The organism is Neorhizobium petrolearium (assembly GCF_017873175.1).
GTDB lineage: Bacteria > Pseudomonadota > Alphaproteobacteria > Rhizobiales > Rhizobiaceae > Neorhizobium > Neorhizobium petrolearium.
This window is the reverse complement of record NZ_JAGGJW010000001.1, coordinates 55406-166898: the sequence shown is the minus strand read 5'-3', so window position 1 is coordinate 166898 and position 111493 is coordinate 55406. Positions and strand designations below refer to the sequence as shown.

The following is a 111493-nucleotide window of genomic DNA, read 5'->3' as shown; positions in this document are numbered from 1 at the left end:
AGTCATCGCCGTGAACCAGCCGGCCGATCCCACGACGCCGGCCAACCCCACCAGCGAAGACGAGCGCCAGGAGAGAAGCACCTGGATGATCTCCCGCTTGTCCTTCCACACCATCCAGACCAGCATGAAGGCCGTCTGGAAGGTCGTGACGCAGGCGAGCGTGACCGCCGCCTCCATCACCGGCCCAGGCCCGCCGAGGGAGAGCGACGCGCTACGATAGGCCACGGCCGAAATGCCGAAGACAGCCCCCGAGGCGATGCCGATCAGCGCCGTTCGGCCGGTCAGCGCGACCAGTGTATTGCGCCAGGAAAGCGGCATGCGTGCCATGGAAATCATCATCACGCCCAGGACGCCGACGATGATCGCCATGACAGCGCCGGGTGTCAGCCTCTCGCCGAGCAGGATGAAACCGAAGATCGCAGCCTGTACCGGCTCCGTCTTGGAATAGGCCGTGCCGACGGCGAAATTCCGAAGCGAAAAGAGATGCACCAGCATGATCGTCGCGAAGATCTGCGCCAGCCCGCCGATAACGGCCCATGCCGCAAAGGTCCAGTTCGGCGCAGGAAACGGATAGCCGGCAAGATAATGCAGCGCCAGCACATAGAGGATCGCCACCGGAAACCCGTAGCCGAAGCGCACGAAGCTCGCACCGCGCGTGCCGAGCGAACCCTGCAGATGCTTCTGCAAGGCGGAGCGCAGGTTCTGCAGGAAGGCGGCGGCAATGGTGATGGGGATCCAGAGTTCCATATCGTGGCGGTATCATGCCCGCTCATCTACCGCCAAGGCCGGATTCGGCTGAAACCGGTCGTCTTTTTCGATTTTCTTTATCGGCCCGGCGGTGCATAAGACCGGCATGGACAAGAAACCCAAAACCTCTCCCGATCCCATCGATTTCGACCGCATCCGCGACTGGGTCTTCGATCTCGACAACACGCTCTATCCGCATCACGTCAATCTGTTCGCGCAGATCGACAGGAACATGACGGCCTATGTGCAGGAACTGCTGCAACTGGAACCGGAAGAAGCCAAGGCGCTGCAGAAGCACTACTACCACGAGCACGGCACCACGCTGCAGGGCCTGATGCTGCACTACGGCATCGATCCGGACAGCTTCCTTGAACGGGCGCATGCCATAGACTATTCGGCGCTCCTGCCCAACCTGGAACTTGGCGAGGCGATCAAGGCTCTTCCCGGCCGCAAGTTCATCTTCACCAACGGCAGCATGCCACATGCGGAGGCCGCCGCGCGGGCGCTCGGCATCCTCGACCATTTCGATGACATCTTCGACATCGTCGCTGCCGATTATGTGCCGAAGCCGTCAGGCGCTACCTACGACAAGTTTGCGAGCCTGCATCGCGTCGACACGAGGAACGCGGCGATGTTCGAGGACCTGCCGCGCAACCTGCAGGTGCCGAAGATCCTCGGCATGCGTACAGTCCTTCTCGTGCCGCGCAATCTCGATACGGTGCTGATGGAGCGTTGGGAGAAGCTGAGCGACGAGGACGATCACATCGATTATGTCACTGACGACCTTGCCGGCTTTCTCGGCGGTCTGCGTACGAGCTAGAGTCTTATTCGCCTTACCAAAAGTTCATCCACCTTACGGATGTTTAAGTAGCTTTGACCGGGGCCGGGACCTACCTTCAGGTTATTGAAGTAACCGGAAAGGACCCCTCAATGACCGCGAAGAAAATCGTTTTGGCGACCCTTAGTGCCGTCTTGGTCGCGGGAGCCGCTATCCCGGCTCTCGCGGCACCAGGGCGCGATGGACCTGGCCGCCCCGGCGGTCCTGGCCGCGCAATGATGCAGGACGTGATGTTCGTCCGCCTGCTCAAGAACGCCGACACCGACAAGGATGGCAAGATCTCCAAGGATGAAGTGACCGCCTTTCAGGACAAGCTGTTCACCCAGATCGACGCCAACAAGGACGGCTCGCTGACACGTGGGGAGATGCTCGATTACCGCCAGGCGCGGATGGAAGAATTCCGCAAGAACAATCCGCCGCCGGAACAGGCCGATAATGGTGATGACCAGCCGCAGGACCGGCGGGATCGCATGGCCGACAGGCGCGACGATCGCCGCGATCGGGACCGCCAGGCATGGAACCATCACGGCTGGGGCCATCACGACCGGGATCGCCGTGAAGCCCGCTGGGACGGGCCGCGCCATGGCGGCATGATGCGCGGCGGTTTCTTCCGCATGGTCGATGAAGACAATGACGGCAAGGTCACCAAGGCTGAAGCCACTACGGCCACCGACAAGCTGCTTGTCCGCATGGACACGAACAAGGACGGAATGATCTCCATCGACGACCTGCCGGACCGCCCCCTCTAGTTCTCCGCCCCCTTTAGAACTAGTACCGGCTGTCGTCTCAAAGGACCCGCCTCTTCCGCTAGAGAGGCGGGTTCTTTCTTTTAGTGCTCGTAAAAGTCCGCGATGATCTTCCAGGCCTGATCGGCCGTTTCCACGAAGCTGATCAAGTTCACGTCATCCGGCGCGATCGTGCCGAATTCCGCAAGCGCTTCGAAATTGATGATACCGCGCCAGAAGGATTCGCTGAAAAGGATCAGCGGAACGCGCTCCATGCGCCTGGTCTGGATGAGAGTCAGCGCTTCGAACATCTCGTCGAGCGTGCCGAAGCCGCCTGGAAACACTGCTACCGCCTTGGCGCGCATCATGAAATGCATCTTGCGGATGGCGAAATAGTGGAAGTTGAAGCTGAGCTCGGGGGTTACGAACCGGTTCGGCGCCTGCTCGTGCGGCAGCATGATGTTGAGACCGATGCTGGGTGCGCCGGCTTCGGTCGCTCCGCGATTTCCGGCCTCCATCACACCAGGACCGCCGCCCGTCACGACCACGTACTCCTGGTGGTTGTAGATGGCCGAATACTTGCCACAAAGGGCCGCGAATTTCTGCGCCTCCTCGTAATAAACCGAAGCCGCTTCGAGGCTCTTGCGCTGGGTTTCGTTGCGAGCCGCCCAGGCGCTCTGGCCCGGAGCGGGAATGCGCGCACCACCGAAGAGCACGACAGTCGACCGGATGCCGCGTTCGGCAAGGGCCATCTCCACCTTCAGCAGTTCGAGCTGCAGGCGAACCGGGCGAAGCTCTTCCCGGCACAGAAAATCTTCATCCACATAAGCGAGCCGGTAGGACGGCGATTCCGTCTGCGGCGTCTTTGGCAGGCCCGCCGCCGCCTGCCTGTCCGCCACATTGTCCTTCAGCGGATCCCAGACACCATCCTTGCGCCGTGGTCCGTCTTTCCTTGACCTTGCCATTTGCCTGATCCTTCCGGCATCAACATCGGTTGACGCCAATTCACATTGACGCTTGAGTGGCGGTCGCTTAGAGCAAATGACACTAAAAAACCACCTCTCCCGCCATCACGATATCGAGCGACGTTTAAGGATTTCCCATGAGCAGCCCCGACTTCTCTTCCCTCGAAAAGACTATCGAGACCGCTTTCGACAACCGCGACAGCGTCACAGTCTCCACGAAAGGGGAAGTGCGCGATGCCGTCGAGGAAGCGCTCCTGCTGCTCGACGGCGGCAAGGCGCGCGTGGCAAGCCGCGGTGCGGATGGCACTTGGACCGTGCATCAGTGGCTCAAGAAGGCCGTGCTGCTCTCCTTCCGGCTCAACGACATGGAAGTCGTCAAGGGCGGACCGGGTAATTCCACCTGGTGGGACAAAGTGCCGTCGAAATTCGAAGGCTGGGGCGACAATGCGTTTCGCGCCGCCGGCTTCCGCGCCGTGCCAAACGCGGTGGTTCGCCGTTCCGCCTATATCGCGAAGAACGTGGTGCTGATGCCCTCCTTCGTGAACCTCGGCGCCTTCGTCGATGAAGGCACGATGGTCGATACATGGGCAACCGTCGGTTCCTGCGCGCAGATCGGCAAGAACGTACATCTCTCCGGTGGAGTCGGCATCGGCGGCGTGCTGGAACCGATGCAGGCAGGCCCGACCATCATCGAGGACAATTGCTTCATCGGCGCCCGTTCGGAAGTCGTCGAAGGCTGCATCATCCGTCAGGGTTCGGTGCTCGGCATGGGCGTTTTCATCGGCAAGTCGACGAAGATTGTCGACCGCACGACCGGCGAAGTCATGTATGGGGAAGTGCCGCCCTATTCGGTGGTCGTGGCCGGCACCATGCCCGGCAAGCCGCTGCCGAACGGCGAACCGGGCCCGAGCCTTTATTGCGCCGTGATCGTCAAGCGCGTCGATGAAAAGACCCGCTCCAAGACCGGCATCAACGAACTGCTCCGCGACTGAGCGAACAATGTCCACATCCGATCCCGTCAACAATCTCCAGACTCTCATCCGCTGCCCTTCGGTGACGCCCGCCGAAGGTGGCGCGCTTTCGGCACTGGAGGCCATGCTCCTGCCGCTCGGCTTCAAGGTCGAGCGCATGGTCGCGACGGAACCGGGCATGCCGGACATCGAGAACCTCTATGCGCGACTCGGAAACAAGGGCCCACACCTGATGTTCGCCGGGCATACGGACGTGGTGCCGCCGGGCGACGAAGCCTCCTGGAGCCATCTACCCTTCGCCGCCGAGATTGCCGGCGGTGAGCTTTTCGGTCGCGGCGCGGTGGACATGAAAGGCGGCATCGCCTGCTTCGCCGCGGCAGTCGCACGACATATCGAAAAGCATGGCATGCCAAAGGGCTCGATCTCATTCCTGATCACCGGCGATGAGGAAGGCCCGGCCGTCAACGGTACGGAAAAACTGCTGAAATGGGCAGTCGAGAGAGGGGAACGCTGGGACGCCTGCCTGGTCGGCGAACCGACCAATCCGGACGCCCTCGGCGACATGATCAAGATCGGCCGGCGCGGTTCGGTCTCCGGCAAGGTGAGCATTCTCGGCGTCCAGGGTCATGCGGCCTATCCGCATCTTGCCGATAACCCGGTGCGCGGCCTGTTGCCGCTTGCCTCGGCGCTGATGGATCCGCCCTTCGATATGGGAACGGATAATTTTCCGCCCTCCAACCTGGAGGTGACCTCGGTGGATGTCGGCAATCCGGCCACCAATGTCATTCCGGCCAGGGCAAGCTTTGCTTTCAACATCCGGTTCAACGACACCTGGACCGCCGACACGGTGAAAGCCGAGATCCTGCGGCGGCTCGATGCCGCCGCAGCCGGCAGCCCGTTTCGTCCGGGCCGCGATCCGGTCCGCTACGAGATCACCTGGGCCGAACGGCCAAGCCATGTGTTTCTCACCCGCAACAATGCGCTGATCGCCTCGCTTTCCGAAGCGGTCGAAAACGTGACAGGCAGGACGCCGCAGCTTTCCACCACCGGCGGCACATCGGATGCTCGATTTATCAAGGATTACTGCCCGGTCGTGGAATTCGGCCTCGTCGGCCAGACCATGCACATGGTGGATGAACGGGTGGCCCTTGCCGATCTGGAAATACTCACCCAAATCTATGGGACTTTCATCTCCCGCTGGTTCGATAATGCCCTCCTACCATGAAGTCAGGCTCTATCTTAATGGCCTCTGGCTGTTGATCAGAGGCGACGCCCAGGGTTTCCGACTCCTCGACATTTCCGATCGAGGCATGATGCGCTCGTTCTGGGCTTTCGTGTGGTGCCTGCCGGCAGCAGCGATTTCCTGGCTGTGGTGGCGAGCCTACCTGCTCGAAGGCATGCCGGCGGGTGCGCGGGTCGGCGGGCTTTTCTTCGTCCGCATGGCGATGCTGGAGGTCTTCAACTGGCTGGTGCCGCTGATTCTTGCCGGCATTCTCTGCGCGCTGCTCGGCATCGGGCGGAAATTCTCGGCCGTCGTCGTCAGCGTCAACTGGCTCTCGGTTCCGTTCGCCTATCTCTACGGCCTGCTCAGCCTGCGCTTCCTGTTGCCTTCCAGCCTCGACGCGTTGCTGGCGCTCATCCACTTCGCCCTGCTCATCGCCATGGTCGTTTCCGTCTCACGGGTGATGCGGATGATCTGCGGGCCGCAGCCGCTGATGGTCACGGGCCTCGTCCTGGTGCTGATTGTTCCAGGCATGCTGCTGACCGAAGCATTGCAACGCTTCCTCGGCATCTATCCGTTCTGACCATCCTTTCGGGATCACGGATCGCCGGGATAATCGACCTTCATGAAATAGAGCCCTTCCGGCGGCGCGACCGGCCCGCAGGCCGAGCGATCCCGCGCATCCAACGCGGCGCGCACATCTTCCGGCGTCATCTTGCCCTCGCCCGCGAGCTTCAGCGTGCCGGCGAAGGAGCGGATCTGGTTGTGCAGGAAACTCTGGGCGCTTGCTCGGATTTCGATCAGGTCGCCGGTGCGGCTCACATCCAACCGGTCGAGCGTGCGGACCGGGCTCGTCGCCTGGCAATGGGCGGAGCGGAACGTCGTGAAATCATGGTGCCCGACCAGCGTCTGCGCCGCAGCGTGCATGGCTTCGTGATCGAGATGGCGCGCCACCCACCATGCGCGCTTGGCCTCCAGCGCCAATGGCGACGGACGATTGAGGATGCGGTAGAGATAATGCCGGCGGAGCGCCGAAAAGCGCGCATCGAACGTCTCATCGACCGCCTGGACGTCGAGCACCGACACCTTTTCGCCCGCCATCATCAAATGGGCGTTCAATGCATTGCGCAGCTTATAAGGCTTCCACTCGCGCGATAGATCCGCGTGGATGACCTGACCCACGGCGTGAACGCCGGAATCCGTGCGGCCCGCGCCGCGGATCGAGACGGTTTCGCCGGTCAGCGACAGGATGCCGCCCTGGAGCGCCGCCTGCACCGAGTGGCCGTTTTCCTGCATCTGCCAGCCGACATAATTGGTGCCGTCATATTCGACGGTCATGCGGTATCGCGGCATCAGGAGAGCCTCGCCCCGGCCGGGATCGGCGTGCCGCGCAGGAAATCGGCCGCCGCAAGCGGCTTGCCGCCTGCTTTCTGTAGCTTCAGCAGCCGGACGGCACCATCACCGCAGGCGACCGTCAGCGCGTCATCCAGCACCATGCCTGGCTGACCACGCCCCTCGCCCATTTCGGATGCCAAAACCTTGATGCGCTCCGGCCTGCCGTTGATCTCGGCCTCGAACCAGGCGCCCGGAAAAGGCGACAGGCCGCGGATGTGGTTATGAACATCCCGCCCCGGTTTCGAGAAATCAATGCGCGTCTCGCCCTTGCCGATCTTGGCGGCATAAAGCACGCCCTCTTGCGGCTGCGGCGTCAGCGGCAGGTCGCCGACTTCCAGTTTCCCCATCGCCTCGACCATGGCGCGGGCGCCGACCAGCATCAGCTTGTCGTGCAGCTCTCCCGCCGTCATGTTTTCGCCGATCTCGACTTCCCTGGTAAGCGCCACCGGCCCCGTATCGAGGCCTTTCTCCATCTGCATCACCATCACGCCGGTCTTCTCGTCTCCCGCCATGATCGCCCGCTGTATGGGGGCTGCACCACGCCAGCGAGGCAGGAGCGACGCATGGCCGTTGTAGCATCGGAGCCGCGCGCCGGTGAGGACCGCCTCCGGCAGAAGCAGGCCATAGGCAACGACCACGGCCACGTCGGCGTTCAGAGCCCGGAATTTCTCACGCTCTTCCGGGTCCTTGAAGTTGGCGGGCGTGAAGACGGGAATGCCGAGAAGCTCGGCCGCCTGATGTACCGGCGACTTGACGAGATCAAGCCCGCGCCGGCCGCCCGGCCTCGGCGGCTGCGTATAGACCGCGACGATATCATGGCCCGCCTGCTTCAGGCCCTCAAGCGTCGGCACGGAAAATTCCGGCGTGCCCATGAAGATGATGCGAAGAGACATGCGATATTGCCCGTTCTGGTTCAGGCACCTTCAAACGGGTTTACCAGCCCAAGATCAAGCCCCTCGAAGTCTTTTACATTCCGCGTCGCCAGTGTAGCACCATGGGAAAGACAGATCGCGGCGATCATCGCGTCCTTGGTTTCCATTGGACGCCCTATTTTTTGGCGATGCGCTTTCAGTTCGCCATAGCGCCTTGCCGCATCGAGGGAGAAGGCAAGTATCCGACCGACGAACCCTTCCTCGATCCGCGAATAGCTTGCAGTGATTCCATCACGCCGATTGCCATCAGGCAGCAAGGACAAACCATATCGGATTTCCGCGACACTGACAGTCGTCAGAAAAAGCTCTTGCCGCTGAAAGCGGTTTAACCACCCGAGGAGATGGCCACTATGTTTGCGCCCCTCCAACTCCGATATGACATTGGTGTCCAGAACCGTATTCATTCGTCGAACTTCGGCGGTTCCCGATCGGGTTCGTGTCTGGCTGCCTCAATGGCTGCCAGTTCTTCTTCGGTCCACATCGCATCCCCGAGAAGACCTCGCAACCATTCGCCTGCTGGCCTTCTGTCTTCGTCGGGAGTGCTCAGCGACCGTCTCAGCAGCACGATCGCTTCCTCGGAGAGGCTACGGCCACTCTCTCTTGCCCGTTCCTGAAGCTCCTGCTTCAAAGCGTCATCCAGATTTCTAATCAGCAGATCACCCATGGGCACCTCTTATGATATCATTGATATCATAGCGTCTCTGCAGGCGATTTTCAACGAAGTCAGATGGCCTTACCCTTGGCGGCCTTGGTGAACTTCTTGATCACCATCTCCCGCTTCAGGCGCGAGATATGATCGATGAAGAGCACGCCGTTCAGATGGTCGATCTCGTGCTGCAGGCAGGTGGCAAGCAGGCCATCGGCCTCGACCATATGCTCCTTGCCGTCCCGGCCGATGTGCTTGACGGTGACCACCGCAGGCCGCTCCACCTCGGCGTAATATTCCGGAATGGAAAGGCAGCCCTCCTCGTAGACGGACCGCTCTTCGGAGGATTTGACGATCTCCGGGTTGATGAAGACCTGCGGGTTCTTCTCCTCGCCCTCCCGGGCAACGTCGATAACGAGAAGCCGGCGCGGCACGCCGATCTGGATTGCCGCAAGGCCGATGCCAGGCGCCTCGTACATGGTCTCCAGCATGTCGTCGGCAAGCTTCAGGAGTTCGTCATTTACCTGTTCGACGGGCTTGGAAACCTGGCGCAGGATCGGGTTCGGCAGAATAATCAGCGGTTTGATGGTCATGGCTTCCCATAACGTAACTTTTTTTCGGAAGGAACAGGGATCGCTTCGCTTTTTTATATAATGTTCACGTTTTGATCTTTTCAAGCCGCGGAATTCTGTTAGCTTCCCGCCATGGATGATCTTCTCGCACGCCTCCCCGCGCTTCTGGCCGACCAGCAGGCTGTGGCCGTTGCAGCCGCAGCGGCGGTGATACTTGTTCTGCTTGCGGCATTTTTTATTAACAGTCGCCAGCGGGAAATCGCCCGGCAGGCGGTCGAGGCGGAAGCAAGGCTTTCCGAACTCCTTCGCGCCCAGAGTGAGATGCAGGGCCGGCTGTCGGCCATGGCGGAGACGCTTTCGACGCGGCAATCGGAACTCAACCAGACGGTCAGCCAGCGTCTTGACGGCATGACGCACCGGATCGGCGCGACGATTACCGAACAGACCAAGTCGACGCATGAGAATCTTCGCCGGCTTCAGGAGAGACTCGCCGTCATCGACGCCGCCCAGAATAATATCCAGACGCTTGCCAAGGATGTCGTCGGGTTGCAGGCGATTCTGTCGAACAAGCAGACGCGCGGCGCTTTCGGCCAGGGGCGGATGGAGGCGATCGTCGCGGACGGCCTGCCGCTCGGTGCCTATTCCTTCCAGACCCCGCTTTCCAACAGCACCCGACCCGACTGCCTAATCAAGATGCCGAACGGCGCACCCCCGCTGACAGTGGATGCCAAATTCCCGCTGGAGGCCTGGAACGCCTTTCGCGAGGCTGCCGCACCGGAAGCGAGACGGGCGGCTGCGCAGCAGTTCCGCCGCGATCTGGACGTGCATATCAAAGACGTTTCCGAGAAATACCTCCTGCCGGGCGAAACCCAGGACATGGCCTTCCTCTTCGTGCCGTCGGAATCGATTTTTGCCGAGATCCACGAGCATTTCGAGGGCGTGGTGCAGAAGGCGCAACGCGCCCGCGTGGTCTTCGTATCGCCTTCTCTCCTGATGCTGTCGATCCAGGTCATCCAGGCGGTCCTGAAAGATCAGCGGATGCGCGAACAGGCGCATCTCATCCAGGGCGAGGTGGCTCTTCTGGTGGAGGATCTGGCCCGGCTCGACGACAGGACCCGCAAACTTCAGGCGCATTTCCTCGCCGCTCAGAAGGATGTGGAGCAGATCATCACGTCCACCGACAAGCTCAATCGCCGTGGCGCCAGGATCGAGGCATTGGAACTGGAAGCGCCGGCAGACGCCGAAGCATCCCGCGACGCGCCGCAGGCCAAGGTCGTCGAAAGCCGCACCGGCCTGCTCAAGCTCAGGGTGGTTGACGAGGAGTAACGCTCTCGGGCAGTGTCGCGCGACTTTACACCAGCAAGCAGGCCTGCCCATGATCACCGTCCTCGGCTCCATCAACATGGATCTCACCGCAACGACCGAACGCCTTCCGCAGCCCGGTGAAACCGTTGCAGGAACGAGCTTCGCAACGGCGGCCGGCGGCAAGGGCGCCAACCAGGCGCTTGCGGCACGGCGCGCCGGAAGCACGGTGAGGATGGTCGGAGCCGTCGGCGAAGATAGCTTTGCCGGACCCTCACTCGCCCTTCTCGATGAAGCCAAGGTCGATCTGTCCGCCGTCGCGCATGTCAGCACGCCGACCGGCACGGCGCTGATCCTTGTCGGCGGCACAGGCGAGAATATGATCGCGGTCGTGCCCGGCGCCAACGGCACCGTGAGTGAGGCACAGGCCCACGCGGCAGTCGAAACCATGCAGACCGGCGACTTCCTGATGTTGCAACTCGAAATTCCGGCCACCACGGTGGAAGCGGCCCTCAAGGCGGCACGCACAAAGGGGATTGTAACGCTGATGAATACAGCGCCGCTGACGGATGACGCTGCACGGCTTGCCCGGCTGGCCGACATCGTGGTCGCCAACGAGACGGAATTCGAGCTTCTTGCGGGGCATCCGATTCCGGATGCCGCCGTGCGCAAGGTCGCATTGGAAAAGCTGCATTCGGAAACCGGCCAGACCTTTGTGGTGACACTCGGCGGCGATGGTGTCGTAGCCGTCCGTGAGGGTCGGTTCTTTTCTGCTGAAGGCCTCAAGATCGAACCGGTCGATACCGTCGGGGCGGGTGACACGTTCTGCGGCTACCTGGCCGCCAGCCTGGAACAGGGACTGGAATTTGCCGAAGCACTCCGCAGGGCGGCGGTTGCCGGCTCGCTCGCCTGCCTTGTCCGCGGTGCGCAGCCGTCCATCCCGCTCGCCGATCAGGTCGATCGCCGAGTCTGAAGCAGGCGGCAACCATGCTGTTGCGATGTAAATTCCGGCTCCGCTGATTTCAGTCAAAGTTAAGATATCGATCCTAGGGTGTCGCCAACACCTCCGCGGCAGTGGATTCGCCATCCATTCCTTCCGCGGCAGCTCCATGACGGGGCGTCTCCAGGTGAATATTCCCCTTTTTGATACCTGCTGAAGGCGCGAGCTCATGTTTCCGCTGAAGATCAAGTCCCTGTCCACGAAGCTGATCCTGGTGACGAGCCTGGCAATCGCTGCAGTTCTCGTCATCTCCAACCTATTCCTGATCTCCCAGACACGCAGTCGCGTCCTATCGCTCACCATGGCCCAGGCCGAGGCCGAGGCTCGCTCGATCGCCAACGAAGTCGCCGTCGACATGGGACAACTCGCGGGCGCCGCCCGATCGATCGCCGGCGTGATCGGTCGCGGCCATGCGGGCGATTACCTCGATCGCAAGGGCGTGGTCGATGCCCTGAAGGCCAATCTCGAGCAGAACGCATTCGCCTATGGCAGCTGGTTCGCAGAAGCGCCCGGCACCTTCGACGGCAAGAACGCCGACCTTGTCGGAAACAAGGAGATGGGGGCGAACAAGAAGGGCGAACTTGCACCCTACTGGACCAAGAGCCGCACCGGCGATATCGCCTACAGCGTTTTCGACATCGACACCCAGGCGGAGTGGTACGCGCTGGCCGCCAACTCCAAGAAGGGCTCGCTGACCCAGCCTTACGTGGAAAGCACGACCGGCGACGCAACCGCCATGAGCTCGATCGCCTATCCGGTCTTCTCAGGCTCGAAATTTCTCGGTGTTGCCGGTCTCGATGTGTCGCTCGCAACCCTCTCGAAGAAGCTGCAGGCGATGAAACCCTTCGGTTCCGGCCGTGTCCTTCTCGTGTCCCAGGGTGGCAACTGGATTGTCCCGGTCCATCCGGACAAAATGATGAAGCCGGTGGAAGGAGAAAAGGCGAGCGAGCTTCTCGCCGCGCTGAGGGCTGACAAGCCCGTACAGCTCGACAATCTCTCGGCCGATGCTTCGGAACCCTACGAGCGCGTCGTCTACCCATTCACGGTACCTGACCTCAACACCACCTGGGCGATCGTCATCGACGTGCCCCACAGCGTCATCGCTGCGCCTGTCCAGGATCAGACGTGGATGATGGTTCTTGGCGGCATCGTCATCATGGGCGCCTGCATTGCGACCCTCTATTTCGGCAGTACCGTCTTCGTGCGTCGTCCTTTGGGCGCGCTGCTCGGAAGCGTCGATCTTCTCAGCCAGGGCCGTTTCGAGCAGCCGGTCGAAGGCCAGGACCGGAACGATGAGATCGGCTCGCTCTCCCAATCGCTCGAAGGCTTCCGGCATACGCTGGCCGACGGCCGCCGATTGGAAACCGAGGCCGAAGCTCAGCGCAATGCTGCCGAAAACGAGAGGAGCCGTTCGGAAAACGAGCGGGAAGCCAACGCTCTTGAACAGCAACGCATCGTGGCCTCCCTTGCCAAGGGATTGGCGGAACTCTCGAACGGCAACCTCGGCTACCGGGTCCAGGAAGAGTTTCCAGGCGAATACGCAAAGCTGAAGACCGACTTCAACCGGGCGCTGGAAAGCCTCGAAGACACGATCGCGACCGTTAATTCCACCGTGCACAACATCGGCAACGGTACCCGCGAAATTGCCGCCAGCGCACAGGATCTGTCGCGCAGGACCGAGCAGCAGGCGTCGAGCCTGGAAGAGACCGCTGCAGCGCTCAACGAGCTCACCGCCCAGGTGAATTCCAGCGCTGAAAATGCGGGTTCGGCTGCCTCCACCGTCAACCTCGCCTGTGACGATGCGGAAAAGTCGGGTGAGGTGGTACAAAAAGCGGTCGCCTCGATGCAGGGCATTGCCCAGTCCTCGCAGGAGATTTCCCGCATTATCGGCGTCATCGACGAAATCGCTTTCCAGACCAACCTGCTTGCGCTCAACGCCGGCGTCGAAGCGGCCCGCGCCGGTGAGGCCGGAAAGGGGTTCGCCGTCGTTGCGCAGGAAGTGCGCGAGCTGGCGCAGCGCTCTGCCAATGCCGCCAAGGAGATCAAAGCCCTCATCAACACATCGACAACCCAGGTCGGCGAGGGAGTGGACCTGGTCGGAAAGGCGGGCGATGCGCTGCAGAAGATCGCCGTCCAGGTCATGCAGATCAACGGGCTGATCCGTCAGATCTCCGCTTCCGCCAGCGAACAGGCAGCCGGTCTCAAGGAGATCAACTCCGCCGTCAACCAGATGGATCAGGTGACGCAGCAGAACGCCGCCATGGTGGAGGAAACCACCGCGGCAAGTTCCGTACTCAGCAATGAGGCGGAAACGCTGCGGTCGCTGGTAGCCCGCTTCCGCGTCTCGATGCATACCACGGGCCAGGTTCAGAGCGCACCGCAGGCATTGCGGCAGGTCGCACAGTCCATGCGAGCGCCGCAGGCAAATCGACCTGCTCCAGCATCACCACGTGCAAAGCCTGCTCCAAAGGCGGCCGTTGCTGTGGGATCCGCCTCCGTTGCAGACGAGTGGGAAGAGTTCTGATTGCCAATGCAAAAAGCCTGAATGGTGGCCGCCGGTCAGTATCCGGCGGCCTTTTCTGTACCTAAAGTGAGGCTGGTCAAAGCCGGCCGACACGTTCCGTCAGCAGTGCGAAGAAGCCGTCGGCATCCACATCGCGCATGACCTTGGCATTGGGCTTGCGGCCGGACACCCGCCACCAGTCGACGACGGTCATGCCGGCGGTCAGCTCCGACCGCGTTTCGATCTCGACATTGCAATCGCGCCCCGAGAAGAGTTCGGGCTTCAGCAGATAGGCAATCACGGTCGGATCATGCAGCGGCCCGCCATCGGAGCCGTATTTTTCGATGTCGAATCGCTCGAAGAACGCAAGCCAGTCGACCAGCACCTGTGCCGGCCCGGTCCCAAGTGCCGCAATCTTTCCGACACGAGCCTTGGTCGTCAAAAGCTTGTGGGTGACGTCGAGCGGCATCATGACGATCGGGATACCGGAGGCAAAGACGGCCTTCGCCGCTTCCGGATCCACATAGATGTTGAACTCGGCAGCGGGCGTGATGTTGCCGCCCTCGAAGAAGCCACCGCCCATCATCACCAATTCCCTCACACGCGGTGCTATGTCCGGCGCCTTCTGAAGCGCCAGCGCCACATTGGTGAGCGGCCCGAGGGTACAAAGCGTCACCGTTCCGACCGGCTCGGAGCGCAATGTCTCGACGATGAAATCCACCGCATGGGTGCTGCGCACCGGCATCATCGGCTCAGGCAGTTCGGCGCCGTCGAGACCTGTCCTGCCGTGGACGTGCTCGGCCGTCACCTGCGGGCGTACGGTCGGCTTCGAGGCCCCCTCGTAGATCGCCGCATCCTGCCTGCCGCAAAGTTCGCAGACGATCCTGAGGTTACGGCTGGTATAGGAAAGCGGCACGTTTCCGGCGACTGCGCAGAGGCCGAGCACGTCCAGTTCCGCCGGGCTCGCAAAAGCCAGCATGATCGCAGCGGCATCATCCTGGCCCGGATCGGTATCGATGATGATCTTTCTGCGTTCCATGGCATGCCCCTGATTTTGCCGGGGCTTGTTGGCCCTGCTCCTACAGATTGTCAAGTACGGGCGGGCCTATATGGAAGGACTGCAATCACCGACGAACCGGATTCATTCTTGCGGTCTTTGCTGCAACTCCCCATATAAGTTTGCGAGTTGGCGCGCCGAATTTCGGGCGCCGATAGGGTCGCTTGTTACAAGGACTGCACGATGAGCCGAATGATGCCATTTGCGAGCCCGCTGCTTTTGGGCTTCGACTCCATGGAAAAGACCCTCGAGCGCCTCGCGAAGGCGAATGACGGCTACCCGCCCTACAATATCGAACGCATCCAGGCGGATGCGTCCGGCGCGCCGGAACGGCTTCGCATTACAGTTGCGGTCGCCGGCTTTTCCGAATCCGAGCTCGATGTGACGATCGAGGAGAACCAACTCGTCATTCGCGGGCGCCAGGTGGAACAGGGCGACCGGAATTATCTCTACCGAGGCATTGCAGCCCGTCAGTTCCAGCGTGTGTTCGTGCTCGCCGACGGCATGCAGGTCTCCGGTGCTTCACTCAGGAACGGCCTCCTGTCGATCGACCTCATCCGCCCCGAGCCGGAACGTATGGTGCGAAAAATTAACATTTCCGTCTCAGAGTAGGTCAACGGCATTAATGCCGTTGCATCCTCAATACTGGAGGCTGGAATGCTCCTGAAAGAAGCGAATACGCGTTTGACGCAGTCCGAACTCGCTCATCTGGGTACTGGAGAGGTTGGATATATTCGCAAGATGCGGTCGGATGAAGTGTCCCGTTGTTTCCCCGAAGCCCCTGAAATCGATCCCAATCTCGACCTTTGGGCCCTGTTCGGCGCCGATGGCACGCCGATCCTCTTGACCGACAACCGTTCCAGCACCTTCTTCAAGGCTGCTGAGGACGACCTGAAGACCGTCAGTCTGCACTGACTTTTCAGATCCTTCTGAAGGTCAGATAGGCCGAGGAGCGGCCTTCGCGACGGGCCTTGTTTTCGTATCGCGTTCCTGGCCAGCCGGCGAAGGGGGTCAGCCAGTCGGAAGATTGCTCCGCCAGCCATTGAAAGCCGCCATGATCGCGGCAATGGATCAGCGTCCAGTTGACATAGGTGTCGATGTCGGATGCGAAGCAGAATAGGCCGCCCGGCTTCAGCACGCGATGGAAGCGGTCGAGATTGACCTCGGATACGAACCGTCTTTTCCAATGCTTGCGCTTCGGCCATGGATCCGGATAGAGCAGATCCACACGATCGAGCGAAGCATCCGGCAGCCAATCCAGCACCTGGGTCGCATCGTCGTCATAGACCCGGATATTCTTCAAACCCAACTGATCGACGCGCGACAGAAGCTTCGCCATGGAATTGACGAAGGGTTCCACGCCGATGAAGCCCGTTCTCGGGCTTTCCTGGGCGCGATGGATGAGATGTTCGCCGCCGCCGAAACCGATCTCCAGCCGCAATTCGTCCACCGGGACGGGAAACAGGTCAGACAGTCTTGCCGGAGCCGGGGCTTGAAGATCAAGCCTCAAGGCCGGCAGGAGCGTCGCCAGACCCTCCGCCTGGCGCTCACGCAACGGCTTGCCCTTGCGACGTCCGAAGAACGCTTCGGTGGCGCGGCTCGGGTGCGGTTGTTCGGTCATGGCTGCTCTCTCACGATAAAAGCGGGCGTCTCCTTCAGGGAGGCACCCGCTTTACAGTTTTCTTCAGCGATCCGTAAAGGCCGATCAGGCGGCTTTCAGCATCTCTTCCTTCAGCGCATCCTTGAGCGGCTTGACGAGATCGGTCTTCTCCCAGGAGAAGGAACCATCGCGGCCCGCTTTACGGCCGAAGTGGCCGTAGGCCGAGGTCTTGGCATAAATCGGTTTGTTGAGGTCGAGGTGGCGGCGGATGCCCGAGGGCGACAGGTCCATGACCTTGCGGATTGCAGCCTCGATCTGATCTTCCGTCACGCCCTTGCCGGTGCCGTGCAGGTCGACGTAGATCGACAGCGGCTGGGCAATGCCGATCGCATAGGAAAGCTGGATCGTGCAGCGGTCGGCAAGGCTGGCGGCAACGACGTTCTTCGCCAGATAGCGGGCCGCATAGGCTGCCGAACGGTCGACCTTGGTGGTGTCCTTGCCGGAGAAGGCGCCGCCGCCATGCGGAGCCGCACCACCGTAGGTGTCGACGATGATCTTACGGCCGGTGAGGCCGGCATCGCCGTCCGGGCCGCCGATGACGAACTTGCCGGTCGGGTTGATGTACCACTTGCAATCGTCGGAAATCTTCAGGTCGCCGAGCGCTTCGCGGATATAGGGTTCGACGACGGCGCGGACCTTCTTGGAATCCCAGCTCTCGTCGAGATGCTGGGTGGAAAGCACGATCGAATCGACGCAGGCCGGCTTGCCGTTTTCGTAACGGACGGTCACCTGGCTCTTGGCGTCCGGGCCGAGCTTGGCCACTTCGCCCTCGCCCTTCTTGCGGGCTTCGGCGAGAAGCCGGAGAATCTTGTGGGAATAGTAGATCGGCGCCGGCATAAGATCCGGGGTTTCCGTGCAGGCATAACCGAACATGATGCCCTGGTCGCCGGCACCTTCGTCGCCCTGCTGGTCGGCGGCGCTGTCGACACCTTGCGCGATATCGGCAGACTGCGAGTGCAGCAATACGTCGATCTTCGCCGTCTTCCAGTTGAAGCCGTCCTGTTCATATCCGATGTCGCGGATCGCCTTGCGGGCGGCCGACTTGAATTTCGAGGGGTTGATGACGTCCTTGCCCTGCTTGTCCTTCTTCATCAGGCTTGGCGGCAGGCGAACCTCACCGGCAATGACCACGCGGTTGGTGGTCGCGAGCGTCTCGCAGGCGATGCGCACCGTCCACGGATCGACGCCGGTCTTGACCGCTTCGCGGTACACAAGATCCACGATTTCATCGGAAATACGGTCACAAACCTTGTCCGGATGGCCTTCGGCGACGGACTCGCTGGTGAACAGGTAACTTGGGCGCATTACGGGATTCCCCTCAAAGAAACGAACGAGCCTGTGTTAGTGGCTTCCGCCGATAAAAACAAGCGTACAACGACATAAATATATCTTTATGTGTACAATCTCAACACGCAAGCAGCACCTGGGCGCCAGAAAATGAGCAAAAAAAAGCGGCCCTGAGGCCGCTTGCGAAATCCTACTGAATCCGCCTTATTCCACTTCGGCATCCGCCGCCAGCGCCTTGACGAGATCGACCACACGTCGGCGCACCTTCGGGTCGGAGATCTTCACAAAAGCCCGGTTGAGCTGCAGGCCTTCGGAAGACGACAGGAAATCGACCACATAGTTGGAGCTTGACGCTTCCGCCATGCCGGCCTGACCGCCCGACTGCTCGCCCGGAGCATCCTCGAAGAAGAAGGAAACCGGCACGTTGAGGATGCTCGAGATATTCTGCAGGCGGCTTGCGCCGACGCGATTGGTGCCCTTCTCATATTTCTGGATCTGCTGGAAAGTAATGCCAAGGCTTTCGCCCAATTTTTCCTGGCTCATTCCAAGCATGGTCCGACGAAGGCGAATCCGACTTCCGACATGAATGTCTATCGGGTTCGGCTTCTTTTTATTTTCAATCATAACGATGTCCTGACGAAGTTAACGGTTCAATCTTCACAACCCGGTCTGCGTGTGGAGATACACTTCGCGCGATTGGTCACTGCAGGCTCAACGTGTGAAGCATATGGCGAGACGAAAGGCCAGGACCACTATGCAATTTTAGGGGTTTTTGGTCAATTCGTCCGGAAATTAAAACCAGCACGCGAGACCACTGCAATCAGTAACATAGATGCCAGCACCAACCAGAAGTAATTTTGACGAGTATCCTCGCCCCAATGCGGAACGAGAATGCTGCTCACAGTTGCATCTATCACACCTTTTTGATTGTAGTCCATCCCCCTTATTAGTCTTCCGTAGGGGTCGACAACGGCCGAAATACCGGTATTCGCCGCACGAATCAGCGGCAGGCCGTTTTCGACGGCACGGATCCGAGCCTGCTGGAAATGCTGATATGGGCCGGGTGTCGCTCCAAACCAGCCGTCATTAGTGACATTGAGAAGCGCGCTCGTCCGCTCCACGTCTTCGCCGATCTCCTGCGGGAAGATCGCCTCATAGCAGATCAGCGGATAGAAAACCCGGCCGCCGGGCAGCGTCAGCATCGCCCGCACGGGCGCGGCGCTGAAGCCGCCCGGCATGGCAACCGCCTCGGGGATGCCGAGCCTGCGCAACATGTCCTCGTAAGGGACGTATTCCCCGAACGGGACGAGATGCACCTTGTCGGCAGCGGATACGATCTGCCCCTCGCTGTCGATCACGTAGATCGAGTTGTAGTAGCGCGGCGCGAAACCCTGACCGGTCTCTTCCGACCGCACCACGCCAGTAATAAGGACCTGACCGCCCTGAAGCATCTCGGCGATACGGGCCAATGCGTCCGGGTTCTGGGTGAGGATGAACGGAATGGACGTTTCCGGCCAGACGATGATATCCGGCCGCTTGCCGCCGTTTTCCGGAGGCAGGGCGGAGAGGGCCAGATGTTCTTCGAAGATTTCAGCGCGGTCGGAATCTTCGATCTTCCGGGCCTGGTCGATCACCGGCTGGACGATGCGGACCACCATCTGGTTTTCCGCAGGCGCGGCAGGAGCGGAATCCGCCAGATAAAGCCTGTAGGCGCCGAAGCCAAGATGGGCGCAAAAGAGCAAAGCCGCCAGCGACAGGCCGAGCCGCATGCCTTTCTTCGTGCCGATCAAAGCAGGTGCCGAGAACACGAAGACCGCGAGCACGGTGACTCCGTAGATGCCGAGCACGGCGGATTGCATCATCAAAGGTATGGGCATGGCGCCATAACCGATCGCATTCCATGGGAAGCCGGTGGCAACGAAGCTGCGCAGCCATTCGGCAAGCCCGAAACCGAAGGCGAGCGCCGCGATCCGTCCGAAGCCGTCCGACCAGAACATCCGGGCGATCGCCGTTGCGAGACCATAAAAAAGGGCGAGACAGGCCGGCAGGCCGAGGACCGCAAGCGGCAATGCCCAGGCGAACTCATCGGCTTCCACCAGCAGCGCATTACCGAGCCACCAGAGGCCGGCTACGAAATAGCCGAAACCAAAGAACCAACCGAGCCAGAAGGCAGAGCGGAACCGGGAGAACAGACCTCCGTCCGGATTGCCGGTCGAGCCGTCCATCAGCCAGACGAGCAGCGTGAAGGAGATGAAGAGTGCCGCAAGGAACCCGAAGGGCGGCAGGGCTAAAGCGCCAACGGCGCCGGCCAGGAAAGCGACAATGGCTCGCGGGAAACCCCAGAGAAGTATGATCCTGCCCGCCAGCCGCTCCATGGACTTCCCCTTTTTCCTCGAATCAGCCGTCGCAGTCTTCCAAAAAACGGCTGACTTGTCGTGAGGTCAAAAAGGAACGTTCTGGCGGAATCGCTCAAGCCTGGTGATTGGACCGGTCTGCGCTCGGAGCGGAGGGTGGCGGCAGCAGCATGGCCGGCGTCTGATCGGCGAGCAGCGCTTCGCCGTCGCCTTTCAGGCGGCGGCGGGCACCTGCCCGCTTGCGCATGATGCGGACGCGCTTGATGCGGCGCGGATCGGCTTCGAGGATCTGGAATTCGAAACCCGGCACCGCCTGCACGACCTCGCCGCGCACCGGAATGCGGCCAAGCGCGGAGAAGATCAGGCCGCCCAGCGTATCGACATCCTCAAGACGATCCCTGATGTCGAAATCGGGGCCGATCGCCTGGGCGATCTCCTCGAGTTCGATGCGGGCATCGGCCACGAAGACGTCATCGCCGGGGCGGGAGAACATGACCTCCTCGTCGTCGTGCTCGTCCTCGACATCGCCGATCACCATCTCGACGATGTCTTCGTGCGTGACGAGACCATCGGTGCCGCCATATTCGTCGATGACAAGAGCAAGCTGCGTGCGGGCCGCTTGCATGCTCTGAAGCAGGTCAGATGCGAGCATCGACGGCGGCACGAACAGGATCTTGCGGATCAGGCCTGCCTCCGCAACCGTCTGTTCGAGATCAACCCGCCCGAGGTCGAAAGCAGGCCGTGGCGTGCGTACCTGCTTTTCCGCCTTCTCCGGCTTGTCGGCGGCAAGCGGCATCGGCTGAGTCGGTGCGGCACGTGAAGGTGCCGCGCGTGCGCTTGTCCGGCGCTTGTTGCGAGCCTGCTTGGCAAGATAGGACAGGAGGTCGCGGATATGCACCATGCCGCGGGGATCGTCGAGCGTATCACTGTAGACCGGCATGCGCGAACGGCCGGTTTCCTCGAAATGGATCAGCAGTTCGCCGATGGTCATGGTCATGTCGACGGCTTCGATATCGGCGCGCGGCACCATGATGTCCTCGACGCGAACTTCCCGGAAACGCAGGATATTGTGCAGCATCGCCCGCTCTTCGGGCGAAAAGGCGTTGCTGACATTGGTATCGGTCATCAGCGCGTCGGCGAGGTCCTCGCGCAGCTTCTCGCCCTGCGAGGGTCTGAGCAACCTCAAGGCGCGCGACCAGAAAGAGCTGTGGTGTTGTTTGGGTTGGGTTTCCGTCTTGGCCGGACTACTGCCCTCTTCCGAGGAGCTGGAGTCACCGTCCTTGCCCTCTCGGGCCGGGTTTGTCGAAAAATCGCTCATTGTTCCAGACTATACTATCGGATCCTGTCCCGCATAGGGGTCAGATAGGCCGAGCACGGCCAAAATGCGAGTCTCAAGCCGCTCCATTCTTTCCGCCTCATCCGTTTCCATATGGTCGTAGCCGAATAAATGCAGGAAACCATGGATCAGCAGATGGGTCAGATGATCCTCGAAAGTCTTCTCGAGATCAACCGCTTCGCGTTCAACGGTCTCGCGGGCGATGACGATATCGCCGAGCATCGGTCCCGGCATATCACCTGGCTTGAGCGGAAAAGCAGGAAAAGACAAGACATTGGTCGGCGTGTCCTTGCCTCGCCATTCCGCATTGATTTCCCTGATCGACGCGTCATCGGTAAAGACCAGCGACAGTTCCGGAGCCATTTCCGGGAAGGGCTGCTTTTCCTCGTCGGCGAGCAGCTCTGCCGCTGCGCCCAGTGTCCTTTCGCTCAGCAGGAAAAGGGCGGCCTCGTCGCGCCAGCCCTCGTTTTCCACGGTGATCTGTATGTCGAGCTTGGACATCGCTTCGGTCTCGACCTAACGGTCGAGGTCCTCGCTTTCCTCCTGGACGGCATATTGCGCGTCATACGCTTGCACGATTCGGCCGACCAGCGGATGGCGGACGACGTCGGTGTCCTTGAAGCGGACGATGGAAATCCCCTCGACGCCCTTCAATATTTGCAGCGCCTCGACCAGGCCGGACTTGACGCCGCGCGGCAGGTCGACCTGGCTCGGATCGCCAGTGATGATCATGCGGGCATTCTCACCGAGACGCGTCAGGAACATCTTCATCTGCATCGAGGTGGTGTTCTGCGCCTCGTCAAGGATGACCGCTGCGTTCGCCAGTGTGCGGCCGCGCATGAAGGCGAGCGGTGCAATCTCGATAACGCCGGCAGTGATTGCCCGCTCCACCTTGTCGCCCGGGATCATGTCATAGAGCGCGTCATAAAGCGGCCGAAGATAAGGATCGACCTTCTCCTTCATGTCGCCCGGCAGGAAGCCGAGGCGCTCGCCGGCTTCGACAGCCGGGCGCGACAGTATGATGCGATCGACCGCACCACGTTCCAGAAGCTGGGCAGCATGCGCGACGGCAAGATACGTCTTGCCGGTGCCGGCAGGACCGACGCCGAAGACGAGCTCCGAGCGTTCCAGCGCCCGCATATAGGCGTCTTGGGTCGGCGTACGCGCCTGGATCGTCTTCTTGCGGGTGGAAATCTGCGCCATCGACAATTTTGCTTTGCGTTCCAGGGTCGGCAAGGTCAACTGATCGTCCGTCGCCTGGGCCATGCGGATCGCGCCCTCCACATCGGAGGCTTCGACCGAACCACCCTTCTGCAGCCGTTCGTAGAGGAAATCCAGCGCACGGCGCGCCTGGTTGGTGGCCGTTAAATCTCCGGAAATCGCGACCGAGTTGCCACGCGGGCGAGCATCGATGCGAAGCCGCTCCTCGAGCAGCTTCAGGTTCTGGTCGAATTGTCCGAAAAGCTCGCTGGCGAACCGATTGTTCTCGAACGTCAGGACAAAGTGATTGGCGTCGGTGGCAGCGGATCGGGGTTGTCGCGCGGATGAAGAAACCAATTCACGTCCGTTCAAGCAGGCTCGCTCCTTAGTAATTTAGTAGTCTATTAAACTCTGTATCGGCTCGGAGAACAAGCTGTTCGGACCGCTTCCGATGATTCGCACCTGGATAATGTCACCGATTTGCGATGTTTTTGCATCAACATTCACAGACTGTAGCCAAGGCGAACGTCCAATCACTTGTCCGGGGTTGCGGCCGGGCTTTTCAAGCAGGATGTCGATGACCTTTCCAACACAGGATTTGGCGAAGGCAGCCTGCTGTTTCAAGAGGAGCGCCTGCAATCTTTCGAGTCGCTCAGCCTTCACCTCTTCCGGGACATGGTCAGGAAGGTCGGCACCAGGCGTGCCCGGACGCGGCGAATATTTGAACGAGAAGGCCTGAGCATAATTCACCTCCTCGACGATACGAATCGTGTCTTCGAAATCCCGGTCCGTCTCGCCCGGGAAGCCGACGATGAAGTCGCCGGACATGGCGATATCCGGCCGGGCGGCACGGATACGATCGATAAGGCGCAGATATTCCTCGGCTGTATGGCGGCGGTTCATGGCTTTGAGGATGCGGTCGGAACCGGCCTGCACCGGCAGGTGCAGGTAGGGCATCAGGGCGCGGAGATCGCGATGCGCCTCGATCAATCTGTCGTCCATGTCGCGCGGGTGGCTAGTCGTATAGCGCAGCCGGGCAAGCCCCGGAATTTCCGCAAGGCTGTAGAGAAGATCGCCGAGCCCCCATTCGCCGCCCTTCGGGCCTTCCGAGCGCCAGGCGTTGACGTTCTGGCCAAGCAGCGTGATCTCGCGCACGCCGCCGTCGACCAGCCGCCGGGCTTCGTCGAGAATCTGCCGGACCGGGCGGGAGACTTCCGAACCGCGCGTATAGGGCACGACGCAGAAGGTGCAGAACTTGTCGCAGCCTTCCTGCACAGTCAGGAAGGACGTGACGCCGCGGGAGCGGATCTTGGCTTGCTCCGCTACCGGCAGGTGCTCGAACTTGTCCTCGACGGCATAGTCCGTCTCGACCACCCGGTCCCCGGCACGGGCGCGCCTCAAGGCCTCCGGCAGGCGATGGTAGGTCTGCGGTCCGATGACCACGTCAACCGCGGGCGCCCGACGGATGATCTCTTCACCTTCCGCCTGCGCGACGCAGCCGGCGACGCCAATCATCAGTTCCCTGCCTTCCGCAGCGCGCGCTGTCTTCATGTCGCGCAGACGGCCGAGCGCCGAATAGACCTTGTCGGCCGCCTTCTCACGGATATGGCAGGTATTGAGCAGGATCAGGTCCGCCTCGGCCATGTCTTCCGTCGTCACATAGCCGTCGCTGGCCAGTGCATCACCCATGCGGGTCGAATCGTAGACGTTCATCTGGCAGCCATAGGTCTTGATGAAGACCTTGCGGCTGTTCGGGCGCTCGACCGTCTGTTCGGCGGGGGTAGAAAGAGTAACGTGTTCGTTCATAGGCGCTTCCATATCGCAAGAACGCCCGGAAATGAAGCGTTTCGTTATGGAGGCCGAATAGTGAAGGTCGTGCCGTGTCCGCCCCCTCTGGCCTGCCTCAGTGACTAAAGCGTCTCATAATCCCGGCCGCGCAGATGCTTCAGCAGCATGCGCCGGATACGGCTCGTCACCGCCTGGCTCAGATGCTTGCGGTTGTCGCCGGTGCGGAAATCGATCGTTTCACCGAAAGCCACGTCCACATCGAGCGCACCCTCCTTCAGGACGCCCAGCAGATGAGGCCCGAGTTCTATATCCCCCGGCCAGGCGGCGATCGGCCGGTGATAACGGCCCATCGCCATGCCGTGTACCCGGGTATAGGCGATCGCTACCGGCTGAACATGGACCACGCCCTGCTTCGTAAAGGGAACCGCGGCGGCTGCCGCGCCGAATAGCGAGGATTTCACCTCCAGAAGCCGGTTGCCGTCAGAGGTCGTTCCCTCGGGAAAGAGCACGACGATCTCGTCCGCTGCCAGGCGCTCGGCGATTTCGCTCACCTGATCGCCCGTGCGGCGCTTCTGTTCGCGGACCACGAAAATGCTCTTCTGCAGCTTGGCGAGCGTGCCGAAGATCGGCCATTCCGACACCTCCATCTTGGCGATGAAGACGACATCGGCAATCGCACCCAGAACCAGGATGTCCTTCCATGAGACGTGATTGGAGGCGAGCATCAGCGGCCGGCGCCGATCGATCGTTCCGTGGACATGGATGCGGACGCCGAGCAGAAAGCAGGCGGCCCGATGCCAGTAGCGCGGAATATAACGGCGGATTCTGAGGTCGAACGCGAGGCCGATCAGTTGAAACGGCAACAGGATCAGCGTGACTGCGAAAAGGACGACAAAAACGATGCCAATCCGCAGCCAGGTGATCACTTATCGTCCTTGTCCAGCGGGATGCCGTAAAGCTCCAGCCGGTGGCCGACGAGACGGAAGCCGTGCTCGCGGGCAATGCGCTCCTGCAGCGCCTCGATTTCCGCCGAGCGGAATTCGATGACATTGCCGGTTTTGAGATCGATCATGTGGTCGTGGTGCTCTTCCGGCACGGTCTCATAGCGCGAGCGACCGTCGCGGAAATCGTGCCGCTCGATGATTCCCTCGTCCTCGAACAGTTTCACCGTTCGATACACAGTGGAGATCGAAATGCGCGGATCAGCCTTCGAAGAGCGGCGATAGAGTTCCTCGACATCCGGATGGTCGTCGGATTCCTGCAGGATACGGGCAATCACACGGCGCTGGTCCGTCATTCGCATGCCCTTTTCGGCACACAGCTCCTCCAGGGTCTTGGAAAGGTCTGTCATGTCGGTGGCCTTCGAAACGTTCCAGTACAAAACAAGGGACTAGCGAAGAACGCGGCTCATGACAAGCGCCATGGAACGCGTCCCGTCGGGGCCGGTATAGTAGGCCGGCCGCTCGCCAACCTTCTGAAAACCAAGCTTGCGGTAGAGCCCGACCGCGGCGTGATTCGCCGCCTCAACCTCCAGAAACATGCTTTCGGCACCGCGCGCCGCCGCCTCCCTGAGCGCCGCCTGCATGAGCCGCCAGCCGAGCCCCTGGCGGCCGGACTTCTCGCTGACAGCAACCGTCAGGATCTCCGCCTCGCCCGCCGCTTCCCGCGACAGCACGAAACCGCCGAGCGGTCTCGAAAAGAAGGCGTTGGTCTGGCGCGCGATGAAACCGAAGACATTGTGCTGCAGAAGCAGGTTCTGGAACTCCCCATCACTCCACTGCCGCGGAAAACGCTGGCCGTGAAGCTCTGAGACTTCCGCACAGTCGCCAATCTCCATCGGCACAACTTCGAAAAAAGGCTTCCAGGTCAGGTAATCGTCGAGCATCGGTATTCACGAACGGCGCTGTAGTGCGAATCCCGTCTGCGGCTTGGCATCGGGTCCACGAAGATACAATGGTTTGGGCCGGCCTGCACCTTCCGGTTTTTCCGCGCCGACCCGCGCGACCGTCGCGATGTCGAAACGGTCCCGTCCTTCAAATCCGCCCTCTGCCTTGACCGGGGAGTGCTCGGCCCACGAGCCAGTCGCGGCCGCAGCCAGCTTCTCCACGAGTTTCGAGACGCCCTCCGGCGAAAGCGCGGCAGGTTCGCTGAGCGGCCGACCATCGGCGGCAAAGGCCTGAGCATAGACCTCATTGCGCTTGGCATCCATGGCCGCCACAACCGGTTTGCCCGGATGATCGGCAAGGTAGCCGCGCGCCAGCGTTTCCAGGGTCGTCACGCCGACCGATTCGACGCCCAGCGCGAGTGCCAGACCCCGGGCAACAGCAACGCCGACCCGAATTCCGGTAAATGAACCGGGGCCGATCACCACCGCAACACGCTCCACGGCATCGAGCGACAGATCGGCGGCGGCAAGCGCTGCGTCGATCACGGCCATCAGCCGTTCCGCATGGCCTTTGCCGATCGTTTCGGTAACCGCCGACAGAATCTGCTCCGCTGCACTGTCATAGAGCGCAGCGGAGCAATCCACTCCGGCGGTATCGATGGCCAAGACGATCATGAAAGTGCCGGCGAAGCGCTCAGAGGGCTTCGACCGCCTGCACTTCGGGAACGAAATGGCGCAGCAGGTTCTGCACGCCGTGCTTTAACGTCGCCGTTGAGGACGGGCAACCGGAGCATGCACCCTTCATGTTGAGGTAGACCGTCCCGTCGCGATAGCCTTTGAAGGTGATGTCGCCACCATCCTGGGCGACCGCCGGGCGGACACGGGTTTCGAGCAATTCCTTGATGGTGGCGACGACGGTTTCGTCATCCTCGTCAAAGAATTCACCTTCCTGATCAAGCGCCTCGGCGAGCGTCGAGGTGCCGCCCATGACCGGCTGGCCGGACATGAAATGCTCCATGATCGAACCGAGGATCGCCGGCTTCAGGTGCTGCCATTCGGCATCTTCCTTAGAGACCGTGATGAAATCGTAGCCGAAATAGACACCGGACACGCCGCTGATCCCAAAGAGGCGCGAGGCGAGTGGAGAGGCTTCCGCCTCGTCGGCGTTGCGGAAATCAGCGGTTCCGCGCTCCATGACCACCTTGCCGGGCAGGAACTTGAGCGTCGCCGGATTCGGCGTGGCTTCCGTCTGAATGAACATCTCGTTTCTCCCGGGGGCGCGGCGCCCGCCAATTTAGAATTCTTCAAAAGAAGATAAGCCGGATCAGCTTTTCGTTCAAGTGCGCATTTGCCCTGCGAAGGTCAAGGGCGGCATCAGGCAAGCGCGTCGATTTCCTCGTCGGTCAGCGTATCCGGCAGGACCGTCACGGGGATCGGGAAGGTGGCGCCGCGGCCCGCAACGGCGGAAACCAGCGGTCCCGGTCCCTCCTTGGCGGAGGCGGCGGCAAGAACCAGGATCGCAATATCCCGGTCCTCCTCGACGAGCTGGTTGATCTGTTCGGGGGCACTTCCCTCGCGAATGACGATTTCCGGATCGATGCCGATCGTCTCGCGCACCCTCTGGGCGGCCTTGGCCATGACGGCTTCCGCCTCCTCGCGGGCTTCGGCGCGCATGATCTGTTCGACGCCAAGCCACTGCTGAAAATCCCCTTCCGGAATCACGAAGAGGAGCACGAGGCCACCATTGGAATTCTTGGCGCGGCGGCCTGCATAGTGAACGGCCTTTTCGCATTCCGGCGTCGCATCGATGACCGCCATGAATTTGCGCCTGTGCCCTTCAAGTCGAGAAAGCCGTTTCGAAACCATGTCCGCCCCTTCGCTCGCATCTACTCGACCGCCGCGGTCGTGATGCGGAACTTAAAACCTTCGACCGAAAATGAAAACCCGCCACGAAACCGTGGCGGGTATGCAATCCCGGCAGACCTCGGTTCAGCGCAAGAAACCGACGATATCGAAGACGTCAGCCATAACCTTTCCGGCACGGGCGCGGGCACGTTCGCCGCCATCCCGGAGGATCGCGTCGATATGCGACGTATCGTCCAGCAGGCGGCGCATCTCGCCCGAGATCGGCGACAGGACATGAACGGCGAGGTCAGCAAGCGCCGGCTTGAAGACCGAGAACTGCTGGCCGCCGAATTCGGCAAGCACATCCGCCTTCGTCCTGTCTGCGAGCGCGGCATAGATGCCGACGAGGTTGTCGGCTTCCGGCCGGTCCTTGAGACCTTCGATCTCGCCCGGCAGGCCTTCCGGATCGGTCTTGGCCTTGCGAATCTTCTTGGCGATGTCGTCCGCGTCGTCCATCAGGTTAATGCGCGACAGGTCCGACGGATCGGATTTCGACATCTTCTTGGTGCCGTCGCGCAGCGACATGACGCGCGGCGCCGGCCCATCGATCAGCGGCTCGACCAGCGGGAAGTAGCCGTGGATCTTCTCCTCGCCGACCACCATGTCGACGCCGGTGCCGGTCGCGCGGATCTTCTCCTGGAAGTCGATGTTGAACTTCTGGGCGATGTCGCGGGCAAGTTCCAGGTGCTGCTTCTGGTCGTCGCCGACCGGCACATGGGTGGCGCGGTAAACGAGAATATCGGCCGCCATCAGGCTCGGATAGGCAAGCAGACCGAGCGAAGCATTCTCGCGGTCCTTGCCGGCCTTGTCCTTGAACTGCGTCATGCGGTTCATCCAGCCGATGCGGGCAACGCAGTTGAAAATCCAGGCGAGCTCCGCATGCTGCGGCACGGCCGACTGGTTGAAGACGATATGCTTCTTCGGGTCGATACCCGAAGCGATGAAGGCCGCGGCGATCGAACGGATCTGGCCGCGCAGATCATCGTGGACGAGCTGGGCGGTGATCGCATGCAGGTCGACGACGCAGTAGATGCAGTCGTTGTTTTCCTGCAATGCGACGAACTTGCGGATCGCGCCGAGATAGTTGCCGAGATGGAGATTGCCAGTCGGCTGAACGCCGGAAAAGACAAGCGGTTTAAAGGTATTCGTATTCATATCGTCCTCGATTAGGCTTGTGGAGGGCCCCAGACCCGAAGGGTCATGTTGCTAACGGCCGGGCTTATGCACGTGCGGCGGGGCGCAATCAAGGGCTCACGCGGCCCTGTGCTCAATCAAATCCCAGGTGTTGCCGTAAGGATCGGCGAAGACCGCCACCGTGCCGTAGATTTCTCGCCGCGGCTCTTCGAGAAACCGGACACCCCTGGCGATCATGGCAGCATGATCGCGGGCAAAATCGTCCGTCTTGAGGAAGAAGCCGACCCGGCCGCCCGTCTGGTTGCCGATCGCCGATTTCTGCTTTTCCGTCGCGGCCCGAGCGAGCAGCAGGGCCGCGCCCTCCCCGCCTTTCGGCCTCACCACGACCCAGCGCTTGCCATCCGGCTGCGGCGTGTCTTCCAGGCATTCGAAACCGAGCGAGCTGCAAAAGAAGTCCCTGGCGCGGTCGTAATCGTCCACAACGAGGGTGACGAGGAAAAGAGATTGGCTGGGCATGGCGGTTCTCCGTGAAGAGGACAAAGGCAGCGATAGATACACTACCCCCTTGATGCATTGTGCTTTTTCTTTCGCCCCCCCCCGGATCAGGGGAGAGGATCGGACGGGGCGCTGAAAGCTGCCTCTTAAGTTAGTTTATAGGTGACACCTCTCAGCGTCCCGTTCGGCGGTTTTTATCCGCGACTCCGGTCCCTCTGCCTTGGCCCTTCCGGACGGTCTTTTGCCGCCGGCTTCCGGTCCTCGGGTTTAACCCGAGGATCTCGACGGACTATGAAAAATCCGGCGAAACCATCCGTCGGGCCACCATGTCTGCCGCACAGGCACATCCGACGCGCCGTTCGGGCATCAAGAGATGAGGGTCGGTCCGTTTGCCTTCATCTCTCCCCGTGTCGCCGGAGGGAGACCATTTTCCACGGACCCGGACGATGAGGTTTCGCGTCCTACCCTCACCGCCCGCGCCGGCCCCGCCTCACTGGCACGCCTGCCGGTGTATCCGATGCGGGACGGGGGAATTGTAGGCATGAGGCGAGAGAGCGGGGATGAACGGGAGCGATTTTTCCTGTCGATTTCTCGCAAGGCCCTGATTTGCCTCGCCACATCCCCCTCTGCCCTGCCGGGCATCTCCCCCTCAAGGGGGGATCGGATCGGCGCGCCGGCTTCCCCCGACAAGCAACCGTCCTACTCGGGAGGCGCTTGAGAGGTGGGAAAGCCGTGCCGCACCGTCGAGCGCATACCTTCTGCTCCAGGTGATGATCTCCCAAAAAGACGGATACAGCTACCGCTTTCGACATAGCTTTGACACTCAAACAGCAAAATTCTACTCCGCCCCCTCAGAAAAGATTAACGGATGTTAGCCATTTAGGCAGGCGTTTTCCCAATTTTGAGCAAAAGCCTCCTTATTCACGCCTCTTTTAGAAAAGAAATACCCGCCGAACATCACGGTTAACCGGTCATGAAGACCGGTCTTTTCGGGGGATGACCCATGCGCATGATTTTTCGCGTCGCGCTTGCCTGCCTTCTGGCATTCGGCCTCAATGCCAATGCCCAAGCGGAAGCCGGCCAAAGCCAGAAACGCCGCGGCTCATCTTTCAAACACGACTACTCGGCTTTCTACACGGTCCAGCGGGTCAGCGTCCGGACAGGCTGCTTTCCCGAAAAGCTCGGCGCCATCCTCGCCCACATCGCCAAGCAGACCGGCCGAAAGCCAATGGTGACGTCCGGCCACCGGCCGCATTCCGGCAGATCGCAGCACAGCCGCTGCTATGCCGCCGATATCCGCGTTCCGGGCGTTTCGGAGAAGAAGATCCTTGCCGCGGCCGCCACCGCGCCGGGCATCGGCGGCATCGGCCGCTACTGCAACGGCATCGTGCATGTGGATATCGGCCCGAAGCGGACCTGGGCACATTGCGGCAGGGGGAAGGGCCTTGCGAGCCTCAAACGCCGCAGCCGTTCCTGATATAAGCCGGACAAGCGCTACTCGCTCGGCTTCGGCCTGCGCTTCAGATTGCGCCTGATCATGCCGATATCGGCGCCGCCGATCAGGAAAGCGCAAGCGAAATAGACGACCATTGCCAGCGCCAGAAGGCAACCGAGTGCGGCGACCTGCTGGAGAAGCGAGACCTCCGGCTGCAGCCACGGATCGGCATAGCGCAGCGCATAGACGAGCGCTCCCGACATGATGCCGGCCGAAACGAGAAGCAGGCCGACGCGTTTCGCAAGCGCCCATTCCCAGACGAGATCGCCCCGCCAGAGAAGCGTCGAGAAGAGCAGGACCGTGTTGGTCCAGCCGGCAGCCGCCTCGGCGGTGGCGATGCCGCGTTCGGCAATCAGCGGAAAGAGCGAAATCGCCAGTCCCGAATTGATGACAACCGAGATCATGGTGAAGCGCATCGGCGTTTTCGTATCCTCACGGGCATAAAAACCCGGCTGCAACGCCTTGATCAGCACGAAGCCCGGTAGGCCGATGCCGTAGATGGCGAGGATCGCGGCGACCACGGACGTGTTTTCCGCCGAGAACGCGCCGCGCTCGTAAAGCACGCGGATGATCGCGTCCGACAGGATCCAGAGGCCGGCGGCGGCCGGCAGCGTCAGGAACAGCACGAATTCAATCGAGCGGTTCTGGATATTGGCGGCCTCGCGCATGTGGCCGCCCTTGAGCGCCCTTGAAAGTTCCGGCAAAAGCACGACGCCCACCGCGACACCGACGACGCCGAGCGGAAGCTGGTAGATGCGATCGGCATATTGAAGGGCTGCAATCGCACCTTCCTTTCCGGACGCGATCGCCTGGCCGATGATCTGGTTGATCTGGGTGATGCCGCCGGTAACGGCGGCCGGGACCGCCAGCACCAGCAGGCGCTTGACGTTCGGCGTCATCCTCGGGCGGCGGAGACCGATATTGATGCCCGCATGCCGCACCCCGACATAAACGACGGCAAGCTGCAACAGACCGGCCGCAAGCACGCTCCAGGAGAGATACCAGGCGATCGTCAAAGGATCGGCACCGATCCACAGCCCGTAGAAGAGCGCGCCGATCATCACCACGTTCAGGAAAACCGGCGCGATGGCGGCCGCGAAGAAATGGTGCAGCGAGTTCAGCATGCCGCTCATCATCGCCGTCAGCGACATGCACATCAGATAGGGGAACATCACCGCCGCCATGCGGATGGTGATGGATGTCTTTTCCGCATCGTCGGCAAAGCCCGGTGCGATGATCCACTGCACCAGCCAGGGCATCAAAAGCTCCATGACGATGGTGATCAGCATCAGCGCGGAGAAGAGGACGCCGAAGACTTCCTCGGAGAAGCGTTTGGCGCCCTCGACGCCATTCGCCTCGATCTCCTTGGAAAACAGCGGCACGAAGGCGGCGTTGAACGCGCCTTCGGCAAATAGCCGGCGGAAGAGGTTCGGGAAACGGAAGGCGGCATAAAACACGTCTGCCATCGGCCCGGTACCGAGAGCCGCCGCCATCAGCGTCTCGCGGGCGAAGCCGAAGATGCGGCTGCCGAGCGTCGCGCCGCCGACGGTCGCGAATTTCTTCACGAGGCTCATCAGACGGTGCTCACACGCTGGCCTTGGCCTTGCGGGCCGGGGGCGCGGGGGCAGGAGCCTGTTCAGGGTTCGGCGCAGGCGCGATGATGCCGGCCGGCATGCCGCTTCGAAGCTCGTCCTCCTGCTCGGCCATGACCGCCTTCAGCCTTGCGGAAATATTGCCCTGGCGGTTCTCGTTCACGACCTTCTGGCCGACGAGGTCGGTGACGTAGAAGGTATCGATGACCTTTTCGCCGAAGGTGGTGATGCGTGCCGAATGAATGTCGAGCGAGAGATCCGCCAGAACCGCCGTGATATCGGCCAGCAGGCCGGTACGGTCCAGGCACTCCACCTCGATGACCGTGAACTTGTTCGACAGGCCGTTCGAGATGATGACCGAGGGCGGAATCACGAAGGTCTTGTTGCGCTTGCGGGACCTGGCGCGCGTCGCAATGACCTCCGGCAGGCGTTTCTTTCCCGACAGCACGTCCTCGATCATCCGGCTGATCGTACCGGCGCGGCGCAGTTCGTCCTCGTCGACGGCAAATTCGCGGTTGACGAGGATGGTATCCAGGGCCCGGCCATCCGTCGTGGTGAAGATCTGCGCATCGGCGATATTGGCGCCGGCCGCAGCGCAGGCCCCGGCGATAATCGACAGGAGGCGCGGATGGTCAGGCGCGAGCACCGTGATCTCGGTGATGGCGTGGAAACTGTCCGTGCGCACCATGGTGGCGAGAGCCTGGTCGGCCTTGTCCGCATCGCGGATGAATTTCGCGTGGCGGACCTGGTCTTCCAGCGAGACTGACAGCAGGTAGGGCTGGTAGTGGAGCTTCGAATAGGTGCGGCGATCCTTCTGGCTCCAGTCTGACAGGGCCTTGAAGAGCTCTTCCTCGGCAAGCTTGGCGCGCTCCTTGCGGGAGACTTCCGAAAAGCCTCCGGAGAGCAGGAGTTCCGTCTCGTAGTAGAGGGTGCGCAGCAACTGGCCCTTCCAGCCGTTCCACACACCCGGGCCGACGGCGCGGATATCGCAGATCGTCAGGATCAGGAGCAGCTTCAGCCGATCCATCGACTGCACCTTCTCGGCGAAGTCCGTGATCGTCTTGCGGTCGTGCAGGTCGCGGGTCTGGGCGGTCATGGACATCAGGAGATGTTGCTCGATCAGCCAGACGACGAGCTCGGTCTGCTTCGGATTGAGACCGAGACGCGGGCAGAGCTTGCGCGCGATGCGGGCTCCGGCGATCGAATGATCCTCCTGGCGGCCCTTGGCGATATCGTGCAGCAGCACCGCCACATAAAGCACCGTGCGGTCCTCGATACCGGGCATCAGCTTGTTCGACAGCGGATGGATGTCCGCCGTCTTGCCCTGATCGACCTCCGAAAGCGCCTCGACGGACCGGATCAGGTGCTCATCGACCGTATAGTGATGATACATGTTGAACTGCATCATCGCGACGACCTTGCCGAATTCCGGAATGAAACGGCCGAGCACGCCGGCCTCATTCATGCGGCGGAGCATCAGCGCCGGATCGCGGCGGGACGTCAGCATGGAGAGGAAGAGACGGTTCGCCTCCTCGTTCTCGCGCACGTCGTTATCGATCAGCGAGAGCGAACGGGTCATGTGTTTGAGCGCATCGGGATGCAGCTCGAGGCCGTTGATGTCCGCGACGTGGAAGAAGCGGATGATATTGACGGGGTCGCGCTTGAAGACGTCCGGGGCTGCAAGCGTGATGCGGCCGCGATCCTCGACGAAATCCAGCGTGCCGGGGATCTTGCGGAGCCGCTTGGTGAAGCGGGAAATGACGCGCTGGGTGAGTCCCGGCGCGGCCTTGGCCTGCTCATCCTCGAGTGCGGCGCAGAGGATGCGCGTCAGATCGCCGACGTTCTTGGCGACCAGGAAGTAGTGCTTCATGAAGCGCTCGACGGCCGAAAGGCCGGGGCGCGTGTGGTAACCCAGGCTTTCTGCAATCTCCCGCTGGATATCGAAGGAAAGCCGCTCCTCCGCCTTGCCGGTCAGGAAATGCATCTGGCAACGCACCGCCCAAAGGAAGTCATCCGCCTTTTCGAACAGCCGCCATTCCTCGCGGGACAACACGCCGAGCTTGACGAGTTCTTCCGTATCACGGACGCGGTAATAATATTTGGCGATCCAGAAAAGCGTATGAAGGTCGCGAAGCCCGCCTTTGCCTTCCTTGACATTGGGTTCGACCAGATAGCGAGTATCGCCGGCCTTCTGGTGGCGCTGGTCGCGTTCGGCAAGCTTGGCGGCGATGAATTCGGGGCCGGTATCGGCGACGATCTCCCTGTCGAACCGGCTCTGCAGGTCCTCGACCAGCGCCTGCCTGCCACAGATGTGACGGGTTTCCAGGATGGCCGTGCGGATGGTCATGTCCGTCCTGGACAGACGGATGCACTCCTCGACGGTGCGGGTCGCATGGCCGACCTTGAAGCCCATGTCCCACAGAATGTAGAGCAGGAACTCCACGGCCTTGCGCATGTTATCGGTATTCTTTTCCGGCAGCAGGAAGAGAAGGTCGATATCAGAGCCCGGCGCAAGCGTGCCGCGGCCATAGCCGCCGACAGCCGCCACTGCGATATCAGAGCCCTCCGGATAAAAGCTGTCTGCAATCGTCTCGTGCAGGATGCAGATGAGCTCGTCCTGAAGCCAGGAAATGCGGCGGGCGCAGTTCAATCCGCTGCCATCTTTGGCAAGCAGTTCCCGCGCCTTCTGGCGGCCCTCGACGCTCGCGCGACGCAGGAGCGGCAGAAGGACTGCGCGCATTTCGAGCTGCGGGCGGTCACTATGCGCGACGATCGCGCGGCATTCGGCCCGAAGGCGGGCTACATCGAGAAGTTCGGAAAAGTCGATATCGTATCTGGCCATGTTATCCTGCCGGTGCCGGCCTGCGGGGGCAGGCTATAGCGATTTTAAGGCACCTTGACCAACGATTATCACGCCGGCCGTTTCAAAGTTGTTTCTTCGGGCCGAGAAGTTCAAGCCCGCGCCTTTGCGACATTGCCGCCCTGCTCCCTTGCCCGGTATTGTGCCGGGCTCATGCCGGTGACGCGGCGGAATTCGCGATTAAAGTTCGATTTCGTCGAAAAGCCGGCATCGAGCATGATCTGCGTCACCGTTCGTTCACTTTCGCGCAGGAGGCGGCAGGCTTCGGCAATGCGCCGGTTGTTGACGAATTGCGACACGTTGAGGCCCGTCGCACGGTTGACGGCCGCGGAGACATCGCGGGATGGAAGGCCAGCGCGGCGGGCGAGCTTGGCCAGGCTCAGGTCCTCGTTCCTGTAGAGCTCGCGCTCGTCGAGGGCTGCTTCCACGCGGGCGAGAACGGCACGGTCTTCGATCGTCGGTTTCGACGCGGCTTCGGGGCGGCCCGTCGCGGAAAAATCCGGCGCGAAATAGTAGACAAGCACGGCCGCGATCGCGGCGATATTCATCAGGCCGACCACCAACGGCACGTTCCCGGGACCATAAACGTCGGTGTAAAGGGCAAGGGCTGCATCGCTGACCGCAAAGAAAAGCATGAGACCGGCCGTCAGGCGTGCGGCCCGCAGCGCCGGGCGCATGCGCTGCAGCGAGGCTTCCGCCATTACCTCGTCGCCGTCGGAGACGGTCAGACGCCACAGCGCCGTGCCATAGGCCAGGAAAACCGCAAGCAGCAGCAGATCGACGAGATCGCGGAAGAACGCCACCGAGACGGCGACCGCCAGGGGCGGCAGGCTGTGAAGCCAGGCCCTCGAAAGAGGTTTCGCGGTCAGGCCGCGAAAGGCGAGGAAGGCCAGCGGCGCCATGGCGGAGGCCGACACCGGCAGAAAAGGCGCCAGCCTTTCCACACCGTAACCGAAGCGGAGGCCGACGCCGATGCCCTGCAGGGCATAGAGGACGAGGAAAGCGTAGAAGTAGCGCCGGGTTCCGGAAACCTCGACGCCCTTCAGGCTGCGATAAAGCGTCAGCACAAAAATAAGGCCGGCCAAGAAGGGCAAGGGGATGGAAGGCAATGCGGATACCTAACGAGAGCGGCCTCAATCACGATTTTCGAAGGCCCATAGCATGTTCAGCGTCGAAAGGCATGGGGATTGGGGACCAGGCGCCCCAGTCTTCCTCGCGGCAGATTACGGATCAGCCACTTTCGGCAAGCGACAGGATTTTATCAACCGTCGCAAGCTTTGCGATTTTCCCGTCCATATAATTCAAGGAGATACGGCCGTGTTCATCGTCGTAGGTACCGATGCACTCTTCTGCAAGAAAGACACGGAAATCCCTTTGATAGGCGTCGATCGCAGCCGTCCGGATACAGGCATGCGTATTGATTCCGCAAAGAACGAGATCCGTAGCGCCCAGCTCTGCCAGAAGTTCGTCCAGATCGGTTCCGAAGAAAGCGCTGTATCGTTTCTTGATGACGGTTATGTCGGACGGACTCCATAAAAGATCCGGATGTAATTGAGCGCCTGGCGTATCCTGAATGGCAAGCCGGACATTCTTCTCGCGCATTTCCGGAAACGCATCGCTCAGGTCGGGCCGGAATTCGTTTCGGACCCAAATAACCGGAAGCTGCCTTCGCTTGAAGTTTTCAATGAGTTTGTTGGTATTCCCGACGAGCTCTCTCAAAGCTTCGGGCTCCCAAGAACAGAGATAGTCCCTGATCATATCGATCACGATGAGGCATGGCTTATTCATGCGCGAGCCGTACCGTCTTCCGACTTCATTTTTGTGACATGCCAGCCCAATCCGACATGCCGTGCCAGAGTCTAGAGCTGCTTCTTCAGCGCATAGAGCGCATCCAAGGCCTCGCGCGGGGTCATGTCGTCGGGGTTGATGGCTTTCAGCGCCTCCTCGACCTTCGAGGGGCCGGCGCGCTTTATCTCCTCGCGGCGGACGGCGACCTGGAAGAGCGGCAGGTCGTCGATCAGCTGGCTTGCGGGGTTCTTGCGGTCGGAATCTTCCAGTTTCGTCAGCACGTCGCGGGCGCGGGCAACGACGCTGTCCGGCAGGCCGGCAAGCCGGGCGACCTGAATGCCGTAGGAGCGGTCGGCCGCACCAGGACCGACCTCGTGCAGGAAGATCACCTCGCCGTCCCATTCCTTCACCTTCATCGTGGCGTTGGAAAGCCGGTTGAGCTTTTCCGAGAGCACGGTGAGTTCGTGGAAATGGGTGGCGAAGAGGCCGCGGCAGCGGTTCGCCTCGTGCAGGTGCTCGACCGCCGCCCAGGCGATCGACAGGCCGTCGAACGTCGCGGTGCCGCGGCCGATCTCGTCCAAAATGACCAGCGAACGATCCGTCGCCTGATTCAAAATCGCTGCCGTCTCGACCATTTCGACCATGAAGGTGGAGCGGCCGCGCGCAAGGTCGTCCGACGCGCCGACGCGGGAAAACAGCCGGTCGACGATGCCGATATGGGCGGAGGCCGCCGGCACGAAGGAACCCATCTGCGCCAAAATGGCGATCAGCGCGTTCTGGCGCAGGAATGTCGACTTACCGCCCATGTTCGGGCCGGTCAGCAGCCAGAGCGCGCCGAATTCACCATCCCCATGCGGGGAAAGATCGCAGTCATTGGCGATGAACGGGCCCGAAGACTGGCGACGCAGCGCCTGCTCGACGACCGGATGGCGGCCGCCCTCGATCGCGAACATGCGGGAGGCGTCCACCACCGGGCGGCGGTAATCCCATTCCTCGGCCAGCATGGCGAGGCCGGCGGCCACATCGATGACGGCGAGCGCGCGGGCGCCGGCCTTGATCGCTTCCGCTTCGGACGTCACGGCCTGGACCATCCTGTCGAATGCTTCCAGCTCGATCGTCAGCGCCCGGTCGGCGGCGTTGGCGATGCGGCTTTCGAGATCGGCAAGCTCGGTCGTGGTAAACCGCATGGCATTGGCCATTGTCTGGCGGTGGATGAAGCGTGCCTTGCCTTCCGCCGTGTCGGTCATCGTGCCGGAATTGCCGGTGGTCACTTCGATGAAATAACCGAGCACGTTGTTGTGCTTGATCTTCAGCGACTTGATGCCGGTCTCCTCGGCATATTGAAGCTGCAATCCGGCGATCACCTTGCGGGACTGGTCGCGCAGCGCCCGCACTTCATCGAGTTCGGAATGGGCGCCTTCGGCCAGGAAACCACCGTCGCGCTTCAAAAGCGGCAGCTCCTTGGCCAGCATGTTGGCCAGCATGGATTCCAGGTGCAGCGGCAGGGCTTTCAGATCTGCCAGCGCCTGACCAAGCTCGTCCGGCAGCATGGAGCGCTCAAGGAACGCGGTGACACCGCGGGCAGCTTCGAGCCCCTGGAGAATGGAGCCGAGATCGCGCGGACCGCCGCGATCCAGCGCCAGACGCGAGAGGGCGCGCGGCATGTCCGGCACGTGTTTCAGCGACGAGCGCAGATCGCCGCAGAGACCGGGCTCCTCCAGCAGGAAGGAGATGGAATCCAGCCGCCGGCCGATGCGATCCGGATCGGTCAGCGGCGACATCAGCCGTTCGGCCAACAATCGGGCGCCGCCGCCGGTGACGGTACGATCGATCGCTTTCAGAAGCGTGCCGTCACGCTCACCCGAAAGCGTTCTGGTGAGTTCAAGGTTGCCGCGCGTCGCCGGATCGATAAAGAGGGTCGAGGCGCCGCTTTCACGCTCCGGACGGCCAAGCGGCGGGCGCTCGGTGATCTGGGTCTTTTCGACATAGGCAACGGCGGCCGCGGCGGCGGCCAATTCCGAGCGGGAAAAGGCGCCGAAACCATCCAGCGTGCCGACGCCGAAATAGCGCGCGATGCGGCCTTCGGCGCTGGCACTGTCGAAAAGCACGGCAGGCTGCGGCACGGCGACCTTGCCGAGCACGTCGAAGACGGGCTTCAGCTCGGCATCGTGGAAGGTCGTATCGGCCAATATCAGCTCGCGCGGGTCGATGCGCAGAATGTCCGCCAGCAAGCGCGACGGATCGGTCTCCGCCAGCCGGAAAACGCCGGTGGAGATGTCGATCCAGGCAAGCGCCATCTGCGCTTCGACCGATCCCCGAATGCGGGCGAGCGCCATGAGATAGTTCGATTCGGAGGCGACGAGCAGCTTTTCCTCGGTGATCGTGCCGGGTGTGACAAGGCGCACGACATCCCGCTTTACCACCGATTTCGAGCCGCGCTTCTTCGCCTCCGCCGGGTCTTCCACCTGCTCGCAGACGGCGACGCGGAAGCCGAGCGCGATGAGTTTCTGGAGATAGTCGTCCGCCGCGTGTACCGGCACGCCGCACATGGGGATATCCTGCCCCATATGCTGGCCGCGCTTCGTGAGCGTTATGCCGAGCGCTCGGGAGGCTTCCACCGCATCCTCGAAAAAGAGCTCGTAGAAATCGCCCATGCGATAGAAGAGCAGCGAACCGGGATTGTTCGCCTTGATCTCGATATACTGCTCCATCATCGGCGTCGCCGATGCACGGCTTTCCTCCGAGGTGAGCTCGGCGGCGTTCAAGGCTTCGATGGAGAATCTTTCAAACTGGGTCACGGAACCGAATTTTTGTTGCGCAAGGGAGTTGACGACACTATCGATGTTGGCCCCTGAAAGACAACATCTGCCGCGGCCTCAAAGACGGCTGCCCACAAAAAGCTGGAGGAGACATGCCTGCCAACGACAAGGCCGCCAGGACGCACGCATCGGTGACCGAACAGGAAGCACTCGATTTCCACTCGGAAGGCCGGCCCGGAAAGCTGGAAATCAACCCCACAAAGCCGATGGCGACACAGCGGGATCTTTCGCTCGCCTACTCGCCGGGCGTTGCGGTTCCTGTAAAGGCGATCGCCGCAGACCCCGCAACGGCCTACGACTACACGACCCGTGGCAACATGGTGGCCGTCATTTCCAACGGCACCGCGATCCTCGGCCTCGGCAATCTCGGCGCTCTCGCCTCCAAGCCGGTCATGGAAGGCAAGTCGGTTCTCTTCAAGCGCTTCGCAGACGTCGATTCGATCGACCTTGAAGTCGATACCGAGAATGTCGATGAGTTTATCAACTGCGTGCGCTTTCTCGGCCCTTCCTTCGGCGGTATCAACCTGGAGGACATCAAGGCGCCAGAGTGCTTCATCATCGAAAGCCGGCTCCGGGAACTGATGGACATCCCGGTCTTCCACGACGACCAGCATGGGACCGCGATCATCGCCGCCGCGGGCCTCATCAACGCGCTGGAACTCACCGGACGGGATCTCAAAACCACAAAGCTCGTCTGCAATGGCGCGGGTGCAGCGGCAATCGCCTGCGTCGAACTCATCAAGGCGATGGGCTTCAATCCGGACAACATCATCCTCTGCGACACCAAGGGCGTGATCTACCAGGGACGTACCGAGGGGATGAACCAGTGGAAATCCGCGCACGCGGTCAAGACGACCAAGCGGACGCTGGAAGAAGCCATGAAGGGTGCCGACGTGGTGTTCGGCCTTTCCCAGAAGGGTGCGTTCACCGAAGAAATGATCCGCTCCATGGCAGACAAGCCGATCATTTTCGCCATGGCGAACCCCGACCCGGAAATCACGCCGGAAGAAGTCGCCCGTATCCGCGACGACGCGATCATGGCGACCGGGCGTTCCGATTATCCGAACCAGGTCAACAACGTGCTCGGCTTTCCCTATATCTTCCGTGGTGCGCTCGACGTGCGTGCTTCGCAGATCAATGATGCGATGAAGATCGCCGCCGTCCACGCACTCGCGAATCTCGCCCGCGAGGACGTGCCGGACGACGTCGCCGCCGCCTATCAGGGCAACCGGCCACGCTTCGGTGCGCAATACATCATCCCGGTTCCTTTCGATCCGCGCCTCATCTCGGCGATCCCGGTCGCCGTCGCTGAAGCGGCGATGGAAAGCGGCGTGGCACGCAAGAACATCACCAACCTTGCCTCCTATGCCGCCGAGCTTTCCGCCCGTCGCGATCCGATCGCCGCGACGACGCAAGGCATCTACGAGCGGGTACGGCGTTTCCCGAAACGGGTCGTCTTCGCCGAGGCCGAGGAAGAGCAGGTCATGCGCGCGGCGATCTCCTTCTGCCATCAAGGGCTTGGAACCGCCATCCTGCTCGGCCGCGACGACGTGATCCGCGCGACGGCGGAGAAGGCCGGCATCGATCTCGACCGACCGGGCATCGAGATCGTCAATGCCCGCCTCTCGAACCGCGTCGAAGCTTATATCGACCACCTCTATGCCCGCCTGCAGCGCCAGGGCTTCCTCTACCGCGACGTGCAGCGCCTCATCCATAACGACCGCAACCATTTCGCAGCGACCATGGTGGCCGTGGGCGACGCGGATGCGATGGTGACAGGCACGACCCGCAATTATGCCACGGCGCTTGCCGACGTCAGCCGCTGCATCGACGCCAAGCCGGGCCACAAGGTGATCGGGGTTTCGATCGTGATCGCCCGCGGCCGCACGATCTTCGTGGCGGACACCGCCGTGCACGACATGCCGAATGCCGAAGACCTTGCCGATATTGCGGTCGAAGCCGCACGGGTCGCAAAGCGCATGGGCTACGAGCCCCGCATTGCCATGCTCGCCTATTCGACCTTCGGCCAGCCGATCGGCGAACGTTCGGAGCGGGTGCGCGAGGCAGTGAAAATCCTCGACCACCGGCGCGTCGATTTCGAATATGACGGCGAAATGGCGGCCGACGTGGCGCTCAACCCGCACCGGATGGAGCAGTATCCGTTCTGCCGGCTTTCCGGCACGGCCAACGTGCTCGTCATGCCGGCGATCCATTCCGCCTCGATCTCGACGCGCATGCTGCAGGAACTCGGCGCCTCCACCGTCATCGGCCCGCTGCTCGTCGGCCTCGACAAATCGGTGCAGATTACCTCGATGGGCGCGAAGGACAGCGATATCGTCAACATGGCGGCGATCGCGGCCTATAACGCGGGGACGTAAGAGGCGGTATCCAGCAAAAGGCCGGGGCGGTTATACCGCCCCGGCCTTTTTGAACATCGAATACGAATTTATAAGCTGCACTGTTGGCGGAAACGATTGGATCCGTCAGCTCGCGAAGCGGCCGGCGTCGGCGCCATAGTAATTGATGTAGCGGTCCGAGATCGCGGCGATCGGCAGCACGACCAGCACATCGGTCGTGTTAAAGGCCCGGTCGACGACCGCACCGTCGCCGATCATCGCGCCGAGGCGCAGATAACCCTTGATCAGCGGCGGCAGTGCCGATAGCGCCTTGCGGGTGTTGATCCCTTCCAGCGGCATCAGATTCATCTCTTGATGGAGTTCCGGCCGAGCGGAAACAGCCCATTCGCCCTTGGCCAAGACCGTATGATACAGGAAGGAAAGAGCCAGCGCATGTTCTTCCGGCACCACGCCCGGGAAGGAGGCGCAGCCGAACATGGCGTTCATGCCGTGCTTCAGCGAATAGGCCCAGTTGCCCTGCCAGAGCAATTCCACCGTTCGCTTGGTACGGTAGTCCGGCAGCACGCAGGAGCGGCCGAGTTCCATGAACTGCTTGTCCGGGTGACGGGCAAGCAGCGGTTCGATATCGAACTCGGAGGCTGAATAGAAACCACCATTGGCGAGCGCCACTTCCTGCCTGAGCAGGCGGTAGGTGCCGACGATCTGATCTTCGATATCGCCCTCGATCGCATTGTCGATGACCAGAAGATGATCACAGATCGCGTCATAGGCATCGACATCGCGGTGGAGGCGCATGGCATCCGGATTGAGCGTCGCGTTCATCTCTTCGACAAAGACGCGATAGCGGACGGCCTGGGCGGCGTCGATCTCGCGCTCGCTACGGGCGAGCCGAGTTTCGAGCGTGCCTATTCGGCCGAACACATCGCCGTTATCCGGAGTAGGGGCCGGTGCCTGGTTTGTTTCAGGGGTCACTTCACGGTTCAGGAGTTCAATTGCCATGGTGATTCGTCCCGTACCGGTTGGATCACCACCATAAATCACGTCTCCACGACAGGCACGTGACAACTTCTGTCACAATATGGTCCGCCGATGATCGCGTCAACGGACCTGTTGACGTTCGGAGCCAAGAATGCCCAGAGCCCCGATTTCCTCCACAAGCTTCACGGGGTCGATCGGCTTGCCGAGCACGCGGCTCGCGCCACTGAGAAGCACCTCCCGATGGGCGGTCTCGCGGCTCTCGCCGGTCAGCACGATCACCGGAACGGAAGGACCTGCTTCCGGGCGATCGTCGGCGCGCAGGGCCGACAGGAGATCGAAGACACTGCCGCCCGGCATATGCATGTCGGAAATGACGAGGTCCGGCCGAGCGTCTTTCTTCAGTGCGGCCTTTACCAGCGACGGAAAATCCTCCGCGAGGCGGACGCGATGTCCCGCTTTTCCCAGAATCGCGCGGATAAGCAGCGCACTGACAGGATCGTCTTCGCCGAGCAGCACATCGAGCCCGGCCGCGTGCATCTCGACAACCGGAGCAGGCGTCGGCTGGCTGTCGCTGAGGACATCGCGTGTGCGGAAACCTCTCAAGCGGCCGCTCAGCACGTCGATCAACGATTTTTCCCGCAGCGGCCGGATAAGCCAGGCATCGAAGAAGTCCTGCGGCTGGGACGCCCGTTCTTCGGGATTGACGAGCAGGATGCGATGAAGAGCCGCATGCGCCTTCTCATTGGCGTAATCCGATGCGAGCCGGTGATCGACGATCAGGTCCGTATAAGGCATTGAGCCGGCGGCCTCGCGGTCGATCAGCATCGGCACATCAGCGGTGCTGGACACATGCCGGCAGCGGCCGCCAAGCGTCTGGATGGTCGATACGGTCGCCGTGGCAGCCGGACCATCGGGCGCCAGAAGCAGGACGCGCGAACGGGCGAGCAACTGGCTTCTCTCGATGGGTCCGGACAGAACCGCTTCCGCAAGATGCAGAGGAAAGCGGATCGTAAACGTCGTGCCGGTTCCCTTCCGGCTGGCGACCGAAAGCGAACCACCGAATTCGGTCAGGATGCGGGAGGCGATGGCAAGTCCGAGACCGGTGCCGCCGCTGCGCGCCTCGGCGGTGCCGACCTGTTCGAATTCCCCGAAAATCCGCGCCTGTTCCTCCTCAGTCATGCCGGGGCCGCTGTCTGTGACCGCGATCGTCACATTGTTGTTCTCGGGGCCACTCCCGACGGACGCCCGCACCAGCACACCGCCTTCAGTCGTAAATTTCACCGCATTGCCGACGACGTTAAAGAGCACCTGACGGATGCGGGCAGGGTCGAAATCGAGAAGATCGGGAAGATCGGCCGCGACGGTCGCGGCAATCTCTATGCGCTTTTCGTGCGCACGGGGGGCCAGCATCTCGACGACGCTCTCGATCAGATGACGCAGGTTCTCCGCCCTGTTGTTCAGCCGGAAGCGGCCGGCTTCCAGCGTCGAATAGTCCAGGAGATCCTCGACAAGCTGCGCCAGCGCGTAACCCGACTGGCGGATGCCGCTCAGATAATTCTGCTGTTCAGCCGTCAGTTTCGTCTGACCGAGCAGATGGGTCATGCCCAGGATGCCATTGAGCGGCGTGCGGATTTCGTGGACCACGGTGGCGATCTGCCGGGATTTTGCAGCGCTTGCCGCCTCCGCCTCCACCCAGGCGTGATGGAGTCGGGTGACGGTGCGCTGGCGGAACCATGCGGAAACCCAGGAAAAGGCAGCGGCGAAGGGGCTGGACGGCAGACGCGTTTCTTCCGAAGCGCGCAGCCCTAACGCAGGGACGATCCGTTCGCCCGCCGATTCGGGCGAATCGGCGGATGCAGGGGACGCGAACGCTTTGGCAATACGTTCATGTATTTCTGCAATATCGCGCATGAGGGAAAGATTACCGACGTTTCCTTTCCCAATCCCTAGAGCAATTGGGTAAAATTTTATTGATCGCTTTTTTTCGGCCCTAAAAGCTCATCAAGGATCACAAATCCGGCGCCGATGGTGATGAAACTGTCCGCCAGATTGAAGACCGCGAACGACCAGCTCGCCGTGTGGAACAGGATGTAGTCGATCACATGCCCATACACGAAGCCGTCGATCAGGTTGCCGGTCGCGCCGGCGATGATCAGCGAAAAGCCCGCATGGGCAAACGGCCGATCCTTCGGCGTGCGCCGCCAGAGCCAGAGCACGAAGGCAACGATGACAACCCGCATGCCGATGATGAATTCGCGCTCCATACCGGACAGAAGCGAGAAGGCGACGCCGAGATTGTAAGTCCGATAGAGCGCCAGGACCGGCAGCAAAGGCACCGCCTCCTGCATGGGAAGATAGTTTTCCACCGCGATCTTCACCGCCTGGTCGAGGATGACCGCGATGATGATGACAATCAGGGCCGTTAGCGGTCTTGAGAGGAAGGCAACGCGTCCGTTCATTTTTTCTCGTCCAGGGTCAGCAGATGACGGCGCGCCTCGAAAAGCATCACGGCAGTGGCGACGGCAAGATTGAGGGAATCGGCCCTTCCCTGCTGCGGGATACGAACCGTGCGGTCCGCGGCCCTGGCAAGATTGTCTGGCAGGCCGGACTGTTCGTTGCCCATCAACAGAACGACCGGCTTCTTCTCATAGTCGACCGTTCGGTAGTCGACCGCACCAGCCAGATGGGTCGCGACGACCTGGGTGCCGGAGCGCTTCTGCCAGGCGAGAAACTCCTCCGCCGAACATTTGACGACCGGCATCGCGAAGACCGAGCCCATGGTGGCCCGTACGGTTTCCAGCGAAAAGGGATCAGTGCATTCGCCGACCAGGAACACGGCGGAGGCCCCGGCCGCATCGGCCGTCCGGATGATCGTACCGAGATTGCCCGGGTCGCGCACCCGGTCGAGCGCCACGAAAGTCTCCTCCCTGGCAGGCCTCAGATCGTCCAGCCGCTTCCAGCGCTGTTCGAAAATGCCGACCACCATCTGCGGATTGTCGCGCCGGGTGATCGACGAAAGCACCTTTTCGCTGACTTCCAGCACCAATCCACCCCGGGCGACGGTCTTCGCCGCCACCTGTTCCACCAACGGCTTGCCCTTCGCCGCCTTGGCGTAGACGAGAGTGCGGATGGACCAGCCGAGTTCCAGCGCGTCGATGACGAGCTTCAAGCCCTCGGCCATGAAGGTCCCGCTTTCCTCGCGATCCCTCTTGTTGCTGAGCGCCTTGATATCCTTGATGATCGGGTTGGCAAGCGAGGTGACTTCCTTCACCTGTCCTACCCGTATTGGTCCTGATCTCTGAAATTCATCTGTCATGCCGGCACCCAGCGGCTGAAAAGCGAAGTGGAAAGCGCGCGGCCGTGGCCTTTGCCGTCGAGCCCGGCCTCGCGGATGACGAGTTCGCCCGATTCCACTATGCCGCCCGCTCCGCGCATCGTCTCGCGCATCAGTTCGTGGATGGAATAGAAGCTTGCCCGGATGGAATAGGCGGTCAGCACAAGGCCGATCGCCTTTGGTGACAGCAGTTCGCGGCAGATATCGAGCATCAGCGGCAGATGATCGAAGAGCTGCCAGACCTCGCCGTTAGGCCCGCGGCCGAACTTGGGCGGGTCGGTGAGGATGATGTCGTAACGGTTGCCGCGGCGTTCCTCGCGCAGGATGAACTTCATGGCATCCTCGCAAATCCAGCGGATCGGCGCCCTTTCGAGTCGCGCAAGCGCCTGGTTCTCGCGCGCCCAGCCGATCGCCTTCTTCGAGGCGTCCACATGAGTGACCTCCGCGCCAGCGGCGGCCGCCACCAGCGAAGCGACGCCCGTATAGCCGAAAAGGTTCAGCACCTTGACGGGCCGTTTTGCCTCTTCGATGCGGGTTTTCATCCAGCTCCAGTGGGCGATCTGTTCGGGGAAGACCCCGACATGGCGGAAGGCGGTGAAGCGGCCGAGGAAGTCAATGCCGAGAAGGGAAAGCGGCCAGGTCTCGCCGAGCGCCTCCTTGGGAAAACGCCAACGGCCCATGCCGTCCTCATCCGTGTCACCGGTGAAAACCGCATCCGCCCTCTCCCATACATGGGCGGCAAGCGACGGCTGCCAGAGCGCCTGCGCTTCCGGGCGAACGATGCGATAGGGGCCGTATTGCTCGAGCTTGAGGCCCTTGCCGCTGTCGATCAGGTGGAAATCTCCGGCACCCGACGATTCCAGGATCACCGGAATGCGTTCGGCAGGCGGCTCGCCCGCGCGCACGTTCAGCGGCCGACTTTCTGCCGGCGCAGACGTTGCGGGTCCTGCGGATTTCTCCTGCGACCGTGGCACCGGCCTGGCCGGGGCAGCATTCCCGCGCGCAGGCCGGTGGCCTGTCTCTGGCCGGGCCTTTCGTTCCGGCCGCCTTTCCTTGTTCTTCAATGCGTTCATCCGCCTGGGTTATTCTTCGCAAGGCAGCAGATAACATCCGCCGCGCATTCTTCAAAGCCGTGCGCCGGCAGAGGCCAGGTTTTCTTCACGACCGACCTGTCCGCCCAATGTCCCCCTTGGCAAAGGTATCGGCGCTTGCAATATGACAATCAGCAAAATCCAAGGAGGAGCATCACATGGATATGGGCGGCGAAGAACGGATTGCGGCACCCCGCGAAGTGGTCTGGGAGGCACTGAACGACCCGGATATCCTCCGCCAGTGCATTCCCGGCTGTCAAAGCCTGGAACAGAAGTCGCCAACGGAACTCGCCGCCACCGTGAAACTGAAGGTCGGCCCGGTTTCGGCAACCTTCTCCGGCGAAGTGACCCTTTCCGACATCAACCCGCCGGAGAGCTACATGATCTCCGGCGAAGGCAAGGGCGGCATTGCCGGCTTCGCCAAGGGTTCAGCAACCGTGACCCTGCTGGAAGACGGTGCCGACACGTTGCTGCGCTATGCGACCAAGGCGCAGGTCGGCGGCAAGATCGCCCAGCTCGGCTCGCGCCTGATCGATTCGACCTCGCAGAAGCTCGCAGCGCAGTTCTTCGCGGATTTCAACAAAGCCGTCGTCGCCAGGGTCAGCCAGGCCTGATCCTTATTTTGCCGGAAGCTGCTGCGATCCAGGCCGTCCTGCAAGCACTGCCTGGTGCTCCTTCTGCCATTTGACGGCTTCGCGCGCCTCGGCGCGGGCCTGCTTGCGGTACTTGCCCTGGCTCCACCAGGTCGCAGCCGAACCGATCACCATGCCGATGAGGACGGCAAGAAAGAGGAACACGAAGAAAGGAGCGCTCACCGAAAGGACACTGTCCTCCGGCCGGAAGGGATTGAGCGCGAGGATGGCCATCTGGCGGTTCGCCACCGCAAGAACGATCAGCACAATGCCGAGCGGCACCAGGATCAGAAGGCTGATGATCTTTTTGAGCTTATCCATCGGACATCTCCCGGCAGCAACGATTGCCGTTTGATCGGCAGCTGTTGCAGAATAGGCGCAGTTTATGGGCTTTCAAAGGCGACGGAAGGCCGCGGCCGGCGATGTCAATCGTCTTCGTCCGCAAGGCCCGGATTCAGTCGTTCGCGCAGTTCCTTGCCGGTCTTGAAGAAGGGAACCCACTTCTCCTCGACAAAGACGCTTTCGCCGGTGCGCGGGTTTCGACCGGATCGAGAAGGACGATTCTTGACCGAAAAGGCGCCGAAACCGCGCAGTTCGACGCGGTTTCCCGCAGCAAGGGCATCTGTGATCTCGTCGAGCACGGCATTCACGATGTTCTCGACGTCGCGATGATAGAGATGCGGATTGCGCGCTGCGACGATCTGAACCAATTCAGACTTGATCACGGTTGCCCCCTTGAAAAGGCTAGATTTTCAACCGTGCCAACCTGCCAAACCGAGACCAGACCGTCAAGGAACAACTTGTCGGCGCCGAGCGCGCGAAGCGTCTCCGGCGTCACGACCTGGGCAAGGCCGGTCTGCTTCACAAACTCCGCAAGCGCGCCCGCCAACCAGAAGGACGAGGCGGAGCTGCGCTCCTTCCAGTCCACGACCGGCAGGTCCTTCGCGACGCCACGCGTTTCCAGATAGGCGCGGATATCGTCCTCGCCGCCGAGCTTGTCGACCAGCTTGACATTGAGCGCCTGGCGACCGGTGAAGATCGTGCCGTCGGCGAGCTTCAGCACGTCCTCGCGCGGCAGTTTGCGGCGGTCGGCGACGAGATCGACAAACCAGCCGTAACTGTCCATCACCATGCTGCGGATCATGGCCTTGGCTTCCTCGCTCGCCGGATGGAAGGGTGAAGGCTCGGCCTTCAGCGGCGCCGACTTGATCTCCTCCAGCGAGACGCCAACCTTCTTCATGACCTCGTCAAGCTGCGGATACTGGAAGATCACCCCGATCGAGCCCGTGATCGAACTCTCGCCCGCAACGATCTGATCGCCCGCGGTGGCGATCATGTAACCGGCGGACGCCGCGAGCGTACGGATGTCGGAGACGACGGGCTTCTTTTCGGCAATGTGGCGGATCGCCTTGAAGATGCGTTCTCCCCCATAGGTCGTTCCGCCCGGCGAGGAGATCGAGACGATGAGCGCCTTAGCCTGATTGCTGTCGGCAATCCGGTCGAGCCGCTCCAGGAGTTCCTTGTTATCGGTGATCAAACCGGAAATCTCGACACGCGCAACGTGCGGTACGGCCGCACCGGCACGATCGCCGAGCGCAACCCGGTAGAGTGCAACTCCGATACCGACCAGCATGATCAGGGCAACGATGCGCCAGAAGCTCAGCTTGCGGCGCAGAGAACGCCGATCGGCAATTGCCATTTGATCCATAAAAACACCCTCAAATCTGCCCAGCAGCAGCTAAATAGGCTCTGTAGCGTGTTTTACACGAGGGCACATCACGTTTTTATGTTGTCCGTTATTGTTTGTTGATGAATAAAAACCATATTGGCGGACAGAGTAGGCCTGTGCGTGCCGGCTCCGGCCATCAGATGGCTTCGGGGCAGGCCGCAAAGGGCAAAAAGGAAAAGATCCAGCATCCATGCTGCAGCATATTCGAAAGACGGCGGGCCTGGTGGCGGCGTTGGAGCCGCATGCGGACGCCTATCAGGCGGCGCTTGCCCATTCCGCCCTTGTGCGGAAGCTGAAAATCCTGCTGCCTGTCGCCGCCGGCTTGATCTCGATCGTCTTTATCGGTGTTTCGATCATCCGCGCCTATCTGCCGGAAGACCTTTCCATCGAAAGCGCCCGCATCGAAAACGGCAAGATCGTCATGGAACGTCCGGCGATTTCCGGCCGCAACAATGAAGGCATCAGCTACTCGATGATCGCCAACCGTGCATTGCAGGACATCCAGAACCCGAACATGATCACACTCGAGGACGTGAAAGCGGCGGTGCCGATCAATGACGACGTGATCGCGCGGGTAACGGCAACCGGCGCCGACTTCGACCGCGGCACCGACATGCTCGATCTCACTGCTCCGTTCGACGTGAACCTCAGCAACGGCATCACGGCCCGATTCAAATCCGCCCATCTTGACGTCAATGCCGGTTTCCTGGACACACGCGATCCCGTCGATATATCGATGAAAGAAGGGTCGATTGTTGCAGACTCCTTAAAGATAACGGATAAGGGGCGCATTATCACTTTCATAGGCCAGGTTCGCGTCCATCTCGACCCTGCCACCATCCGCAACCAAGGCAAATAGAGCCCGGCCGCCATGACGTATCGCCGCCTTTTTACACGGAATTCCGCAGTTCTGATTGCGGCGGGGCTATTATCCTGCCTTGCCGCCACCGCTCAGGCCCAATCGACCACCAGCCAGATGGAAAGCCTCAAGCTTTCCAACGATCAGCCGATCCAGATCCAGAGCGACCAGCTCGAGATCAAGGAACAGGAAAAGAAGGCTTTCTTCACCGGCAATGTGCAGGTCGTGCAGGGCTCGACCACGGTAAAGGCCGGCAAGATGACGGTGCTCTATACCGGCGAGGGCGCATCCGTGACCTCGGGCAACGCCAATATTGACAAGATATTCCTCGATGAAACGGTTTTCCTGAGCTCCGGTACGCAGCAGGCCACCGCCGAGAAAGGCGAGTTCGACATGGCCACGCAGACTTTCGTGCTCTCGGGCAAGCAGGTCGTGCTCTCCGAAGGCCCCAATGTCTTCAAGGGCTGCAAGCTGACCGTGCTGATGGAAACCGGCCAAGCCAAGCTCGACGCCTGCGGCGGGCGCGTCGAAATCCTGCTCGACCCGAAATCGCGGCAGCAGCAACCGAAACAATAATAGACATTGCCCGTGAAAATACCGCTGCTCTCCAGTCTGTCGGCAAGGAAGCCGTCCGCGCCCGAACCCTTCGTTGTACGCGACAAAGCGCGCTATGAGGGCACGCTGGTCGCGCACGGCCTTTCCAAGACCTATGACGCGCGACGCGTCGTCAACGGCGTGTCGCTGGTGGTGCGCCGTGGCGAGGCCGTTGGGCTGCTCGGACCCAATGGCGCCGGCAAGACGACCTGCTTCTACATGATCACCGGCCTCGTGCCAGTGGATGAGGGCATGATCGCCATCAACGGCAACGAGGTCACCCGCATGCCAATGTACCGGCGCGCCCGCCTCGGTGTTGGCTATCTGCCGCAGGAAGCCTCGATCTTCCGCGGCCTGACGGTGGAAGAGAACATCCGCGCGGTGCTCGAAGTGCATCAGCCGGACAAGGACAAGCGGGAACACAAGCTCGACGAACTCCTGCAGGAGTTCCATATCAGCCAGCTGCGCAAATCCGCCGCCGTGGCGCTTTCCGGCGGCGAGCGGCGCCGCCTCGAAATCGCCCGCGCATTGGCGACGGATCCCGCCTTCATGCTGCTCGACGAGCCGTTCGCCGGCGTCGACCCGATTTCCGTCTCCGATATCCAGAATCTCGTTCGCCACTTGACGGCACGCGGGATCGGCGTTCTGATAACCGACCACAACGTCCGCGAGACTTTGGGCCTCATCGATCGCGCCTACATCATCCATGCGGGTGAAGTGCTTACGCATGGCCGGGCGGGCGACATCGTCAACAACCCGGATGTCCGCCGGCTTTACCTTGGCGACAAGTTCAGCCTCTAGTGCGACAAAGAAGTTTGCTTTGCCCGCACCGCGGCGCTTGACCAAATCCCATAAAAAAGCAATTCTCGTGCCAGATGCAAATTCGGCCATCAAGAGGCTTGGCCGAAGGCGCGTGTTGCCGCCTCACGATGGGGTACCGCAAGGGGATTGCAGGGGAGTTTCGCGTCCGCCATGGGTTTATCCACCAGCCTTTTCCTACGCCAAACCCAATCGCTGGTGATGACACCGCAGCTGATGCAATCGATTCAGCTGCTGCAGATGACGCATTTCGAACTCAACCAGTTCATTGCCCAGGAGGTCGAGAAGAACCCGCTGCTCGAAATTGCATCAGAGAATGCCGAAAACGGCGCGGAAACAGGCTTTGAAAGCGGCGGCATCTTTGCCGAACCGGAGCTCGGAAGCGAAGGCGCCGGGGCCTCGGACGAGAGCGAGTGGTATGAGGGGGGCTCTTCCGTCACAGCGGAACAGCTCGGCGAAGGGCTCGACACAGGCTTTGAGAACGTCTTTCCCGACGACGGACCGGAACGGCGCGCCGACGCCCCGGAACTCCTCAGTCAGTGGAAATCCATGCCGGGCGGGGATTCCGGCGAAGACTACGATCTAGACGATTTCGTCGCCGGTCAGGTGACGCTACGCGACCATCTCAACCAGCAGATCCCTTTCCTTCTGGGCAGTATGACGGATCGTCTTGTGGCCCAGCATCTGGTCGATCACCTCGATGAGGCGGGTTACCTGCAGGGTGATGTTCAGGAAATCGCCGCACGGCTCGGCAAGCGCTCCGAAGACGTGGAGACCATCCTGCACAAGCTGCAGACGCTGGAGCCGCCGGGCGTCTTTGCCCGCTCGCTCAGCGAGTGCCTGGCGATCCAGCTACGGCAGAAGGATCGGCTCGACCCGGCGATGGACGCGCTTGTGAAGCATCTCGACCTGCTCGCCAAGCGCGACTTCGTCTCGCTGCGGAAGATCTGCGGGGTCGATGACGAAGATCTGCTCGATATGCTGGCGGAAATCCGCGGGCTCAACCCGAAACCCGGCGCCGGTTTCGAAAGCTCCGTCTCGGAGACGATTTCGCCGGATATCGTCGTCCGCCCCGCGCCGGACGGAAGCTGGCTGGTCGAGCTCAATCCGGACACGCTGCCGCGGGTTCTGGTGAACCAGGCCTATTTCCAGAGCGTTTCAAAGAATTGCCCGAAAAACGGAGAGGATCATAATTTCCTGTCCGAATGCCTGCAGAACGCCAATTGGCTGACGCGCAGCCTCGACCAGCGAGCCAAGACAATCATGAAGGTGGCAGCCGAGATCGTCCGCCAGCAGGACGCCTTCCTGCTGCACGGCGTCGATCACCTGAGACCGCTCAACCTGAAGACCGTCGCCGAAGCGATCAAGATGCACGAATCGACGGTGAGTCGCGTCACCTCCAACAAATACATGCTGACGCCGCGCGGCCTGTTCGAGCTCAAATATTTCTTCACCGTCTCGATCGGTTCGGCGGAAGAGGGCGGCGACAGCCACTCGGCCGAAGCCGTGCGCCACCGCATCCGCCAGCTGATCGCCCAGGAAACGCCGGACGCGGTGCTTTCCGACGACGACATCGTCATCAGCCTGAAGCGCGGCGGCGTCGAACTGGCGCGCCGCACGGTGGCAAAATACCGCGAGGCGATGAACATCCCCTCCTCCGTCCAGCGCCGCCGGGAGAAGCGTGCGCTTGCCAAGGTGGCGGCATTCTGACGAACGGATTTCCACAGACCTAAGTAGTTTTCCCAAGGCCTGCGACCGTTGACATTCCGGGCATCGGGGGTTAGAAGCCCGCCGCAACTGCACGGGACATGGCCAAAAGCATGCCCCGCCGTCCGATAGGCATAGATTGCAGCAATTTGGCTTTGCCGCATTCGTACGGCTTGGATGAGGGGGCGGCTTGGCGTAGACTGAAACACGCAAGTCACGACAAGAAGGAAAAATTCCATGAGTGTGCGTGTATCCGGTAAGCATATGGAAATTGGTGAATCGTTCCGTCAGCGGATCGAGGACCAAATCGGTGAAGCGGTTGCGAAATACTTCGACGGGGGGTATTCCAGCCAAGTCATTGTGGAAAAATCCGGCTCGCGCTTTTCAGCTGATTGCAAGGTCCATCTCGACACCGGGATTGTCCTGCATGCGGCAGGAGAGGCGAATGATCCCCAGGGATGCTTCGATGCTGCGGCAGAGCGGATCGAAAAGCGCCTTCGTCGCTACAAGCGGCGCCTGAAGGACCATCACGCGGGCAACCACATGAATGGCTACGCCGAAGTCGCTTACACGGTGATGGATGCCGTACCGGATGAATCGGACGAACTGCCTGAGGATTTCGCGCCGACCATCGTTGCGGAAAGCTCAAAGCCATTGAAGACGATGACTGTAGCTAGCGCAGTGATGGCGCTCGACATGACTGATGAGCCGGTTCTCCTGTTCCGCAGCCCCGGCAAGGAAGAGTTGAACATTGTTTATCGCCGCAACGACGGCAATATTGGCTGGATCGATTCTACCAATATCAAAAACTGAACAACCTTGGGGAGAGCGTCGGAAACGGCGCTCCCCTTCGCATGGAGCAAAGCCTCTTGCGGCACAAAGGATGACGAGAATGGCATTGGCAGATTTGCTGCAGCAAGATGCGATTATTCCTGCCCTCAAAGTGAATTCCAAAAAGCAGCTTTTGCAGGAACTGGCGGCCAAGGCCTCCAAGCTCACCGGCGTCGCCGAACGGGAAATCTTCGATATTATCCTGCAGCGGGAAAGGCTCGGCTCCACCGGCGTCGGCCATGGCATCGCCATCCCGCATGGCAAGCTCAGCAGCATCTCCTCCATCAAGGGGATTTTCGCGCGGCTCGAAACGCCGGTCGATTTCGAAGCACTTGACGATGAGCCTGTAGACCTCGTTTTCCTGCTGCTTGCGCCGGAAGGCGCCGGAGCTGACCACCTGAAGGCATTGTCGCGGATTGCCCGCGTGCTGCGCGATCAGGATCTGGTGGCGAAGCTGCGCAAGACCGATTCCGCATCGGCAATCTACGCCTTTCTGAACGAGGAACAGGCTAACCACGCCGCATGACGGCACAGATTTTTCGTGGGGACGAAGCGAAGCCGCCCGGCTGCTGGAGAAGCGCCGGGCGGTTTTGTTCTGGGGATTTTCAAACCTGCCCGTTGATCACTGATCGAGGTCCGATTTCAGCCGATCCAGCAATCGGACGGCATGCGCGGCGTATTCCCCGATCCAGCGATCACTGATCGCCTTGATCGGCAGCGAATTCAGATAGTTCCAGCGTTCACGCCCTTCCCGCTTCACAATCACCAGATCCGCGTCCTCCAGAACTCTCAGATGCTGCATGACCGTGCAGCGATCCATATCAAAGAAGGTTTCGCAGAGTGCGCCCGTCGTTTGCGGCTTGTCCCTCAACTGATCCAGGATTTGCCGCCGTCGGGGATGGGCGAGTGCCTTGAAAACGGCATCGATCTGCGATTCGCTTGACATGTTATATTTTTATAACATATTTTTGATACCGGCAAGAAATCGCGGGGAAGAGCTTCGATATTTCCAAAAGGGAGGAGAATTTGTCATGACCGGACACATCTACGGCGGCATCGACATCGCCATGAAAGTCCCGCCACATCAGTATCAGGAGACGCTCGCTTTCTACCGAGACGTCGTCGGGCTCAAGGAGATTACCGACAAGGCGCCGGCCATAGGCTTCGAACTCGGTCCGAACAAATTATGGATCGACGAGGCGCCGATGCTGAGCCAGGCAGAGATCTGGCTGGAGCTTTTCACCGACGATTTCGGTGCCGCAGCGGCCCACCTGGAGAAATCGGGTGTCGTTCGTTGCGATGCGATCGAGCCCCTGCCGGACGGCTTCAAGGGCGGCTGGGCGATGAATCCTGCCAATATCGTGCACATGGTGCGAGAACCCGCCGCCTGGTGAGACGACAGAAGAACGCACCATGGCAAAAGCGGGCGAGACCGCCCGCCTCCAGAATTGTCAGGCTTTGTTCTCGCCAGCCGGCTCGGCCGCCGAGGCTTCCGGTTTGGGGCCGCCTTTTGCAACGCCGACCATGGCCGGACGCAGGACGCGTTCGCCGATCGTAAAGCCCGCCTGTACCACCTGCACGACCGTGTTGTTCGGTACGGTGGTGTCCGGAATTTCGAACATGGCCTGATGGAAATGCGGATCGAACTTCTGGCCTTCCGCCTCGATCCTCTTGACGCCATGGCGTTCCAGCGCCGACAACATGGAGCGCTCGGTCATTTCGACACCTTCCAGAAGCGTCGTCAGCGTGGCATCGGCCCCAGCGCGCATTTCGGTCGGCACGGCATCCAGCGCACGGCGGAGGTTATCCGAAACGGCGAGCATATCGCGGGCAAAGCCCGCGACCGAATAGGACTTGGCGTCCTTCACGTCGCGCTCGGTGCGGCGACGCAGGTTATCCATCTCGGCGGCAAGCCGCAGGAAGCGGTCACGCAATTCGGCATTCTCCGCCTTCAGCACATCCAGGGGATCGGTCGTCTGGCCTGCCTCCGGGGCCGGCGCTTCGGCGGCGTTCTGATTGGCCGCGTCCTCAAGAGCAGACGCCACGGCTTCCGCCGTATTTTCGGCGGCAGTTGTGTCAGGTCCGTTCTTCTTGGTTTCGTCGGTCATGACGGTCTCCAGTTATTCTTTGCTTAGATTTCCGGGCTTCGATTTGTGCCCGATATCGAGGTTTAAGATGGAAAAATCAAGGCTTGGGCGGAAACTCGGACGCCGGAAGCTTGCCTCGTCAGCGCGACAGCCTTGCGAGAAGCTGGGCGGTGTAGTCCACCATCGGCACAATACGGGAATAATTGAGCCGCGTCGGACCAATGACGCCGACAGCGCCTATAATATGGTCCTCGCCGTCGCGATAGGGTGCCACAATGAGCGAGGAACCGGAAAGCGAAAAGAGCTTGTTCTCTGAGCCGATGAAGATACGCACACCCGGCCCCCTCTCGGCGAGTTCAAGAATTTCGATCAGGCTGTCCTTCTTTTCGAGATCGTCGAAAAGAAGGCGCAAACGATCCAGATCGGCTGAATCGTCGAGGCCCTGAAGAAGGTTGGCGCGTCCGCGAACAATGAGCTGGCTCGGCTTGCCTTCCTCGCTGTCACCCGACCAGACGGCCAGCCCTCGCTCGACGAGCTCCTGCGAGAGAGTATAAAGCTCTCCCTGCACCTGGTCCTTAAGCCTCGTAAGCTCATTGCGCAGTTCGGGGAGCGTCTGACCGGACAGATGCGCATTGAGGAAATTCGCCGCTTCCGTGAGCTGTGACGAAGTCACGCCGGCGGGCAGCTCGATGATGCGGTTCTCCACCTGATTGTGATCGCCGACCAGCACGGCAAGCGCCTTGGTGGGCTCCAGCCGGATGAATTCCACATGCCTGAGGACGGGATCGCTCTTCGTGGTGATGACGAGGCCGGCGCCGCGCGACATGCCGGACAGCATGAGGCTTGCTTCCGCCATCAGGCTCTCCATCGGCTGGTCGCGGTCACCCGGCCGGATCTGCCGTTCGATCGTGGCGCGTTCCTCATCAGAAAGATTGCCGACCTGCATAAAGGCATCGACGAAAAACCGAAGGCCCGATTGGGTCGGCAGCCGGCCGGCGCTGACATGCGGCGAATAGATCAGGCCGAGTTCTTCGAGGTCGCTCATCACGTTGCGCACGGATGCCGGCGACAGCGACATCGGAAGGAGCCGCGACAGATTGCGGGAACCAAGCGGCTCACCGGTTTCGAGATAGCTTTCGACAACGCGACGGAAGATTTCCCGCGAGCGATCGTCGAGCACAGAGCCGCTGTCCCTACCCGTCGGTCTCGAAAACCCCATTTATTCCTTCACCGTGCCGTTGATCTGCTGTGAAAATATAGTCATTCCTCCGGCTATCGCAAAAGGGAAAATCGGATGACCCATTCCCTCGCATGACAGCCGGCCAACGACCTTTTCCTGCAGGATCGCCGCCGGAATATCAAGATTCGCAATTCCGGACGGAAAACCGCTTCGCACTTTTCCTGGAATTGCTTTAGAAGGCTGAAACCGAAATCCAGGGAGTGGCGAATGCGGCCTTCAGGCAGACAGACAAACCAGATGCGCAAGGTTTCGTTCGAGCGCAATTTCTCCAAGCATGCGGAAGGCTCCTGCCTCGTCAAATTTGGCGACACACATGTGCTCTGCACCGCGAGCCTTGAAGAAAAGACACCGCCGTGGCTGCGCAATTCCGGCAAGGGCTGGGTGACCGCCGAATACGGCATGCTGCCGCGCGCCACGGGCGAGCGCATGAAGCGCGAGGCCGCCGCCGGCAAACAGGGCGGGCGCACCCAGGAAATCCAGCGCCTGATCGGCCGGTCGCTCCGCGCCGTCATCAATCTCGAGGCGCTCGGCGAGAAGCAGATCACGATCGACTGCGACGTCATCCAGGCGGACGGCGGCACACGCACGGCCGCGATCACCGGCGGCTGGGTAGCGCTCTACGACTGCCTCAAATGGATGGAAAGCCGTTCGATGATCAAGGTCGACAAGGTGCTGAAGGACCATGTCGCGGCGATCTCCTGCGGCATTTTTGCCAGCCAGCCCGTGATCGATCTCGATTATCTCGAAGATTCCGCAGCCGAAACCGACGCCAATTTCGTCATGACCGGCGCGGGCGGCATCGTCGAGGTCCAGGGAACGGCTGAAGGCGCTCCTTTCAGCCAGGAAGAATTCCTGCAGCTTCTGGCCCTCGCCCAGGCGGGCACGCAGGAACTGGTGGCGCTGCAGAAGCAGGCGATCGCTTGACCGGAAGGAGAGCGCGGTGATCGAAGGAATTCTCGAAACTGCGCTCTATGCCGACGATCTCGATGCCGCGGAAGCCTTCTATGGCGGCGTGCTCGACCTTGAGAAGATCTTGCGCGCAGGAAACCGGCATGTCTTCTTCCGCTGCGGACCGGGCATTCTGCTGATCTTCAATCCGAAGGAAACGGTGAAGCCACCAGCAGCAGGCGCCTTGCCTGTTCCGCCGCATGGCACCATCGGTCCCGGGCATGCCTGCTTCCGGGTAAGCGGCGAGGCGATAGACAGGATCAAGGAAACGCTGAACCGGGCAGGCATTGCCATAGAAAGCGATTTCCGCTGGCCGAACGGCGCCCGCTCGATCTATTTCCGCGACCCGGCCGGCAACAGCCTGGAATGCGCAGAGCCAAGGCTCTGGGGCCTCGAATAAGGAAGCCGCTTATAAGATGCTTGGTATCGGCGGTAAAACTCCGGTATAGACAAGACAGTCAGAGCCAGGATTTCTCCCGATGATCATACGTGAATGGCGGGGACGCGCCTCCCCCTCCAATACCGATGCCTATCCCGCGCATTTCTGCAGTCATGTGATCCCGGAACTGCAGGCCCTTCCGGGGTTCGTGGGAGCTCACCTCAGCCGGCGAACGCTCGGTGACCGCATCGAATTCGTGGTGCTGACCCGCTGGAAGGACATGAACGCCATCCGTGATTTTGCCGGTGATACGCTCAACAAAGCCGTCGTGGAGCCGGGCGCGATTGCGGCCCTCATCGAATTCGACAATTTTGTCGAGCATTACGAGGTTGTCGAAGAAGTTTGAGCCGTGATCTTCCGCGAGAATGTCGGAACCCCAATCACTTCACCTATTCGTTTCAAAAAGACAGAGAATGCGCAAGCTCGATACAAAAACCATCGTCGTCGCCAGCCACAATGCCGGAAAAATCCGCGAGATCGCCGAACTGATCGGCCCGCTCGGCTTTTCGGCGAAATCCGCAGCCGAACTGAAATTCGAGGAGCCGGAGGAAACCGGCACGACCTTTGAGGAGAATGCCGCGATCAAGGCGCTCGCTTCGGCCCGGGCCTCCGGCCTGCCGGCGCTTTCCGACGATTCCGGACTGGTGATCGACGCACTGGGCGGTGCGCCTGGCGTCTATACCGCCAACTGGGCGGAACGCGAGGATGGCAGCCGTGATTTCCAGATGGCGATGGAAAAGGTCGAGAAGGCGCTCGCCGACAAGGGCGCGATCAAACCGGAAGAACGCCGCTGTCGCTTCGTCAGCGTGCTCTGCCTCGCCTGGCCGGACGGCCACACGGAAATGTTCAGGGGCGAGGTGGAGGGCACCGTGGTGTGGCCCCCGCGCGGCACTCAGGGTTTTGGTTACGACCCCGTCTTCCAACCGCAGGGCTATGATATTACCTTCGGTGAAATGAGCAGTGATCAGAAACATGGCTGGAGGCCGGGCGAGGCGGAAGCCCTCTCCCACCGCGCCCGCGCCTTCAAGCGCTTCGTCGAAACCTGCCTGGAGGCATGAGGGTGGAGAACTTTCCTCCCCTTGTGCCGGGTTTTCTGCCCGATGCACTTCTGCCCGATACGGGCGAGCCGGGATTCGGGGTCTATGTGCATTGGCCATTCTGCGCAGCCAAATGTCCCTATTGTGACTTCAACAGCCATGTCCGCCACCAGCCGGTGGACCAGCCCCGCTTCACCGCAACCTTCCTGAAGGAGATGGAGGCGATGCGACGCATGAGCGGTCCGAAGACAGTCACCAGCATCTTTCTCGGCGGCGGCACCCCCTCCCTCATGGACCCGGCCACCGTTGCGGCGATCCTTGAGGGTATCGCCCGGCACTGGCATGTGCCCGATGGCATCGAGATCACCATGGAGGCCAACCCCTCAAGCGTCGAGGCAACCCGTTTTCGCGGCTACAGGCAAGCCGGCGTCAACCGCGTGTCGCTCGGTGTCCAGGCCCTCAATGATGCCGATCTGCGCTTCCTCGGGCGGCTGCATGACGTCACCGATGCGCTGAAGGCGATCCGCCTGGCACGCGAGATCTTTCCGCGCATGAGCTTCGACCTGATCTACGCCCGGCCTAACCAGACGGTCGAAGCCTGGGAGACGGAGTTGAACGAGGCCATCTCCTATGCGGTCGACCACTTGTCGCTCTACCAGCTCACCATCGAGGAGGGCACGCCCTTCTACGGACTCCACAAGGCCGGCAAGCTGGTGGTGCCGGATGGAGAACAGTCGGCAATCCTCTACGAGGCGACGCAGGAGATTACCGCCCGGCATGGCCTGCCGGCCTACGAGGTTTCCAATCATGCCCGGCCGGGTGCCGAAAGCCGCCACAACCTCACCTATTGGCGCTACGGAGACTACGCGGGCATTGGCCCCGGCGCGCATGGCCGGCTGACGCGCGGACGCAACAAGATCGCGACGTCGACCGAACGGCGGCCGGAAACCTGGCTCGAACAGGTGGAACGGACGGGCCACGGCATGGTGGAAGAGGAGGTCCTCGGCTTCGAGGAACAGGCCGACGAACTGCTGCTGATGGGGCTTCGACTGCGGGAGGGTGTGGATCTCGCCCGCTGGCAGCAACTTTCCGGCCGCGATCCGGATCCCGTCCGCGAAGAGCGGCTGCTGGAGCACGGCTTCATCGAGCGTCTCGGCAACTCGCGCCTGCGCTGCACGTCATCAGGCATGCTGATCCTGGATGCCGTGGTGGCCGATCTTGCGTGCTGATCAGCCCTTTACCGCAGTGACATGCAGCCAGTCGGTCGGCCTATCATCGTAGGCACCGCCATGCGTCTCATCGATATCGATTGATGCCCAGTGCCGGGTTTCATAGACCGCGTTCAGCCACTCCCGCGAGGGATAATTGTAGTAGCGGCCGAGATCGTCGAAGCCTTCCGCCGCGCCGGCCTTGAAGCTTGCATAGAAAATGCCGCCTGATCTGAGAGCCGAGTGAATGCCGGCCAGAATGCCGCCAAGGTCAGACCGCGGGACGTGCAGCAGGCAGGCATTGGCCCAGACGCCATCAAAGGCATCGACTGCGTCGATATCCTCAAACCGCAGCACGCGCACCGGCACGCTCAGACGCTTTTCGGCTTCATCCGCCATTTCCGGCGTGCCGTCGGTCGGCATCACGCGAAAACCACGCTCCATCATCGAGGCGCTGTCGCGGCCATTGCCGCAACCGAGCTCTAGGATTTCCGCGCCGGGTTTCAGTTTCAAGAGAAAGCGATCGAGCCGGAACCGGCTCGATTCGGAAGTCCTTGCTGCATAGATCGCTGCATTTTCGGCGTAGAAGCGGAATGTCGGGTCGTCTTCCATGCCTTCCGTCTCCTACCGCGACGACGACAAGAGCTCAGGACCAGGCGTGATGCACGCCACGGCCCAGATCGCTGCAGCAGAGAGGGGGAACATCGCCTTAAGCGTTGTTCTCGTTGATCAGCCGCTTCAAAAGCTCCACTTCATGGCTGAGCTTGGTGTCACCGGAAATCAGTTCCTCGATCTTGCGGACCGCGTGGAGCACGGTCGTATGATCGCGACCGCCGAACCGGCGCCCGATTTCCGGGAAAGAGCGCGGCGTCATGGTCTTTGAGAGGTACATGGCAACCTGCCGCGGCTTGACGATGACGCGCGTACGGCGGTTCGAGACCAGTTCCTGCCGTGAAACATTATAGTGACGCGCCACAATGCGCTGGATGTCCTCGATACGGACGCGCCTGGCCTCGCCGGCACCGACCAGATGGGCGAGCAGTTCGTCGACGCGCTCGATCGACAGCGACGGCTCGAAGGAGCGGCGGAACAGGAGTTGATTGAACGCGCCCTCCAACTCGCGGCCGCTGGCCGTCACGTTCCGTGCCACATGGCTTAGGATTTCCGCGGGAATATCGAGCGAAGGATCGTCCTGCCGGGCGGTCGCGAGACGGCCCTTCAGCATTTCGAGGCGCATCTCGTAATCCGGCGCTTCGACTTCAATCGCCACACCGCCCTGCAGGCGCGAACGGACGCGCGGATCGAGCGATTCCAGTTCCCAGGGCGCACGGTCTGCAGCAACCACCACCTGCTTTGCGCTGTCGAGCAGCATGTTCAGCAGATGGCAGAACTCGTTCTGGATCATCTTGCCCTGCAGGAACTGCATGTCGTCGATGATCAGGAGGTCGATATTGCGCAGTGAATCCTTGAGCGTCAGCGCATCGTTATCACGGATCGCGGTCGCAAAGCGCCACATGAAATATTCCGCCGTCAGATAGACGACCCGCGGCATGCGCTCACTGCCGACGGCTGCATTCGCAATCGCCTGCAGGAGATGCGTCTTGCCGAGGCCCACGCCGGAATGAATGAAGAGCGGATTGAAGCGCACGGCGCCTGCACCGGCTTCGGCGATCGTCTTGGCAGCGGCAAGCGCTACCCGGTTCGACGGGCCTTCCACAAAGGTTTCAAACGTGAAACGGCTGTCGAGCGGCGAACCGAACAACGGGCCCGGCGCCTGAGTCGCACGGGCAGCGGCAGCGGCAGCAGCCGGCGCCGGAAAAGAAGCAATCTTGCCGATTTCGCGCGGCATCTGCGGTCGCTGGTGTGATTGAGCCGGCGCCGGTTCAGGGGAAAGAGCACGCTCTTCGCATGCAGCCGGGAGGCGAGGATGGCGGCTTGCGCTGCGCACCAGGATTTCCACCTTCAGAATCTCCGGGTCTTCCGCCTGGAAGATCGACGTAATGAGATCAAGGTAGCGGTTATTGATCCAGGATTTGAGGAAAGTCGTCGGCACCGTGAGACGAACCAGACTCTTTGAGACCGAATGCAGCTTCAAACGCCCGAACCAGCTTGCATAAACATCCTGACCGACTTGCGCTTTCAAACGTGTGCTGAATCGCTCAAAAAGAGCATCATGCCTCATCTCCGATGTTTCCCCTGCCGCCTGGGAGCAAACTGAATCAAGTGCCTGCCGTGCTTGGTCTCCATTACCTGCACGGGCTGATACGATATTCATCTGCATTATTTGCCGCCTTCCAAATCTTGCCGCCCGGCGATTCTCGTTTACCCGCCAGGACAAATCTCGTTTCAAGGCGTCGCAGACCATCCCCACTCATTGAGAATCGCCGCCGCCCGTCCCCTTTTCCAACTCCTTCTTCCGCCTTGCGGCTGAATGAAGGCCTCGCCTAGCCCACCTCGTACACGGGCTTGAACTCGTGGAAGCCACCCCACGCAACCGAACACCTCATCCTCTGCATGAGTTGTCCGAAACCTCTCGCACCTCCGTTATCCGGCTCCCGCCAGATCCGCGTTGACAAAAACCGACCGTTTCCGGAAAACGCCAATTTTCCGGCGCACAATCGATGGTTACCTGAAGAACGGGAAGAGCTCTCCCGTAGCAAGGGGCAGAAAGCCTATCCACCGCCTTTACAGACGGTCCCGGCAGCCCTCTTAAGTAATCCCCGCGGCCCTTGCTGGAGGCCATTTAGGCAGGATCAAATGCCAAGATCAATGATGAATTTTACGCAAAATTAAGAGGCGGGCGTTGACTCGGCGGGCGTGATTTGAATGTCACAGACGCAGTCATGGAGAATCGCAGTTGAATCAATGGGATTCAAAAATGACATACATTCCGAATGATTGTTCACAGAAAAAATAAAAATCTTCTTGACTCGGTCACCGGGCATTTAGGCGCGTGGAAAGTCGCCTATCGACTCGCGCACCTCCGATAAGTATATGATTTAAAATGATATTTTATGTCACGCCCTTGACACGAAATTGTTAATGAGCCGGATAATTATAAGGATGACTGAGAGAATCACAAAAAGCCCGGTCAACCGACCAGGCTTCATTGCAATACAATTTTAACAAATGTCGTTAAGCGGAAAGCGCCTTCACACGGGCCGCAAGACGGGACACCTTGCGAGATGCCGTGTTGCTATGAAGCACGCCCTTGGATGCGGCGCGCTGGATTTCCGGCTGTGCAACCTTGAGCGCTTCGGCAGCAACGGCGATATCACCCGATGCGATCGCTTCCTCGACCTTGCGGATGAAGCCGCGGACGCGCGAACGGCGAGCCTTGTTGACTGCGGTACGGCGAGCGATCTTGCGGGTCGCCTTTTTCGCCGAAGTTGTATTGGCCATTTCATGCCTCTCTACGAATTCGAACCAAACTCCACCGTTGCCGCCGGTCCTGCGACCCTTCATCCAGCAATTCGGGAGCAATAGAGGAAGCCGTGATCAGGCTTTCTCAACTGTGGGCGGGCATATAACCGGAATACCCGCCCCCGTCAACGCAGATTCTGGCGACGCGCATATTGATCGATGGCGATCCCGTCTCATCGGTTCGAAAATTGCGGTTTACGCTTTTCCACGAAAGCCGCCATGCCTTCCTTCTGGTCGGCAGTGGCAAACAGCGAATGGAAGAGCCGCCGCTCGAAACGCAGGCCTTCGCCGAGCGTCGTTTCAAAGGAGCGGTTGACCGCCTCCTTGGCCATCAGCACAGCTGCGCGGGGGAACGATGCGATCTTTGCGGCCGTCTCGACCGCCTCGTCGATCAGCCGCTCGGGCGGTACGATGCGAGCCACCAGCCCTGCCCTTTCGGCCTCCGCTACATCCATCATGCGGCCGGTCAATACGAGGTCCATCGCCTTGGCCTTTCCTACAGCCCTCGTGAGGCGCTGCGAGCCGCCCATGCCCGGGATGACGCCGAGCGTGATCTCCGGCTGGCCGAACTTCGCCGTCTCCGACGCGATGATGAAATCGCACATCATGGCAAGCTCGCAGCCGCCGCCAAGCGCGAAGCCCGAAACTGCGGCGATCATCGGCTTGCGGGTCGCCGCCACGGCCTCCCAGCCGGAGATGAAGTCACCGATATAGGCGTCGACGAAATCGATCCCCTGCATCTCTTTGATGTCGGCGCCGGCAGCAAAGGCCTTTTCGGAACCGGTCAGCACGATCGCGCCGATGCCTTCTTCCTTGCCGAAGGCGGCCAGCGCGTCAGCAAGCTCGGACATCACAGTCGAGTTCAGGGCGTTCAGCGCCTTCGGCCGGTTGAGCGTGACGAGCGCCACCGGTCCGCGGGTTTCGGTCAGCAGGGTTTCATAGCTCATCCGGCGTCTCCTCTCCTATTTCTGGCAGACGGGACAATAAAAGGTGGAGCGGCCCGCCTGAGTGATGCGGGCGACCGTACCGCCGCAACCCGGCGTGCAGCAAGCCCCGCCTTCACGGTCGTAGACGGAGAAGGAATGCTGGAAATAGCCGAGCGAGCCGTCGGTCTGGATATGATCCTTCAGCGACGAGCCGCCAGCGGCGATCGCATCGGCAATGACATTGCGGATCACCCCGGTCAGCAGCCCAAGCTCCTTCTTAGGCCTGCCGGTCTTCGTGACGATGCTGCCGGCCGCCCGCTTCGGCGACAGATGCGCGCGCCACAGTGCTTCGCATACATAGATATTGCCGAGACCGGCGATCACCGTCTGATCGAGAAGAGCGCCCTTGAGCGGCTGGCTTTTGCCGGAGAACCGTTCCGCCAGGTAATCGGCGTCGAGCGCGTTGCCGGTGGGCTCCGGCCCGAGTTGGGCGAAAGCGGGATAGAGATCGAGCTCGCTACGCCTCCAGAGCTGCATGAAACCGAACCGGCGCGGGTCGTTATATATGACCTTCAGAGGGCCCTTCCCGTTCCGAAGGTGGAAAACGACATGATCGTGCTTCTGGTCCTTGGAGCGCGGATGATGGAATTCCCCGAGCGTCTCGTCCTCGATCCGGAAGGAACCGGACATACCGAGATGGCTGATGACAGTGAGATCATCCTCAAGGTCGATCAGCAGGTATTTGGCGCGGCGGCTGAGTGAGACAATACGACGCTCCCGGACCGTCTCGGCGAAATTCTCGGGCAGCGGAAAACGCAGGTCGGGACGATTCAGCTCGAGCCTTGCGATAACGGCACCTTCCATTGCCGGGGCGAGGCCGCGCCGGACCGTTTCAACCTCTGGCAATTCGGGCATCTGTACCTAACTTCCTGTTCCAACCATGAAGATCCTGCTCTATAGAGCGGACCGGATGCCGCATCATCTATAATGGGGAACCACTGATAGCGAGGTCAAACCGATTTCGCTATGGTCGCCCTCCAATAGAGCCTTAAGGAGTTCGCCGATGACCGAAGCCCGTACCAGCGCCGATGGCGGCATGGAGACGTCCTATGGCTTCCGACAGGTGACGGATGGCGAAAAGCAAGGCCTCGTCAACGACGTCTTCCATAAGGTCGCCAAGCGCTACGATATCATGAACGACGTGATGTCGGCCGGTATGCATCGCGTCTGGAAGGATGCGATGGTGGCGGCACTCAATCCGCGCAAGGACGCCGGCTACAAAACCCTGGATGTAGCGGGCGGCACCGGCGACATCGCCTTCCGGATCGTCGAAGCCTCCGATCGCAAGGCGCATGTGACCGTGCTCGACATCAATGGCTCGATGCTGGCGGTCGGCGCCGAGCGTGCGGCGAAAAGGAAGCTCTCCGAAAACCTGGATTTCGTTGAGGCGAACGCCGAATCCCTGCCTTTCGAAGCGAACTCGTTCGACGCCTATACGATCGCCTTCGGCATCCGCAACGTGCCGCATATCGACGTAGCACTCAAGGAAGCCTATCGCGTGCTGAAGCGCGGCGGGCGGCTGCTGGTGCTGGAATTTTCCGAGGTGGAAATGCCGCTGCTCGAACGCTTCTACGACGAATGGTCTTTCAAGGCGATCCCGCGCTTCGGCAAGATGATCACCGGCGAGGCCGAACCTTATCAGTATCTGGTGGAATCGATCCGAAAATTCCCCAACCAGGAGAATTTTGCCACGATGATCCGCAATGCCGGGTTTTCGCGCGTGACCTATACCAATTATACCGGCGGCATCGCGGCGCTGCATTCCGGCTGGAAACTCTAACGGAATGAGTACGCTTGGAGCCTATTTCCGGCTTGCCCGGGTGGGATGGGTGCTGGTGCGCGAAGGGGTGGTCTCCGCCCTGCCCAGCCAGGGCTTGCCGCCGTCCGTCGGTCTCGTGAAATCGCTGATCGAGCCGCTTGCACGCAAGCGCTCTCTCAAGCAGGCCCGGAGCGAACGGCTCACGCGCGCCGTCGACCGGCTGGGTCCCTCCTACGTCAAGATCGGGCAGTTCCTTGCCACCCGTCCGGATGTCGTGGGCGTCGACTGGGCGGTCGACCTGGCACTCCTGCAAGACAGGATGGCCTATTTTCCGACCGAAGCTGCCAAGGCCGCCGTCGAAGGTTCGCTCGGCCGGCCGATCGACGATCTCTATTCCTCGTTCGGCGAACCGATCGCCGCCGCCTCGATCGCCCAGGTACATCCCTGTGTGGTCGGCGACAGGAAGGTCGCGGTGAAGGTGGTGCGGCCGGGCGTGCGCCATCGCTTCGCCCACGATATCGAGAGCATGTACCTGCTCTCGCACATGCAGGAGCGCTTCGTGCCATCGAGCCGGCGCCTGCGGCCTGTCGAGGTGACGCGCACGCTCGAACAGACCACCAAGGTGGAGATGGACCTCAGGCTCGAGGCCGCAGCCCTGTCCGAGATCGCCGAGAACACCAAGGGCGATACCGGCTTCCGCGTGCCGCAGGTGGACTGGGAACGAACGGGCCGCGACGTCCTTACCATGGAATGGATCGACGGCATCAAGATGTCCGACGTGGCAGCCTTACGCGCCGCCGGACACGATCTGGAAAAGCTCGCCGAGGTGCTGATCCAGTCCTTTCTGCGCCATACCTTGCGTGACGGCTTCTTCCATGCCGACATGCACCCAGGCAACCTTTTCGTCGATCCCACAGGCACAATCGTCGCGGTCGACATGGGCATTGTCGGGCGACTTGGGAAGAAAGAGCGCCGGTTCCTCGCGGAAATCCTGTTCGGATTCATCACCCGCGACTACAGACGCGTCGCCGAAGTGCATTTCGAGGCCGGTTACGTGCCCGCCCATCACGACGTGTCGAGCTTCGCGCAGGCGATCCGGGCGATCGGGGAGCCGATCCACGGCCAGCCGGCCGAGACGATCTCGATGGCACGGCTGCTCGCCCTGCTCTTCGAGGTGACCGACCTCTTTGACATGCAGACGCGACCGGAACTCATCCTTCTGCAGAAGACCATGGTCGTCGTCGAGGGCGTGTCGCGCATGCTGAACCCGCGCTTCAACATGTGGAAAGCTTCCGAACCCGTGGTCGGCGCCTGGATCCGCGACAATCTCGGACCGAAACGTGTTGTGTCCGACTTGAAGGACGGCTTGAAGTCGGTGGTGAAGCTCGCCGAAGCCGTGCCGGAAATCGCCGCCAGGACGGAAAAATTCCACGAGGAACTCCTTCATATGAGCGAGCACGGCCTGCGCTTCGATCCGGAAACGGCGGAAGCGATCGGCAGGGCGGAGGCGCGGCACAATCGCTCCGGCCGCGTGGCGCTCTGGATCATCGCACTTACGCTCATCTATTTCGCCTTCACGCTTTGACGAATCGATAGCGACCCACCGGTTGCGACATCGGATGTCTGCATTTTGGGATATTCCCTAACCTGTTTCTTCCGCTAGGTTGAGAAGAAAGAGGATTTCATGCCTGACCCCAAACCGCTTATCGAACTGACAGGTCAGCCGATCGGATTTACCGAGCTGCTGTTGATCGGCGAGAACAAAGTTCGGTTGGCGGCCGCACCGGAGGGGTTGGCCCGGGTACAGGCGGCAAGAGCTGTGGTCGAACAGGCGATGGCGGACGGCAAGCCTGTTTACGGCGCCACAACCGGTGTCGGCGCCATGAAGGACGTCGCCTGGTCGAACGAGGAACTGGACGCCTTCAACCTCGGGCTCGTGCGCGCACATCATTTCGGTACCGGCGAACCCTTTCCCATCTCCGTCGTGCGCAATGCCATGGCGCTTCGCGTCAATACGGCGCTGACCGGTTATGTCGGATGCTCGACCGATCTCGTGAACGCCTACCTGGAATTGCTTTCCGCCGACGTGATCCCGGTCGTGCGCCGTACCGGCTCGATCGGCTGCGCCGACATCGGGCTGATGGGCCAGATCGGCGCGGTGCTGACCGGCGTCGGCGAAGCCGTTTATGAAGGCAAGCGCCTGCCTGCGGCGGAAGCCTTCAAACGCGCAGGGCTGAAACCTAGACGCATGGCGCCGCGCGACAGCCTTGCTTCGCTGAGCGTCAATGCGGTGAGCTTCGCTGCGGCAGCCGAAACAACGCGCGCTGCCGCAGGCGCATTGCGCACGCTGCTCGCCGCCGGTCTCGCCGCTTCGGGTGCGATGGGCGCTTCCAGGGATCCATGGATTGCGGTCACGCATGTGGGTACGCCGCGCGAGGCGATGATCGGCAAATGGCTGTGCAATGCTTCCGAGGGCTGGGATTGGCCGAGCGGCACGCATGTGCAGGATCCCTTGAGCCTGCGCATGATCGCGCAGGTCTTCGGTGCCGTGTTCGAAAGCGTGCTGACGGCCGGCCACAAGATCCTCGCCGCCACAGGCCGCACCGACGACAACCCCGTGATCGCCGAGGGCCGGGTGCTCACCTCCGGCGGATCGCTGCCGCTCGATGTGACGGTTCTCCTGGAATCGGCGATCCTGTGCATGGCGCATGCGGCGCGCAACTCCTTCAACCGTTGCGTCCTGCTCGGCAACGGGCAGCGGCGCGACCTGCCGGTGAACCTCGTGCCGGAAGGAGCAATCGCCACCGGGTTCGGACCGATCATCAAACTCGCGGGCGAGATTTTTTCCCGCGTCCTTTCCATGACCAATCCGGTTTCCGCCCAGTCGCTGGTCGTCGCGGGCGGCATGGAGGACGAGGCGGCTTTCCTGCCGCTCGTCATCGAGCGTTTCGACCGACAGATGCAGGCGTTGAAACGACTTGCTGCGCTGGAAGCCCTGCTTGCCGCCCAGGCCATGGACATCCATCGCGACAAGCCGGGCGGCGCGGTGAAGCTCGTCTACGACGTCGTGCGCCGGCATGCGGCGTTCTATACGGTCGACCGGCCGCTTTCGACAGAAGTGGAGGCGATCGAGGACGAACTGGCCTCGGAGGAATTTCTGACCGGCCTCATTGCGATTTCCCCGATCCATGCGATCGACGGTTTCTTCGCGCTTGGCGGTTTCGGCATGGATGCGTTTCAGCCTCGTCCGACCGCTATCGATTTGAAGTATCCCTGATCCGGCGCCCTAGAGCAGGTTCTGCCACCTCGGGGCGCCCGAGCGGCCTTTATTCCGCCCGTTTCTTCATTCTCTGTTAAGGAATACATTCCTTTTCGACAATCGTCTTCCGGAGACAGCCATGGCGCTCGGTGCATCCCAACGCTTGCATGACGGGGTTCTCGCCGTCGAAACCATGACGCGCTTCGCGCTTGCCGTACTGGCGCTTGCATCCGGGGTCTATACCTATCTCGGCGTGCGCAGCCTTCTTGACGGCTCGCCGACCGCCATATTCTTCGCGGCGATCATCTACTCGGCTTCAGTCTCGGTCGCCATCTATGCCTTCTGGTCCTATATGGCGCGCTTCTATCCGCACGTGACCACCTATACGGGCCGCACCGCCATGCTCGGTGTCATGGCGCTCGGCGCTGCCATGATCATCGCCATGTCGAGCTGGCTGAACGCCGCGGCACTTGCCGGTTCGGCGGCCCTTGAACAGCATCTCGCCGAAACGGTGGAGGATTATACCGCCGACCTCGACCAGGCGCATCAGAACGCACTTGCCGCGCAAAGCCTGCTGCCGGACATCCAACGCGCCTCGGAACGGTTCGCCCAGCTCGCCGCCTCCGAACGCCAGTCCGGAGCGCTGACCGGCACGACGGGATCGGGCAGTGTCGTGCAATTGCTCTCACAGATGTCGGGGCAGATGAAGGAGCTGGAGAGCGGCATCAATGCCTCGCGCGAACAGGTGACCAACCTCTTCAACGAAGGCCAGAAACGGCTGGAGACCATGCGCACGCTGGTCTCCGCCCCGGGTGCCGTCGCACCGCGCGCCGACCAGTTCTCGTCTGAAGTGGTGGCCCTGACCGGCGTCATCGCCTCACTCGGCCAGACTTCGATCGCGCCCTCCATACGCCGCGCGGCAGACGACTTGTCACTCGGCTTTATTGCGCCCGTGGCCGACGGCGGTAACGCCGACCTCGTCAACCGGCAGGATCAGGTGATGGAGACAGTGCGGGCATCCGTCGCGGCGCAATCCAAGGTCTTGTCGCAAGCGGCCGACGAAATACTCACCCGGCCCCCCGTGCCGGAACGGCGCTTCGTGCCGCTCTCTTCGGCTGAAGCGGTGCTGCGCTATGCCTCCGATTTCATTCCTGCATGGGCAGGCGCGATCTCGATCGATCTCCTGCCGGGCGTGCTGGTCTTCATCCTCGCCGTCGTGCATGGCGCGATCCGAAAGCAGGAGGAGAAGCTGCCGTTCGCCGAGCGGATCACCGCCGCCGAACTTCTCCAGGCCCTGGAGGTGCAGAGGGCAGTCACGGCAAATGGCGTGAGCCTGGAAAATGCGGTCGCCGGGGCCGAAACCGAAAGCGAAGCGCTGGAACCGAACAACATCACCAGCATCGACCTGAAATCACGGACACGGGACCGGTCGCATGAGGATCGATGAGTCGATCAAGGCGCTGCTGAAGCTCGACGACGGCGTGCTGATGCGCGGCGCCTTCTATATCCTGCTATCGGCGGCGGTCGTGTTTCTCCTCATCGACGTGCGCGATATCACGGCGATGAACGCGGAACTGCCCAGTTATGACCCGATGCACGGGGACCAGCCGGTGCTGCCGCCGGCGTTGACGGATGGCGTGCCAAACGCCCCGCCGGTACAGCCTGCAAGTTCAAAAGAAACGCTGCGCCAACCGATCAGGTTCGAGCTTACCTCCGGTGGCGTGCTTCTCGCCGAAGGCTCGATCGACCCGGGTGCCGCTGACCGTTTTGCCAAAGAGATCGAGGCGCGCGGCGAATATGTGAAGACCGTTTCGCTCAATTCTCCCGGCGGCTCGGTGGACGATGCGCTCGCCATGTCGGAGTTGATTCGCGAGAAGAAGCTCGACACGAAAGTGGTGTCCAAGGCGCTCTGTGCCTCCTCATGCCCGATCGTCTTTGCCGGCGGCGTCGGACGCATGGCGGAGAAGGACGCAGTAATCGGCGTGCATCAGGTCTTCAATGGCGGCAAGGACCGGCCGACGGCGGAGCAAGCCATGGCCAGCGCCCAGGCCACGACCGCACGGGTTGCTCGGCATCTCGACACCATGGGCATCGGTGCGGGGCTGTGGATCAACGCGCTGGAGACGCCGCCGGACCGGCTTTACTACCTCACGCCCAAGGAAATGGCGGATTTCAAGCTGACGACGGAGCCGGTCGCGACCGCGAAGAAGAAGGGTTAGCCCCGCATCGTAATCCTTCTCGCTTGTAGAGAAGCGAGGAGCGACAGAAGCATCATGACGCCGGTGAAGGCCGCAACCGCCCACCAGCCATCAGCGCTCCAGAAATGCCCGCCGAGGGAACCGGCGACGCTGGAGCCGAGATAATATCCCAGCAGATAAAGCGAAGAGGCATGCCCCTTGGTGCCGTGCGCCAGCTTGCCGACCAGCGCGCTTGCAACGGAGTGGGCCATGAAGAAACCGGAGGTCAGGAGCACGATGCCGAAGATGATCAGAAACAGCGGCGAAAAGAGCGTGATGGCGACACCGACAAGCGCAACCAAAGCGCCGACCGGCATGACCAGGAAATGGCCGAAACGGTCGCCCAGCAGCCCGGCCGCCCAGGAGGCGGCAATCCCGAACAGATAGACCGTGAAGATCAGGCCGAGTTCGGTCTGGTTGAGGTTATAAGGGGCCGCGACCAGCCGGAAGCCGGCATAATTGTAGATCGTCACGAATGCGCCCATCATCAGGAAGCCTATCGCAAACAGCAGGGCAAGCGCCGGGTTTACCAAGTGCCCGAGCCAGGCATCGACGTGATAGCGGACGGTCGATTTGCGCGGGATGAAATTGCGCGACGGCGGCAAAAGCACGAGGAAGCCGATTGCGGCGACAATGCCCATCAGCCCGATCCCTCCCAGCGCCAGCCGCCATGAGAAATATTCGGCCAGCATGCCGGTGAAAACGCGGCCCGCCATACCGCCGAAGGCATTGCCGGCAATGTAGAGCCCCATGGAGGCGCCAAGGCCCCTCGGATCGATCTCCTCCGACAGATAGGCCATGGCGACCGCCGGGACGCCGCCAAGCAGAAAACCTTCGAGCGCGCGGATGACAAGCAGCGCATTCCAATCCGGCACGACAGCACAGGCGATCGTGCAGAGCGAGGCGCCGAGGAGCGAGACGAACATCAGGCTGCGGCGGCCGAAGCGTTCCGAGACCGCGGCAGCAAGAAAGATCGCGACAGCCAGGAGGCCGGTGGAGAGCGAAAGCGTCAGGGAGCTTGCGGCCGGGCTGACCTCGAAATCCGCGGAAAAGATCGGCATCAGCGGCTGCACGCAGTAAAGCAGCGCGAAGGTCGAGAAACCGGACATGAAGAAGGCCAGGCTGGCGCGGCGATAGGACGGCGTGCCGCGCACCAGAAACTGCTTCTCGCCATCGCTCGCCGCATGTTTAGCCGGAGAGAGATCGGCCTCAGGAGATGCTTTCATCTGACGTTGCGCAGCGCTGGACATGATCAGAAAAACCTTTCGACGCGAAAAAAGGTAGCGAGCGGCACACTATTTGTCCAATATATGAAGCAGGCGATCTTGATAGGTCCTAGATATGGAGCTTCGACATATCCGATATTTCCTGGCGGTGGCCGAAGAGGGTAATTTCACCCGCGCGGCAGCGAAGCTCGGCATCGGGCAGCCGCCGCTCAGCCAGCAGATCCGTATTCTGGAAATGGAGGTCGGCGCTCCCCTGTTCCATCGCGTCCCGCACGGCGCGGAACTGACGACGGCAGGCGCCGCCTTCCTGACGGAAGCCAGGGCGTCGCTGGCTGCCGCAGACAATGCCGTCCTTTCCGCGCAGCGCGCCGCCCGTGGCGAGACAGGCAGGCTGGCGCTCGGCTTTACAGCTTCCGCTGCATTCAACCCGCTTGTGACCGGCGCAATCCGGCGCTTTCGCAGCCAGTGGCCCGATGTGGCGCTGGCGCTCAGCGAGATGAACAGCAACTGGCTTATGGAGAAGCTCACGCGCGGCGAGATCGATGCCGCCTTCATCCGTCCGGGCCTCGAGGACCCGAAGGAGGTGCGGCTGAAACGGCTGCCGGACGAGCCGATGCTGGTCGCGCTTCCCGCGCATCATCCGCTTGCCAAGCACGTCCGCGTGCCGCTTGGCGCCCTTGTCGGCGAACCCTTCATCCTTTTCCCGCGCACCGTGGGCCTCAGCCTCTACGACGATATCGTGCGCGGCTGCCGCGAGGCCGGTTTCGAGTTGCAGGTGACGCAGGAAGCACCGCAGATCCCCTCCGTCGTCAATCTCGTGGCGGCCGATCTCGGCGTCTCGATCGTGCCCGCCTCGATCGCGAAATTCGCGATCGAGGGCGTCGTCTACAAGCCTATCGAGGGACCGCCGCTGATCGCGCGGCTGGGGCTTGCGGTGCAGAAGGCACAGCGTTCTCCGATCGCGCTCAACCTGATGGGCCTCATCTGATCAGGTTTCCGGCTTGATTTCCCGCTCGCAGAAACTGATGCGGTTGCTGAACGGATCGGTGACCGTCACCTCCAGCCCCCAGGGCTGCTGCTCCAGACCCGGCTTCATGTAACGGTAATCCTTACCGGTCAATTCGGCATGGAAGGCGCGGATGCCCTGCATCGGCACGAAGACACGGGCGCCAGGCGAGGCATCGCCTGCATGCTCGGAAAGGTGCATCAGCATGCCGCTGCGGGAGACCTGGCAATAGAGCGGGAAATTCTCGCCGAAACGATGTTCCCAATCGAGCTCGAAACCCAGAAAGCCGCAATAGAATTCCATCGCCTTGTCGATCGAGAATATCCGGAAGATCGGGATCGCCGGCTGGATCGAGATTCCACCAGGCTTCCTTTGCTGCGGCTCTGCCGCCTCGATCTTTGCAGCGAGGATGTTCCAGTCGTCATAGCCGAACTGGCCTGCCACCAGTTCCAGCGCCTGACTGTGCGTAAGCTCCAGGTTACGCCCTGCCAGCGACTCGCGCAGGCTTTTCGCCATCAGTTTTGCATCGCGGAAATCGCGCATCTCATCATCCTTTCAATGGACGAACGGCAATATCAGGGCCTGCATTGCTGATCCGTTCGTCATCATTGGCCGTTTGGCAAAGGATGAGAGTCGGTTGGGATGCGTTCACCATTGGTTTCAAAACCTGCAAGCGGCTGGCCGCATCCGGCCACAAACAGGAGTAACGCAGTCGGGAATACAGCGCAAGCGGGACAGCGTATCAGCGATGACGATTGCAAGTCGGCGGCCGAGGGCTTAGCTTCCCCGCCACATCTGGCATCGGATACGGGCATGGAACTTCAAGGCAAGCGCATCCTTCTGATCATCTCCGGCGGCATCGCGGCTTACAAAAGCCTCGACCTCATCCGCAGGCTCCGCGAACGTGGTGCTGCCGTGCGGCCGATCATGACAAAGGCAGCACAAGAGTTCGTCACGCCGCTCGCAGTCGGCGCGCTTTCCGCAAGCCATGTCTATGTCGACCTGTTCTCCCGCGAGGACGAGCAGGATGTCGGTCACATTCGCCTTGCCCGCGACACCGATCTGGTGGTGGTGGCACCGGCCAGCGCCGACCTGATGGCGAAGATGGCGCACGGGCTGGCGGACGATCTGGCAAGTACCGTGCTGCTCGCCACCGACCGGCCGGTGCTGGTGGCGCCGGCGATGAACCCGAAGATGTGGGCCGCGCCCGCGACCAGGCGCAATGTCGAAGCGCTGAAAGCCGACGGCATCCGCTGTATTGGGCCGATGGCCGGCGAGATGGCGGAAAGTAGCGAGGCGGGCGTCGGCCGCATGGCTGAGCCGCTGGAGATCGTCGCCGCAATCCTCCAATTGTTCGACGGCGGACGGAAGCCGCTCGCCGGCAGGACCGCGATCGTCACATCCGGTCCGACGCATGAGCCTATCGATCCCGTGCGTTACATCGCCAACCGCTCCTCGGGCCGGCAGGGACATGCGATCGCCGCAGCACTCGCCAAACTCGGCGCGGATGTGACGCTCGTTTCCGGCCCCGTGACGATCCCCGATCCGGCCGGGATCAAGACCATGCATGTGGAACGCGCCGACGAAATGCTGGAAGCGGTCGTCTCCCGCCTGCCCGCCGACATCGCGGTCATGGTGGCGGCGGTTGCCGACTGGCGCGTGGCGACCTCCGCCGGCCAGAAGATCAAGAAGAAATCGGGGGAGGCTCCGCCGCCGCTCGTGCTAGCCGAAAACCCGGACATCCTGAAGACGGTCGGGCATCACGACAAACGGCCGAAGCTGGTGGTCGGTTTTGCCGCCGAAACCCAGGACGTGGAGAAGAACGGCCGCGACAAGCTTCTACGCAAGGGCGCGGACCTGATCGTCGCCAACGACGTTTCACCAGAGACCGGCATCATGGGCGGCACCCGCAACCGCGTAAAAATCATCAGCGCCAAGGGCGTCGAGGAATGGCCGGACCTCGGCAAGGACGAAGTGGCGGCAAGGCTTGCGGAACTCGTCGCCAGGCGGCTGGCAGGAGCATGAGATGAGCCTTTTCGAACGCAGGGGCTTCGACGCGTTTGTGGCGGGCCTGCCCGGCAGGTCCTTCGTCGATCAATGGGACGGACATGTCGCGAAGGTCGGCGGCAAGGTCGTCACCATGCTTTCCGGCGAAGGTGCGGCAGCAAGGGTCGTGGCGAAATGTCCCGAGGAGAGCTTCGAGATCCTGACCGCACTCGACGGAATCAGGCAGGCTCCCTATTTCGCCAAACGGAAATGGGTGGAGATCGGCAGCAATTCGCAGCTTTCGGGCGAGGAGCTCGTCCACTATCTTACACGATCCTATGAACTGGTGGCCGCCGGCTTGACGAAGAGACTCCGGCAGGAACTGGGAATCAGGCTGTCTTCCTGACGTCTTCGGACAGCCCCTCTCCCTGGGGAACGAAGACCGACACTTTGATACCCTCGGCACAGACCTTCACGGCGCTGCCATCCGGAATTTCCACCCACGCATCGACTTCGTCGTTGAGCGGTTCCGACACGAGGCAGTAGCCGGTCTTGCCGCCCGTCGGCGCGGCGTAAAGCGTCGGCGGCCTGTGGTCCGTCGCATAACGCACCGCATAAAGCTCCCTGCCATCGGAGAAAGCGGCGGTGAAGCGCACCAGCGCGGCGCCGGACTTTTCCATCGACAGGTCCTCGACGGCGGCGATCGCCCTTTCCATGGCGCCGAGCGGATCGGCATCAAGGCCCAGTTGCAGCGCCAGCAAGAAGAGCAGTTCAGAATCCGTCGTGCCCGAGCGCGCATGGAACAATTCGTCGGAGAGCATGCCTTCCATCTGCCTCCGGATGCGGTCGAAGCCGGAAATCTGGCCGTTGTGCATGAAGGACCAGTGGCCATGCACGAAGGGATGGCAGTTGTCGCGACGCGTCGCGCCTGTGGTCGCCGCACGAACGTGAGCGAGGAAGAGCGGCGAGCGGATCTGTCGGGCGAGACTTCTCAGGTTGCAATCGGACCAGGCCGGCAGGATATCGCGGTAGCGGCCCGGATCCGGCCGCTCACCATACCAGGCGATGCCGAAACCATCGCCGTTCGTGGCGGTCTTGGCGCGGGTGGCGCAGTGGGATTGTTCGATCAGGGAGTGGGCGGGCGAGGATACGAGTTCTTCGAGATAAAGAGGTTCGCCGCGATAGGCTGCCCAACGGCACATGGGTCTTGATGCTCCGACGAGGCCGCCCGCAAACGGCCGAAAAATGTTGAAATCAGCGTCTCGACAAATGCTTAACGAACTATGAATGAAGCCCCTTCAAGACGGGTTTTTGACAGAGGGCCAATCACTTTTTACGACGCTTTGTTGTCTTTTGAGGTTGCCTGAGCGGATTTGTGGCCTAAATTTGGCAGTATGTCATATCAGGAAAATCCCAGGCAGGACGATCAGGCCTCTGTTTCATCCGGCGAGGAAGCCCTTTTTAAACTGGCATTCCAACCCGACCAATGGGCACTGTTTCTCGATATCGATGGAACACTGATCGACCTTGCAGATACGCCGGATGGGATCGTCGTCCCCCCGGATCTGCCGGAAAACCTCCATCACCTTTCCACGAAGCTCAATGGTGCGCTGGCGCTGGTGACCGGACGCGCGCTTGCCTATGCCGACCGGCTTTTCGTGCCGTACACATTTCCGATCGCCGGACTGCATGGGTCCGAGCGGCGCGGTCCATTGGGCGAGATCAGCCGCTTCACACCAAGTGCCGCATTCGAAGAGCTGAAAGCCGCCCTGGCGCGGGAAGCGAAACAATGGCCGGGCGTCCTGGTGGAGGACAAGGGGGCGGCCGTCGCTGCACATTACCGGCAAGCGCCGGATCAGCGAGAGACCGTAGAAGCAGCCATGCCCCGTTATCTCGACATGGCCGGCCCGGACTTCACGCTGCAGCGTGGCAAGATGGTCGCCGAAATCCGCCCGGCGCAGGCCAGCAAGGGGCATGCGCTCAAGGCCTTCCTCGACGAAACGCCCTTCAAGGGGCGTAAACCGATCGCGATCGGCGACGACGTGACCGATGAAGCGATGTTCCGGACGGTAAACCGGCTTGGCGGGCATTCGATCCGCATCGCCGAAACTCCGGCTGAAACGGAAGCGAGATCCACTCTCCCTTCGACCGATGCCCTGCGAGCGATCCTCGCCACGCTGGCCGGCGCCGGCACATCCAATATCGCTTGAATCGAAAGGGAAGAGCTTGAGCCGTCTTGTGGTCGTTTCGAACCGTGTCACCCTGCCGCAAAAAAGCGGTGACGCCCCCGCAGGCGGGCTCGCCGTCGCCCTGCAGGCGGCCCTGGAAGAGCGCGGCGGCATCTGGATGGGCTGGTCGGGCAAGTCCAGCGGCGCGAAGGAGCCTGCGCCGCTCGCCATGCAAACGCATGGCAATATCACCTATGCGCTCACCGACCTTACCAAGACGGATGTCGAGGAATATTACCATGGCTTCGCCAACCGGGTGCTCTGGCCGATCTGCCACTATCGGCTGGATCTCGCCGAATACGGCCGCAAGGAGATGGCCGGCTATTTCCGCGTCAATCGTTTCTTTGCCCACCGGCTGGCGCCACTGCTGCGGGAAGACGACATCATCTGGGTGCATGATTACCACCTGATCCCGCTCGCCGCCGAATTGCGCCAGATGGGCTTCAAGAACCGTATCGGTTTCTTCCTGCACATCCCGTGGCCACCAGCAGACGTGCTCTTCACGATGCCCGTCCACGAGGAGATCATGAAGGGCCTTTCCCACTATGACCTGGTCGGCTTCCAGACCGACCACGACCTCGCCAATTTTGCCGGCGGACTCGTGCGCGAAGGCATCGGCGAGGCGCTGGAAGGCGGCAAGCTGACCTCCTATGGACGGACGTTCAAGGGTGGATTCTACCCGATCGGCATCGAGACCGCCGCATTCGCGGACTATGCGAAAAAGGCTGCCACCAACCTGATCGTGCGCAAGGCCAAACAAAGTGTCGAAGGCCGCGATCTCATCATCGGGGTCGACCGGCTCGATTATTCGAAGGGGATCACCCAGCGGCTCGATGCCTTCGAACATTTCGTCAAATCCAATCCGGGTCACCATAACCGGGTGACCTATCTGCAGATCACCCCGAAATCCCGCTCGGAAGTGCCGGAATACGAGCAGATGCAGCGGACAGTTGCCGAGCAGGCTGGCCGCGTGAACGGCGCGATCGGCACGGTGGACTGGGTGCCGATCCGCTACATCAACCGCTCGATCGGCCGCCCGGTGCTGGCCGGCCTCTATCGCCTGGCGCGGATCGGGCTCGTGACGCCGCTGCGCGACGGGATGAACCTCGTCGCCAAGGAATATGTCGCGGCCCAGGACCCGGAAAACCCCGGCGTGCTGGTGCTGTCACGCTTCGCGGGCGCCGCCCGGGAATTGCGGGGCGCGCTGCTGGTAAACCCCTACGACATAGAGGGTACCGCCAATGCGATCGCCCGCGGCATCAACATGCCGCTCGAAGAGCGCCAGGAACGCTGGGGCCGCATGATGGAGCACCTTCTGGAACACGACGTAACCCGTTGGTGCAATGATTTCCTCAGAGATCTCACCGCGGCGTGATTGTTACGTTTGCGACCATCAACGGGCGTCGGGCCGAATTCGTCACGCTTTCTGGCAATAGTGCACTTTCGACGTGTCCTCACCGGTCTGGAAGTCTCCGGGCTGCGGCGGCGCAATCGGCTTGAAGAGGGTTCGGTCCGGCTTTAGGTCTAGAAGCGGCGTGCCGTCGAGGCAGTCGAGCCCTCGAACGAGAAGCACATTGCCTTCCACCGCTGCCAGCACGACGATCGAGGTGCCTATCGGATTCGGGCGCACCGGCGTGCGCAGCGAAAACGTGCCATGAACTTTGCCGTTACTTGCCGGGCTTTGCAACACCAGATCGCGGCGCGAACGGTCCAGCCAATAGAGGACTTCCAGGCGCTCGAAAGCCTCGATGCCCTTGAGCGCCGCAACCCAGGGCTCGAAGATCTCGATGCGGCAGACAGGCCCGTCATGCCTGCCCTGGCGCGGCGTCTCCATGCGCGAAGTCCAGGGGGTCGAGATGCGGCCGATGAAGGTCAGGCCCGCATCGGTTGGCGCAGGTGGCGTGACCGCCACTTCGTTTTCACGGATTTCGTTTTCGCGCACCATCGGAAACCTCCTGTCAGGACCGGCGCGCGGTATCGCCGCGGCAATGCCACCGCAGGCCCTCGCCCAAGCCAGAGCCCACTATGGCATGCCGAGATATTTATGGAAACATCTCGCTACAGATCAAGCCGCCTGCTTGATCTCGCCCAGAGCCTCTTCGAGGCTTACGTGACCAAGGAACCGGCCGGTCGTTCTGGCCTCCGCCTGATGCTCGATGGCCCAGGCAAACCGTACCGCGGGGTCCTCCTGCAGGCGCTCGTAAAGTGCATTGAGCGCCGGAAATTTCTTCCGGTCGACGACCTGGTGGAAATCGTTCCAGCGGGCGATGCCGGCGAAATAGGCATCCGCAAAGCTTCTCTCATCGCCGAGCAGCCATTTCTGGCCAGCGAGCAGGCGTTCGAGATGAGCATGGGTTTTTTCGACCTTAGCGATGCCATAGGCCACAAGCGCCTCCTTCGCCTGCGGTTCCAGTTCATGTTCCAACGCATGCCAGAGAGGGCTGAAGGCATTGAAGAAGCCGGTGTTGAGGAAAGCCAGCATCTGGTTCAGCCAGTCGAACTTTTCCGACTTCGGATCGAAGCCCCAGCCCTTGTCGACCGTGCGGGCGGCAATGTGGTTGAGGATGGCCATGCTCTCGCTCATCACGCGACCATCCGGCAACATCAGCGAGGGCGTCTCGCCGACCGGATTGACCGGTCTGTAGGCCTCGCTCGAGACCACGCCGGGCATTTCCACCCGGCAGAGGCGATAGGGCGCGTCCGTCCATTCAAGCGCCACGATCGAGCCGAACGAGCATCCCTCCGGCACGCCATAAAACAGGATCGGTGTCATATCTTCACTCCTTGGGAATTGAACCTTTCGAATGAAGATAATATGATTTTGTGGACGCTGGCGCGGAAGATGGCTTCATTGCGCTTAAAAGTCTACATATGTGGAAGATGACATGACTGCGTCGCTCAATCTCAACGATCTCCATTTCTTCGTTCAGGCGGTGGAACACGGTGGATTTTCCGCCGCGGGGCGTCGGCTCGGCGTGCCGAAATCCACGATCAGCAAGCGGGTCGCCGAACTGGAGGATCGGCTGGGCGTCCGGCTGATACATCGCACGTCGCGCAGCTTTTCATTGACCGATCTCGGCCGGGATTTCTTCCAGCACGCGCAAGCCTCGATCATCGAAGCGGAAATGGCCGAAACGATCGTACGCACCCATCTTGGTGAACCGAGCGGGATTGTGCGCATGACCGCTGCTGTGCCGACCGCGCAATTCCTGCTCGCCGAACACCTGCCGGAGCTTTCCGCCCGTTACCCGAAACTCAAGCTTTCGCTGCATGTCAGCGATCGGTTCGTCGATATAGTCCAGGAAGGGTTCGACATTGCGCTGCGGAGCCACCAGGCACCCCTGCCCGACTCGACACTGCTGCAGAGAAAGCTTGTCACGCACCCTTTCTTCGTCGTCGCCTCGCCAGACTATCTCCATGCACATGGCGAACCCCGAAGCCCAGAGGAGCTTGCCGGGCATAAGGCGGTGGCGGCTTACTTCGGTGACGATCCCTGGCGACTGACCTCATACGAAGGGGAAGAGGTTCTGGTGGCGCCCCTGCCGGTGATTGCTGCCGACGAGCCCATGGTAATGATGAAGGCGGCACTGGCCGGGCTTGGTATCGCCTGCCTGCCGACCTCCGTCTGCCGCAGTGCGCTCGCCGAAGGCCGGCTCGTGCGCCTGCTTCCGGACTGGACGGCAGGCAGCATCACCACGACCATCCTGATGCCGCATCGGCGCGGTCAATTGCCGGCCGTGCGCGCGGTCGTCGATTTCCTGAGCGAAAAGCTGACCCAGGCCTGAACGGGTCTACAAGCTTGCGAACAGGCCCTGCCTCAGTCCCGCTATCCGTTCCTCGTTGCGGCGGTAGAAAATCCATTGCTTGATGCGCTTGCCATGGACCAGTTCCGCCTGCACGAGAATGCGCATATGCTCGCTGAGCGTGGCAGGGGTTATGCCGAGTTTCTCGGCGATCAGCACCGCGCAGACGCCGTCTTCCACCAGATCGCCATCCACCTGCAGCGGAAAATGCTCGCGCGGCTGCTTCAGCCATTCGAGAATCATCAGGCGCCGATCGTTGGCGAAGGCTTTCAGGATATCGACGTCTTGCATTTTGGCATTTTGCCAAGTAACGAATTAAAGTCAATCCTGTACGAGGCCCATATGTCCGTCGATCCTGTCACGCCAGAACGCATAGCCGAAACAGAAAAGCTCATCCGTCCGCATATCCGCCACACACCGTTGATGCGGGTCGACATGCGGGATTTCGGAACAAGGCCCCTGCCAGTCGACCTGAAGCTCGAACTCCTGCAGCATTCCGGCTCGTTCAAGGCCCGCGGCGCCTTCGCCAACCTGCTGACCCGTGACATTCCACCGGCCGGCGTCGTCGCGGCATCCGGCGGCAATCATGGCGCTGCGGTCGCCTATGCAGCGATGCGGCTCGGCGTGCCGGCGACGATCTTCGTGCCGAGCGTCACCTCGCCCGCCAAGGCGGAGCGCATCCGCTCCTATGGCGCGGAACTCGTGATCGGCGGCGACCGATATGCGGATGCACTGGCGGCCAGCGAGACCTATGTCGCCGAGAGCGGGGCTCTGGCGGTGCATGCCTATGACCAGGTGGAAACCTTGCTGGGCCAGGGAACGCTCGGCGAGGAGATCGAGGACGACCTGCCAGAAATGACGACGCTGCTCGTCGCAGTCGGCGGCGGCGGGCTGATCGGCGGCATCGCCTCGTGGTTCCGCGGCCGGGTGAAGATCGTTGCCGTGGAATCCGACGGCGCGCCGACGCTTTATGAGGCCTTCAAGGCCGGCAAGCCGGTGGATGCCTCCGCCGGTGGCATCGCAGCAGACTCGCTCGCCCCGAGGCAGGTCGGCCAATTGATGTTTCCGATCGCACAGAAATATGTCGAACCGCCGGTTCTGGTTTCGGACGACGCGATTCTGGCCGCCCAGAAGGCGCTGTGGGCCGGCGCGCGCGTCGTGGCCGAGCCCGGCGGGGCAGCCGCCTTCGCCGCCCTTCTCTCCGGTAAATACGTTCCGGGCCTGGACGAACGCGTCTGCGTCCTCGTCTGCGGGTCGAACACAACGGCCGTCAGGTTCGATTGAGGTCCAAAAATATCACGCCGCCTTGGCGACGTGATATTCCTTGATCGCGGCCATCCTGATCGCCGGATAACGCTCGCTCTCATAGCGCAGCGAAAAGCCGTCCTGCGCCAGATAGACCGGATCGCCATCGAGATCGCGGGCGATATCGCCGCGATGGGTCGAGAGGAATTTTTCCAGCTCGGCCGGCTGGTCCGCCGAGATCCAGCGGCAGACAGAGAAACGCGACATTTCGAAGGAGACCGGCAGGCCGTATTCGGCCGCAAGCCGCTCCTTCAGCACATCGAGCTGCAGCGCGCCGACGACGCCGACGATCGCCGGCGAGCCGTCTTCCGGCGAAAAGAGCTGCACGACGCCCTCTTCCGCCATCTGCTGCAGGGCTTCCTTGAGCTTCTTCGCCTTCATGGCATCCTCCAGCCGCACGCGGCGCAGGATTTCCGGCGAGAAATTCGGCACGCCCTGGAAGACCAGCGGCTCGCCTTCCGTCAGCGTATCGCCGATCCTGAGTGTCCCGTGGTTCGGAATGCCGACGACATCGCCGGCATAGGCAGTATCCGCCAACTGCCGCTGCGAAGCGAAGAAGAATTGCGGCGCAGTCAACCCGAGCTGCTTGCCGGTGCGCGACAGACGCGCCTTCATGCCACGCTCCAGCTTGCCGGAGCAGACGCGGGCAAAAGCGATGCGGTCGCGATGGTTCGGATCCATGTTGGCCTGGATCTTGAAGACGAAGGCCGTCATCCGGTCCTCAGCCGCATGCACCTTGCGGATATCGGCCACCTGGTCACGCGGCGGCGGCGCGAATTCGCCGAGCGCCTCGATCAGATCGCGGACGCCGTAATTGCGGAGCGCCGAGCCGAAGAAAACCGGCGTCATATGACCTTCGAGGAAGGCCTGGCGGTCGAAGGGCCTGCACGCCTCGATCGCCAGTTCCGTCTCTTCGATGAAGGCCGCACGCTCGTTTTCCGGCAGACGGTCGGCCACGCTCTGCGGGCCGTTGACCGGCGTCACAGTTACCTCGTTGTCGGAACCGCGCACCGTATTATCGGCGAGATGGTAGGAGCCGCAGAAGGTCTTCGACCGGCCGATCGGCCAGGTGATCGGCGCGGTATCGAGCGCCAGCTTCTCCTCCACCTCGTCCAGTATCTCGAAGGGGTCGCGGCTTTCGCGGTCCATCTTGTTGACGAAGGTAATGATCGGGATGTCGCGCATGCGGCAGACTTCGAAAAGTTTCAGCGTGCGCGGTTCGATACCTTTTGCGGCGTCGATCACCATGACCGCGGCATCCACCGCCGTCAGCGTGCGATAGGTGTCGTCGGCAAAATCCTCGTGGCCGGGCGTATCGAGGATGTTGAAGACATTGCCGCCATATTCGAAGGTCATGACCGAGGTGACGACCGAGATGCCGCGCTCGCGCTCGATCTTCATCCAGTCGGAGCGGGTCTGGATGCGATCCTTCTTCGCCTTCACCTCTCCGGCGAGCTGGATCGCGCCGCCGAAAAGCAGCAGTTTTTCGGTGAGAGTCGTCTTGCCCGCGTCCGGATGGGCAATAATCGCGAATGTGCGACGGCGGGCGACCGCCTCGGCAATGGTTTCGGGCATTTTTCAGAATCCTTCGAGTTGCCGCGTATCTAACGACTCCGTGGATAACTTTCAATTCGTGTTTGACCCAAGCGACAACCGGTCGGCTAATGGGCGCATGAACATCCATGCTCCCTCCTCGCCGACACTCAATCTGATCCGCCTGCCGCATGGCGACGGCCTCGACCTGCCCTCCTATGAGACCGCCGGTGCGGCCGGCATGGACCTTCGCGCCGCCGTTGGGGACGGCTCCCCTTTGACGATCGCGCCGGGCAGGCGCGCACTGGTGCCGACCGGCTTCATCTTCGAAATTCCGGATGGTTTCGAGGCGCAGGTGCGGCCGCGTTCCGGCCTGGCCTTCAAGCACGGCATCACCTGCCTCAACACGCCCGGCACCATCGACAGCGACTATCGCGGTGAGGTGAAGGTGCTCTTGATCAATCTCGGCGACGAGGATTTTACCATCACCCGCGGCATGCGGATCGCCCAGATGGTCATTGCGCCGGTGAAGCAAGCGCGCATCGCGGAAATCACGGAGACGACAGCGACCGCCCGCGGCGCCGGCGGCTTCGGATCGACCGGCGTGTGAGGCCGGAACCGATCCGCAAGCGCCTGCAAGGATTATCGCGGCAATTTACTTTTCGCGGCGGGTTGTCTCGAACAGGAACCAGGTGCGGCGCTCCGCTTCATCGATCCAGTTCTCGATCAGGCTGGCGGTCGCAACGTCGTTATGCTCATCGCAGAGGTCGTGCGTTTGCCGCATGAGGGCGATCAGTTGCTTGTTGTCTTCCCTGAGCTCCGCCAGCATGTCCTCCGGCGTCACGAAATCCGCGTCGTTGTCGGGGATGCGTTGCAGCCGGGAAATATGGCCGATCGAACGCAGGGTCGTGCCGCCGATCTTGCGGGCGCGCTCGGCAACGTCATCTGTCATTGCGAAAATCTGCTCTGCCTGCTCGTCGAGAAGCAGGTGGTAATCCCGGAAGTGCGGACCGGACATATGCCAGTGGAAATTCTTGGTCTTGAGGTAAAGTGAAAAGACATCGGCAAGCAGCGTCGTGAGCGCTGCGGCGATATCCTTCACGGCGTTCGTTCCGAGATCTGAGGGCGTGGCGAGCGGAGCAAGCTTGCGGTTTCTGGCAGCATTATCAGGCATGGATCATCCCCTTAGAGATCGAGCATGGGCCGCCTTTCGGTGCCGGCGATCTGAAATTAAAGTGCCCTCTGCCGGGACTTTTTCAATAGCTGTCCATCCTTATTTCGGCGGGGTTTTTCCAAAACGTCCCGATAATGCAAAAACTCTCCGCATCGAGCTTGCATCCTGCATCTTTTTTCTCCCCGACCGGCGCAGGGAAGATCAATGCGGCTGGCTTCCGGTGCTCTTTGGACCTATCTTCCTGCATCTGAACGACTTGTCAGGGAGAACACCATGTCGGAACAGAAACCGGGCCGCGGCCGGATCTATTCATCGATCACGGAAACGATCGGCGATACACCCATCGTGCGGCTGGATAAGCTTGCGAAGGAAAAAGGCGTCAAAGCCAATCTGCTTGCCAAGCTCGAGTTCTTCAATCCGATCGCTTCCGTCAAGGACCGCATCGGTGTGGCGATGATCGAGAGCCTCGAAGCCCAGGGCAAGATCACATCCGGCAAGACCACGCTGATCGAACCGACCTCCGGCAATACGGGCATCGCGCTTGCCTTCGCCGCCGCCGCGAAAGGCTACAAGCTGATCCTCACCATGCCGGAGACGATGTCGATCGAACGCCGCAAGATGCTGGCACTGCTCGGTGCCGAACTGGTGCTGACCGAAGGGCCGAAGGGCATGAAGGGCGCGATCGCCAAGGCGGAAGAGCTTGCCGCCTCGCTGCCCGACGCGGTCATTCCGCAGCAGTTCGAGAATCCTGCCAATCCGGAAATCCATCGCAAGACGACGGCCGAGGAAATCTGGAACGACACCGACGGCAAGGTCGATATCTTCGTCTCCGGCATCGGCACGGGTGGTACGATCACCGGCGCCGGACAGATGCTGAAAAGCCGTAATCCGAACCTCAAGGTCATTGCCGTCGAGCCTGAGGAATCGCCCGTGCTTTCCGGCGGCCAGCCCGGGCCGCACAAAATCCAGGGGATCGGCGCCGGCTTCGCCCCAAAGATTCTCGATACCTCGATCTACGACGAGATCGTCACCGTCAACAGCGCCGAAGCCATGGAAATGGCCCGCCTCGTCGCCAGGCTCGAAGGTGTTCCCGTCGGCATCTCCTCCGGTGCAGCACTCACCGCTGCCATCGAAGTCGGCAGCCGGCCTGAAAATGCCGGCAAAAACATCGTCGTGATCATCCCCTCCTTCGCCGAACGTTATCTCTCAACGGCGCTGTTCGAAGGGCTGGGTGGGTGAAACGAGTGAGTAGCGAATAGCGAAAGGCTCATAAGCCAAGCCGCCGCCCGCAAGCCCAAACAGGCCCTATTCGCTATTCGCCCCACATTACGCCGCCGCATTCGCGAGCCGTTCGCCGGCCATGCGATAGGAAATCGCTTCGGCGAGATGGATACGGCCGACCGTATCCTTATCGTCGAGATCGGCCAGCGTGCGCGCCACCTTGAGCACCCGATGGTAGCCGCGGGCGGAAAACTTCAGCTTTTCGGCGGCGTCCCGCAGCAACTGCAGACCACTCGGGTCCGGCTCGGCGAACTTCTCGATCAGCGATGTCGAGCAGCGGGCATTGGTGAGGATATCCGGGCAGCCGGCGCCCGCGAAACGTTCGCGCTGCCGCTCTCGAGCCATCGCGACCCGCTTTGCGACATCGGCGCTCCTTTCCGCCGGCATCGGGCGGATCAGGTCGGCGGCTGAGACCGCCGGCACGTCGATCCGGATGTCGATACGGTCCATCAGGGGGCCGGAAATTCGCGCCTGGTAATCGGCGGCACAGCGCGGCCCGCGCGCACAGGTATGGCCGGGTTCACCCGCCATGCCGCAGCGGCACGGGTTCATGGCAGCAACGAGCTGGATGCTCGCCGGATAGGAAACCCGATGGTTGGCTCGGGCAATCACGCACTCGCCCGTTTCCAGCGGCTGGCGCAGCGCATCGAGCGCCTGGGGCGAAAACTCCGGGAACTCATCGAGAAAAAGCACCCCGTGATGAGCAAGCGAAGCCTCGCCCGGCCTGGCACGGAGGCCGCCTCCCACCAGCGCCGCCATCGTCGCCGAATGATGCGGCGTGCGATAGGGCCGGCGGTCCGAAAGCTTGCCGCCGGAAAGCTGGCCGGCGATCGAATGGATCATCGAGACTTCCAGAAGTTCGGCTGCCGACAGCGGCGGCAGGATGGAAGGAAGCCGCGCCGCCAGCATGGATTTCCCGGAGCCGGGCGGGCCTGCCATCAGGAGATTGTGTCCGCCGGCCGCCGCTACTTCCAGCGCCCGCTTGGCGCTTTCCTGCCCCTTGATATCGGCGAGATCGGGGAGATTGGCCGGCATCGCGCGGATCGCCGGCTGCGGTCGCGAGATCACCTGGGTGCCGCGGAAATGATTGGCAAGCGCAATCAAGCTGCGCGGCGCGACGATATCGATATCCGCGCCCGCCCAGGCCGCTTCCGCACCGCTATCGGCCGGGCAGATCAGGCCTTTTCCCATCGCGTTGGCACCGATCGCCGCCGGCAGGGCGCCTGTCACCGGCGCCAGCGTTCCGTCGAGATTGAGTTCTCCGATCACCACATAATCGGTCAACGCATCCGCAGGTATCGCGCCCAGCGCCGCCATCAGCCCAAGCGCAATCGGAAGATCGAAATGCGACCCTTCCTTCGGCAGATCCGCCGGCGCCAGGTTGACCGTCACCTTCTTGGGCGGCATGGCAAGCCCGGAGGCATGCAGTGCCGCCTGCACCCGTTCCCGGCTTTCCGCCACAGCCTTGTCCGGCAGGCCGACGATGTGCATGTTCATCTTGCCCGGACCGACCATCACTTGGACGTCGACCGGAACGCCCTCGATCCCCTGAAACGCTACCGTACTGACGCGTGCAACCATCTGAACTCGCCCCCAAGCCCTATCTGAAGCGTTAACGATTACACGTTTTCCGCGCCAGCGATTGCAATCTGGCACGGAACGAGGAATAAAACAAGAACATTAAACGAACAATTTCGCGCCACCGCTGCAATCAGGTTGTATGCAGTTGTATTGACGGAACAAAGATGATCCGTAACCAAAACGCTGGCAGCTCAACCTTCACGAAATCATGCAGATGCGTTCTTTTTGTGCAATTTGGAGCGAGCGAAGCCTCGCACCTTTCCGGAATTGCTTTATTAGCCACGTTTTTCTTCGATTGCATCCCAAAGAAGGCTTGCGACATCGGCACCGCCGAACTTCTTCACTTCGCGGATGCCGGTCGGGGACGTGACGTTGATCTCGGTCATGTAGTCGCCGATCACGTCAATGCCAACGAAAAGGAAACCGCGCTCCCGCAGCGCGGGCCCGATGCGGGCGCAGATTTCCTCTTCCCGCGCGGTGATCTCGACGGGTTCCGCGCGGCCGCCGACATGCATATTGGAGCGGCTGTCGTGCTCGGCCGGTACGCGATTGATCGCCCCGACCGGCTTGCCGTCAATCAACAGAATGCGCTTGTCGCCCTTGCGCACGGCCGGCAGATAGGCCTGGGCGATGAAGGGCTCGCCGCGATACATCTGGTTGAACATTTCCAGCAGCGAGGAGAAATTGCGGTCGTCGCGGGCGGAATGGAAGACGCCGGCCCCGCCATTGCCATAGAGCGGCTTCAGGATGATGTCGCCCATCTCCTGGCGGAAGCGGGCGATTTCACCGGCATCACGGCTGATGAGCGTCGCCGGCATCAGGTCGGCAAATTCCGTGACGAAGATCTTTTCCGGCGAATTGCGCACCCAGGCCGGATCGTTCACCACCAGCGTCTTCGGGTGAATGCGCTCAAGCAGATGCGTCGAGGTGATATAGCCCATGTCGAAGGGCGGATCCTGACGCAGATGAATGACGTCCATGGTCGAGAGGTCGACACGCTGCCTGTCGCCGAGCGTGAAGTGGTCGCCTTTCACGTCGCGGACCGAAAGCGGCTCGACGGCGGCAAAGACCTTGCCGTCGCGCATGCTCAGCCGGTCGGGCGTATAATGGAAAAGCTCGTAGCCGCGGGCCTGCGCCTCAAGCGCCATGGCAAAGGTGGAATCGCCGACGATATTGATGCCGGAGATATGGTCCATCTGAAATGCGACTTTGCGGATTCTCGCCATGACTTTAGCCCCTCAAAAAGTGCCCGCCTGATGTAGGACGGCGGACACCCAAAGGCAACCGGTCAAAGCGACCATCAGCCGGCGAGGCCGACCTGGGCCCTGGGACGCAGCATGTTGCGCAGGCGGTAGAGAAATGCGAGCGGCGCGGGAAACGGCTTGCGCAGGAAGGCGATCTTCCTGACATAGTTGTCGATGTGCCAAGTCGCCCAGGTGCCGCCCTTGAAATAGGCGACGTCGCCGGCACGGAGAACGCGCTGTGTGCCATCCTCCGCGGTCACATGCACCTCGCCTTCGAGGATGACCACCGTCTCGTCCCAGCCGAAGAACCAGCGGAAGGTGCCCGCCGTGCAATCCCACACACCGGTAGCCGCGCATTCGTCCTCAGCCTTCGAGTGGGAAGCGGCCCGCGCCTGCGGATTGCCTGCAATCACCCAGTTCGGCTCGATCGGAAGCGGCGCCATCTCCAGAGAATCCGGGCAGGCTCCGATGAAGGGTTTTGCCGTCGACGGTTCCGGCGCATAGGATTTGTATCGGACGGCGATGGCCGTCGCGGCCGCCGCCAGGATTTGCCAGCTCATGTTGCCCCCTTGGCTGTCAGGTCCGGGGGACAGTAGCCGCAAAGCGTAAGCCGGTCGTTCAGACCGACGCTACAATTTTAGCGATCGGCCCGATTTCAGGACCGATCAGGCTACCGGCTCGGCAGGCACGAATTTCGCCTCGGCCGGAACTTTGCCCGCAAGGCGCCGGCCGGTATCCGCGGCAAAGAAGTGCAGACGCTTCGCATCGACTGCAATGCGCATCTCAGGCGCGAGTTCGGTCTCGGGCGAGACAGCGACGGTAACCTGTTGATCGCCCACGGCGCCGTGAATGAGACGCTGTGAGCCCAACTCTTCCGTGTATTCCAGACGGAACGGCAACGCTTCCTCACCCTCGTGCGCAACCCGCATATCTTCGGCGCGGACACCGACCGTAACGGGACCGGAGGCGGGCGCGAAACCATTGAGGCCGATCACCGACGGGCCGATCGCCAGCCTGTCGCCATGCAGTTCGCCCTTGACGAGGTTCATGGCCGGGGAACCGATAAAGCTCGCCACGAAAGTGGACGCCGGCGCGTGATAGACTTCCAGCGGCGCACCGATCTGCTCGATCCTGCCTCCATTCAGCACGACGAGGCGGTCGGCGAGCGTCATCGCTTCCAGCTGATCATGGGTCACATAGATCGAGGTGGTGCCGAGGCGGCGCTGGAGGCGCTTGATCTCGCCGCGCATGGAAACGCGCAGCTTAGCGTCGAGGTTGGAGAGCGGCTCGTCGAAGAGGAAGGCCGCCGGCTTGCGGACGATGGCACGGCCCATGGCGACGCGCTGGCGCTGGCCGCCGGAGAGCGCACGCGGCTTGCGGTCGAGATACTGGGTGATCTCCAGCATGCGGGCGGCTTCTGCGACGCGAGTATCGATCTCGGACTTCGGCGTACCGCGGTTCTTCAGGCCATAGGCGAGGTTGTTATAGACAGTCATATGCGGATAGAGCGCATAGTTCTGAAACACCATCGCGATGTCGCGATCCGCCGGTTCGACATTGTTGACGACCTTGGAACCGATCTTCACTTCGCCTTCGGAAATCGTCTCGAGCCCGGCAACCATGCGCAGAAGCGTGGATTTGCCGCAACCCGACGGGCCGACCAGCACGATGAATTCGCCATCGGCGATGTTCAGCTTGATATCCGTGACGGCGCGCACGCCTCCGGAATAGACCTTACCGACATTTTCAACATCGATGGAAGCCATTGTTATTTCTCCGTTTCGACAAGGCCTTTTACGAACAGGCGCTGCATAAGGATGACGACGAGGACAGGCGGCAGCATGGCGAGTATCATCGCCGCCATCACGAGATTCCACTGAGGATCGCTATCGGCAACGGCTGCCAAGCGCTTGATCGCCATGACGATCGTATAGTAGCGGCTGTCATTCGTGATCAGCAGCGGCCACAGGTATTGAATCCAGCCGTAGATGAAGAGTACCACGAAAAGCGCTGCGATATTCGTGCGGCTGAGCGGAAGCAGGATGTCCCGAAAGAATTTCATCGGGCCTGAACCATCCACGCGGGCGGCCTCCATCAATTCGTCCGGGATGGTCAGGAAGAATTGCCGGAAAAGGAACGTCGCGGTAGCCGACGCAATGAGAGGAATCGTGAGACCGGCATAGGAATTCAACATTCCAAGATCCGCCACGACCTTGAACGTCGGCACGATGCGGACCTCAACCGGCAGCATGAGAGTGATGAAGATCAGCCAGAATGCCAATAGCCGAAAAGGAAACCGGAAATAAACGATCGCATAGGCTGAGATGATAGAGATGGCGATCTTTCCTACCGCGATGATGATTGCCATCAGCAACGAATTGCCGAGCAGGATCCACAGCGGCGGAGCACCGGCGCGAGACATGCCTCCCGTCAACATCTGACCGTAGTTTTCCATCAGGTGCGAGCCGGGAAGAAGCGGCACGACGCCGGACAGGAAGTCCGAAGGCCCCTGGGTCGAAGCGATGAAGGCAAGATAAACCGGAAAGACGACGACAATGACACCCAGGATCAGAACGAAATGGGTGAGGAACGTCAGGAACGGGCGGTTTTCAACCATTCTTATTCCTCCTAATACTGGACGCGCCGCTCGACCCAGCGGAACTGGACGGCTGTCAAAGCTATGACGATCAGCATCAGGATGACGGACTGGGCCGCAGACGAACCGATATTGAGCCCGAGGAAGCCGTCCGCATAGACCTTGTAGACCAGCGTATTGGTCGCACCCGCCGGACCTCCGCCTGTGGAACCGTCGATCGTGCCGAACGTCTCGAACATGGCGTAGTTGATATTGATGATCATCAAGAAGAAAGTCGTAGGCGAAAGGAGTGGGAAGACGATCGTCCAGAACCTCTTGAATGGCCCGGCCCCATCAATTGCCGCCGCCTCGACCAGTGACTGCGGCACCGATTGCAGACCGGCAACGAAAAAAAGAAAATTGTACGATATCTGCTTCCAGCTCGCTGCCAGAATAATGAGGATCATCGCGTCTGTGCCATCGACACGATGGTTCCAGCTGATGCCCAACCTGGCGAGCAGATAAGGCAGGATGCCTATGGTCGGATTGAACATGAACCACCACAGGACGCCTGCAACGACGGGAGCCACGGCATAGGGCCAGAGAAGCAGCGTGGTGTAGACCCGTCCGGAACGCAGCAACCGGTTGACGGCGACCGCGAAGAGCAAGGCAAGGCTCATGGACAGCAAGGTGACAGACACTGCGAAGATCGCCGTCCGACCGAGTGAATTCAGGTATTCAGGGTCTTCAAAAAGCTGAAGGTAATTGTCGAACCAGATGAATGTGGTGCGGAAACCGAAGGGATCCTCGCGTTCGAATGACGATTTCACTGCCTGCCCGGCCGGCCAGAGGAAGAAAACTATGGTTACGGCCAGCTGCGGCACGAGCAGCAAGTAAGGCAGCAGTTTATTCTGGAAGATCGTACGCTTGGTCTGCATGAGGAAAATATCCGGATCCCGCTCGTTGCGTCAGCGCCTGAAAATCTCCAATCGGGAAAGGGCCGGACATGTCCGGCCCTTTCCCATTGAATGAGAGATCAGTTATTTGCAGCTTCGAAGTCGCGAAGGATCTTGTTACCGCGAACAACGGCATTATCGAGAGCTTCCTTGGCCGTCTTCTTGCCTGCCAGAAGCGCTTCGAATTCGCTGTCGATAACGTCACGCACCTGGGTCAGGTTACCGAACCTGATGCCCTTCGAATTCGCTGTCGGCGTGCCGCGGGTGATCTGCTTGATCGCCACGTCAGAACCCGGATTCTTTGCATAGTACCCCTGCTGCTGGCCGAGTTCGTAGGCAGCATTGGTAATCGGAAGATAGCCGGAGAACTGGTGCCAATCCGCCTGGACTTCCGCTTTGGAAAGATAGGTGAAGAACTTGGCAACGCCCTTGTAGACATTCGGGTCCTTCTGGCCGTTGAGCACCCAGAGCGTGGCGCCACCGATGATCGAGTTCTTCGGCTCGGCAATCGCGTCGTCATAATAGGGAAGCGGTGCAAAACCAACCTCGAAACCCTTGGCATTCAGCATGACGCCGGCGCGAGAAGCGGAAGAATTCATGTAGATCGCGCATTCCTGGGCATAGAATTTCGGCGGAGCGTCGTTGCCGCCGACCGGGCCACCGTATTGGAAGAGACCTTCATCCGCCCATTTCTTCAGGTTCTCCCAGTGGCGGGCCTGCAGGTCGCCGTTGAAGGTGAACTCGGTCTTCAAGCCGCCGAAGCCGTTTTCCAGCGTGCCATAGGGCTTATCGTGAATTGCCGAAAGATTTTCGAGCTGGACCCAGGAAATCCAACCGGAGGTGAAACCACACTTCGCCGCACCGGACGAAACGATCTTCTTGGAGAATTCTTCGACTTCCTTCCAGGTCTTCGGGGCGACTTCTGGATCAAGGCCCGCCTTTTTGAAGACATCCTTGTTGTAGTACATGATCGGAGTCGACGAGTTGAACGGCATCGACAGGATGTTGCCTTCCGTGTCGGAATAATAACCCGTCACGGGCGTGAGGAAGCCTTTCGGATCCCAGGGCTCCTTGTTGTCGGTCATCAGCTTATAGACGGGGTAGACGGCGCCCTTGGCTGCCATCATCGTGCCGGTGCCGACCTCGAAGACCTGCACGATTGCTGGCTGCTGACCGGCGCGGAAGGCGGCGATGGCTGCGGTCAAGGTTTCAGGATAGGTACCTTTGAAGACGGGAGTCACATGATACTCGGTCTGACTCTCGTTGAACTTCTTGGCGATCCCCTCAAGCTTCTGTCCCAGTTCCGCGCCCATGGCGTGCCACCAGGTGATCTCCGTCGCCGCAAGCGACGACGTCGCGGACAATGCAACCGCAACAGCGGCCATCGAAAGTTTCTTCAACATGAAAAAAGTCCTCCACCTTGATTGGTGCCGGCCCCGAATAGGGTCCTCCCATGACACCAACTTTACAGTTTTATGTCAGTTTTTTAACAGAACAAGGATCAAGGCCATTTATTAGAACGCATCCGGATAATGCCGAGGCAAACGACCCCGCCGAATGACGACGATGTCGTAACGCTGCGACAGGCCCGCCGCGTCCTTCCGCTTCGCCAACCATAGATCGCTGGCCGCCCGGATCCGCTTCTGGGCGGCATAGCCGACCGCATCGATGGCCTCCTGCTCGCCGGCCCGCGCCTTCACCTCGACAAAGGCGACCAGGTCACCCTTGCGGACGATGAGATCGATCTCGCCGAGCCTCGTGCGATGGCGGATCGAAAGGACCCGGTAGCCCTTGGCCATGAGGTAGAATGCGGCGAGATATTCCGAGATATGCCCCCAGCGCTGGGCCTTCTGCCGTTCAGCTTTTAGGCGCACTGTCCTGCGGCGTTTCAGGCCGGCACCATCCTCAGCCACCGTTCTCGCCCTTCAGTGCCAGAAGCCGCTGGTAGAGGTCCTTGCGGGGAAGGCCGACGAGGCGGGCCGCCTCGGTCGCCGCCTTTGCGGTCGGCATCGTGGCGGCAAGCTCGCGCAGCAGCATGTCGACCTCCACCTCCCCCAGCGCTTCTTTGGCTTCCGGCGGCGCCAGGAGCAACACGATCTCGCCCTTTACCACGCGATCGTCACTATAGTAGGCAGCCAGTTCCTCCAGCGTGCCGCGGCGGAACTCCTCGAAGGTCTTCGTGAGTTCCCGGCATACGCAGGCACGCCGGTCTCCACCCAGCACGTCGGCGGCCGCGGCCAGCGTCACGCCGATGCGATGGGGCGATTCAAAGAAGATCAGCGTCGCCGGCACTTTCGAAAGCTCCGCCAGCCGGTCCCGCCGCCCCTTGTCCTTTGCCGGCAGGAAGCCGGCGAACAGAAATGCATCGGACGGCATGCCGGAGCCGACGAGTGCGGCAAGCGGCGCGGACGCGCCGGGGATCGGCACCACCTTACGGCCGGCCTCGATCGCCATCTGCGTCAGCCGGTAGCCGGGATCGGATACGAGCGGCGTCCCGGCATCGGAGACGAGCGCCACGGATTTTCCCTCCTCCAGGGCGGCAAGCAGTTTCGGCCCCGCCTCATCGGCGTTGTGCTCATGATAGGCGAAAGGCCTGTTGACGATGCCATAGCGATCGAGCAGCACGCGGGTGACACGGGTATCCTCGCAGGCGAGCACATCGGCGCCGGCCAATGTTTCCAGAGCCCGCAGCGTCATATCGCCGAGATTGCCGATCGGAGTCGCGACCAGATAGAGTGCCGGCTCCAGAGGCCGGGCGGGCACGAACGTGTTGGCGACGCGATAGCCGCGCTGGTTTTTCAGGTCATCGGTCACAGGGCATCAGGCAAGGTTCGTGGACATGGAGGTTCTTTATGATGAAGCCGACCCGCTTCGGCAAGTAAAGGCGAGCCAAGTTTTCTGTGTGCAGGGCAGACGGCAAGGTGGAAATGCCACAATGACATCTCGTTAACCTCTTGCTTTTCGCCGCCGATCTCTGCCATTTTGCCCGTCCACATCATCAGGCTGGCACTCAGCCGGCAGAATATCAGGAGGTCCGGCCCAAGCCGGATCGCCACGGTCGAAAGCGATAGCGTCCATGCGTATTACTCTTGAGCGGTCCAACCTCTTAAAATCGCTGAACCACGTGCATCGTGTGGTCGAGCGGCGGAACACGATCCCGATCCTTTCCAACGTGCTGATGCGCGCTTCCGGCAATAGCCTGGATCTCAAGGCGACCGATCTCGATCTGGAAATCACCGAAGCCGTGCCGGCCATGGTGGAGAATGCCGGCGCGACGACGGTTCCCGCGCATCTGCTTTACGAAATCGTCCGCAAGCTGCCCGACGGCTCCGAGGTGCTGCTTGCCACCACACCAGACGGCGGCTCGATGACCGTGCAGTCCGGCCGGTCGAAATTCTCGCTGCAGTGCCTGCCGGAATCGGATTTCCCGGATCTGACGGCCGGCAGTTTCACGCATACCTTCAAACTGAAGGCGAGCGATCTGAAGATGCTGATCGACCGCACGCAGTTCGCGATCTCCACGGAGGAGACCCGCTATTATCTGAACGGCATCTTCTTCCACACGATCGAGGCCGGCGGTGACCTGAAGCTTCGCGCCGTCGCCACCGACGGGCACCGCCTCGCCCGTGCCGACGTCCAGGCGCCGTCCGGCTCCGAGGGCATGCCGGGCATCATCATTCCGCGCAAGACGGTCGGCGAATTGCAGAAGCTGGTCGAGGACCCGGAAGCGATCGTCACCGTTGAACTGTCGGACGCCAAGATCCGCCTGACGATCGGCACCATCGTGATGACTTCGAAACTGATCGACGGCACTTTCCCCGATTATCAGCGCGTCATCCCGACCGGCAACGACAAGGAGATGCGCGTCGATTGCGAGAGCTTCACCAAAGCCGTAGACCGCGTCTCGACCATTTCCTCGGAAAGAGGCCGGGCGGTCAAACTGTCGCTCACGGACGGCCAGCTCCTGTTGACCGTCAACAACCCGGATTCCGGCAGCGCTACGGAAGAAGTGGCCGTCGGCTACGAAAGCGATCCGATGGAGATCGGCTTCAACGCCAAATACCTGCTCGACATCACGGCGCAGCTTTCCGGCGAAGATGCAATCTTTATGCTGGCGGATGCGGGGTCGCCAACGCTGGTGCGCGACACGGCGGGGGATGATGCACTCTATGTGCTGATGCCGATGCGCGTCTGATCATTCAGGGCGGCTGGGAAACTTCAGCCGCCTTTTTCTTGGTTTTTTGCCCGCTGCGACATTTTCTCTTGCTTTTGCGGCATGCGGGTCCAGATAGGGGCCGAAAGGGAGAGGCATATCCATGGAATTGCGACTGAAGGAACGGCTTGGCCGCAAGTTCGACGAGGAAATCCGGTTCTTCAAGGGCTGGATGGATGGCCCGAAAAGGGTTGGCGCGATCTGCCCCACCTCTTCCGTTACTGCCGGGCGCATGGCAAGCATCGTCGACACGGCATCCGGCCTGCCGGTCCTCGAACTCGGGCCTGGCACGGGCATCATCACCAAGGCGATCCTGAAGCACGGCATCGCCCCGGAAAATCTCGTCTCGATCGAATATTCGACCGATTTCTACCAGCATCTGGTCCGCGCATTTCCGGGCGTAAACTTCATCAACGGCGACGCCTTCGATCTCGAACGCACGCTCGGCGCCTGGAGGGACAAAACCTTCGACAGCGTCGTCTCCGCGATCCCGCTCCTGAGCTTCCCCATGGAGCGCCGTATCGCGCTTCTGGAAGATCTTCTCGGCCGCATTCCGGCCGGCCGGCCGGTCATGCAGATTACCTACGGTCCCGTCTCGCCGATCATCGCGAACCCGGACCGCTACCGGATCAGGCATTACGATTTCGTGGTCCGCAACATTCCGCCGGCCCAGCTGTGGACCTATAGCCGTCCATGACGTTCGGCCTCTACATCACCCACCCGCAGGTCAGGATCGATCCGGATGTGCCTGTGCCGCGATGGGGGTTGTCGGACATCGGCCGGACGCGCGCCGAACAAGCCTCACGTTCCGGATGGGCAAGGAAACTCGGGCGGATCATCTCCAGCGATGAAACGAAGGCGATCGAAACGGCCGAAATTCTCGCTGCGGCTTCCGGTATCGCAGTCGAGACCGCTCATGACACGCATGAGAACGACCGCTCGGCGACCGGTTTCCTGCCGCCACCGGAATTCGAGAAGGCCGCCGACTGGTTTTTCGCCCACCCGGATCAGAGCTTCAAGGGCTGGGAACGCGCCGTCGACGCGCAGGCTCGCATCGTCTCCGCCGTCAACCGCATCCTTGCCGATCACGACTCCAAAATGCCCATCGCCTTCGTGGGCCACGGGGGCGTCGGGACGCTGCTGAAGTGCCATCTGGCCGGCAGGCCTATCGGTCGCGATCGCGACCAGCCGCCCGGCGGCGGAAATCTCTTCTGTTTCGGACTTGCGGATCGAGCTGTCTCATGCGAGTGGACACCCATCGAGACATGGGAAGGAATCAGGCATGAATGCGCGTGACCGTCTGATCGTCGGCCTCGACATCCCCACAACTGCCGAGGCGGAGAAAATGGTCGCCACGCTCGGCGACACGGTTTCTTTCTACAAGATCGGCTACCAGCTCGCCTTTGCCGGAGGCCTCGAATTCGCTCGCGACCTCGTCAAGGACGGCAAACAGGTCTTCCTCGACATGAAGCTGCTCGACATCGACAACACGGTGGCGAAGGGCGTCGAGAACATCGTCAAGATGGGTGTCACGATGTTGACCTTGCATGCCTATCCGAAGGCGATGCGCGCCGCCGTCGCGGCAGCCAAAGGCTCCGATCTCTGCCTGCTTGCCGTCACCGTGCTGACCTCGATGGACGAGGCGGACCTGACGGATGCCGGTTACGAATATGACCCGCATACGCTGGTGCTGCGCCGCGCCGAACAGGCACTTGCCGCCGGCATGGGCGGTATCGTCTGCTCGGCGGAAGAAGCCTCTGCCGTGCGCAAGATCGTCGGCACCACCATGGCGGTCGTGACACCGGGCATCCGGCCTGCCGGCTCGGACGTAGGTGACCAGAAGCGGGTGATGACGCCGGCCGATGCACTTCGCGCCGGATCGAGCCATCTCGTCGTCGCTCGGCCGATCGTCAAGGCGCCGGACCCGAAGGCCGCGGCCGAAGCCATTCTCGCCGAGATGCAAAGCGTCCTCTAGCGATTGTCCGAAACCGTGTTGTGTTCGTCGTGATCGACGATCAACTGCGGGGTACCGCCCGGCAGGCGGTTGCCGGTGACAGTATTGTATCGCGCATGGTCGAGGGCGCTGAGACTGCTGCCGAACGGACGGTCCGGCCGCGAGAAACAATATGAGCGTGAACCCTGCCGGCTGCCGAGCCAGACCGCCGGCCGTGCTGCCCAGAAATTCATGTAGCGGAACGTGTTGCCGGCGATCACATTGCGTTCCGGCGCCTGGTGGCGGATCGTGCCGCTCTCGCCGCAATTGCGGTAAAGGAAGATGCCGCCCTTGATCGGATTCTCGAACGTGTTCTGCGCGATCCGGTTTTCCGCCGAACCGTCGACCGCGATCATCTCTCGCCGGGTGGTGCGGATGTCGAACGTGTTGCCGACGATGCGGTTGCGGGCCGATTCCGCATCGAGATAGATCGCCGTCGCGGTCGTTCTGCCTGTGAAGCGGGAATTCTCGACCGCCATCCCCGTGACACCCGGCGCCGCATAAAGCGGGATGGTGCCATTTCCCACGAAGGTGACATTGTCGAACGTTATTCCGCTTGGCGCGGCAGCCTGCGCCCTTGCGGTATGTCCGGTCTGCAGGGACGACAGACGCACACCCTCCGCCTCTCCGTTTCGCCCAAGACCCTGGATGCGCACGTCACCCTTGATGATGCAGTTGCGGATACGGATATTCCGCGGTACGTCCCAGCCGCCATCCCGGTTGCGCAAGGACCGTATGAGCAGGGTTCGCGCTTTCGCCGCTGTTCCGTCAAGCGTCGCGCCGTCGCAATCGAGTGACACCCCCGAGGAAGCGCTGCCTGAAAAGGCGATCGGCATGGTGATAACGTCTGTCCCTGCGAGTTTCAGATTGCAGGCGATCTCGACCGGCTTCGAAGCCTTCGAAACCGGTGCATCCAAGGCCGCACGGATTTCCGCCCCGCAGACAGTCGCTGCCGCATGTGCAGGGGCGGACCTCGCAAGCAGCCAGAGGGCGGCAAAGACGGCCGGGGCCAGATATCGTGCGGTGCTCTTCATATTGACTTGCCCGAGGATTTGCCTGAAGTCAGCATATCGAAATGCGCATTGGAGGAGATTTCATGGCCAAGGGATACTGGATCGCCCGCGTCGATATCCGAGACTCGGAACGGTACAAGGATTATGTGGCAGCCGCTAAGGTGGCCTTCGACAAATACGGCGCCAACTTTCTCGCCCGCGGCGGCGACTTCACCGAGCTGGAAGGCAAAGCGCGTGCCCGCAACGTGGTGATCGAGTTTCCTTCGAAGCAGGCTGCCGTCGACTGCTACAACTCGCCGGAATATCAGATCGCCGCGAAAATCCGCCAGGAAGTTGCGGATGCGGAAATGGTCGTCGTGGAAGGTATTTAAAGAGAGGACAACAATCGCAGGTGCGGCAGTGAGACACTTCCACCCGCGTCACGATTCGGCTAAACAGCTCTCAACCTTCCCTATCGGCTCCCGGAGCATGCCATGACCATCAACAACCTTCCGCCACTCGTTACCGTTTTCGGAGGATCGGGGTTTGTCGGGCGGCATGTGGTGCGGACGCTTGCCAAACGGGGTTATCGCGTGCGGGTTGCCGTGCGCCGTCCGGATCTCGCAGGCTTCCTGCTGCCGGCCGGTTATGTCGGGCAGATCTCGCTCGTCCAGGCCAACCTTCGCTATCGCCAGTCTGTTTTCCGGGCGGTCGAAGGTGCTTCCCATGTCGTGAACTGTGTCGGCATCATGTTTGAGACCAGCCGCAACACGTTCGACGCCGTGCAGGACTTCGGTGCCCGTTCGGTTGCCGAAGCGGCCCGCGCCGCAGGTGCCAAGCTTACCCATATTTCCGCAATCGGCGCCGATCCGAACTCGCAGTCGTCCTATGCCCGCACCAAAGGCCGCGCGGAAGCGATGATCCTTTCCCTGATGCCGGATGCGGTGATCCTCCGCCCGTCGATCATGTTCGGCCCGGAAGACAGCTTCTTCAACAAGTTCGCCGCCATGGCGCGCATTTTCCCCGCCCTCCCGCTTGTCGGCGGCGGCAACACGAAATTCCAGCCGGTCTATGTCGAGGATGTCGCCGAAACCATCGCCCGTTCCGTCGACGGTACGATCGCCCCAGGCAAGATCTACGAGCTTGGCGGTCCGGAAGTCATGACCTTCCGTCAATGTCTCGAGACGATGCTGCGCATCACGAATCGGCAGAACAGGCTGGTTTCACTGCCCTCCGGCATTGCATCGCTGATCGGTAACATCGCTTCGCTCATCCCCTTCGTGCAGCCGCCAATCACGCCCGACCAGGTGAAGCTTCTGAAGGTGGACAACGTGGTTTCCGATGCCGCCGTGAAGGAAGGGCGCACGCTCGAAGCCATCGGCATCCGCCCGACGCTCGCCACCTCGGTCCTGCCTTCCTATCTGGTGCAGTACAGGCCGCAGGGCCAGTACACGCGCTCCGGCCGGGCCGCCTGATATTTTTACTAAATTAGCCGATCCTCTGTCTCACCGAAACAGCTCCCTGCTCGCTCAAAAAGCGGGCATGCCTTTGTTTCCGCTTATCTTTCAGGCATGAACTGTGGCGCAAACGCCGCAGTCACTGAAGCAGTCGCGTTAACGGCGGGTTCAGCAAAATCCTTTATTGAATTTCTCGAATGCGAGCAATAAAGCTCCTGCCGAGATAGATACTCAACCGTGACGATCAAATCCTCTTCCGAAAGGCGTTTCTCCATGGGCAAGCCCATCGCGCTCTTTTTTGCGTGCGCAGCACTGATCATTCTCGCGGGTTCGTTCATGGCCCCGAGGACGGGCGCAGCCGGCAAAATCGAATGCACGCCGGCCTATGGCGTCGATCCGTGCAGCACGGCATCGATCAAGCCCGCTCTCCAATAATCCTTCCGATTGCACAGCGCTCATCTTTACACGCAATCAACGATCGTTTGATGGCAAAATATTGCACGCCTGTATTGAGTTGTCTGTGCTTTTCCTGAATACTTCTCCCGGGAGAAGGGCAATGGCCCGCCCAACCGGGAGGAGAAATCAATGGACACGCACGAAAAGAAGGCGCCGACGCGCCGGTCTTTCCTGAAAATAGGCGCAACCGCAGGTGGGGTTGCGGCGGGCAGTTTGGCGGCACCCGCGGTTCTTGCACAATCGCCGATCGTGATGAAGATGCAGACCTCATGGCCGGCATCGGATATCTGGATGGACTTCGCGCGCCAGTACGTGGAGCGCGTCGAAGCCATGTCCGCAGGCAGATTGAAGATCGATCTTCTGCCGGCAGGCTCCGTGGTCGGTGCCTTCCAGGTGCTCGATGCCTGCCACGACGGGGTCATCGATGCGGCCCATTCCGTCTGCGCCTACTGGTACGGCAAACACAAAGGCGCTTCCCTGTTCGGTACCGGGCCGGTTTTCGGCGGCTCCGCCACGACAATGCTGTCGTGGTTCTATGCCGGCGGTGGCGCAGAATTCTATCGTGAACTCCAGCAGGACATCCTGAAACTCGACGTCGTGGGCTTCCTCGGCTTCCCGATGTTCGCCCAGCCCTTCGGCTGGTTCAAGAAGGAAGTCAATACGGTCGCCGACGTCAACGGTTTCAAATACCGCACAGTCGGTCTGGCCGCGGACCTGATGCAGGCAATGGGCATGTCCGTGGCGCAATTGCCGGGCGGCGAAATCGTGCCTGCTATGGAGCGTGGTGTCATTGACGCTTTCGAGTTCAACAACCCCTCGTCGGACATCCGCTTTGGTGCGCAGGACGTGGCCAAGCACTATTATCTGTCGTCCTATCATCAGGCGTCGGAGAGCTTCGAATTCCTGTTCAACAAAGATTTCTACGAGGACCTGCCGCCGGATCTGCAGGCAATTGCCCGCTATGCCGTCGAGGCCGCGTCGACGGCCAACACGGCTTCGGCCATGGATAATTATTCGGCCGACCTGCTGAAGCTTCGGGACGAGCATCAGGTGAACCTGCACCGGACGTCCAAGGAAATCCTCGATGCCGAGATCAAGGCCTGGGACGACCTGATCGTTGAACTCGAAAAGGACGAGTTCATGAAGCGGGTGCTTGACAGCCAGCGGGCATGGGTCGACCGCGTCACCTTCTTCGAACTCATGGCATCTCCCGATTATGCCCTGGCGTACAATCACTATTTCCCGGGCAAGATAAACCTCTGACGGTAGCCGGCGCAGTGCCAAACGGCAGGAGCTTTCTGCTCCTGCCGCCCTCACGCAAACGGGGAAACGTCATTCATGCGGGCATTCATCCGGTTCGCCGATGCAACGTCGGCTTGGTTCGGCAAGGCATTTGCCTGGCTCATCGTGCTCATGACATTCGGCACGAGTTACGAGGTCTTCGTGCGCTACGTTGTCGGACGCCCGACTCCCTGGGCGCTGGATGTATCCTTCATCATGTATGGGACGCTTTTCATGATGGGAGGCGCCTATACGCTTTCTCGCGGTGGACACGTTCGCGGCGACTTCCTTTACCGCCTGTGGAAGCCGAGAACACAGGCGATCGTCGATCTCATCCTGTATTTCCTCTTCTTTTTCCCTGGCATAACGGCGCTGATCTTCTCGGGCTGGAAATATGCGTCGAGATCGTGGAGCTACGGCGAGGTCAGCGTCAACAGCCCCGCCGGCATTCCGATCTACCAGTTCAAGACCGTCATGGTCGCCGCCGGCCTGCTGCTCTTCATTCAAGGGATCGCGCAGGTCCTTCGCTGCATTCATTGCATTCGCGCCGGGGACTGGATGCCGGTTGCCGCCGATGTCGAGGAGACAGAAATTCTACTCATCAAGGAGAAACAGGCCGAGCTTTCGGGAGATCAGGCATGACCGATCCGCAAGTCGCGCTGCTCATGCTTGGCCTGTTCATCTTCATCGTTTTTCTCGGCTTTCCGATCGCCTTCAACCTGATGGCCCTGGGCATCGGCTTCGGCTATTATGCGTATTACGATCCGAGCCGCATGTGGCGGGCCTATAACAGGCTCGATGAAAATGCGGGCTGGTGGGAAAGCGCCAGGCTTTGGGTCGAAGGCTTCTTCAACAATCGCATCTTCGACCTCTTCGTCAACCAGACCTATACGGTGATGGCGAATGACGTCCTGACCGCCATCCCGCTCTTTCTGTTCATGGGCTATATCGTCGAGCGCGCGAACATCGTCGACAGGCTTTTCAACACGCTCAATATCGCGTCGAAGAATGTGCCTGGATCGATGGGGGTCGCGGCGCTGATCACCTGCGCGCTTTTTGCGACGGCGACGGGCATTGTCGGCGCCGTCGTCACCCTGATGGGCCTGCTTGCATTGCCCGCCATGCTGAAAGCGCGTTACGATAAATCCTTCGCCTCGGGAATCATTTGCGCCGGCGGGACGCTCGGTATCCTGATCCCCCCTTCGATCATGCTGATCGTCTATGCCGCGGCATCGGGAGTCTCGATCGTGCGGCTCTATTCCGCGGCGTTGCTGCCGGGCCTTACACTCGTGGGGCTTTACCTCATTTACGTGGTCGGACGCTCGATCCTTCAGCCGAATGTAGCGCCACGACCGACTGCAGATGAAGTGCCCGACGTGCCCCTTGGACGGGTCTTGGTGATGATCGCGACCTCCTTCTTCCCGCTCGCCTTCCTCATCCTCGCCGTGTTGGGCTCGATCCTCTTCGGGCTCGCAACCCCGACGGAAGCTGCGTCCATCGGTGCGCTGGGCGGTATCCTGCTTGCAATCGGATACAAGGCCTTCACGTGGGAAAGGATGCGCCAGAGCGTCTATCTGACGGTCCGGACGACCGCGATGGTGTGCTGGCTGTTTGTCGGATCCTATACCTTCTCTTCCGTATTCTCCTATCTCGGCGGGGAGCAGGTCATCTCGGAATTCGTGCGGGGACTCGACCTGACCCCGTTCCAATTCCTGCTCCTGGCGCAGATCATCATCTTTCTCTTGGGATGGCCGCTGGAGTGGTCGGAGATCATCATCATCTTCGTTCCCATCTTCCTGCCGCTGCTCAGCCTGTTCAACATCGACCCGCTTTTCTTCGGCATTCTGGTGGCGCTTAATCTTCAGACCTCGTTTCTGACACCGCCCATGGCGATGTCAGCCTACTATCTCAAGGGGATCGCGCCGCCAGAGGTACGACTGACAGAGATATTCAACGGCGTACTGCCGTTCGTGCTGATGGTCTTTATCAGCATGACACTCATGTACCTCTTTCCGCAGATCGTGTTCTATCTCCCGGCGGCAGTCTATGGACGATGAACGGAATTTCATTGGTCGGCATGGAGCGGGACGTCCAGAGACGGCAGGACCTTAGCAATGGAGGATATTTGAATGAGGGATCGCCTCCTGCAACTCATTGCATTTTTGATCCTCGCCGGCTTTGTCGGCATTCTTTTCTGGCGCGTCCCTCGCGTCGATCTGGGCTTCCTTTTCTTCATCACCCTTGCGGCCGCCGGCTACGATTTCTTCCTTTATAACCGCCGCCGTTAGGGTTTAGCCAAGCATGACGAGAGCCAGAAGACCGGCGACGCCGATAATGATCCGCCAGTAGGCGAAGAACGCATAACCGCGGCTTGAGACGAAATCGAGCAGCGAGCGCACGACGAAAATCGCAGTGACGAATGCCGCGACGAAGCCGATCGCGATGACGGCGCCGTCATCGAGGCTCAGGATGTCGCGATTCTTGTATAGGTCGAGCACGAAGGCCCCGAGCATGGTCGGCATGGCGAGAAAGAAGGAGAATTCCGCAGCCGAGCGTTTATCGGCCCCCATCAGCAATGCGCCGACGATCGTCGCTCCCGAGCGCGACGTGCCGGGGACCATCGCGAGGCACTGGAAGAAGCCGATCTTGAGCGCGAGTGGCCAAGGATAGTCCATTATGTCGTGATATTTCGGCTGGAACTTCATTCTATCGACGGCAAGGAGCACGAAACCGCCGAGAATCAGCACGATACAGATCAGCATCGGCGTCTCGAACAGCACGGTCTTGATGAAGTCATGTGCGAGCGCCCCGATGACCGCCGCAGGCAGAAAAGCAATCAATACCGTCACGACGAAATGCCTGGCCTTGCGGCTCGTCGGAATATCCATGGCGATTTCCAACAGCTTGCCGGCGTAGACGAGCAGAATCGCCAGGATGGCGCCGAGCTGAATCAGCACTGCGAAAGTGTTCCCGGGCGATTGAAATCCAAGAAAATGACCGGCGAGCAGAACGTGAGCGGTTGAGGAAACGGGAAGAAATTCCGTAAGCCCCTCGATCAAGCCAAGAACGAGGGCGCTGATAATGGACTGATCCGCCATTCTTAATCCTTTGTTGAGCAGATGAGGGCAGTTTGAGGTACTCTATGAGCCGTTGCTTGTGTTGGCCCTACCAAATCCATATAGCTGCCATATGTCAGGCGGGCGCGCGAAGCGACCATAACCTCCCTATACACTATTCGTGAAGTTCAAGTATCCATGCCCACCCTCTATCATCACCCCATGTCTACGGCCTCCCGCTTCGTTCGGCTGATCCTTGCCGAATACGGTTTCCAGGCGGATCTGGTCGAAGAGCAGCCCTGGGAAAAGCGCCGTGAATTCCTGACACTCAATCCTGCAGGCACGCTTCCCGTCTATGTGGACGACAGCATGCGGGTACTTTGTGGCCCTTCCGTGCTCATGGAATTTCTCGATGAGACGCATGGCGTCCTGAAACGCGACCGGCGACTGCTTGCCGAAGATCCGTGGCAGCGCGCCGAAATCCGCCGCCTTACCGAATGGTTCCTGCAGAAGATGGAACAGGACGTGACGAGGCCGCTGAGCCGCGAACGCATCTACAAACTGCAGATGAGTGCGGCCCACGGCGGCGGCGCGCCGGATTCGAAGGTGTTGCGTACCTCCCGCGCCAATATCCGCCAGCATATGAAATATCTCTCCTGGCTTGCCGGCTCGCGCCCATGGCTGGCGGGGGACCGCCTGAGCTATGCGGATCTCGCGGCCGCTGCCTGCATTTCCGTGCTAGACTATCTTGGTGAGATTGACTGGTCGGATACGCCGGTCGCCAAGGAATGGTATCAGCGGCTGAAATCGCGCCCTTCTTTCCGGCCGCTGCTCGCCGAGCGCATCCGCGGACTGACCCCGGTATCCCATTATGCGGACCTTGATTTCTGACGATAACCGAGAAGCTGAAAAAGCGCTGCGACGGCGGGAGAAGCTGACCGCCTTCATTCAAGTGGAGGCGAAAAGCCAGGGCTTCGATCTCTGCCGTGTCACGGGACCCGACAGCATTCCGCGGGCGCCGGAGCGGCTTGAGGTTTTTCTTGCCGAAGGCCACCATGGCACGATGGACTGGATGGCCGAGACCAGACTGCGCCGCGCCGATCCGAAAGTGCTGTGGTCGGAGGTCCGGTCCATCGTCATGTTCGGGCTGAATTACGGCCCGGATGAAGATCCGCGCGGAATTCTCGACAGACCGGACAAGGCGGCGATCTCGGTCTATGCCCGCAACCGCGACTATCACGACCTCATCAAGGGCCGGCTGAAGGAGATTGCCACCCGTTTCGCCGCCCGCGCCGGGGAAGACGTGAAGGTGTTCGTCGACACGGCGCCCGTCATGGAAAAACCGCTGGCGGAGGCGGCCGGTCTCGGCTGGCAGGGCAAGCATACCAATCTCGTCAGCCGGACCCATGGTTCCTGGCTTTTTCTCGGTAGCCTTTTCACCACCGCCGAACTCATCAAAGACGAGCCGGAGACGGATCATTGCGGCTCCTGCCGCGCCTGTCTCGATGCCTGCCCGACAGCGGCTTTCCCGGCCCCCTACCGGCTCGATGCGCGCCGCTGCATCTCCTATCTCACGATCGAGCATAAAGGGCCGATCGCCCCGGAATTCCGGCCGCTGATCGGCAACCGCGTCTATGGCTGCGACGACTGTCTTGCCGCCTGCCCCTGGAACAAGTTCGCGGCAAGCGCCTTCGAGATGAAGCTGAAGGCCCGCGAGGACTTGAAGGAGCCCTCCATCGCCTTCCTGCTGACGCTGGACGACGCCACGTTCCGCACCTTTTTCAGCGGTTCGCCGGTGAAACGCATCGGTCGCGACCGGTTCATCCGCAACGTGCTGATCGCCGCCGGCAATTCCGGCGACGCCAGCCTCATCGCCCGATGCCGCGAACTTTCGGGCGACCCCTCGCCCGTGGTGCGCGGCATGGCTATATGGGCTCTGAGACGGCTGATGCCGGATGGGGATTTTGCACGGTTCGCGCAAACGCGCGGAATCGAGGAAGACCCGGAAGTGTTGGAAGAGTGGCGACTGGCGGGAGTAGACTGATGCGGCTGATGATCTTCGGATGCGGTTATTCCGGCCAGGCGATCGCCGAGGAATTCAAAAGAGATGGCGCCAAGGT

General features: G+C 61.2%; 117 protein-coding genes (2 of these 117 cut by a window edge). 53 read left to right on the top strand and 64 right to left on the bottom strand.

Annotated elements, in window-relative coordinates; all coding sequences use genetic code 11:
• On the bottom strand, nucleotides 1-747 hold the 5' portion of the coding sequence (locus J2046_RS00890; protein ID WP_210048006.1) for a DMT family transporter. It extends 156 nt beyond the left edge of the window; the window shows 747 of its 903 coding nt (coding positions 1-747); the start codon lies at nucleotides 745-747; the stop codon falls past the left edge of the window.
• Between the two features lie 106 nt (nucleotides 748-853).
• Between J2046_RS00890 and J2046_RS00885 the strand changes: the two genes are divergently transcribed.
• Nucleotides 854-1567 (top strand): pyrimidine 5'-nucleotidase, encoded by a 714-nt coding sequence (locus J2046_RS00885; protein WP_210048004.1) that lies wholly within the window; start codon nucleotides 854-856, stop codon nucleotides 1565-1567.
• 110 nt (nucleotides 1568-1677) lie between these two features.
• Entirely contained in the window at nucleotides 1678-2334 is a 657-nt protein-coding gene (locus J2046_RS00880) for an EF-hand domain-containing protein (protein WP_210048002.1), read from the top strand.
• A gap of 80 nt (nucleotides 2335-2414) precedes the next feature.
• Here J2046_RS00880 and J2046_RS00875 read toward each other — a convergent pair whose 3' ends face one another.
• The gene (locus tag J2046_RS00875; protein ID WP_037159109.1) at nucleotides 2415-3275 is read right to left on the bottom strand and encodes an LOG family protein; all 861 of its coding nucleotides are present in this window, start codon (nucleotides 3273-3275) and stop codon (nucleotides 2415-2417) included.
• A gap of 137 nt (nucleotides 3276-3412) precedes the next feature.
• Between J2046_RS00875 and dapD the strand changes: the two genes are divergently transcribed.
• The 3 genes from dapD to J2046_RS00860 are packed head-to-tail and all read left to right on the top strand — an operon-like array spanning nucleotide 3413 to nucleotide 6051.
• Nucleotides 3413-4267: a 2,3,4,5-tetrahydropyridine-2,6-dicarboxylate N-succinyltransferase gene (dapD, locus tag J2046_RS00870; protein ID WP_210048000.1), complete on the top strand. Its 855-nt coding sequence runs from the start codon at nucleotides 3413-3415 to the stop codon at nucleotides 4265-4267.
• A gap of 7 nt (nucleotides 4268-4274) precedes the next feature.
• The gene (dapE, locus tag J2046_RS00865) at nucleotides 4275-5471 is read left to right on the top strand and encodes a succinyl-diaminopimelate desuccinylase (protein WP_210047998.1); all 1197 of its coding nucleotides are present in this window, start codon (nucleotides 4275-4277) and stop codon (nucleotides 5469-5471) included.
• Nucleotides 5455-6051 (top strand): hypothetical protein, encoded by a 597-nt coding sequence (locus J2046_RS00860; protein WP_210047977.1) that lies wholly within the window; start codon nucleotides 5455-5457, stop codon nucleotides 6049-6051. Before dapE ends, J2046_RS00860 begins: the two co-directional genes overlap by 17 nt.
• 14 nt (nucleotides 6052-6065) lie before the next feature.
• On the opposite strand, the gene truA is transcribed toward J2046_RS00860, so the two are convergent.
• From truA to def, 5 genes are read right to left on the bottom strand one after another with little or no spacing between them, the layout of a single operon-like run.
• Complete coding sequence (gene truA, locus J2046_RS00855; RefSeq protein ID WP_210047975.1) at nucleotides 6066-6821, bottom strand: tRNA pseudouridine(38-40) synthase TruA; 756 nt, start codon at nucleotides 6819-6821, stop codon at nucleotides 6066-6068.
• Nucleotides 6821-7756, bottom strand: a complete 936-nt coding sequence (fmt, locus tag J2046_RS00850; protein ID WP_210047973.1) for a methionyl-tRNA formyltransferase — start codon at nucleotides 7754-7756, stop codon at nucleotides 6821-6823. Before fmt ends, truA begins: the two co-directional genes overlap by 1 nt.
• 20 nt (nucleotides 7757-7776) lie before the next feature.
• Nucleotides 7777-8199, bottom strand: a complete 423-nt coding sequence (locus tag J2046_RS00845) for a type II toxin-antitoxin system VapC family toxin (RefSeq protein ID WP_210047970.1) — start codon at nucleotides 8197-8199, stop codon at nucleotides 7777-7779.
• Nucleotides 8196-8459: a FitA-like ribbon-helix-helix domain-containing protein gene (locus J2046_RS00840; protein WP_210047968.1), complete on the bottom strand. Its 264-nt coding sequence runs from the start codon at nucleotides 8457-8459 to the stop codon at nucleotides 8196-8198. The genes J2046_RS00845 and J2046_RS00840 overlap by 4 nt, the downstream gene beginning before the upstream one ends.
• Before the next feature lie 59 nt (nucleotides 8460-8518).
• The gene (gene def, locus J2046_RS00835; protein WP_210047960.1) at nucleotides 8519-9034 is read right to left on the bottom strand and encodes a peptide deformylase; all 516 of its coding nucleotides are present in this window, start codon (nucleotides 9032-9034) and stop codon (nucleotides 8519-8521) included.
• Nucleotides 9035-9145: 111 nt separating this feature from the next.
• Between def and J2046_RS00830 the strand changes: the two genes are divergently transcribed.
• The 3 genes from J2046_RS00830 (at nucleotide 9146) to J2046_RS00820 (ending at nucleotide 13839) form a co-directional block, all read left to right on the top strand.
• Nucleotides 9146-10339 carry a DNA recombination protein RmuC gene (locus J2046_RS00830; RefSeq protein ID WP_210047958.1) on the top strand — a complete coding sequence of 398 codons (1194 nt, stop codon included), beginning with the start codon at nucleotides 9146-9148 and terminating at the stop codon, nucleotides 10337-10339.
• A 49-nt stretch (nucleotides 10340-10388) separates the two neighbouring features.
• Nucleotides 10389-11288 carry a ribokinase gene (locus J2046_RS00825; protein WP_210047956.1) on the top strand — a complete coding sequence of 300 codons (900 nt, stop codon included), beginning with the start codon at nucleotides 10389-10391 and terminating at the stop codon, nucleotides 11286-11288.
• A 196-nt stretch (nucleotides 11289-11484) separates the two neighbouring features.
• Nucleotides 11485-13839 (top strand): methyl-accepting chemotaxis protein, encoded by a 2355-nt coding sequence (locus J2046_RS00820; protein ID WP_210047954.1) that lies wholly within the window; start codon nucleotides 11485-11487, stop codon nucleotides 13837-13839.
• 76 nt (nucleotides 13840-13915) lie between these two features.
• Here J2046_RS00820 and J2046_RS00815 read toward each other — a convergent pair whose 3' ends face one another.
• Nucleotides 13916-14857 carry a nucleoside hydrolase gene (locus J2046_RS00815; RefSeq protein WP_210047952.1) on the bottom strand — a complete coding sequence of 314 codons (942 nt, stop codon included), beginning with the start codon at nucleotides 14855-14857 and terminating at the stop codon, nucleotides 13916-13918.
• A 201-nt stretch (nucleotides 14858-15058) separates the two neighbouring features.
• Here J2046_RS00815 and J2046_RS00810 point away from each other — a divergent pair, with 201 nt between their 5' ends.
• Together J2046_RS00810 and J2046_RS00805 are read left to right on the top strand one after the other, a co-directional pair.
• On the top strand, nucleotides 15059-15487 hold the full coding sequence (locus J2046_RS00810; RefSeq protein WP_210047950.1) for an Hsp20 family protein: 429 nt from the start codon (nucleotides 15059-15061) through the stop codon (nucleotides 15485-15487).
• Between the two features lie 45 nt (nucleotides 15488-15532).
• Nucleotides 15533-15790 carry a BQ00720 family protein gene (locus J2046_RS00805; protein WP_037159144.1) on the top strand — a complete coding sequence of 86 codons (258 nt, stop codon included), beginning with the start codon at nucleotides 15533-15535 and terminating at the stop codon, nucleotides 15788-15790.
• Between the two features lie 4 nt (nucleotides 15791-15794).
• On the opposite strand, the gene trmB is transcribed toward J2046_RS00805, so the two are convergent.
• From trmB to J2046_RS00725, 16 genes are all read right to left on the bottom strand, one after another.
• Nucleotides 15795-16496 carry a tRNA (guanosine(46)-N7)-methyltransferase TrmB gene (gene trmB / locus J2046_RS00800; protein WP_210047942.1) on the bottom strand — a complete coding sequence of 234 codons (702 nt, stop codon included), beginning with the start codon at nucleotides 16494-16496 and terminating at the stop codon, nucleotides 15795-15797.
• A gap of 84 nt (nucleotides 16497-16580) precedes the next feature.
• A complete protein-coding gene (metK, locus tag J2046_RS00795; RefSeq protein WP_210047940.1) occupies nucleotides 16581-17840 on the bottom strand; it encodes a methionine adenosyltransferase in 1260 nt (419 codons plus the stop codon).
• 186 nt (nucleotides 17841-18026) lie between these two features.
• Complete coding sequence (locus J2046_RS00790; protein ID WP_037159150.1) at nucleotides 18027-18446, bottom strand: helix-turn-helix domain-containing protein; 420 nt, start codon at nucleotides 18444-18446, stop codon at nucleotides 18027-18029.
• A gap of 152 nt (nucleotides 18447-18598) precedes the next feature.
• Nucleotides 18599-20197 carry an apolipoprotein N-acyltransferase gene (gene lnt / locus J2046_RS00785; RefSeq protein WP_210047938.1) on the bottom strand — a complete coding sequence of 533 codons (1599 nt, stop codon included), beginning with the start codon at nucleotides 20195-20197 and terminating at the stop codon, nucleotides 18599-18601.
• 94 nt (nucleotides 20198-20291) lie between these two features.
• On the bottom strand, nucleotides 20292-21494 hold the full coding sequence (locus J2046_RS00780; RefSeq protein WP_210047936.1) for a hemolysin family protein: 1203 nt from the start codon (nucleotides 21492-21494) through the stop codon (nucleotides 20292-20294).
• A gap of 9 nt (nucleotides 21495-21503) precedes the next feature.
• Nucleotides 21504-22013: an rRNA maturation RNase YbeY gene (ybeY, locus tag J2046_RS00775; protein ID WP_210047934.1), complete on the bottom strand. Its 510-nt coding sequence runs from the start codon at nucleotides 22011-22013 to the stop codon at nucleotides 21504-21506.
• Nucleotides 22014-22028: 15 nt separating this feature from the next.
• Nucleotides 22029-23084, bottom strand: coding sequence for a PhoH family protein (locus J2046_RS00770; protein ID WP_210047917.1), 1056 nt, complete (start codon nucleotides 23082-23084; stop codon nucleotides 22029-22031).
• A gap of 21 nt (nucleotides 23085-23105) precedes the next feature.
• Nucleotides 23106-24518, bottom strand: coding sequence for a tRNA (N6-isopentenyl adenosine(37)-C2)-methylthiotransferase MiaB (gene miaB / locus J2046_RS00765; RefSeq protein WP_210047916.1), 1413 nt, complete (start codon nucleotides 24516-24518; stop codon nucleotides 23106-23108).
• Between the two features lie 104 nt (nucleotides 24519-24622).
• Nucleotides 24623-25426: a lyso-ornithine lipid O-acyltransferase gene (gene olsA / locus J2046_RS00760; RefSeq protein ID WP_210047914.1), complete on the bottom strand. Its 804-nt coding sequence runs from the start codon at nucleotides 25424-25426 to the stop codon at nucleotides 24623-24625.
• A complete protein-coding gene (locus J2046_RS00755) occupies nucleotides 25423-25851 on the bottom strand; it encodes a Fur family transcriptional regulator (RefSeq protein WP_210047912.1) in 429 nt (142 codons plus the stop codon). The genes olsA and J2046_RS00755 overlap by 4 nt, the downstream gene beginning before the upstream one ends.
• A 39-nt stretch (nucleotides 25852-25890) precedes the next feature.
• Complete coding sequence (locus J2046_RS00750; RefSeq protein ID WP_210047910.1) at nucleotides 25891-26385, bottom strand: GNAT family N-acetyltransferase; 495 nt, start codon at nucleotides 26383-26385, stop codon at nucleotides 25891-25893.
• A gap of 6 nt (nucleotides 26386-26391) precedes the next feature.
• Complete coding sequence (tsaB, locus tag J2046_RS00745) at nucleotides 26392-27060, bottom strand: tRNA (adenosine(37)-N6)-threonylcarbamoyltransferase complex dimerization subunit type 1 TsaB (RefSeq protein WP_210047908.1); 669 nt, start codon at nucleotides 27058-27060, stop codon at nucleotides 26392-26394.
• Nucleotides 27061-27079: 19 nt separating this feature from the next.
• Entirely contained in the window at nucleotides 27080-27646 is a 567-nt protein-coding gene (locus J2046_RS00740; protein WP_210047906.1) for a NifU family protein, read from the bottom strand.
• 113 nt (nucleotides 27647-27759) lie between these two features.
• Nucleotides 27760-28251: a universal stress protein gene (locus tag J2046_RS00735; protein WP_037159183.1), complete on the bottom strand. Its 492-nt coding sequence runs from the start codon at nucleotides 28249-28251 to the stop codon at nucleotides 27760-27762.
• A gap of 123 nt (nucleotides 28252-28374) precedes the next feature.
• On the bottom strand, nucleotides 28375-29445 hold the full coding sequence (gene trpS / locus J2046_RS00730) for a tryptophan--tRNA ligase (protein WP_210047904.1): 1071 nt from the start codon (nucleotides 29443-29445) through the stop codon (nucleotides 28375-28377).
• A 96-nt stretch (nucleotides 29446-29541) separates the two neighbouring features.
• Entirely contained in the window at nucleotides 29542-29940 is a 399-nt protein-coding gene (locus tag J2046_RS00725; protein WP_210047902.1) for a VOC family protein, read from the bottom strand.
• A 982-nt stretch (nucleotides 29941-30922) separates the two neighbouring features.
• On the opposite strand from J2046_RS00725, the gene J2046_RS00720 reads away from it, so the two are divergent.
• Nucleotides 30923-31396, top strand: coding sequence for a YcbK family protein (locus J2046_RS00720; RefSeq protein WP_210047900.1), 474 nt, complete (start codon nucleotides 30923-30925; stop codon nucleotides 31394-31396).
• Nucleotides 31397-31413: 17 nt separating this feature from the next.
• Here the strand turns inward: J2046_RS00720 and murJ are convergent, their stop codons facing one another.
• The 5 genes from murJ to mutS form a co-directional block, all read right to left on the bottom strand.
• A complete protein-coding gene (gene murJ / locus J2046_RS00715) occupies nucleotides 31414-32988 on the bottom strand; it encodes a murein biosynthesis integral membrane protein MurJ (RefSeq protein WP_210047898.1) in 1575 nt (524 codons plus the stop codon).
• A 10-nt stretch (nucleotides 32989-32998) separates the two neighbouring features.
• Entirely contained in the window at nucleotides 32999-35848 is a 2850-nt protein-coding gene (locus tag J2046_RS00710) for a [protein-PII] uridylyltransferase (protein WP_210047896.1), read from the bottom strand.
• Between the two features lie 110 nt (nucleotides 35849-35958).
• Nucleotides 35959-36975, bottom strand: a complete 1017-nt coding sequence (locus J2046_RS00705; RefSeq protein WP_210047894.1) for a helix-turn-helix domain-containing protein — start codon at nucleotides 36973-36975, stop codon at nucleotides 35959-35961.
• Nucleotides 36976-37096: 121 nt separating this feature from the next.
• Nucleotides 37097-37633, bottom strand: a complete 537-nt coding sequence (locus J2046_RS00700) for a cysteine hydrolase family protein (RefSeq protein WP_325169718.1) — start codon at nucleotides 37631-37633, stop codon at nucleotides 37097-37099.
• Nucleotides 37634-37725: 92 nt separating this feature from the next.
• Nucleotides 37726-40368: a DNA mismatch repair protein MutS gene (gene mutS / locus J2046_RS00695; RefSeq protein ID WP_233469499.1), complete on the bottom strand. Its 2643-nt coding sequence runs from the start codon at nucleotides 40366-40368 to the stop codon at nucleotides 37726-37728.
• Nucleotides 40369-40565: 197 nt separating this feature from the next.
• Here mutS and J2046_RS00690 point away from each other — a divergent pair, with 197 nt between their 5' ends.
• The gene (locus J2046_RS00690; protein ID WP_210047888.1) at nucleotides 40566-42851 is read left to right on the top strand and encodes an NADP-dependent malic enzyme; all 2286 of its coding nucleotides are present in this window, start codon (nucleotides 40566-40568) and stop codon (nucleotides 42849-42851) included.
• Between the two features lie 105 nt (nucleotides 42852-42956).
• Here the strand turns inward: J2046_RS00690 and olsB are convergent, their stop codons facing one another.
• The 5 genes from olsB to J2046_RS00665 form a co-directional block, all read right to left on the bottom strand.
• Nucleotides 42957-43829, bottom strand: a complete 873-nt coding sequence (olsB, locus tag J2046_RS00685) for a l-ornithine N(alpha)-acyltransferase (protein WP_210047886.1) — start codon at nucleotides 43827-43829, stop codon at nucleotides 42957-42959.
• Between the two features lie 99 nt (nucleotides 43830-43928).
• Nucleotides 43929-45719, bottom strand: coding sequence for a hybrid sensor histidine kinase/response regulator (locus J2046_RS00680; protein WP_210047884.1), 1791 nt, complete (start codon nucleotides 45717-45719; stop codon nucleotides 43929-43931).
• 56 nt (nucleotides 45720-45775) lie between these two features.
• Nucleotides 45776-46267: a signal peptidase II gene (gene lspA, locus J2046_RS00675; RefSeq protein ID WP_210047882.1), complete on the bottom strand. Its 492-nt coding sequence runs from the start codon at nucleotides 46265-46267 to the stop codon at nucleotides 45776-45778.
• Nucleotides 46264-47124 (bottom strand): TrmH family RNA methyltransferase, encoded by an 861-nt coding sequence (locus J2046_RS00670; RefSeq protein WP_210047873.1) that lies wholly within the window; start codon nucleotides 47122-47124, stop codon nucleotides 46264-46266. Before J2046_RS00670 ends, lspA begins: the two co-directional genes overlap by 4 nt.
• Entirely contained in the window at nucleotides 47121-48215 is a 1095-nt protein-coding gene (locus tag J2046_RS00665; RefSeq protein ID WP_210047871.1) for a class I SAM-dependent methyltransferase, read from the bottom strand. Before J2046_RS00665 ends, J2046_RS00670 begins: the two co-directional genes overlap by 4 nt.
• 176 nt (nucleotides 48216-48391) lie before the next feature.
• Here J2046_RS00665 and J2046_RS00660 point away from each other — a divergent pair, with 176 nt between their 5' ends.
• Complete coding sequence (locus tag J2046_RS00660) at nucleotides 48392-48847, top strand: SRPBCC family protein (protein ID WP_210047863.1); 456 nt, start codon at nucleotides 48392-48394, stop codon at nucleotides 48845-48847.
• Between the two features lie 3 nt (nucleotides 48848-48850).
• Here the strand turns inward: J2046_RS00660 and J2046_RS00655 are convergent, their stop codons facing one another.
• The 3 genes from J2046_RS00655 to sppA all read right to left on the bottom strand — a co-directional run bounded on the left by J2046_RS00655 (nucleotide 48851) and on the right by sppA (nucleotide 50573).
• Nucleotides 48851-49186, bottom strand: a complete 336-nt coding sequence (locus J2046_RS00655) for a LapA family protein (RefSeq protein ID WP_210047861.1) — start codon at nucleotides 49184-49186, stop codon at nucleotides 48851-48853.
• Between the two features lie 104 nt (nucleotides 49187-49290).
• A complete protein-coding gene (locus J2046_RS00650; RefSeq protein WP_037159231.1) occupies nucleotides 49291-49590 on the bottom strand; it encodes an integration host factor subunit beta in 300 nt (99 codons plus the stop codon).
• Complete coding sequence (gene sppA / locus J2046_RS00645) at nucleotides 49587-50573, bottom strand: signal peptide peptidase SppA (RefSeq protein WP_210047860.1); 987 nt, start codon at nucleotides 50571-50573, stop codon at nucleotides 49587-49589. The genes J2046_RS00650 and sppA overlap by 4 nt, the downstream gene beginning before the upstream one ends.
• 211 nt (nucleotides 50574-50784) lie before the next feature.
• Here sppA and lptC point away from each other — a divergent pair, with 211 nt between their 5' ends.
• From lptC to ptsN, 6 genes are all read left to right on the top strand, one after another.
• Nucleotides 50785-51453 (top strand): LPS export ABC transporter periplasmic protein LptC, encoded by a 669-nt coding sequence (gene lptC / locus J2046_RS00640; protein WP_210047859.1) that lies wholly within the window; start codon nucleotides 50785-50787, stop codon nucleotides 51451-51453.
• Between the two features lie 12 nt (nucleotides 51454-51465).
• A complete protein-coding gene (locus J2046_RS00635; protein WP_210047858.1) occupies nucleotides 51466-52029 on the top strand; it encodes an LptA/OstA family protein in 564 nt (187 codons plus the stop codon).
• Between the two features lie 24 nt (nucleotides 52030-52053).
• Nucleotides 52054-52848, top strand: a complete 795-nt coding sequence (gene lptB, locus J2046_RS00630; protein WP_411828453.1) for an LPS export ABC transporter ATP-binding protein — start codon at nucleotides 52054-52056, stop codon at nucleotides 52846-52848.
• 171 nt (nucleotides 52849-53019) lie between these two features.
• Complete coding sequence (rpoN, locus tag J2046_RS00625) at nucleotides 53020-54576, top strand: RNA polymerase factor sigma-54 (RefSeq protein WP_210047857.1); 1557 nt, start codon at nucleotides 53020-53022, stop codon at nucleotides 54574-54576.
• Between the two features lie 234 nt (nucleotides 54577-54810).
• The gene (gene hpf / locus J2046_RS00620; RefSeq protein ID WP_210047852.1) at nucleotides 54811-55386 is read left to right on the top strand and encodes a ribosome hibernation-promoting factor, HPF/YfiA family; all 576 of its coding nucleotides are present in this window, start codon (nucleotides 54811-54813) and stop codon (nucleotides 55384-55386) included.
• A 79-nt stretch (nucleotides 55387-55465) separates the two neighbouring features.
• Nucleotides 55466-55930, top strand: a complete 465-nt coding sequence (gene ptsN / locus J2046_RS00615; protein ID WP_210047850.1) for a PTS IIA-like nitrogen regulatory protein PtsN — start codon at nucleotides 55466-55468, stop codon at nucleotides 55928-55930.
• 96 nt (nucleotides 55931-56026) lie between these two features.
• Here ptsN and J2046_RS00610 read toward each other — a convergent pair whose 3' ends face one another.
• Nucleotides 56027-56350 carry an ArsR/SmtB family transcription factor gene (locus tag J2046_RS00610; protein ID WP_210047841.1) on the bottom strand — a complete coding sequence of 108 codons (324 nt, stop codon included), beginning with the start codon at nucleotides 56348-56350 and terminating at the stop codon, nucleotides 56027-56029.
• An 85-nt stretch (nucleotides 56351-56435) separates the two neighbouring features.
• Between J2046_RS00610 and J2046_RS00605 the strand changes: the two genes are divergently transcribed.
• Nucleotides 56436-56798 (top strand): VOC family protein, encoded by a 363-nt coding sequence (locus J2046_RS00605; RefSeq protein WP_210047839.1) that lies wholly within the window; start codon nucleotides 56436-56438, stop codon nucleotides 56796-56798.
• Between the two features lie 57 nt (nucleotides 56799-56855).
• On the opposite strand, the gene grpE is transcribed toward J2046_RS00605, so the two are convergent.
• Nucleotides 56856-57512, bottom strand: a complete 657-nt coding sequence (gene grpE, locus J2046_RS00600; RefSeq protein ID WP_210047837.1) for a nucleotide exchange factor GrpE — start codon at nucleotides 57510-57512, stop codon at nucleotides 56856-56858.
• 118 nt (nucleotides 57513-57630) lie between these two features.
• Nucleotides 57631-58710 carry a heat-inducible transcriptional repressor HrcA gene (hrcA, locus tag J2046_RS00595; protein ID WP_210047835.1) on the bottom strand — a complete coding sequence of 360 codons (1080 nt, stop codon included), beginning with the start codon at nucleotides 58708-58710 and terminating at the stop codon, nucleotides 57631-57633.
• 228 nt (nucleotides 58711-58938) lie between these two features.
• Here hrcA and rph point away from each other — a divergent pair, with 228 nt between their 5' ends.
• The 5 genes from rph to hemW all read left to right on the top strand — a co-directional run bounded on the left by rph (nucleotide 58939) and on the right by hemW (nucleotide 62384).
• Complete coding sequence (gene rph, locus J2046_RS00590; protein WP_210047833.1) at nucleotides 58939-59655, top strand: ribonuclease PH; 717 nt, start codon at nucleotides 58939-58941, stop codon at nucleotides 59653-59655.
• Between the two features lie 16 nt (nucleotides 59656-59671).
• Complete coding sequence (locus J2046_RS00585; RefSeq protein WP_210047831.1) at nucleotides 59672-60079, top strand: VOC family protein; 408 nt, start codon at nucleotides 59672-59674, stop codon at nucleotides 60077-60079.
• A 79-nt stretch (nucleotides 60080-60158) separates the two neighbouring features.
• Entirely contained in the window at nucleotides 60159-60464 is a 306-nt protein-coding gene (locus J2046_RS00580) for an antibiotic biosynthesis monooxygenase family protein (protein WP_210047829.1), read from the top strand.
• A gap of 67 nt (nucleotides 60465-60531) precedes the next feature.
• On the top strand, nucleotides 60532-61176 hold the full coding sequence (gene rdgB / locus J2046_RS00575) for an RdgB/HAM1 family non-canonical purine NTP pyrophosphatase (protein ID WP_210047827.1): 645 nt from the start codon (nucleotides 60532-60534) through the stop codon (nucleotides 61174-61176).
• 2 nt (nucleotides 61177-61178) lie between these two features.
• Complete coding sequence (gene hemW / locus J2046_RS00570) at nucleotides 61179-62384, top strand: radical SAM family heme chaperone HemW (protein ID WP_325169717.1); 1206 nt, start codon at nucleotides 61179-61181, stop codon at nucleotides 62382-62384.
• Here the strand turns inward: hemW and J2046_RS00565 are convergent, their stop codons facing one another.
• From J2046_RS00565 to mutM, 5 genes are all read right to left on the bottom strand, one after another.
• A complete protein-coding gene (locus J2046_RS00565; RefSeq protein WP_210047823.1) occupies nucleotides 62385-62975 on the bottom strand; it encodes a class I SAM-dependent methyltransferase in 591 nt (196 codons plus the stop codon).
• Nucleotides 62976-63072: 97 nt separating this feature from the next.
• On the bottom strand, nucleotides 63073-64644 hold the full coding sequence (gene dnaA / locus J2046_RS00560; RefSeq protein WP_210047821.1) for a chromosomal replication initiator protein DnaA: 1572 nt from the start codon (nucleotides 64642-64644) through the stop codon (nucleotides 63073-63075).
• Between the two features lie 854 nt (nucleotides 64645-65498).
• Complete coding sequence (rpsT, locus tag J2046_RS00555; protein ID WP_037159269.1) at nucleotides 65499-65765, bottom strand: 30S ribosomal protein S20; 267 nt, start codon at nucleotides 65763-65765, stop codon at nucleotides 65499-65501.
• A 194-nt stretch (nucleotides 65766-65959) separates the two neighbouring features.
• Nucleotides 65960-66733, bottom strand: coding sequence for an enoyl-CoA hydratase (locus J2046_RS00550; RefSeq protein WP_210047819.1), 774 nt, complete (start codon nucleotides 66731-66733; stop codon nucleotides 65960-65962).
• A 15-nt stretch (nucleotides 66734-66748) separates the two neighbouring features.
• On the bottom strand, nucleotides 66749-67627 hold the full coding sequence (mutM, locus tag J2046_RS00545; protein ID WP_210047817.1) for a bifunctional DNA-formamidopyrimidine glycosylase/DNA-(apurinic or apyrimidinic site) lyase: 879 nt from the start codon (nucleotides 67625-67627) through the stop codon (nucleotides 66749-66751).
• 148 nt (nucleotides 67628-67775) lie between these two features.
• On the opposite strand from mutM, the gene ubiE reads away from it, so the two are divergent.
• From ubiE to J2046_RS00520, 5 genes are all read left to right on the top strand, one after another.
• On the top strand, nucleotides 67776-68552 hold the full coding sequence (gene ubiE / locus J2046_RS00540) for a bifunctional demethylmenaquinone methyltransferase/2-methoxy-6-polyprenyl-1,4-benzoquinol methylase UbiE (RefSeq protein WP_210047815.1): 777 nt from the start codon (nucleotides 67776-67778) through the stop codon (nucleotides 68550-68552).
• A 4-nt stretch (nucleotides 68553-68556) separates the two neighbouring features.
• A complete protein-coding gene (ubiB, locus tag J2046_RS00535) occupies nucleotides 68557-70116 on the top strand; it encodes a 2-polyprenylphenol 6-hydroxylase (RefSeq protein WP_210047813.1) in 1560 nt (519 codons plus the stop codon).
• 99 nt (nucleotides 70117-70215) lie between these two features.
• Nucleotides 70216-71808 carry an aromatic amino acid lyase gene (locus J2046_RS00530; RefSeq protein ID WP_210047811.1) on the top strand — a complete coding sequence of 531 codons (1593 nt, stop codon included), beginning with the start codon at nucleotides 70216-70218 and terminating at the stop codon, nucleotides 71806-71808.
• Nucleotides 71809-71929: 121 nt separating this feature from the next.
• Nucleotides 71930-73237, top strand: coding sequence for a hypothetical protein (locus J2046_RS00525; RefSeq protein WP_210047809.1), 1308 nt, complete (start codon nucleotides 71930-71932; stop codon nucleotides 73235-73237).
• Complete coding sequence (locus J2046_RS00520; RefSeq protein ID WP_210047807.1) at nucleotides 73224-74009, top strand: COG3904 family protein; 786 nt, start codon at nucleotides 73224-73226, stop codon at nucleotides 74007-74009. Before J2046_RS00525 ends, J2046_RS00520 begins: the two co-directional genes overlap by 14 nt.
• On the opposite strand, the gene J2046_RS00515 is transcribed toward J2046_RS00520, so the two are convergent.
• Nucleotides 74006-75277, bottom strand: coding sequence for an MFS transporter (locus J2046_RS00515; RefSeq protein ID WP_210047805.1), 1272 nt, complete (start codon nucleotides 75275-75277; stop codon nucleotides 74006-74008). The two genes, J2046_RS00520 and J2046_RS00515, sit on opposite strands and share 4 nt — an antisense overlap.
• Nucleotides 75278-75368: 91 nt before the next feature.
• Here J2046_RS00515 and J2046_RS00510 point away from each other — a divergent pair, with 91 nt between their 5' ends.
• Nucleotides 75369-76241 carry a LysR family transcriptional regulator gene (locus J2046_RS00510; protein ID WP_210047803.1) on the top strand — a complete coding sequence of 291 codons (873 nt, stop codon included), beginning with the start codon at nucleotides 75369-75371 and terminating at the stop codon, nucleotides 76239-76241.
• On the opposite strand, the gene J2046_RS00505 is transcribed toward J2046_RS00510, so the two are convergent.
• Complete coding sequence (locus tag J2046_RS00505; RefSeq protein ID WP_210047801.1) at nucleotides 76242-76802, bottom strand: glyoxalase superfamily protein; 561 nt, start codon at nucleotides 76800-76802, stop codon at nucleotides 76242-76244.
• A gap of 270 nt (nucleotides 76803-77072) precedes the next feature.
• Between J2046_RS00505 and coaBC the strand changes: the two genes are divergently transcribed.
• The gene (gene coaBC / locus J2046_RS00500; RefSeq protein ID WP_210047800.1) at nucleotides 77073-78284 is read left to right on the top strand and encodes a bifunctional phosphopantothenoylcysteine decarboxylase/phosphopantothenate--cysteine ligase CoaBC; all 1212 of its coding nucleotides are present in this window, start codon (nucleotides 77073-77075) and stop codon (nucleotides 78282-78284) included.
• Between the two features lies 1 nt (nucleotide 78285).
• Nucleotides 78286-78651 carry an MmcQ/YjbR family DNA-binding protein gene (locus J2046_RS00495; protein WP_210047798.1) on the top strand — a complete coding sequence of 122 codons (366 nt, stop codon included), beginning with the start codon at nucleotides 78286-78288 and terminating at the stop codon, nucleotides 78649-78651.
• Here J2046_RS00495 and J2046_RS00490 read toward each other — a convergent pair.
• Complete coding sequence (locus tag J2046_RS00490; RefSeq protein ID WP_210047796.1) at nucleotides 78635-79447, bottom strand: class II glutamine amidotransferase; 813 nt, start codon at nucleotides 79445-79447, stop codon at nucleotides 78635-78637. The two genes, J2046_RS00495 and J2046_RS00490, sit on opposite strands and share 17 nt — an antisense overlap.
• 192 nt (nucleotides 79448-79639) lie before the next feature.
• Between J2046_RS00490 and otsB the strand changes: the two genes are divergently transcribed.
• Nucleotides 79640-80455, top strand: coding sequence for a trehalose-phosphatase (otsB, locus tag J2046_RS00485; RefSeq protein WP_210047788.1), 816 nt, complete (start codon nucleotides 79640-79642; stop codon nucleotides 80453-80455).
• Nucleotides 80456-80471: 16 nt separating this feature from the next.
• Entirely contained in the window at nucleotides 80472-81848 is a 1377-nt protein-coding gene (otsA, locus tag J2046_RS00480; RefSeq protein WP_210047775.1) for an alpha,alpha-trehalose-phosphate synthase (UDP-forming), read from the top strand.
• Between the two features lie 42 nt (nucleotides 81849-81890).
• Here otsA and tsaA read toward each other — a convergent pair whose 3' ends face one another.
• Together tsaA and J2046_RS00470 are read right to left on the bottom strand one after the other, a co-directional pair.
• Complete coding sequence (gene tsaA, locus J2046_RS00475; protein ID WP_210047766.1) at nucleotides 81891-82418, bottom strand: tRNA (N6-threonylcarbamoyladenosine(37)-N6)-methyltransferase TrmO; 528 nt, start codon at nucleotides 82416-82418, stop codon at nucleotides 81891-81893.
• Nucleotides 82419-82538: 120 nt separating this feature from the next.
• Nucleotides 82539-83246, bottom strand: coding sequence for a glutathione S-transferase family protein (locus J2046_RS00470; RefSeq protein WP_210047757.1), 708 nt, complete (start codon nucleotides 83244-83246; stop codon nucleotides 82539-82541).
• 112 nt (nucleotides 83247-83358) lie between these two features.
• Between J2046_RS00470 and J2046_RS00465 the strand changes: the two genes are divergently transcribed.
• Nucleotides 83359-84258: a LysR substrate-binding domain-containing protein gene (locus tag J2046_RS00465; protein WP_210047755.1), complete on the top strand. Its 900-nt coding sequence runs from the start codon at nucleotides 83359-83361 to the stop codon at nucleotides 84256-84258.
• Nucleotides 84259-84264: 6 nt separating this feature from the next.
• Here J2046_RS00465 and J2046_RS00460 read toward each other — a convergent pair whose 3' ends face one another.
• The gene (locus tag J2046_RS00460; RefSeq protein WP_210047753.1) at nucleotides 84265-84567 is read right to left on the bottom strand and encodes an ArsR/SmtB family transcription factor; all 303 of its coding nucleotides are present in this window, start codon (nucleotides 84565-84567) and stop codon (nucleotides 84265-84267) included.
• A gap of 51 nt (nucleotides 84568-84618) precedes the next feature.
• Between J2046_RS00460 and J2046_RS00455 the strand changes: the two genes are divergently transcribed.
• On the top strand, nucleotides 84619-85560 hold the full coding sequence (locus J2046_RS00455) for a threonine/serine dehydratase (RefSeq protein ID WP_210047751.1): 942 nt from the start codon (nucleotides 84619-84621) through the stop codon (nucleotides 85558-85560).
• Nucleotides 85561-85572: 12 nt separating this feature from the next.
• Here the strand turns inward: J2046_RS00455 and J2046_RS00450 are convergent, their stop codons facing one another.
• Nucleotides 85573-87156: a peptide chain release factor 3 gene (locus J2046_RS00450; RefSeq protein WP_210047749.1), complete on the bottom strand. Its 1584-nt coding sequence runs from the start codon at nucleotides 87154-87156 to the stop codon at nucleotides 85573-85575.
• 97 nt (nucleotides 87157-87253) lie between these two features.
• Here J2046_RS00450 and dut point away from each other — a divergent pair, with 97 nt between their 5' ends.
• Nucleotides 87254-87724, top strand: a complete 471-nt coding sequence (dut, locus tag J2046_RS00445) for a dUTP diphosphatase (RefSeq protein ID WP_210047747.1) — start codon at nucleotides 87254-87256, stop codon at nucleotides 87722-87724.
• Between the two features lie 45 nt (nucleotides 87725-87769).
• Here the strand turns inward: dut and J2046_RS00440 are convergent, their stop codons facing one another.
• A complete protein-coding gene (locus tag J2046_RS00440) occupies nucleotides 87770-88288 on the bottom strand; it encodes a Dps family protein (RefSeq protein ID WP_210047744.1) in 519 nt (172 codons plus the stop codon).
• Between the two features lie 273 nt (nucleotides 88289-88561).
• Between J2046_RS00440 and cysK the strand changes: the two genes are divergently transcribed.
• A complete protein-coding gene (gene cysK / locus J2046_RS00435; protein WP_210047742.1) occupies nucleotides 88562-89527 on the top strand; it encodes a cysteine synthase A in 966 nt (321 codons plus the stop codon).
• Between the two features lie 87 nt (nucleotides 89528-89614).
• On the opposite strand, the gene J2046_RS00430 is transcribed toward cysK, so the two are convergent.
• The 9 genes from J2046_RS00430 to rsmI form a co-directional block, all read right to left on the bottom strand.
• Nucleotides 89615-91150, bottom strand: coding sequence for a YifB family Mg chelatase-like AAA ATPase (locus J2046_RS00430; protein ID WP_210047740.1), 1536 nt, complete (start codon nucleotides 91148-91150; stop codon nucleotides 89615-89617).
• Between the two features lie 275 nt (nucleotides 91151-91425).
• Complete coding sequence (gshB, locus tag J2046_RS00425) at nucleotides 91426-92376, bottom strand: glutathione synthase (RefSeq protein WP_210047738.1); 951 nt, start codon at nucleotides 92374-92376, stop codon at nucleotides 91426-91428.
• A 74-nt stretch (nucleotides 92377-92450) separates the two neighbouring features.
• The gene (locus J2046_RS00420) at nucleotides 92451-92954 is read right to left on the bottom strand and encodes a cupin domain-containing protein (RefSeq protein ID WP_210047733.1); all 504 of its coding nucleotides are present in this window, start codon (nucleotides 92952-92954) and stop codon (nucleotides 92451-92453) included.
• 105 nt (nucleotides 92955-93059) lie between these two features.
• The gene (locus tag J2046_RS00415; protein ID WP_210047731.1) at nucleotides 93060-94160 is read right to left on the bottom strand and encodes a sn-glycerol-3-phosphate import ATP-binding protein UgpC; all 1101 of its coding nucleotides are present in this window, start codon (nucleotides 94158-94160) and stop codon (nucleotides 93060-93062) included.
• Nucleotides 94161-94162: 2 nt separating this feature from the next.
• A complete protein-coding gene (ugpE, locus tag J2046_RS00410; protein WP_210047729.1) occupies nucleotides 94163-95011 on the bottom strand; it encodes a sn-glycerol-3-phosphate ABC transporter permease UgpE in 849 nt (282 codons plus the stop codon).
• 11 nt (nucleotides 95012-95022) lie between these two features.
• A complete protein-coding gene (gene ugpA / locus J2046_RS00405; protein ID WP_210047727.1) occupies nucleotides 95023-95907 on the bottom strand; it encodes a sn-glycerol-3-phosphate ABC transporter permease UgpA in 885 nt (294 codons plus the stop codon).
• A gap of 98 nt (nucleotides 95908-96005) precedes the next feature.
• Nucleotides 96006-97328: a sn-glycerol-3-phosphate ABC transporter substrate-binding protein UgpB gene (ugpB, locus tag J2046_RS00400; protein ID WP_210047725.1), complete on the bottom strand. Its 1323-nt coding sequence runs from the start codon at nucleotides 97326-97328 to the stop codon at nucleotides 96006-96008.
• A gap of 111 nt (nucleotides 97329-97439) precedes the next feature.
• Nucleotides 97440-97838, bottom strand: coding sequence for a YraN family protein (locus J2046_RS00395; protein WP_325169716.1), 399 nt, complete (start codon nucleotides 97836-97838; stop codon nucleotides 97440-97442).
• The gene (rsmI, locus tag J2046_RS00390) at nucleotides 97831-98739 is read right to left on the bottom strand and encodes a 16S rRNA (cytidine(1402)-2'-O)-methyltransferase (RefSeq protein ID WP_210047724.1); all 909 of its coding nucleotides are present in this window, start codon (nucleotides 98737-98739) and stop codon (nucleotides 97831-97833) included. Before rsmI ends, J2046_RS00395 begins: the two co-directional genes overlap by 8 nt.
• Before the next feature lie 262 nt (nucleotides 98740-99001).
• Here rsmI and dnaN point away from each other — a divergent pair, with 262 nt between their 5' ends.
• The 4 genes from dnaN to pyrF all read left to right on the top strand — a co-directional run bounded on the left by dnaN (nucleotide 99002) and on the right by pyrF (nucleotide 102113).
• Complete coding sequence (gene dnaN / locus J2046_RS00385) at nucleotides 99002-100120, top strand: DNA polymerase III subunit beta (protein WP_210047723.1); 1119 nt, start codon at nucleotides 99002-99004, stop codon at nucleotides 100118-100120.
• 121 nt (nucleotides 100121-100241) lie between these two features.
• Nucleotides 100242-100835 carry a phospholipid N-methyltransferase PmtA gene (gene pmtA, locus J2046_RS00380; protein ID WP_210047719.1) on the top strand — a complete coding sequence of 198 codons (594 nt, stop codon included), beginning with the start codon at nucleotides 100242-100244 and terminating at the stop codon, nucleotides 100833-100835.
• Entirely contained in the window at nucleotides 100832-101434 is a 603-nt protein-coding gene (locus J2046_RS00375) for a histidine phosphatase family protein (RefSeq protein ID WP_210047716.1), read from the top strand. Before pmtA ends, J2046_RS00375 begins: the two co-directional genes overlap by 4 nt.
• Nucleotides 101421-102113: an orotidine-5'-phosphate decarboxylase gene (gene pyrF, locus J2046_RS00370; protein ID WP_210047715.1), complete on the top strand. Its 693-nt coding sequence runs from the start codon at nucleotides 101421-101423 to the stop codon at nucleotides 102111-102113. Before J2046_RS00375 ends, pyrF begins: the two co-directional genes overlap by 14 nt.
• Here pyrF and J2046_RS00365 read toward each other — a convergent pair.
• Nucleotides 102110-103165, bottom strand: coding sequence for a right-handed parallel beta-helix repeat-containing protein (locus J2046_RS00365; protein WP_210047713.1), 1056 nt, complete (start codon nucleotides 103163-103165; stop codon nucleotides 102110-102112). The genes pyrF and J2046_RS00365 overlap by 4 nt on opposite strands.
• 62 nt (nucleotides 103166-103227) lie before the next feature.
• Here J2046_RS00365 and J2046_RS00360 point away from each other — a divergent pair, with 62 nt between their 5' ends.
• The 7 genes from J2046_RS00360 to J2046_RS00330 all read left to right on the top strand — a co-directional run bounded on the left by J2046_RS00360 (nucleotide 103228) and on the right by J2046_RS00330 (nucleotide 108605).
• Nucleotides 103228-103515 (top strand): DUF1330 domain-containing protein, encoded by a 288-nt coding sequence (locus J2046_RS00360; RefSeq protein WP_210047711.1) that lies wholly within the window; start codon nucleotides 103228-103230, stop codon nucleotides 103513-103515.
• A 102-nt stretch (nucleotides 103516-103617) separates the two neighbouring features.
• Entirely contained in the window at nucleotides 103618-104598 is a 981-nt protein-coding gene (locus J2046_RS00355) for a complex I NDUFA9 subunit family protein (RefSeq protein WP_210047709.1), read from the top strand.
• Nucleotides 104599-104853: 255 nt separating this feature from the next.
• Nucleotides 104854-105015 (top strand): hypothetical protein, encoded by a 162-nt coding sequence (locus J2046_RS00350; protein ID WP_210047707.1) that lies wholly within the window; start codon nucleotides 104854-104856, stop codon nucleotides 105013-105015.
• 150 nt (nucleotides 105016-105165) lie between these two features.
• Nucleotides 105166-106299 carry a TRAP transporter substrate-binding protein gene (locus J2046_RS00345; RefSeq protein WP_210047704.1) on the top strand — a complete coding sequence of 378 codons (1134 nt, stop codon included), beginning with the start codon at nucleotides 105166-105168 and terminating at the stop codon, nucleotides 106297-106299.
• A gap of 75 nt (nucleotides 106300-106374) precedes the next feature.
• The gene (locus J2046_RS00340; RefSeq protein WP_210047703.1) at nucleotides 106375-106959 is read left to right on the top strand and encodes a TRAP transporter small permease subunit; all 585 of its coding nucleotides are present in this window, start codon (nucleotides 106375-106377) and stop codon (nucleotides 106957-106959) included.
• Nucleotides 106956-108374 carry a TRAP transporter large permease gene (locus J2046_RS00335; protein ID WP_210047701.1) on the top strand — a complete coding sequence of 473 codons (1419 nt, stop codon included), beginning with the start codon at nucleotides 106956-106958 and terminating at the stop codon, nucleotides 108372-108374. Before J2046_RS00340 ends, J2046_RS00335 begins: the two co-directional genes overlap by 4 nt.
• Before the next feature lie 72 nt (nucleotides 108375-108446).
• Nucleotides 108447-108605 carry a hypothetical protein gene (locus tag J2046_RS00330; protein WP_210047699.1) on the top strand — a complete coding sequence of 53 codons (159 nt, stop codon included), beginning with the start codon at nucleotides 108447-108449 and terminating at the stop codon, nucleotides 108603-108605.
• Nucleotides 108606-108608: 3 nt separating this feature from the next.
• Here the strand turns inward: J2046_RS00330 and J2046_RS00325 are convergent, their stop codons facing one another.
• The gene (locus tag J2046_RS00325; RefSeq protein ID WP_210047698.1) at nucleotides 108609-109415 is read right to left on the bottom strand and encodes an undecaprenyl-diphosphate phosphatase; all 807 of its coding nucleotides are present in this window, start codon (nucleotides 109413-109415) and stop codon (nucleotides 108609-108611) included.
• 156 nt (nucleotides 109416-109571) lie between these two features.
• Between J2046_RS00325 and J2046_RS00320 the strand changes: the two genes are divergently transcribed.
• The 3 genes in view from J2046_RS00320 to J2046_RS00310 are tightly spaced (each overlapping or abutting the next) and all read left to right on the top strand, a layout consistent with a single transcriptional unit that may run on beyond the window.
• Nucleotides 109572-110264: a glutathione S-transferase family protein gene (locus J2046_RS00320; protein WP_037160063.1), complete on the top strand. Its 693-nt coding sequence runs from the start codon at nucleotides 109572-109574 to the stop codon at nucleotides 110262-110264.
• Entirely contained in the window at nucleotides 110245-111417 is a 1173-nt protein-coding gene (queG, locus tag J2046_RS00315) for a tRNA epoxyqueuosine(34) reductase QueG (RefSeq protein ID WP_411828443.1), read from the top strand. The genes J2046_RS00320 and queG overlap by 20 nt, the downstream gene beginning before the upstream one ends.
• Nucleotides 111417-111493, top strand: the beginning of a protein-coding gene (locus J2046_RS00310; protein ID WP_210047696.1) for an SDR family oxidoreductase. The gene runs 796 nt beyond the window's last position; 77 of the gene's 873 nt are visible here — the first part of the coding sequence; the start codon lies at nucleotides 111417-111419; its stop codon lies off the right edge, out of view. Before queG ends, J2046_RS00310 begins: the two co-directional genes overlap by 1 nt.

Coding starts and splice junctions, on each gene's coding strand:
- ugpA (WP_210047727.1), bottom strand. CDS start 95,907: ATGCAGACCAAGCGTACGATCTTCCAGAATAAACTGCTGCCTTACTTG.
- J2046_RS00805 (WP_037159144.1), top strand. CDS start 15,533: ATGCTCCTGAAAGAAGCGAATACGCGTTTGACGCAGTCCGAACTCGCT.
- J2046_RS00420 (WP_210047733.1), bottom strand. CDS start 92,954: ATGAGCTGGCAAATCCTGGCGGCGGCCGCGACGGCCATCGCCGTCCGA.
- queG (WP_411828443.1), top strand. CDS start 110,245: ATGCGGACCTTGATTTCTGACGATAACCGAGAAGCTGAAAAAGCGCTG.
- J2046_RS00725 (WP_210047902.1), bottom strand. CDS start 29,940: ATGCCCAGCCAATCTCTTTTCCTCGTCACCCTCGTTGTGGACGATTAC.
- lnt (WP_210047938.1), bottom strand. CDS start 20,197: ATGGAGCGGCTGGCGGGCAGGATCATACTTCTCTGGGGTTTCCCGCGA.
- J2046_RS00470 (WP_210047757.1), bottom strand. CDS start 83,246: ATGACACCGATCCTGTTTTATGGCGTGCCGGAGGGATGCTCGTTCGGC.
- J2046_RS00345 (WP_210047704.1), top strand. CDS start 105,166: ATGGACACGCACGAAAAGAAGGCGCCGACGCGCCGGTCTTTCCTGAAA.
- sppA (WP_210047860.1), bottom strand. CDS start 50,573: ATGGATCAAATGGCAATTGCCGATCGGCGTTCTCTGCGCCGCAAGCTG.
- dut (WP_210047747.1), top strand. CDS start 87,254: ATGAACATCCATGCTCCCTCCTCGCCGACACTCAATCTGATCCGCCTG.
- J2046_RS00460 (WP_210047753.1), bottom strand. CDS start 84,567: ATGCAAGACGTCGATATCCTGAAAGCCTTCGCCAACGATCGGCGCCTG.
- J2046_RS00320 (WP_037160063.1), top strand. CDS start 109,572: ATGCCCACCCTCTATCATCACCCCATGTCTACGGCCTCCCGCTTCGTT.
- ptsN (WP_210047850.1), top strand. CDS start 55,466: ATGGCATTGGCAGATTTGCTGCAGCAAGATGCGATTATTCCTGCCCTC.
- J2046_RS00440 (WP_210047744.1), bottom strand. CDS start 88,288: ATGCCTGATAATGCTGCCAGAAACCGCAAGCTTGCTCCGCTCGCCACG.
- J2046_RS00750 (WP_210047910.1), bottom strand. CDS start 26,385: ATGCTCGACGATTACCTGACCTGGAAGCCTTTTTTCGAAGTTGTGCCG.
- J2046_RS00335 (WP_210047701.1), top strand. CDS start 106,956: ATGACCGATCCGCAAGTCGCGCTGCTCATGCTTGGCCTGTTCATCTTC.
- cysK (WP_210047742.1), top strand. CDS start 88,562: ATGTCGGAACAGAAACCGGGCCGCGGCCGGATCTATTCATCGATCACG.
- rpsT (WP_037159269.1), bottom strand. CDS start 65,765: ATGGCCAATACAACTTCGGCGAAAAAGGCGACCCGCAAGATCGCTCGC.
- J2046_RS00605 (WP_210047839.1), top strand. CDS start 56,436: ATGACCGGACACATCTACGGCGGCATCGACATCGCCATGAAAGTCCCG.
- grpE (WP_210047837.1), bottom strand. CDS start 57,512: ATGACCGACGAAACCAAGAAGAACGGACCTGACACAACTGCCGCCGAA.
- mutM (WP_210047817.1), bottom strand. CDS start 67,627: ATGCCCGAATTGCCAGAGGTTGAAACGGTCCGGCGCGGCCTCGCCCCG.
- ubiE (WP_210047815.1), top strand. CDS start 67,776: ATGACCGAAGCCCGTACCAGCGCCGATGGCGGCATGGAGACGTCCTAT.
- J2046_RS00735 (WP_037159183.1), bottom strand. CDS start 28,251: ATGGTTTCGAAACGGCTTTCTCGACTTGAAGGGCACAGGCGCAAATTC.
- trmB (WP_210047942.1), bottom strand. CDS start 16,496: ATGACCGAACAACCGCACCCGAGCCGCGCCACCGAAGCGTTCTTCGGA.
- dnaA (WP_210047821.1), bottom strand. CDS start 64,644: ATGCAGATGAATATCGTATCAGCCCGTGCAGGTAATGGAGACCAAGCA.
- J2046_RS00455 (WP_210047751.1), top strand. CDS start 84,619: ATGTCCGTCGATCCTGTCACGCCAGAACGCATAGCCGAAACAGAAAAG.
- J2046_RS00415 (WP_210047731.1), bottom strand. CDS start 94,160: ATGGCTTCCATCGATGTTGAAAATGTCGGTAAGGTCTATTCCGGAGGC.
- J2046_RS00355 (WP_210047709.1), top strand. CDS start 103,618: ATGACCATCAACAACCTTCCGCCACTCGTTACCGTTTTCGGAGGATCG.
- J2046_RS00710 (WP_210047896.1), bottom strand. CDS start 35,848: ATGGCCAGATACGATATCGACTTTTCCGAACTTCTCGATGTAGCCCGC.
- J2046_RS00430 (WP_210047740.1), bottom strand. CDS start 91,150: ATGGTTGCACGCGTCAGTACGGTAGCGTTTCAGGGGATCGAGGGCGTT.
- J2046_RS00660 (WP_210047863.1), top strand. CDS start 48,392: ATGGATATGGGCGGCGAAGAACGGATTGCGGCACCCCGCGAAGTGGTC.
- J2046_RS00365 (WP_210047713.1), bottom strand. CDS start 103,165: ATGAAGAGCACCGCACGATATCTGGCCCCGGCCGTCTTTGCCGCCCTC.
- ybeY (WP_210047934.1), bottom strand. CDS start 22,013: ATGTCCAAGCTCGACATACAGATCACCGTGGAAAACGAGGGCTGGCGC.
- J2046_RS00635 (WP_210047858.1), top strand. CDS start 51,466: ATGACGTATCGCCGCCTTTTTACACGGAATTCCGCAGTTCTGATTGCG.
- J2046_RS00825 (WP_210047956.1), top strand. CDS start 10,389: ATGATCACCGTCCTCGGCTCCATCAACATGGATCTCACCGCAACGACC.
- otsB (WP_210047788.1), top strand. CDS start 79,640: ATGTCATATCAGGAAAATCCCAGGCAGGACGATCAGGCCTCTGTTTCA.
- J2046_RS00515 (WP_210047805.1), bottom strand. CDS start 75,277: ATGTCCAGCGCTGCGCAACGTCAGATGAAAGCATCTCCTGAGGCCGAT.
- gshB (WP_210047738.1), bottom strand. CDS start 92,376: ATGGCGAGAATCCGCAAAGTCGCATTTCAGATGGACCATATCTCCGGC.
- J2046_RS00610 (WP_210047841.1), bottom strand. CDS start 56,350: ATGTCAAGCGAATCGCAGATCGATGCCGTTTTCAAGGCACTCGCCCAT.
- J2046_RS00520 (WP_210047807.1), top strand. CDS start 73,224: ATGAGGATCGATGAGTCGATCAAGGCGCTGCTGAAGCTCGACGACGGC.
- J2046_RS00580 (WP_210047829.1), top strand. CDS start 60,159: ATGATCATACGTGAATGGCGGGGACGCGCCTCCCCCTCCAATACCGAT.
- J2046_RS00840 (WP_210047968.1), bottom strand. CDS start 8,459: ATGGGTGATCTGCTGATTAGAAATCTGGATGACGCTTTGAAGCAGGAG.
- J2046_RS00880 (WP_210048002.1), top strand. CDS start 1,678: ATGACCGCGAAGAAAATCGTTTTGGCGACCCTTAGTGCCGTCTTGGTC.
- J2046_RS00690 (WP_210047888.1), top strand. CDS start 40,566: ATGCCTGCCAACGACAAGGCCGCCAGGACGCACGCATCGGTGACCGAA.
- J2046_RS00720 (WP_210047900.1), top strand. CDS start 30,923: ATGCGCATGATTTTTCGCGTCGCGCTTGCCTGCCTTCTGGCATTCGGC.
- miaB (WP_210047916.1), bottom strand. CDS start 24,518: ATGAACGAACACGTTACTCTTTCTACCCCCGCCGAACAGACGGTCGAG.
- J2046_RS00665 (WP_210047871.1), bottom strand. CDS start 48,215: ATGAACGCATTGAAGAACAAGGAAAGGCGGCCGGAACGAAAGGCCCGG.
- J2046_RS00340 (WP_210047703.1), top strand. CDS start 106,375: ATGCGGGCATTCATCCGGTTCGCCGATGCAACGTCGGCTTGGTTCGGC.
- tsaA (WP_210047766.1), bottom strand. CDS start 82,418: ATGGTGCGCGAAAACGAAATCCGTGAAAACGAAGTGGCGGTCACGCCA.
- pmtA (WP_210047719.1), top strand. CDS start 100,242: ATGGAATTGCGACTGAAGGAACGGCTTGGCCGCAAGTTCGACGAGGAA.
- J2046_RS00375 (WP_210047716.1), top strand. CDS start 100,832: ATGACGTTCGGCCTCTACATCACCCACCCGCAGGTCAGGATCGATCCG.
- tsaB (WP_210047908.1), bottom strand. CDS start 27,060: ATGATCGTCTTGGCCATCGATACCGCCGGAGTGGATTGCTCCGCTGCG.
- coaBC (WP_210047800.1), top strand. CDS start 77,073: ATGGAACTTCAAGGCAAGCGCATCCTTCTGATCATCTCCGGCGGCATC.
- J2046_RS00860 (WP_210047977.1), top strand. CDS start 5,455: ATGCCCTCCTACCATGAAGTCAGGCTCTATCTTAATGGCCTCTGGCTG.
- J2046_RS00875 (WP_037159109.1), bottom strand. CDS start 3,275: ATGGCAAGGTCAAGGAAAGACGGACCACGGCGCAAGGATGGTGTCTGG.
- J2046_RS00740 (WP_210047906.1), bottom strand. CDS start 27,646: ATGTTCATTCAGACGGAAGCCACGCCGAATCCGGCGACGCTCAAGTTC.
- dapE (WP_210047998.1), top strand. CDS start 4,275: ATGTCCACATCCGATCCCGTCAACAATCTCCAGACTCTCATCCGCTGC.
- J2046_RS00350 (WP_210047707.1), top strand. CDS start 104,854: ATGGGCAAGCCCATCGCGCTCTTTTTTGCGTGCGCAGCACTGATCATT.
- J2046_RS00530 (WP_210047811.1), top strand. CDS start 70,216: ATGCCTGACCCCAAACCGCTTATCGAACTGACAGGTCAGCCGATCGGA.
- truA (WP_210047975.1), bottom strand. CDS start 6,821: ATGCCGCGATACCGCATGACCGTCGAATATGACGGCACCAATTATGTC.
- J2046_RS00820 (WP_210047954.1), top strand. CDS start 11,485: ATGTTTCCGCTGAAGATCAAGTCCCTGTCCACGAAGCTGATCCTGGTG.
- J2046_RS00755 (WP_210047912.1), bottom strand. CDS start 25,851: ATGACAGACCTTTCCAAGACCCTGGAGGAGCTGTGTGCCGAAAAGGGC.
- J2046_RS00790 (WP_037159150.1), bottom strand. CDS start 18,446: ATGATTGAAAATAAAAAGAAGCCGAACCCGATAGACATTCATGTCGGA.
- J2046_RS00780 (WP_210047936.1), bottom strand. CDS start 21,494: ATGAGCGATTTTTCGACAAACCCGGCCCGAGAGGGCAAGGACGGTGAC.
- J2046_RS00830 (WP_210047958.1), top strand. CDS start 9,146: ATGGATGATCTTCTCGCACGCCTCCCCGCGCTTCTGGCCGACCAGCAG.
- rdgB (WP_210047827.1), top strand. CDS start 60,532: ATGCGCAAGCTCGATACAAAAACCATCGTCGTCGCCAGCCACAATGCC.
- J2046_RS00360 (WP_210047711.1), top strand. CDS start 103,228: ATGGCCAAGGGATACTGGATCGCCCGCGTCGATATCCGAGACTCGGAA.
- J2046_RS00885 (WP_210048004.1), top strand. CDS start 854: ATGGACAAGAAACCCAAAACCTCTCCCGATCCCATCGATTTCGACCGC.
- J2046_RS00810 (WP_210047950.1), top strand. CDS start 15,059: ATGAGCCGAATGATGCCATTTGCGAGCCCGCTGCTTTTGGGCTTCGAC.
- dapD (WP_210048000.1), top strand. CDS start 3,413: ATGAGCAGCCCCGACTTCTCTTCCCTCGAAAAGACTATCGAGACCGCT.
- rph (WP_210047833.1), top strand. CDS start 58,939: ATGCGGCCTTCAGGCAGACAGACAAACCAGATGCGCAAGGTTTCGTTC.
- J2046_RS00325 (WP_210047698.1), bottom strand. CDS start 109,415: ATGGCGGATCAGTCCATTATCAGCGCCCTCGTTCTTGGCTTGATCGAG.
- J2046_RS00680 (WP_210047884.1), bottom strand. CDS start 45,719: ATGCGCGATATTGCAGAAATACATGAACGTATTGCCAAAGCGTTCGCG.
- trpS (WP_210047904.1), bottom strand. CDS start 29,445: ATGAATACGAATACCTTTAAACCGCTTGTCTTTTCCGGCGTTCAGCCG.
- olsB (WP_210047886.1), bottom strand. CDS start 43,829: ATGGCAATTGAACTCCTGAACCGTGAAGTGACCCCTGAAACAAACCAG.
- ugpB (WP_210047725.1), bottom strand. CDS start 97,328: ATGTTGAAGAAACTTTCGATGGCCGCTGTTGCGGTTGCATTGTCCGCG.
- lptC (WP_210047859.1), top strand. CDS start 50,785: ATGCTGCAGCATATTCGAAAGACGGCGGGCCTGGTGGCGGCGTTGGAG.
- J2046_RS00465 (WP_210047755.1), top strand. CDS start 83,359: ATGACTGCGTCGCTCAATCTCAACGATCTCCATTTCTTCGTTCAGGCG.
- rpoN (WP_210047857.1), top strand. CDS start 53,020: ATGGGTTTATCCACCAGCCTTTTCCTACGCCAAACCCAATCGCTGGTG.
- mutS (WP_233469499.1), bottom strand. CDS start 40,368: ATGATGGAGCAGTATATCGAGATCAAGGCGAACAATCCCGGTTCGCTG.
- murJ (WP_210047898.1), bottom strand. CDS start 32,988: ATGAGCCTCGTGAAGAAATTCGCGACCGTCGGCGGCGCGACGCTCGGC.
- pyrF (WP_210047715.1), top strand. CDS start 101,421: ATGAATGCGCGTGACCGTCTGATCGTCGGCCTCGACATCCCCACAACT.
- J2046_RS00490 (WP_210047796.1), bottom strand. CDS start 79,447: ATGTGCCGTTGGGCAGCCTATCGCGGCGAACCTCTTTATCTCGAAGAA.
- J2046_RS00525 (WP_210047809.1), top strand. CDS start 71,930: ATGGCGCTCGGTGCATCCCAACGCTTGCATGACGGGGTTCTCGCCGTC.
- J2046_RS00450 (WP_210047749.1), bottom strand. CDS start 87,156: ATGCCCGAAACCATTGCCGAGGCGGTCGCCCGCCGTCGCACATTCGCG.
- ugpE (WP_210047729.1), bottom strand. CDS start 95,011: ATGGTTGAAAACCGCCCGTTCCTGACGTTCCTCACCCATTTCGTTCTG.
- J2046_RS00845 (WP_210047970.1), bottom strand. CDS start 8,199: ATGAATACGGTTCTGGACACCAATGTCATATCGGAGTTGGAGGGGCGC.
- dnaN (WP_210047723.1), top strand. CDS start 99,002: ATGCGTATTACTCTTGAGCGGTCCAACCTCTTAAAATCGCTGAACCAC.
- J2046_RS00670 (WP_210047873.1), bottom strand. CDS start 47,124: ATGACAGATGAATTTCAGAGATCAGGACCAATACGGGTAGGACAGGTG.
- lspA (WP_210047882.1), bottom strand. CDS start 46,267: ATGAACGGACGCGTTGCCTTCCTCTCAAGACCGCTAACGGCCCTGATT.
- J2046_RS00550 (WP_210047819.1), bottom strand. CDS start 66,733: ATGAGCTATGAAACCCTGCTGACCGAAACCCGCGGACCGGTGGCGCTC.
- fmt (WP_210047973.1), bottom strand. CDS start 7,756: ATGTCTCTTCGCATCATCTTCATGGGCACGCCGGAATTTTCCGTGCCG.
- J2046_RS00565 (WP_210047823.1), bottom strand. CDS start 62,975: ATGGAAGACGACCCGACATTCCGCTTCTACGCCGAAAATGCAGCGATC.
- def (WP_210047960.1), bottom strand. CDS start 9,034: ATGACCATCAAACCGCTGATTATTCTGCCGAACCCGATCCTGCGCCAG.
- J2046_RS00495 (WP_210047798.1), top strand. CDS start 78,286: ATGAGCCTTTTCGAACGCAGGGGCTTCGACGCGTTTGTGGCGGGCCTG.
- ubiB (WP_210047813.1), top strand. CDS start 68,557: ATGAGTACGCTTGGAGCCTATTTCCGGCTTGCCCGGGTGGGATGGGTG.
- hpf (WP_210047852.1), top strand. CDS start 54,811: ATGAGTGTGCGTGTATCCGGTAAGCATATGGAAATTGGTGAATCGTTC.
- J2046_RS00655 (WP_210047861.1), bottom strand. CDS start 49,186: ATGGATAAGCTCAAAAAGATCATCAGCCTTCTGATCCTGGTGCCGCTC.
- J2046_RS00510 (WP_210047803.1), top strand. CDS start 75,369: ATGGAGCTTCGACATATCCGATATTTCCTGGCGGTGGCCGAAGAGGGT.
- metK (WP_210047940.1), bottom strand. CDS start 17,840: ATGCGCCCAAGTTACCTGTTCACCAGCGAGTCCGTCGCCGAAGGCCAT.
- J2046_RS00815 (WP_210047952.1), bottom strand. CDS start 14,857: ATGGAACGCAGAAAGATCATCATCGATACCGATCCGGGCCAGGATGAT.
- J2046_RS00330 (WP_210047699.1), top strand. CDS start 108,447: ATGAGGGATCGCCTCCTGCAACTCATTGCATTTTTGATCCTCGCCGGC.
- hrcA (WP_210047835.1), bottom strand. CDS start 58,710: ATGGGGTTTTCGAGACCGACGGGTAGGGACAGCGGCTCTGTGCTCGAC.
- J2046_RS00505 (WP_210047801.1), bottom strand. CDS start 76,802: ATGCGCGATTTCCGCGATGCAAAACTGATGGCGAAAAGCCTGCGCGAG.